Here is a 115,343-nt window from a genome sequence, read left to right as displayed (position 1 = left end):
GCGGCCTTCGGCGCCCAGGAGCGTTCGTCGGACAGCCCGGTGTCCGTGGTCGGTGTCGGTCGGGCGATCGGCACGGTGTCGTCGATGAGCGGTGTCCCCGTGGTCGACAAGATCTACACGATCCTCGGGCTGCTGGCGTCGCTGAACATCGGCCTGTTCGTGCTGAACATGGTGCCACTCCTGCCACTCGACGGCGGCCACATCGCCGGCGCCCTCTGGGAGGCGATCAAGCGTCGCGCCTTCAAGCTCGTCGGCAAGGCGGACCCCGGTCCCATCGACCTCGCGAAGACCATGCCGCTCACGATGGTCGTCGTGGTGTTGCTCGCCGGCATGAGCGCACTGCTGATCTACGCCGACATCGTGCGGCCGGTGAACCTGTTCGGATAGGCCTCGCCAGCACTACGCTCAGCGCATGAGCACAGCGCCCGAGGTCCGTGCCGTCGAACGGCAGGGCATCGACGTCATCGCCGAGTCCGAGCGGAAGGGGCGGCCCCGCGGACTGTTCTGGCCGTGGTTCGCCGCCAACATCTCCGTCCTCGGGCTGAGCTACGGCTCGTTCGTGCTGGGCTTCGGGATCTCCGTGGTCCAGGCGACCGTGGTGTCCGTCATCGGGGTCGTGTTCTCGTTCCTGCTGTGCGGCATCGTGGCGATCGCCGGCAAGCGCGGTTCTGCGCCGACCATGGTCCTGAGCCGCGCGGCCTTCGGCGTGCGGGGCAACCGACTGCCGTCGTTCCTGAGCTGGATCCTCACCGTGGGGTGGGAGACCTCGCTCGCCGCGCTGGCGGTGCTCGCGACGTCGACGGTGTTCCGGGAGCTCGGCTGGGACGACGGCGTGGTGACGAAGCTCGTCGCGCTCGTGGTCGTCGCCGCGCTGGTGATCGGCGCCGGCATCGCCGGGTTCGACGTGATCATGCGGCTGCAGGCGTGGATCACCGTGATCACCGCCGTGTTGACGGTCGTCTACATCGTGCTCGTCGCCGGGTCGATCGACTTCGGGGCACTCGCGGCGCTGCCGTCCGGGAGCGCGCAGAACGTCGTCGGCGCACTGGTCCTCGTGATGACCGGGTTCGGCCTCGGCTGGGTGAACGCCGCCGCCGACTACTCGCGCTACCTGCCGCGGTCGGCCTCGACGGGCGGGGTGGTGTGGTGGACGACGTTCGGGGGAGCGCTCGCTCCGGTGGTGCTCGTCGTCACCGGGGTCCTGCTCGCCGGGTCGTCGAAGCAGCTGAACACCGACATCAGTGCCGACCCGATCGGCGCGCTCACCACGCTGCTGCCGGTCTGGTTCCTCGTGCCGTTCGCGATCGTCGCCATCCTCGGCCTGGTCGGCGGCGCGGTCCTCGACATCTACTCCTCCGGACTCGCACTGCTGAGTGCCGGGATCCGCATCCCGCGCCCGGTCGCCGCGGGGGTGGACGGCGTCTTCATGGTCGCCGGTGCGATCTACGTGGTGTTCTTCGCGACCGACTTCATCTCGCCGTTCCAGGCGTTCCTGGTGACGCTCGGCGTCCCGATCGCGGCGTGGTGCGGCGTCTTCGTGGCCGACGTCGTCCTGCGCCGGAAGGCCTACGCCGAGGGGGAGCTGCACGCGACGACCGGCCGGTACGGTGACGTCCGCTGGGGAGCGATCGGGCTCGTCGTGCTCGGGACCGCCCTCGGTTGGGGACTGGTGACGAACACGTACGGCGTCCCGTCATGGCTCAACTGGCAGGGGTACCTGCTGGAGCCGTTCGGACTCGGCGGTCGCACGGGTGCATGGGCGTACGCGAACCTCGGTGTGCTGGTGGCCCTGGTCGTCGGGTTCCTCGGGACGCTGCTCTTCGCCCGCCGGTCGATCCGCGAGCAGGAGGCGCTGCCGGTGACCGAGCCGATCGACAGCGTCCCCGCGACGGAGCTGCACCCGTGACGTCGGCACCGGACACCGGCGACGCGTGGCTCGTCGTGATCGACATGCAACGCGTCTTCACCGGCGACAGCCAGTGGGCCGCGCCGCGCTTCGACGACGCAGCTGCGGGGATCCAGCGCCTGCTCCCGCGGTTCACGGATCGGACGGTCCGTACCCGCTTCGTCGCGCCGGAGCACCCGCAGGGTGCGTGGGTCGACTACTACCGGGACTGGCCCTTCGCGCTCGTCCCCGCCGACGATCCGCTGTACGACCTGACGGAGCCGTTCGCGGCCCTGGACGGCCCGGTCGTCACCGAGACGTCGTTCGGCAAGTGGGGGACGGGCCTCCAGTCCGTCGTCGGCGACCAGCCGCACCTGGTCCTGACCGGCGTGTCGACGGACTGCTGCGTCCTGTCGACCGCGCTCGCGGCGGCGGACGCCGGCGCCCGCGTGACGGTCGTCGCGGACGCCTGCGCCGGCGCGAGTGACGCGGACCACGAGCGCGCGCTCGACACCATGCGCCTGTACGCCCCACTGATCACGGTCGTCGACACGCTCTGAGGTTCGCGCGCACCCGGAGCGCGTAGAGTTCGATGCGTGCCCGCAGTGAATCTCGGTATGCCCAAGGCCCCGGAAACCCTCGCCCCCCGTCGCAAGTCCCGGCAGATCCGGGTCGGCAAGGTGCTGGTCGGTGGCGACGCGCCGGTGTCCGTGCAGTCGATGACCACGACGCCGACCACGAACATCAACGCGACCCTGCAGCAGATCGCCGAGCTCACGGCGTCCGGCTGTGACATCGTCCGCGTGGCGGTGCCGACCCAGGACGACGCCGACGCGCTGCCGATCATCGCGAAGAAGTCGCAGATCCCGGTGATCGCCGACATCCACTTCCAGCCGAAGTACGTCTTCCAGGCGATCGACGCCGGATGTGCCGCCGTCCGCGTGAACCCGGGCAACATCCGCAAGTTCGACGACCAGGTGGGCGCGATCGCCGCGGCGGCCAAGGCGGCGAACGTCAGCCTCCGCATCGGGGTGAACGCCGGGTCGCTCGAGCCGAGCCTGCTCCAGAAGTACGGCAAGGCCACCCCGGAGGCGCTCGTCGAGTCGGCCGTCTGGGAAGCGAGCCTGTTCGAGGAGCACGACTTCCACGACTTCAAGATCTCGGTCAAGCACAACGACCCGATCGTGATGGTGAAGGCCTACCGGCAGCTCGCCGAGCGCGGCGACTGGCCCCTGCACCTCGGCGTGACCGAGGCCGGTCCGGAGTTCCAGGGCACCATCAAGAGCGCCACCGCGTTCGGCATCCTGCTCAGCGAGGGCATCGGCGACACCATCCGCGTGTCCCTGTCCGCGCCCCCCGCGCAGGAGGTGAAGGTCGGCCTGCAGATCCTGCAGTCGCTGAACCTCCGCGAGCGCAAGCTCGAGATCGTCTCCTGCCCGAGCTGCGGTCGCGCCCAGGTGGACGTCTACCAGCTCGCGAACGACGTCACGACGGGGCTCGAGGGCATGACCGTGCCGCTCCGCGTCGCCGTGATGGGCTGCGTCGTGAACGGCCCCGGTGAAGCCCGCGAGGCCGACCTCGGCGTCGCGTCCGGCAACGGCAAGGGCCAGATCTTCGTCAAGGGCCAGGTCATCAAGACCGTGCCGGAGGCCGAGATCGTCGCCACCCTCATCGCGGAGGCGAACCGCCTGGCCGACGAGATGGGTCCTGCGGCCGCGACCGGCAAGCCCGAGGTCATCACCGCGTAGCCCCGGTCTGGAGGCCCGTGGCGGCTTCTCCACGCGGGTCCCGGCCCGTCGCACGACCGGTTCCACCGCCGCTAGGCTTGCGTCCGTGGTCACACGGCTTTCGCATCTCTTCCTCCGCACGCTCCGCGACGACCCCTCCGACGCGGAGGTGACGAGCCACAAGCTGCTCGTCCGCGCCGGGTACGTCCGTCGCCAGTCCCCGGGGATCTTCGCGTGGCTGCCGCTCGGGCTGCGCGTGCGCGCCAAGATCGAGGGCATCATCCGCGAGGAGATGGTCGCCGCGGGCGCGCAGGAAGTCCTGCTCCCGGCACTCCTGCCGCGTGAGCCGTACGAAGCGACGAACCGCTGGACCGAGTACGGCGACGGCATGTTCCGCCTGCAGGACCGCAAGGGTTCCGACTACCTGCTCGCCCCCACGCACGAGGAGATGTTCGCGCTCCTGGTGAAGGACCTGTACTCGTCGTACAAGGACCTGCCGGTCACGCTCTTCCAGATCCAGGACAAGTACCGCGACGAAGCGCGTCCCCGTGCCGGGCTCCTGCGCGGTCGCGAGTTCACCATGAAGGACGCGTACTCGTTCGACCTCGACGACGCCGGGCTCGACCGCAGCTACCAGGTGATGCGCGACGCCTACGAGAAGATCTTCGCCCGCCTCGGCCTCGAGTACGTGATCGTCAAGGCCGACGCCGGCGCGATGGGCGGCTCCAAGTCGGAAGAGTTCCTGCACCCGATCGCGGTCGGCGAGGACACCTTCGTGCGCAGTGCCGGCGGGTACGCGGCCAACGTCGAGGCGTACGTCACCCCGGTCCCCGACGCCCTGCCGATCGACGGCCAGCCCGAGCCCGTGCTGCTGCCGGCGTCGGACACCCCGACGATCGACACACTCGTCGAGCACGCCAACCAGGTCGCTCCGCGTGACGGTGCGCCGTGGACGGCCGCCGACACGCTCAAGAACGTCGTGCTCGCGCTGACGCACCTCGACGGCACGCGGGAGATCGTCGTCGTCGGGCTCCCCGGCGACCGCGACGTCGACATGAAGCGGGCAGAGGTCTCGTTCGCCCCCGCCGAGGTCGAAGCCGCTGGTGACGACGACTTCCGGAAGCACAAGGGCCTGATCAAGGGCTACATCGGCCCGCAGGTCCTCGGCGAGGAGAGCGCGACGGGCATCCGGTACTTCGTCGATCCGCGCGTCGTCGACGGCACGGCGTGGGTGACCGGCGCGAACGAGCGCGGCCTCCACGTCTCGGGCCTCGTCGCCGGGCGTGACTTCGTCGCCGACGGCGTGGTCGAGGTCTCCGACGTCCGTGCGGGCGACCCCGCACCCGACGGCTCCGGCCCGCTCGAGACCGCCCGCGGCATGGAGATCGGCCACGTGTTCCAGCTCGGCCGCAAGTACGCGGAGGCCCTCGGGCTCAAGGTGCAGGACGAGAACGGCAAGCTCGCCACCGTGACGATGGGCTCGTACGGCATCGGCGTCACCCGCATCCTCGCGATCCTGGCCGAGGCGCACAACGACGACAAGGGCCTCGCGTGGCCGAAGCACGTCGCGCCGTTCGACGTGCACGTGGTCGCCACGGGCCGAGACGAGACCGCGTACGACCTCGCCACGTCGATCGTCGCCTCGCTCGAGCACGAACGGTACGACGTGCTGTACGACGACCGTCCGAAGGTCTCTCCCGGCGTGAAGCTCCGCGACGCCGAGCTGCTGGGCATGCCGATCGTGATCGTCTCCGGTCGTGGTGCCGCCGACGGCATCGTCGAACTGTGGAACCGCGCGAGCGGTGAGCGCACCGAGGTGCCGGTCGCCGACCTGCTCGAGGCGGTCCGCGCGATCTAGCCGGCGCGGGCGGCCACCAGCAGTGCGGTAGTCTGGACGCCGACTTCTGCGCGGTTCCAGTGCGCGGGAGCGACTCAGCTGAATACGGAGGCCCTCGGTGAAGATCGATCTCGCAGTCCTGCGACTCATGGAGCGTGAACGGGAGATCCCGTTCGAAGAACTCGTCCAGATCATCGAGTCGGCCATCCTGACCGCGTACCACAAGCACACCGACGAGAACGGCGAGCCGGCCGACGCGCAGTCCCGCGTCGAGCTCGACCGGAAGACCGGCGAGGTCAGCGTCTTCGTGCCGGAGCGCGACGACGAGGGCACCGTCATCGGCGAGGCCGTCGACCAGCCGAGCGACTTCGGCCGCATCGCGGCGTTCGCGGCGAAGCAGGTCATCAACCAGCGACTCCGCGACATCGGCGACGACAAGATCCTCGGCGAGTTCCGCGGCAAGGAGGGCGACATCGTCGCGGGTGTGGTCCAGCAGGGCCCGAACCCGAAGATGGTGCACGTCGACCTCGGCACCGTCGAGGCCATCCTGCCGCCCGAAGAGCAGGTCCCTGGGGAGACGTACACGCACGGCTCCCGCCTCCGCGTCTACGTGACGAGCGTCGGCCGCGGCAACAAGGGCCCGCAGATCACGGTGTCGCGCACGCACCCGGGTCTGGTCCGCAAGCTGTTCGCGCTCGAGGTCCCGGAGATCGCCTCCGGTGTCGTGGAGATCACCTCGCTCGCTCGTGAAGCCGGTCACCGCACGAAGATCGCGGTCAAGGCGAACGAGCCGGGCGTCAACGCGAAGGGCGCGTGCATCGGCGAGCTCGGTGCCCGCGTGCGCGCCGTGACGACCGAGCTCGGTGCCGAGAAGATCGACATCGTGGACTGGTCGCCCGACCTCGCGACCTTCGTGGCGAGCGCGCTGTCGCCGGCGAAGGTGACGAGCGCCTTCGTGCTCGACGCGTCGACGAAGGCGGTCCGCGCCCTGGTGCCGGACTACCAGCTGTCGCTCGCGATCGGCAAGGAAGGGCAGAACGCCCGACTCGCCGCGAAGCTCACGGGTGCGCGCATCGACATCCAGCCGGATTCGATCCTGGACGACGACGAGTCCTGAGACGACGACGAGTCCTGACGGGCGCGTTTCGCGCTCGGCGTGCCCCGTCCGGGCGCGCCGGATCGCGGTCGTCGGAGGCAAGGAGTAGAGTGGTCGCCGTCAGAACGTGCATCGGCAGTCGTCGTCGCGCATCCCGATCCTCCCTCCTCCGAGTCGTCGCCCTGGGCGACGGACGTGTGGTGGCGGATCCGAAGGCAGTCATGCCGGGCCGGGGAGCGTGGCTCACACCGGCCGTCGAAGCCTACGAGATGGCCGTCAAGCGCAGGGCTTTCCGCCGGGCGCTGCGGCTGGATCGCGAACCGGACACGTCTGCGGTGCTCGACTACCTGCGGAGTCTCCCTCACCCGAGGGACCTCGCGGAAGAGTGCCCGGACACGACAGAACAGGCTGAACGGCTTATGGACAACTGATGAGCGGCTCGAAATGAGACCCATCATCCAGTGAGTCCTGCCCCTTGACGGGGTGGGACCCGTGAAGGAGAACAGTGGCGAAACCACGCGTACACGAGATCGCAAGCGAGCTCGGCGTCGACAGCAAGACCGCACTCGAGAAGCTCAAGGAGCTGGGCGAGTTCGTCAAGGGACCGAGCTCGAGTGTCGAGCCCCCCGTGGCACGGAAGCTCCGTGCCGCCCTGCAGGCAGAAGGTGCTTCGGCGTCCGCCAAGCCCGCTGCAGCAACACCCGCGCCGGCGGCGACGTCCGCAGCGCCCAAGCCAGGTGGCCCGAAGCCCGGACCCAAGCGTCCGGCGCCGACCCCGGAGCCCGAGGCCGCAGCACCCGCCGTGGCAGCACCTTCGGACGATTCCGACGTGCCCGTCACGCCGGCCCCGAAGACCGTCGCACAGCGACAGGCCGAGGCAGAAGCAGCCAGGAAGGCGGCAGCCGAGTCGAAGAGCTCCGGTTCCGCTGACGGCCCCGCCAAGACCGACGCCGTGAAGCCGGGTGGCCCGAAGCCCGCAGCGGCTGCCGGCCCGAAGCCGGGTGGCCCGAAGCCGGGTGCACGACCGGGCAACAACCCCTACGCGTCCAGCCAGGGCATGGGCTCGCGCCCGCCCCGTCCGGGCAACAACCCCTACTCGTCGAACCAGGGCATGGGCCAGCGCCCCGCCGGCGGTGCCGGTGGCGGTGGGATCCCGCGTCCGCAGCCCCCGCGTCCCGGCGCGCCCCGACCGGGTGCTCCGCGTCCGGGTGGTCCCGGTCAGGGCAACCGTCCGAACGGCTTCGGGCAGCGCCCGGGCCAGGGTGGCGGCGGTCGTGGCGGCCCCGGTGGTCGTCCGGGTGCCGGTGGTGGCGCCGGTGGCGGCTTCCCGCGTCCGGCGTTCAGCGGCCCGCGTCCCGCCGGTGGCGGTGGCCGCGGTCGTGGCCCCGGTGGCGGTACCGCCGGTGCGTTCGGTCGTGGTGGCGGCAAGAGCCGTGCCCGCAAGTCGAAGCGGACGAAGCGCGCCGAGTACGAGATGCGGCAGGCCCCGTCGCTCGGCGGTGTGCAGGTCCCTCGTGGTGACGGCAACACGGTCGTCCGACTCCGTCGTGGTGCGAGCATCTCGGACTTCGCGGACAAGATCGACGCCAGCCCCGGCAACCTCGTGACGGTGCTGTTCCACCTCGGTGAGATGGCGACCGCCACGGAGTCCCTCGACGAGGCGACCTTCGAGGTCCTCGGCGACGAGCTCGGCTACAAGATCCAGATCGTGTCGCCGGAAGACGAAGACCGCGAGCTCCTCGAGGGCTTCGACATCGACATCGACGCCGAGTACGCAGAGGAAGACGACTCCGTCCTCCAGCAGCGTCCCCCGGTCGTCACCGTCATGGGTCACGTCGACCACGGTAAGACCCGACTGCTCGACGCCATCCGCAACTCCAAGGTGGTCGAGGGCGAAGCCGGCGGGATCACGCAGCACATCGGTGCATACCAGATCACCACCGAGCACGAGGGCATCGAGCGCCCGATCACCTTCATCGACACCCCTGGACACGAGGCGTTCACCGCCATGCGTGCCCGTGGTGCGCAGGTGACGGACATCGCGATCCTCGTGGTCGCGGCGGACGACGGCATCATGCCCCAGACGATCGAGGCGCTGAACCACGCGCAGTCGGCGAACGTGCCGATCGTGGTCGCGGTGAACAAGATCGACAAGGAAGGCGCCAACCCCGCCAAGGTCCGCCAGCAGCTCACCGAGTACAACCTGGTGGCCGAGGAGTACGGCGGCGACGTCATGTTCGTCGACGTGTCGGCGCGGCAGAACATCGGCATCCAGGAGCTCCTGGACGCCGTGCTGCTCACCGCGGACGCCGGGCTCGACCTGCGTGCGAATCCCGACAAGGACGCCCGTGGTGTCGCGATCGAAGCGCGCCTCGACAAGGGCCGCGGTGCCGTCGCGACCGTGCTCATCCAGTCGGGCACGCTCCACGTCGGTGACGCCATCGTGGCGGGCACGGCCTACGGCCGCGTCCGTGCGATGACCGACGAGGACGGCAACGCGGTCGCAGCAGCGACGCCGAGCCGCCCGGTCCAGGTGCAGGGTCTGTCGTCGGTGCCCCGCGCCGGTGACACGTTCCTCGTCACCGAAGAGGACCGCACGGCACGCCAGATCGCCGAGAAGCGTGAAGCCGCCGAGCGCAACGCCCAGCTGGCCAAGGCCCGCAAGCGCATCTCGCTCGAGGACTTCACCCGCGCACTCGAAGAGGGCAAGGTCGACTCGCTCAACCTCATCATCAAGGGTGACGTCTCCGGTGCCGTCGAGGCACTCGAGCAGTCGCTCCTCGACATCGAGGTGGATGACAGCGTCCAGCTGCGCATCCTGCACCGCGGTGTGGGTGCGATCACGGAGTCGGACATCGACCTCGCCACGATCGACAACGCGATCGTCGTCGGCTTCAACGTCCGTCCGGACGTCAAGGCCCGCGAGCGCGCTGCCCGTGAAGGCATCGACGTCCGGTTCTACTCGGTCATCTACAACGCACTCGAGGACATCGAGCAGTCCCTCAAGGGCATGCTCAAGCCCGAGTACGAAGAGGTGCAGTCCGGTGTCGCCGAGATCCGCGAGGTCTTCCGGTCCTCGAAGTTCGGCAACATCGCCGGTGTCATCGTCCGTTCCGGCACGATCACGCGCAACGCCAAGGCGCGCGTCATCCGTGACGGCGTGGTCCTCGCGGACGGGCTGGCCATCGAGTCGCTCCGTCGCTTCAAGGACGACGTCACCGAGGTCCGCACGGACTTCGAGGCCGGTATCGGTCTGGGCAAGTACAACGACATCCAGATCGGTGACGAGATCGAGACCACCGAGCTCGTCGAGAAGCCGCGCGACTGATCGTGTGACCACCATGGGCCCCGGCCTCTCCTTCGCGGGAGGAGCCGGGGCCCGACCCCGTTCCACCACCGCCCCAGGAGGCACCCATGGCTGATCCGCAGCGCGCACGCAAGATGGCGGACCGCATCAAGGAAGTCGTCGCCCGACGGATCGACAAGGGCCTGCGTGACCCGCGACTCGGGTTCGTGACCATCACGGACGTCCGCGTCACCGGTGACCTGCAGCACGCGTCGGTCTTCTACACCGTGTACGGCACCGACGAGGAGCGTGCCGACTCAGCCGCGGCGCTCAAGGCCGCGACCGGCATGCTCCGTACCGAGGTCGGCAAGAACATCACCGCTCGGCTGACGCCGTCGCTCGAGTTCATCGCCGACGCCCTGCCGGACACCTCGGCGCACATGGAGGACCTGTTGGTGCAGGCCAAGCTGCGCGACGAAGCGGTCCGGAACGCCTCGGCCGGCGCGACGTACGCCGGCGACGCCGACCCGTACAAGCACGACGACGAGGACGACGACGACGCCGAGGAACGCGCCTAGTCGGTCCCGACGCTCAGTCTGACCCGTCCGGCAACCGGTAGCCGCTCGCGTCGTCGCCGACGGCCAGTCCGTCCCGCAGGAGCGACGCGAGCGCCCGGTCCCGCTGGTCGTCGTCCGGCCACACCATCCGGATCTCGTCGGGGGTGACCGGCACGTCGCTCGCACGGAGCTCGGCCATCACGAGCCCGCGGACCTGTCGGTCGCTCCCGGCGAACTTCGCCTGTCTCGGCGCGCGCGGTCCGTCGTGTTCCGGGTACCCGGCCGCTCGCCAGGCGCAGCAGTCCGCGATCGGGCACGCGTCGCACGCGGGGGAGCGGGCGACGCACACGAGTGCGCCGAGCTCCATCACGGCGGCGTTCGTCGTCGCCGCGTCGTCGCGGTCCTCCGGCAGCACCGACTCCATCAGCGGCAGGTCCTGCTTGGCCTTCGCCGGTCCTGGCTCGCCCTCGCCGAGGATCGCTCGGGCGAGGACCCGGCGCACGTTGACATCGACCACCGGGTGCCGGTCACCGTACGCGAAGACCGCCACCGCCCTGGCCGTGTAGTCGCCGATCCCCGGGAGTGCGAGCAGCGCGTCGACGTCGCGGGGCACCACGTTGTCGTGCTGCTCGGCGATGGCCGTCGCCGCGGCGTGCAGCGCGAGCGCGCGTCTCGGGTAGCCGAGCCGGTCCCAGGCCCGCACCGCGTCGCCGGGAGGCGAGTCGGCGAGGTCGCGAGGCGTCGGCCACCGGGTGAGCCATGCCTCCAGTCGGGGGACCACCCGCGCGACCTGCGTCTGCTGGAGCATGATCTCGCTCACCAGCGTGCCCCAGGCCGGGAAGCCGGGGCGTCGCCACGGCAGGTCGCGCGCCTCGGCGCGGTACCAGGCGATCAGCGGGGTCGCGATGTCCGGATCGGTCGAGTTCTCCACAGGCTGCCTGGGCCCACGCGCACCGGTTCCGGCGCGCCGCGGAGCTTGCGGAGCGGCGTGACGGCCGAGTGCGTGGGGAGAGGCTCGACTCGCGTTCACCACGACAGCCTACGGTGGGTGCATGGCACGCTGGGCACCAGAAGAGACCGACACGATGGCCGCGATCGCGAACGAGGTGATCGCGCAGGTCGGCACGAACCGCACCGTCGTCGGCATAGACGGCCAGGACGGCGTCGACCTCGAGCGGGTGGCCGCAGCGCTCGTCGCGGGGTTCGAGCAGCATGGTGTCTCCGCCATGGCGGCTGTCGCGAGCTCGGCCGACGCCGACGCGTTGCGGAACGACCTGGTGGCGCCGTTCCGGTCGACGGGCGAAGGTCCCGGCGTGCTGGTGGTGCACGGGCACGGCGTCCTCGGTGCCGGCGCGCGTGGGCTGTGGCGGTGGTCGATGTGGGTCGAGCAGGAGTCCGGCCGGCTCGAGCGCCGCGCCGACGTCAAGATCGCGGCGTCCGCGGTGCTCGACGTCACCGACCCGGCGCACCCGCGGCGTGAGTGGAACGACGCCTGCTGACGCCGCTGGCGTCCCGCCGCGCTGGTAATCTGCTGCGGTGCTCGCAACCGCTCCCGACGGCATCCTCCTCGTCGACAAACCGCAGGGGATCTCGAGCCACCGCGCCGTTTCCATCGCGCGTCGACGGCTCGACCTGAAGAAGATCGGCCACGCCGGCACGCTCGACCCGATGGCGACGGGGCTGCTGCTCCTCGGCGCCGGCCCCTCCACCAGGCTCCTGACGCACCTCGTCGGGCTCGACAAGACCTACACCGCGACGATCCGCCTCGGAGTCTCCACCGACTCCGACGACGCTGACGGCACGCCGGTCGCAGCGGCCGGCGTCGGCTCAGCCGACGTCTCCGATGCTGCGATCGAGGCGGCCGTCGCCACGCAGCGCGGCCCGATCTCACAGGTGCCCTCGACGGTCAGCGCCATCAAGGTGGACGGTCGGCGCGCGTACGACCTGGCCAGGAAGGGCGAGGAAGTGACCCTCAAGGCGAGGGCGGTGACGATCTCGCGCTTCGACGTGACCGGCCGGAACGACCGTGTCGTGTCCGCGCTCGACACGTCGGTGCCCGTCGTCGACCTCGACGTCGTGGTCTCGTGCTCGTCGGGCACGTACGTGCGGGCACTCGCTCGTGACGTCGGCGCAGCGCTCGGTACCGGCGCGCACCTGACAGCCCTGCGTCGCACCCTCGTCGGCCCGTTCTCGGTCGACGACGCGGTCGACCTGGAGGACGACTCGGTGGACGTCCGCGGTGCACTCGTGCGGCCGGCCGACATCGCCCGCACCCTGTTCCCGGTCGTGACGCTCGACGCCGTCGACGCGAAGGACCTCGCGGACGGTAAACGGATCGGCGCCGACCACCCGGACACCGACGGACCCGTTGCCGCCGTCACCTCGCGCGACGACCGGCTCATCGGCCTCGTGTCAGTGCGCAAGGGGCTGCTGCGCGTCATCACCAACTTCCCGACGACGACCGGAGCCAACGCGTGATCGAGTGGTTCATGTGGGTGCAGTTCGTGCTCGCCGTCGTGATCGGCATCTTCGCCGTGGTGGTCGGGTTCATCGGGTGGAAGCCGAACGACTACACCGTCGGATCCCTCGTCCTCGTCGAACTGCTGCTCATCGCGCAGCTGGTCGTCTCGCTGGTCGCACCAGCGGTCGGCAACCCACCGCGGGGCAACGTCCTCGAGTTCTGGGTCTACGCGGTGTCCGTCCTGCTCGTGCCACCAGCGACCATCGTGTGGGCGCTCGTCGACCGCACGCGGTGGAGCACCGTGGTCCTGGGCGCCGGTGCCTTCACCGTCGCGGTGATGCTCTACCGGATGTACCAGATCTGGTTCGCGCTGAACTGAGGTCGGTCCGCGTCACCGGGGGACCAGGTGTGCCGCGGGGGGCTCCCGGCGTCGGTAGAATCGGTGCAATGGCGACCAAGACCTCACTCGCGACCGGCATCGGTCGCGTCCTCATCGCCGTGTACGGCATCCTCGCGCTCGCGGCGACCGGTCGGAGCGTCGTCCAGATCGCGGAGAAGTTCTCGTTCGCCCCGTTCGCGTACACGCTGAGCGCGATCGCCGCGGTCGTGTACATCGTCGCGATGATCGCCCTGATCGTCCCCGGTCGGTTCTGGTACCGGGTGGCGTGCGTCACCATCGTGTTCGAGATGACCGGCGTCCTGGTGATCGGCACGCTGTCGCTGTTCGACCGTCAGCTCTTCCCGGACGACACCATCTGGTCGTACTACGGCATGGGGTACGCCTTCGCGCCGCTCGTGCTGCCGATCGCCGGTCTGTGGTGGCTCCGCAAGCACCACCGCACCGCCGGCCGACCCGTTGCCGAGCCCGTCGTGACGGCCGGCGAGTAGGCGGGGGAGCAGCGTGCAGTACTACGAGGACGTCGACGACGTCGCAGAGGGATTCGGGCCGAGTGTCGTCACGATCGGCAAGTTCGACGGCGTGCACGTCGGGCACCGTGCCGTGATCGCCCACCTCGAGCGGGCCGCTCGGCAGCACGGGCTGGTGTCCACCGTCGTGACGTTCGACCGGCACCCGCTGAGCATCATCGACCCAGGCAAGGTGCCGCCGGCGCTCACGAGCATCGCGCAACGCCGCGAACTGCTCGACGACGTCGGGGTCGACGCCACCCTGCTGCTCCGGTTCGACGCGGAACTGCAATCGTGGACGCCGGAGACCTTCGTGTCCCGGATCCTCGTCGAGACACTGCACGCCGAGCTCGTCTTCGTCGGGAGCGACTTCCGGTTCGGTGCGAAGGGGGCAGGCGACGTCGCACTCCTGCGGACCCTCGGTGCGCAGCACGGGTTCTCCGTCGAGCTCATCGACGACGTGGACCTGGTCGACGACGTCCGCCCCGACGGGGAACGGCGTGTCTCGTCGACGTGGATCCGCGAGCTCCTCGGCGAGGGTCGTGTCGCGGAGGCCGCCAGGCTCCTCGGCCGCGAGCACGCGGTCCGCAGCGTGGTGGTGCACGGCAACCAGCGTGGTCGCGCGATGGGGTACCCCACGGCGAACCTCGACCCGTCGTGCGAGGGGTTCGTCCCGGCCGACGGTGTGTACGCCGCCCGGGTGCTGCACGACGGCACGGTGTACCCGGCCGCGGTGTCGGTGGGGAACAACCCGACGTTCGAGGGGGTGCCCGCGAAGCAGATCGAGGCGCACCTGCTGGACGTCGACATCGACCTCTACGGGGAGACCATCTCGGTGCTGTTCGTCTCCTACGTGCGCGGGATGGTGAAGTTCTCGTCGATGGACGAGCTCGCTGCCCAGATGCGACAGGACGACCGGGACATCAGGACCCTGCTCGGCCTCCCGGCGCCCGTCTGACAACCGGGTCCCGCCCGACGACGAAGGCCCCGGCGGATCCGCCGGGGCCTTCGTCGTGGTGCTGCAGTGTCAGCCGTCGCGCTGGGTCAGCTGCCGAGCGCGTCGAGCCAGATCTTGCGAGCGTCGAGGGCTTCCTGGGCGTCCTTGATCTTGCGGGCGTCCCCGGAGGCCTTGGCGGACTCGAGTTCGGCTTCGAGCTTGCCGATCGCGTCCTCGAGCTGGCTCGCGAGCCCGGTCGTACGGGCCTTGCGCTCCGGGTTCGACTCGCGCCAGTGCGCCTCCTCGAGCCCGCGGACGTGGTCCTCCACCGCGCGGAGGCGGTCCTCGATGCGGCGGACGTCCCCGCGGGGGACCTTGCCGATCTCGTCCCACCGGCGCTGGATGTCCGTGAGGGTCCTGCGGGCCGCGACCCGGTCGTTCTGTTGGAGGAGCGGCTCGGCCTCGGTCAGGACGGCGAGCTTCGCTTCGAGGTTGGCGGAGTACTCCTCGTTCTCCGCGGCGCTCTCGGCGTGGCGCTGTTCGAACAGCACGTCACCCGCGGCCTTGAACCGTGCCCAGAGCGCGTCGTCGTGGCGCTTGCCTGCACGCCCGGCACGCTTCCAGTCGTCGAGGAGCTGGCGGTAGGTCGGGATGGCATCCGAACCACGGGGCGCGAGCGCTTCGGCCTGCTGGACGAGCTCCTGCTTGCGGGTGCGGGCGTCCCGGTGCTGCGCGTCGAGTTCGGAGTAGAACGCGCGACGGTGCTGGTCCACCGTGGACCGTGCGGCACGGAATCGCTTCCACAGCTCGTTCGCTTCGTTCTTGGGGATCCGCGGCCCGTCGTGCTGGTGCTGCTGCCACCGCGCGAACACGTCGTCGAGCTGCGCGGTGATCTGCTTCCACTGCGCGCGTGCCGGGTCGACCGCTGCGAGTGCCTCGGCTTCCTCGACGAGGGCGGTGCGGAACGCGAGCGCCTCGGCGAGGGCCTGCTGGGCCTGCTCCGCCTGCTCCTTGGTCAGCGACCCGAGCTGCTCGGAGAGCGCTGCGACGCGGTCTTCGAGGGACTTGACGTCGCCGACGACGCGGGCTTCGCCCACGAGCGCGGTCAGGTGCTCGACCGTCCTGGCGACGTCGTTCGCGGACGCGCCGCGCTGCACGCGCTGTTCCGCGATCTTCACCTGACCTTCGAGGTCGGCGTACTTGCGCGCGAAGTAGGCGAGTGCTTCTTCGGGGGTGGCGTCCGGGTACTCACCCACGACACGCTCGGTGTCCTGGTACCGGACGTACACGGTGCCGTCATCGTCGACCCGCCCCCAGGTCGTTGCTTCGTCAGATCCCACAGGTCTCGCCTCGATCGTGGTCGTGCATCACCGACGTCACCGTCGGTACGGTCAGGAAGCCACCCTATTGCACTGGCGAGCCCCGCGACCCGCCAGTGTGCTGGTCTGTGGACTACTGCTCCTGCTTGATCGTCGCGCCGGTGATCGTGGTCTTCACCTTCGGCTCCCCGGTGCCGTCAGAACCGGCGTCGGAGATGCCCTTCGACGTGATCTTCGACACCAGGTCCGACAGGCCGCTGGTGACCTTGCCGACCACGGTGTAGCCGCCGGTCGAGCCGTCGAGCGTGGTGTCGCCGTAGACGATGAAGAACTGCGTCGACTGGGAGTACGTGGACGAGCTGCGGGCGATCGCGATCGTGCCCTTGTCGTAGACGTCGTCGCTCGGCGTGTTCTCGATCGGTCCGTACTGGAAGCCCGCGTCGCCCGTGCCGTCGCCGTTCGCCGAACCGCACTGCAGGAACTGGAACCCGTCGCTGTCGGCGAGCCGGTGGCAGGTCGTGCCCTCGTAGAACTGTTTGCGGATCAGGTCGATCTCGACGCTCGTGGCCTGCGGCGCCTTCTTCCCGTCGAGTTCGATCCCGAGCTTCACGTCCTTGTTCAGCGTGAGCGACCCCGTCCACGTCGAGTCCTTCGCGATGGACTTGCTCGGGACGTCCCCGGTGTTCGCGGGGGTGGCGCTGGTCGAGGGAGTCGGCGTGCTGCTGGCGCTGGCGCTGGCGCTCGCACTCGGCTTCGCGTCGGGCTGCGATCCGGCGAAGGCGAGCTGGGACCCGGTCGCGAGCGCCGCGACGGCGACGAGCGCGCTGATCCCGATGACGTTGTCCCGCACACGTCGGCGGCGTTGCCGGTCGTGGAGGCCCTGTCGAGCCTCGTAGAGACGGAGCCGCTCGCGCGCCTCACGGTTGTCACGCGCCTGGTTCTTCGGTGCCACGGTGCTGGTCTGCCCTCTCGTCGCAGTGTGCTTGCGAGCGTATCGGACCCGCTCCCATGAGTCGGCTGTCAGTGGTTCCACCTACGATTGGGGACATGGCATCGGATCGATCGGGCATGACCGCGCCCACGACCGGTGGGCGTGTCGGTCTGGCGCAGGGCTCCGTGCCGCTCGCCGTCCGGATGCGTCCGACCAGCCTCGACGAAGTCGCCGGTCAGCAGCACCTCCTCGGGCGCGGTTCGCCGCTCGTGCAGCTCGCGACCGGCACGCGTGAGAACCCCGGCGGTGTCTCCGTGATCCTCTGGGGACCCCCCGGCACCGGCAAGACCACCCTGGCGCAGGCGATCGCCCGCCAGTCCGGACGCGAGTTCGTCGAGCTCTCCGCGGTGACCGCCGGCGTCAAGGACGTGCGAGAGGTGATGGAGAAGGCCCTCACGCACCGTGACCTCTACGGCTCGACCACGGTGCTGTTCCTCGACGAGATCCACCGCTTCAGCAAGGCGCAGCAGGACGCGCTGCTCCCCGGGGTCGAGAACGGCTGGGTGATCCTCATCGCGGCCACGACCGAGAACCCGTCGTTCTCGGTCATCTCGCCGCTGCTGTCCCGGTCCCTCCTGCTCACCCTGAAGCCGCTCACCGACGCCGACCTCGGCATGCTCGTCGACCGTGCGGTGGAGGACCCCCGTGGCCTCGGTGGGTCCGTCGTCCTCGGCGACGAAGCACGCTCCGCCATCGTGCGGCTCGCATCCGGCGACGCCCGTCGTGCGCTCACGGCGCTGGAAGCCGCCTCCGCCTCGGCCGGGGCTGCACAGGACGACGACGACAGCGTGCCGGTGGTCGACGCCGAAACGGTCGCGGCCGCCGTCGACCGCGCGCTGCTCCGCTACGACCGGCAGGGCGACGAGCACTACGACGTCATCAGCGCGTTCATCAAGTCGGTGCGGGGGAGCGACGTCGACGCCGCGCTGCACTACCTGGCCCGGATGATCGAGGCAGGAGAGGACTCCCGGTTCATCGCCAGGCGCATCATCATCTCCGCGTCCGAGGACATCGGCATGGCAGACCCCCAGGCGCTCCCGATCGCCGTCGCCGCGGCACAGGCGGTGCAGCTGATCGGCATGCCGGAGGGACGGATCCCCCTGGCAGAAGCGGTCGTGTACCTGGCGACGGCGCCGAAGTCGAACGCCGCGTACAACGGCGTCAACGCGGCGATGGCCGACGTCAAGGCCGGCCGGATGGGCGTCGTGCCGAACCACCTCCGGGACGCCCACTACGCCGGTGCGAAGCGGCTCGGGCACGGCAAGGGATACATCTACTCCCACGATGCCGAGCACGGTGTGGCGGAGCAGCAGTACCTCCCCGACGCGCTCGAGGGCACCGAGTACTACACGCCGACCGCGAACGGCTACGAGCGAGAAGTCGGGCCGCGGCTCGATCGGCTCCGGAAGATCACGCGCGGCACTTCTGGGGAGGCCTGAAGCCTGCTATCGTTGACGGGCCTACGTCCTGGTCCCCGCGTGCGGCTGCGTCGGGGACAGAGTGCCACACAGCGCAGAGCGTTGTGGCGGCACGGGGGCAGAGGTTCGGACTGTAGCCGTCCGATCCCACAGGCTCATCCCTCTGGATCCCTTCACGGGGTTCGTCGGCACGTGCGCGTGCCGGGACCCGTGTTCAGTTCAGCAACAACAGAGAAAAGGACCCTGTGTCTACCAAGTCACGTACCCGCAGCAAGACCCGCCTGTCTCGCGCGCTCGGCATCCCGCTGACGCCGAAGGCGGCCCGGTACCTCGAGAAGCGCCCCTACGGCCCCGGTGAGCACGGCCGCACGCGCCGTCGTGCCGACAGCGACTACGCCGTCCGCCTCCGTGAGAAGCAGCGTCTGCGCGCCCAGTACGGCATCCGCGAGAAGCAGCTGCGCATCGTCTTCGAAGAGGCCCGCAAGACCAACGGCCTGACCGGTGAGAACCTGGTCGAGCTGCTCGAGCAGCGCCTCGACGCCCTCGTGCTGCGTGCCGGCTTCGCCCGCACCACCGCGCAGGCCCGTCAGCTGATCGTGCACCGCCACATCCTCGTCGACGGCAAGCTCGTCGACCGCCCCTCCTTCCGCGTCAAGGAGGGCCAGCTGATCCACGTCAAGCAGCGCTCCGAGTCGCTCGAGCCCTTCCAGGTCGCCGCTGCCGGTGGCCACCAGGAAGTCCTCCCGAAGGTCCCTGGTTACCTCGAGGTCGAGATCGACAAGCTCCAGGCCCGCCTCGTGCGTCGCCCGAAGCGCGCCGAGGTCCCCGTGACCTGCGAGGTCCAGCTGGTCGTCGAGTACTACGCGGCTCGCTGATCCACTGCACCGCCTGAACGGCGGGTCGTCCACATCGGACGGCCCGCCGTTCTGCGTTCCCGGAGCGACGACTAAGCTGGTCGGACGCGCGCCACGGCGCGTGCGAGAGGGAGGCACCGTGAAGCAGCTGTTCGCCGTCGCCGTCGGCGTCGTCATCGGGTTCCTCGTCGCCCACAGGGTCAGCAGGACCTCGTCGGGCGCGAAGTTCTTCGCCGAGGTCGATGCCCGCACGAAGGCCTTCACCGGTGCCGTGGCCGACGGGTACCGCTCCCGCGAAGCCGAGCTCCGCACCGACGACTGACCGTCGCACCGACACGCGGCGACACCGTCGCACCGCACAGCCCCAGCGCCCGTACCCGTTCCACGTCATCAGGAAGCACCATGCAGACCGCAGAGATCCGCCGCCGTTGGCTCCAGTACTTCGGTGACCGCGGCCACACCGTCGTCCCGTCCGCATCGCTCGTCTCGGACGACCCGTCGCTGCTGTTCACGGTGGCCGGCATGGTCCCGTTCATCCCGTACCTGACCGGACTCATCCCGGCGCCGTACCCCCGCGCGACGAGCGTGCAGAAGTGCATCCGCACCAACGACATCGAAGAGGTCGGCAAGACCCCGCGGCACGGCACGTTCTTCCAGATGAACGGCAACTTCTCCTTCGGCGATTACTTCAAGGAGCAGGCGATCCAGTACGCCTGGGAGTTCCTCACCTCGCCGGAGCCCGACGGAGGGCTCGGCTTCTCGTCCGACGACCTGTGGGTCACGGTGTACGAGGACGACGACGAGGCGATCGCGTTCTGGAAGCAGCACTCGTCCCTGCCCGACGAACGCATCCAGCGACTCGGCAAGGACACCAACTACTGGTCGACCGGCCAGCCCGGTCCTGCCGGCCCCTGCTCGGAGATCTTCTTCGACCGCGGCCCGGAGTACGGCATCGACGGTGGTCCGGCGACGGACGACGACCGCTACGTCGAGATCTGGAACCTCGTGTTCATGCAGTACCAGATCGCCGACGTGCGGTCGAAGTACGACTTCGAGATCACCGGCGAGTTGCCGAACAAGAACATCGACACCGGCATGGGGCTCGAGCGCGTCGCGTTCATCAAGCAGGGCGTCGACAACATGTACGAGATCGATCAGGTGCGCCCGGTCCTCGACAAGGCGGCTGAGGTCTCCGGTCGTCGTTACGGCGCGGTGCACGAGGACGACGTCCGCATGCGCGTCATCGCGGACCACGTGCGGTCCTCGCTCATGCTCATCGCCGACGGCGTCACGCCGTCGAACGAGGGACGCGGCTACATCCTGCGCCGTCTGCTGCGCCGCACCGTCCGCGCGATGCGTCTCCTCGGCGTCGAGGGTGCGACCTTCCCCGAGCTGTTCCCCGCGTCGCGTGACGCCATGCGTGACGCCTACCCCGAGGTCGCGTCCGACTACGACCGCATCTCGCGCATCGCCTACGCGGAGGAAGAGACCTTCCTCCGCACCCTGGCACAGGGGACGACGATCCTCGACGTCGCGGTGGACCGTGCGAAGCAGGACAACCAGCCGTCGATCGGCGGAGACACCGCGTTCCTGCTGCACGACACGTTCGGCTTCCCGATCGACCTGACGATGGAGATGGCCGAGGAAGCCGGCGTCCACGTCGACCGCACCGCGTTCGACACCCTGATGTCGGAGCAGCGCGCGCGTGCCAAGGCGGACGCCAAGAGCAAGAAGACCGCGCTGGCCGACCTCAGTGTCTACAGCGCGTTCCGTGCTTCTGGCGAGACCACCTTCCTCGGGTACGACGCCCTCGAAGCCGAGTCCCGCGTGCTCGGCCTCATCGTCGACGGCCAGAGCGTCGACCGTGCGGTCGCCGGCGACATCGCCGAGGTCGTCCTCAGCGAGACCACGCTGTACGCGGAGTCCGGCGGGCAGGACGCCGACCAGGGCTCGATCGTCGGGAACGGCTTCGACCTCGAGGTCCTCGACGTGCAGCGACCGGTGTCCGGACTGTGGAGCCACAAGGTGCAGGTCCGCTCCGGTGAGGTCGGGGTCGGCGACGCAGCCACCACGGTGGTCGACGCCGAGTACCGCAGGGGCGCGACCCAGGCCCACTCCGCCACCCACCTCGTGAACGCGGCGCTCCGCGACATCCTCGGGCCGGAAGCGCTGCAGGCCGGTTCGTACAACAAGTCCGGCTACATGCGCCTGGACTTCTCGTGGAGCCAGCCCGTCTCGCTCGAGACCCGTTCCGAGATCGAAGAGGTCGTGAACACCGCGATCCGCTCCGACCTCGAGGTCTCGACCAGGATCATGCCGCTCGACCAGGCGAAGGAACTCGGTGCGCAGGCGCTGTTCGGCGAGAAGTACGGCGCCGAGGTCCGCATGGTCGACATCGGTGGCCCGTGGTCGCGTGAGCTCTGCGGTGGGACGCACGTCGCGTCCAGCTCGCAGGTCGGTCTCGTGAACCTGGTCGGCGAATCCAGCGTCGGTTCCACCAACCGTCGTGTCGAGGCCCTCGTCGGACTCGAGGGCTTCCGCGACCTCGCGGTCGAGCGCACGATCGTGTCGCAGCTCTCGAGCGCGCTGAAGGCCCCCCGCGCCGACCTCCCCACCCGTGTCCAGTCCCTGATGGAGGACCTCCGTGTCGCGCAGAAGCGCATCGCGGAGTTCGAGTCGGCCGGGCTCCAGCAGCGGGTCCCGGCGATCGCCCGTCAGGCGACGACGATCGGCGGGACCACCGTGGTCGCCGAGTCGGTCCAGAACCTCGGGTCCGCGGACGACCTGCGGTCGCTCGCCACCGGTGTCCGCGCCCAACTCGGCGACGGCGCGGCGGTGGTCGTGCTCGGCGCCGTGGTCAACGACAAGCCGGCCGTCATCGTCGCGACGAACGACGCCGCCCGTGCGGCCGGGATCCAGGCCGGACCCCTCGCCAAGGAAGCCGCCGGTGTCCTCGGCGGTGGGGGTGGCGGGAAGCCCGACCTCGCACAGGGTGGCGGCACGAACGCCGCGGCACTGCCCGAAGCGCTCCGTGCGGTGACCGCGCGGTTGTCGGCCTGACCATGACGATCCGATCCGGACGCCGGCTCGGCGTCGACGTCGGACGCGCCCGGATCGGTGTCGCCGTCTGCGACCGCGACGGACTCCTCGCCACGCCGGTGGAGACCGTCGCGCGCGACGACGACGCTGATCTGGGGCGGATCCTGACGATCGCCGAGGAGTACGACGTGCTCGAGATCGTCGTCGGGCTGCCGCTGTCGATGTCCGGCGCGGACACGCCGTCCACGACGGACGCACGGGAGTTCGCGGCCAGGATCGCCGAGCACCGACCCGTCCGTCTGGTCGACGAGCGACTGTCGACGGTGACCGCCCAGCGGGGGATGCGGCAGGCGGGACGCAACGCCAAGAAGTCGCGGTCCGTGATCGACCAAGCGGCCGCTGTTATCATTCTGCAACATGCGCTCGACCACGAGCGCGCGTCCGGCGCCCCACCCGGGGCCACGCTCCCCGAGTAGGGCTGCCCTCCCGTCGCCACCGCAGCGACGGAGCCCCCGCGGAGTCTTCCCGACCGAGAGACCGAGGACCGTTGGCAGACGACCTGGACTGGAACGCGATCATCGCGCCCGGCAACGACGCCGAGCGGCGGGCGAAGCCCGCCGACGGTGCACCCGATGGACGCGACGACGTCCGCTCCGCCGACGGTGCCGCAGCGCGCCCGCTGTCTAGACGGGAGGCTCGTGCCCGGGAAGCGACGTCGGCTCGCGCGGCCGCCGGGTCGCCCCGGGACGACGCGGAGCGGCCGGTCTCACCGGCCGACGCTCCGGTGGCACGGTCCGTCGACGAGCTCCACCCGGAGGTGCACGGCCTGCTCACCGAGGGGGCGGCAGCACCTGCACCAGGCGACGGCGACGGCGCCGGCAGCACCGGTGGCGGATCGGCGGGAGGCGGCGGACGTGGGCGTCGAGGCGGACGCGGTGGAGCCTCCAGGCCGCCCCGTGAGCCGCGTCGTCGGTCGCGCGGCGCACTGATCGCCGGCATCGTCATCGTCGCCGTCGTGCTGGCGGCCGGCATCGGCGCGTACACGTTCGCTGCGCCGAAGGTGCAGCAGGTCATCGGAGCACTCACCGGCGCGAAGGAGACCGACGACTACACCGGGAACGGGACCTCGAAGGTCACCATCACCATCAAGCAGGGCGACATCGGCGAGGACGTCGCGAAGACCCTGCAGCGGAGCGGCGTCGTGAAGACGTCGACCGCGTTCTACAAGCTCCTGCTGGCGTCCAGCGACGTCCAGTTCCAGCCGGGTTCCTACGCGCTGAAGAAGCACATGAGCTCGAAGGCCGCGCTCGCGGCGCTGCAGGACAAGGACAACAAGGTCACCGCGTCCATCGTGATCCCGGAGGGCACCGCGCTCAAGGACATCGAGGCCGGCATGGTCTCGAAGGCCGGGCTGAGCGAGGCCGAGGTGTCGTCGGCCGCGAAGGACGTCTCCGCGTACGGGCTGCCGAGCGGCGTGACCACCCTCGAGGGCTGGCTCTTCCCGGCGACGTACCCGATCAACCCGGGCTGGACCGCGAAGCAGTACTTCCAGTCCATGGTCGACACGATGAAGCAGCACCTGAAGGACGCCGGCGTGGCCGAGGCGGACCAGGAGCACGTCATCGTGTTCGCGTCGCTCGTGCAGAAGGAAGCCGGCCTGGCAGCCGACTACCCGAAGGTCGCCCGCGTGTTCCAGAACCGCCTCGACCAGGGCATGAAGCTGCAGTCGGACGCGACCGTCGCGTACGGCACGGGGAACACCCACCGGGTGACCACCACCGACGCCGAGCGGAACGACGCCTCGAACCCGTACAACACGTACCAGCACGAGGGTCTGCCGCCCGCGCCGATCTCGAACCCCGGTGACATCGCCATCAAGGCGGTCACCCAAGAGGCCACCGGCAACTGGTTGTACTTCGTCACGGTGAACCTCGAGACGGGCGAGACGGTCTTCTCGGACACCTACGCCGAGCACCAGCAGGCGGTGAAGCAGTTCCAGGCGTGGCTCCGCGCGAACCCCTCGTACCAGTAACGACTCGGGCCTCGGCGCTGTGGGAGGATGGACACCATGCTTCGTTGGTTGACAGCTGGTGAGTCCCACGGACCCGAACTGATCGCGATGCTCGAGGGCCTGCCCGCCGGCGTCCCGGTGTCGTTCGAGTCCATCCGTACCGACCTCGCACGGCGCAAGCTCGGCTACGGCCGCGGCTCGCGCATGAAGTTCGAGCAGGACGAGCTGCACGTGTCCGGTGGCGTCCGGCACGGGTACTCCCTCGGCAGCCCGATCGCGATCCGCATCGGCAACACCGAGTGGCCGAAGTGGGTCGAGGTGATGAACCCGGAGCCGGTCGAGCAGACCGAGCTCTCGCGTGGTCGCAGCGCCCCGCTGACCCGCCCGCGTCCGGGGCACGCCGATCTGGTCGGCATGCAGAAGTACGGGTTCGACGAGTCCCGCCCGATCCTCGAACGTGCCTCGGCTCGCGAGACCGCGGCGCGCGTCGCCCTCGGTGCCGTCGCGAAGTCGTTCCTCGCCGAACTCGGAATCCGGTCGGTCGCGCACACGCTGCAGGTCGGGACCGTCCGCGTGCCCGACGGCACCGCACTGCCCCAACCCGACGACGTCGACCGGCTCGACGAGGACCAGCTGCGCTGTTTCGACGCCGACACCTCTGCCCGCATGGTCACCGAGGTCGAGGCGGCGAAGAAGGACGGCGACACCCTCGGCGGTGTCGTCGAGGTGCTGTTCTACGGCGTCCCGCCGGGGCTCGGCTCGCACGTGCAGTGGGACCGTCGTCTCGACGCGCGTCTCGCCGCGGCGATCATGGGCATCCAGGCGATCAAGGGCGTCGAGATCGGCGACGGATTCCAGACGGCTGCCCGCCGCGGTTCCGAAGCGCACGACGAGCTGTTCCGCGAGGACGGCGAGATCATCCGCACGAGCGACCGCGCCGGTGGGACCGAGGGCGGCATGTCCACCGGGACCGTGCTGCGCGTCCGCGCGGGGATGAAGCCGATCGCCACGGTCCCGCACGCGCTGCACACCATCGACGTCGCCACGGGTGAGGACGCCTCCGCGCACCACCAGCGCTCGGACGTCTGCGCCGTCCCGGCCGCCGGTGTGGTCGCCGAGGCCATGGTCGCGCTCGTGCTCGCCGACGCCGTGCTCGAGAAGTTCGGTGGCGACAACGTCGTGGAGACCAAGCGCAACCTCGAGTCGTACCTCGCGTCGATCCCGGAGACCCTGCGTTCACGCCGCACCGAGCCGGCTGAGCCCTCCAGCACCTGGTGAGCGACGAGCGCGCCGCGGCTCCCGTCGTCATCATCGGACCGATGGGCGCCGGCAAGTCGAGCGTGGGCAAGCGCGTCGCGAAGCAGCTCGGCGTGCCGTTCACCGACACCGACCGGGTGATCGTCCGAGAGCACGGACCGATCCCGGGGATCTTCGCGGATCGGGGCGAACCGGCGTTCCGGGCGCTCGAGGCCGATGCGGTGGCCGCGGCGATGGCGTCGGGTGGCGTGGTCGCCGTGGGTGGGGGAGCCGTGACCCACGCGGCCACGCGTGACGCGATGGCCGGGGCGCGCGTCGTCCTGCTCACCGTCTCACCCGAAGCCGTCGCCGAGCGGATCAACGGCTCGGACCGGCCGTTGCTGGCTTCCGGCGGCATCGACGCCTGGCAGACCATCATGGACGAGCGCGCCGCGACCTACGCGGAGCTGGCGCACATCGTCGTCGACACCTCCCGCCGCCCGATGTCGCACGTCGTCGACGACGTCGTCGCGTGGGTGCGGGGGACAACAGGAGGAACACCGTGACCGAGTCGATCCTGCCAGAGGGCACCACCGAGATCCGCGTCGGGGGCGACGACGGGTACGTCGTGGCGGTCGGCAACGGCTTGCTCGGCTCCGTGCCGGCGCTCCTCGGACCGCGGGTCGCCAAGGTGCTCATCGTGCACGCGCCGACCCTCGGTGCACGCGCTGAGGAGCTCCGCGTGCAACTGGTCGACGCCGGCCTCGAGGCGCTCATCGCCGAGGTCCCGGACGCCGAGGCCGCCAAGCGCATCGAGGTCGCCGCGTTCTGCTGGCAGATCATGGGGCAGTCGGACTTCACCAGGACCGACGCCGTGATCGGGCTCGGTGGGGGAGCCGTCACCGACCTCGCCGGGTTCGTCGCCGCGACGTGGCTCCGCGGCGTGCCGTACATCGCGATCCCGACGAGCGTGCTCGGCATGGTGGACGCGAGCGTCGGCGGCAAGACCGGCATCAACACGAACGAGGGCAAGAACCTCGTCGGCGCGTTCTACCCGCCGAAGGCGGTCGTCGCGGACATCGACCTCGTGCTGACGCTGCCGCGCAACGACGTGCTCACCGGGTTCGCGGAGATCGTGAAGGCCGGGTTCATCGCCGTGCCGGAGATCCTCGACATCGTCGAAGCCGACGTCGACCGCGCGACCGACCCCACCACGCCGGAGTTCCGCCGAGTGGTCGAGCTCGCCATCGAGCTGAAGGCGCAGGTGGTGTCGGACGACTTCACCGAGCAGGGCCGCCGCGAGATCCTCAACTACGGGCACACGCTCGGGCACGCGATCGAGCACGCCGAGCGGTACCAGTGGCGGCACGGTGCGGCGGTCTCGGTCGGCATGGTGTTCGCTGCGGAACTCGCCCGGTTGACCGGGCACCTCGACGACGCGACGGTGGACCGGCACCGTGCCGTCCTCGATTCGCTGTCGCTCCCCACCACGTACCCGCTCGGCCGGTGGGAGGGGCTCCTCGCCACGATGCGCCGCGACAAGAAGGCGCGTGCGGGGATGCTGCGCTTCATCATCCTCGACGGGGTCGGCAAGCCCGTCACGCTCGAGGGGCCGGAGGACCACCTGCTCTTCACCGCCTACCAGGAGGTCGGGGTCTAGCCGATCGCGTCGTTCATCGGAGCACGCGGAGCGTGCGACGCCACCACCAGCGAAGCCGCAGGGAAAGGGTCAGCACGTCCGTGCGTTTCCACTCTCGGAATTCTGCGATGGTTGCTCCGTTGACCCAGGCGTAGTACTCGTCGTGTCCGTCGACGTCCGGGTCAGGCGCGTCAGGGAGGGGCGCCAGCAGTTTCATCGGGGGTGATCCTTTCGCGGTGTGCTCGAGTCTTCGGCTGATGCTCCGTGATCGTTGGCGATCATGCGTCGAAGAGCGCGTCGTGCCAATCGGCGGTCGGCTTCGGACCACCACGTTACGTCTTCGAGGTTCTGCAGCACCGTTTTCGAGATGTCGTATTCAAGGCTGCCCCGTCGGGCCTCCAGTGCCCAGACGAAGCGCTCCCAGGCGTGGTGACGATCAGCTGTTCGACGTGATTGAAACGCGCCGAACCAACTGACGACAGCAGCGGCGATCGCGGCGGGGGCGGCGATGCCGGCGGCGATCAGTGCTGTGTCCATGCGCCCAGCGTGGTGAAGCGTCGTGACCAGGCAGCAGAAGCGAGCCGATCTGTGGGACGAGCGCCGAGCCTCCCGGCTGTGGAGGAGCCGTCTGCGGAAGCCCAGCCCGGGGGAGCATGCTGGCCGAGTGCCCAACCCACCCCGCCTGAGCGACCTCGGCGCCGGGCCGGCGGCGGAGCCCGGAACGCTCCGCACCCGTGCGCGCCGGTTCGCCGAGCTCCTGTCCATCGCCCGTCGACACGGCCTGGTGCCGTTCCGGCGGCTCGACTTCTCACGCGACCCAGAGACGTCCGACAAACGCCGCGGTCAGGCGGAGCACCTCCGCCGCGCGCTCGAAGAAGCCGGCGGCGGGTTCGTGAAGATGGGGCAGCTGCTGTCGACCAGGGACGACCTGTTGCCCGACGAGTGGACGGAGGGCCTCGCGCACCTGCAGCGCAACGTGACGCCGGCGGACCCCGCCGCCGTCGCTGCGCTGCTCGCCACCGATCTGCACGCGCCCCTCGACGAGGTCTTCCAGTCGTTCGACACGACACCCGTCGCGGCCGCGTCGATCGCGCAGGTCCACCGTGCTCGACTGCACGACGGCACGGCGGTCGCCGTGAAGGTCCAGCGACCCGGCATCGACGACGCCGTCCGACGCGACGTGGACATCGCGCTCCGGGTCGTGCGGTTCATGGCCCGCACCTCGACCGAAGCCCGGCAGATCGGCGTGCAGGACGTCGCGGCGCAGTACGCGGCCGACCTCGTCAGACAGGTCGACTTCACGTCGGAGCTCCGTAACCTGGAGGCACTCCGCGCGGCGCAGGCACGGAGCGCGCGTCCGGACGAGGTGCGCTTCCCCGACCCGTACCCGGAGCTGTCCGGCCGCCGCGTGCTCGTGATGGAGTTCCTCGAGGGCGACACCCTGAGCGCGATCCGGGCCGCCAGGTCCGACCGCGACCTGGACGAGCCGATGCGGGCGATCCTGCGTGTGTTCCTCCGGCAGGTGGTCTTCGACGGCATCTACCACGCCGACATGCACCCGGGGAACGTGCTCCTGCTCCCCGACGGTCGGCCGGCACTGATCGACTTCGGGTCGGTCGGACGGCTCGACCCGGGGCTCCGCGACATCGTGCAGGAACTGCTCGCGTCCTACCTGCAGGACGACACCTCCCGGATCGCGGACGCGGTGCTGCGGATGGCCCCGGTTCGGCGGGCGCAGGACGAGCCGGACTTCCGACGGGACATCGCCCGGTTCGTGGCCGAGGAGCTCGGCCCGGGCGCGCGCATCGGCGTCGAGACCGTCGACCACGCGGTCGAGGTGTTCGGGCAGTACCGGCTGAAGGCCCCGCCGGACTTCGTGGCCGCGGCCAGGGCGCTCGCGATCTTCGAGGGGACGCTCCGGACCCTGGTGCCGAGCTTCGACCTGCTCGACGAATCGCGAAACCTCGCTCGTGAGCAGATCCGCGACCAGCTGCGCCCCGGCAAGCTGCGGGACGTCGCGCTGAAGGAGCTCTTCGGGCTCGTGTCGACCGCCCGGCGCCTGCCGCGCCGCGTCGACCGGATCGGCGAGGCGATCGAGACCGGGAAGCTGACCGTCAACATCCGGCTCTTCGCGGACCAGCGGGACCGCCGGACGCTGTCCGGTCTGATCCGCCGGGTGCTCCTCGTGCTGCTCGGCGCAGGAGCGGGCGTGCTCGCCATCGTCTACCTGGCGTCGCCCGCGCGGCCGACGGCGGCGTTGAGCACCGCAGCGGCCGGTGGCCTGCTCGGCGGCGCCGCGGTGCTGCTGCTGGTCTGGGCGGCGATCGACGCGTGGCGAGCACGACGGCGGGAGTGACGCCGTCGGCTACACTCGACCGGGGCGCGCGCCCGACACCGGGCGCCAGCCGCCCGACACCGGGCGCCAGCCGCCCGGACACTTCACTCATCAATACGAACGGGACATCGAAGACTCATGGCCAGTACCACTGACATCAAGAACGGCGCCGTTCTCATCATCGACGGGCAGCTCTGGTCGGTCGTCGAGTTCCAGCACGTCAAGCCCGGCAAGGGCGGTGCGTTCGTGCGCACCAAGCTGAAGAACGTCGTCTCCGGCAAGGTCGTCGACCGCACGTTCAACGCGGGCGCGAAGATCGAGACCGCGACGGTCGACCGTCGCGACTACCAGTTCCTCTACGAGGACGGCGACTCGTACGTGTTCATGGACACCGACACCTACGACCAGATCCCGGTCCCCGCGACGGTCGTCGGCGACGCGAAGAACTTCCTGCTCGAGTCCGCGATGGTCACCATCGCGATGAACGAGGGCAACCCGCTCTACATCGAGCTCCCGACCTCGATCGTCACCGAGATCGAGACCGAGCCCGGCCTGCAGGGCGACCGCTCGTCCGGCGGCACCAAGCCCGCGACGATCAAGGCCACCGGCTACCAGATCCAGGTGCCGCTGTACCTGGAGACCGACACCAAGGTGAAGATCGACACGCGCGACGGCAACTACCTCGGCCGCGTCAACGAATGAGCGCTCGTTCCAAGGCGCGCAAGCGCGCCCTCGACATGTTGTACGTGGCGGAGGTCCGCGATCTCCCGATCGCGGACATCCTCGCCACGGAGACCGTCCGGCACCTGGACCAGCCTGAGCGTGCGTCCAGCTGGGACTACGCCAGGCAGGTCGTCACCGGCGTCGAGGAAGCGCGCGCCGAGATCGACGCCGTGATCGTCGACCACGCCCAGGGCTGGTCGATCGCGCGGATGCCGGTCCTCGACCGGTGCATCCTGCGCATGGGCGTCTGGGAGATCCGGTTCAACGCCGACGTGCCCGACGGTGTCGCCATCGCCGAGGCGGTCGAGCTCGCGCAGTCGCTCTCCACCGAGGAGTCGGCCGGGTTCGTCAACGGCCTCCTGGGCGCCGTCGCCGGGGGCCGTGCACCGTCCGGCCGGACGGTCGCAGGGGACCAGGAGTCCCGGTAGGGTTGACCACGTCAGCATCCTTTAAATGCCGTCCTGAGAGGCGGGGAAGGAGGTCGGCGTGGGTACCAGAACGGTCCTGCAGCACCCCGACATCACGCGTGCTCTGACACGCATCGCCCACGAGATCCTCGAGGCCAACCACGGCGGCTCGGATCTCGTGCTCCTGGGCATCCCGACGCGCGGAGCCGTGCTCGCCGATCGTCTCGCGACGATCCTGGCCGGCATCGAGCCCGACTGGGCCGATCAGCGCGACCAGCGCGTCGGCACGCTCGACGTCACGATGCACCGCGACGACCTCGGCCACGGCATCGGTCGTGCGCCGCACCGCACGACGATCCCGACGACCGGCATCGACGGCAAGGTCGTCGTGCTCGTCGACGACGTGCTGTACTCGGGCCGCACCGTCCGCGCGGCGCTCGACGCGCTGCAGGGGATCGGCCGGCCGCGCGCCGTCCGGCTCGCCGTGCTCGTGGACCGGGGGCACCGCGAGCTCCCGATCCGTGCCGACCACGTCGGCAAGAACCTGCCGACGGCGTCCGACGAGCGCGTGACGCTCCGGCTGACGGAGACGGACGGCACCGACGAGGTCGTCATCGAACAGAGCGAGCAGCAGGGCGAGACGCCGGGGGCCGCCTCGTGAAGCACCTCCTCTCCACCGCGGACCTCTCCCGCGCCGAGGCGATCCACATCCTCGACGTCGCCGAGGAGATGGCCGAGGTCAACACGCGAGAGGTCAAGCGGCTGCCTGCGCTCCGCGGCAAGACCGTCGTGAACCTCTTCTTCGAGGACTCCACGCGCACCCGCATCTCGTTCGAGGCCGCCGCGAAGCGCCTGTCCGCCGACGTCATCAACTTCGCCGCGAAGGGCTCCAGCGTCTCCAAGGGCGAGTCGCTCAAGGACACCGTGCAGACACTCGGCGCCATGGGCATCGACGGCATCGTCATGCGACACGGCGCGTCCGGCGCCCCGAGGGTGCTCGCCGACGCGGACTGGATCGACGTCCCGGTGGTGAACGCCGGCGACGGGACGCACGAGCACCCGACCCAGGCCCTGCTCGACGCCTTCACGATGCGCCGCCGCCTGCACGGCAGTGCCTCACGCGGCCAGGGCCTCGACGGTGTGCGCGTGCTGATCGTCGGCGACGTGCTGCACAGTCGCGTCGCACGGTCCAACGCGTGGCTCCTCCGCACGCTCGGTGCCAGCGTCACGTTCGCGGCGCCGCCGACGCTGCTGCCCGCCACCACGACCCCGTTCGGGGCCGCCGTGCACCACGACCTCGACGCAGCCCTCGCCGAGGACCCTGACGTCGTGATGACGCTGCGCATCCAGCAGGAGCGGATGAACGACGCGTTCTTCCCGAACCCACGCGAGTACACCCGGCACTGGGGGCTCACCGCGGCCCGGTTCCAGCGGCTGTCCGAGCGCACGCTCGTGATGCACCCCGGCCCGATGAACCGCGGGCTCGAGATCGCCGGGGCCGCCGCGGACGACGCCCGCTCGACGGTCGTCGAGCAGGTCGCCAACGGCGTGAGCGTCCGCATGGCGGTGCTGTACCTGGCACTGACCGGAAACGAAGCGAAGGAGACCATCGCATGACCGCCCACCTCATCCGCGGCGCGCAGCTGGTCGACGGCACCCGTGCCGACATCCGACTGGAGGCCGGGCGCATCACCGCGGTCGGGTCCGGTCTCGACGCGGCCGGTGCCACGGCCGTGGACGCGGACGGCCTGATCGCCATGCCCGGTCTCGTGGACCTGCACACCCACCTCCGCGAGCCCGGCTTCGAGGAGTCAGAGACAGTCCTGTCCGGCTCGCGTGCCGCGGCCGCCGGCGGCTTCACCGCCGTCAACGCGATGGCGAACTCGAGCCCGGTGGCCGACACGGCAGGGGTCGTCGAGCAGGTCCAGGCCCTCGGCGACGACGCCGGCTACGTCACGGTCCGTCCGATCGGCGCCGTCTCGCAGGGGCTGCAGGGCACGCACCTGTCCGAGATCGGCGCGATGGCGACGTCCAGGGCGAAGGTCCGGGTGTTCTCGGACGACGGCTCGTGTGTCGCCGACCCGCTGCTGATGCGGCGCGCGCTCGAGTACATCAAGGGCTTCGGCGGCGTCCTAGCGCAGCACGCGCAGGAACCCCGCCTGACGATCGGCGCGCAGATGAACGAGGGGCGGCTGTCGTCGGAGCTCGGGCTCGCCGGCTGGCCGTCGGTGGCGGAAGAGGCGATCATCGCCCGCGACGTCCTGCTCGCGGACCACGTCGGTGCGCGGCTGCACGTGTGCCACGTCTCGACCGCCGGCAGCGTGGAGGTCATCCGCTGGGCGAAGTCCCGCGGGATCGACGTCACCGCGGAGGTCACACCGCACCACCTCGTGCTCACCGAGGACCTCATCGCCGGGGTCGACGGTGCACCGGGGTACGACGCCAAGTACAAGGTGAACCCCCCGCTGCGCTCCCGCGAGGACGTCGACGCCCTGCGTGCCGCACTGGCCGACGGGACGATCGACATCGTCGCGACGGACCACGCCCCGCACACGGCAGAGGCCAAGTGCTGCGAGTGGCCGGCGGCCGCCAACGGCATGGTCGGCCTCGAGTCCGCGCTGAGCGTCGTGCACGCCGCGGTGGTCGAGGACGGCCGACTGGACTGGGCGGACGTCGCCCGCGTGCTCTCCAGCGCCCCTGCCCGGATCGGGCAGGTCGCCGGTCACGGGCACGCGATCGCTGCCGGGGCCCCCGCGGAGATCACGCTGTACGACCCGAGCGCGGTCCGCGAGTTCGCGGTGACCGACCTCGCCGGACAGTCCCAGAACTCGCCGTACCTCGGCATGCGGCTCCCGGGTCGGGTCGTCGCGACCTTCCACCAGGGCTACCCGACGCTCCTCGACGGCGTCCTGGTCGACACCGAGACCGTCGCCGCCGCAGCGGCGGCCACGGCCGGGACGGCGGCGACCGCATGAGCGGTGACGCCGCACGCTGGCTGCTGGGCGGGGTGATCCTGCTCGCCGTGGCCGCGCTGTTCGTCGCCATGGCACGCACCTGGCGGACGCGGGCCCGCAAGCAGGCGGAATCCGTGCCTCCCGTCAGCGTGCCGGCCGACCCCGGGCCGGAAGCCGGGTCGTGGGACGGGTTCACCGTCGCGACGACCGGGGCCGACACCCCGCTCGAACGCATCACCGCAGGCGGACTCGGCTTCCGCGGCCGCGGCGGCGTGACCGTCCACCGTGACGGCGTGGTCCTGCGCCTCGCCGGAGCCGACGACCGCTGGGTCGCCCGGGACGCCGTCCGCGGCGCCGACCGCGCCACCTGGGCCATCGACCGCGTGGTCGAACCCGGGGGACTGGTCCGTCTGCGATGGACGGCGACCGGCGCCGCAGGTGCGACGGACCTGGACACCTACTTCCGGTTCCCGGAGGGCGACGCAGCAGTGCTGCACGCGCTCCAGGAGCTGGCGACGAAGCACAACCACCCGCACCACGCGGGCGAAGGGACGAACTGATGACACGCGAACGGGCCGTGCTGGTCCTCGAGGACGGCACCCGGTACGACGGATGGGCCTACGGCGCCCGCGGGCGCACACTCGGCGAGGTGGTCTTCGCGACCGGGATGACCGGCTACCAGGAGACCCTGACCGACCCCTCGTACGCCGGGCAGATCGTGGTGCAGACCGCGCCGCACATCGGCAACACCGGGGTCAACGACGAGGACCCGGAGTCCCGCCGCATCTGGGTCGCCGGGTACGTCGTCCGCGACCCCAGCCGCGTCGTGTCGAACCACCGCGCGAACGCGTCGCTCGACGACCACCTCGAGCGGGACGGCATCGTCGGCATCTCCGGCATCGACACCCGCGCGCTCACCCGGCGCATCCGGGACGCCGGCGCGATGAAGGGCGGCGTGTTCAGCGGCCCGGACGCCGCGCTGGCGCCCGAGGCGCAGGCGCGCCTCGTGCGCGAGCAGGCCGACATGGCCGGCGCGAGCTTCTCCGCGACGGTGTCCACCCCAGAGACCTACGTCGTGCCCGCCGTCGGCGAGCAGATCGGCACCCTCGCGGTGCTCGACCTCGGCGTCAAGGCGTCGACCACCCGCTACCTCGCCGAGCGGGGCTTCGAGGTGCACGTCCTGCCCCAGGACGTCACGATCGAGGCGCTCCGAGCGCTCGCCCCCGACGCCCTGTTCTACTCGAACGGCCCTGGCGACCCCGCTGCGTCCGACGCCCAGGTGACGCTCCTGCAGGAGAGCCTGCACGACGGCCGCCCGTTCTTCGGGATCTGCTTCGGCAACCAGCTCCTCGGCCGCGCGCTCGGCTTCGGCACGTACAAGCTGCCGTTCGGCCACCGCGGGATCAACCAGCCGGTCCTCGACACCACGACGGGCAAGGTCGAGATCACGAGCCAGAACCACGGCTTCGCGGTCGACGCCCCCGTCGGCGAGGTCCTCGAGTCGCCCGCCGGTTTCGGCCGCGTCGAGGTCTCGCACTACTCCCTCAACGACAACGTGGTCGAGGGCCTCCGTGCGCTCGACATCCCCGCGTTCAGCGTGCAGTACCACCCGGAGGCCGCCGCGGGACCGCACGACAGCATGTACCTCTTCGACCGCTTCCGGGACATGGTCGTGGCGCGTGCGGAAGGCCGTCCGTTGGACGCCGCCACCGCCGACGCGACGACTCCCGCAGCAGACATCACCAAGGAAGCGAACTGATGCCCAAGCGCTCCGACATCAACTCCGTCCTCGTCATCGGCTCGGGTCCGATCGTCATCGGCCAGGCCGCCGAGTTCGACTACTCCGGCACCCAGGCCTGCCGTGTCCTCCGTGCAGAGGGCATCCGCGTCATCCTCGTGAACCCGAACCCGGCCACGATCATGACCGACCCCGACTTCGCCGACGCGACGTACATCGAGCCGATCACGAATGCCTCGCTCGAGGAGATCATCCGCATCGAGCAGCCGGACGCCGTCCTGCCGACGCTCGGCGGCCAGACCGCCCTGAACGCGGCGATCGCGCTCGACGAGGCCGGGATCCTCGAGAAGCACGGCGTCGAACTGATCGGCGCCAAGGTCGACGCGATCCAGCGCGGCGAGGACCGATGGCTCTTCAAGGAGCTCGTGCTCGAGTCCGGCGCCGACGTGGCCCGCAGCCACATCGCGCACACCCTGGAGGAGGCGAAGGCGTTCGCGGCCGACCTCGGCTACCCGCTCGTCGTCCGTCCGTCCTTCACCATGGGCGGCCTCGGCTCCGGCTTCGCGTACAACGAGGACGAGCTCGTCCGCTTCGTCGGCGACGGGCTGCAGTCCAGCCCGACGACCGAGGTCCTGCTCGAGGAATCGATCCTCGGCTGGAAGGAGTACGAGCTCGAGCTCATGCGGGACAACTACGACAACACCGTCGTGGTCTGCTCCATCGAGAACGTCGACCCGGTCGGCGTGCACACCGGCGACTCGATCACGGTCGCCCCGGCGCTGACGCTCACCGACCGCGAGTACCAGAACCTCCGCGACATCGGCATCGACATCATCCGTCGCGTCGGCGTCGACACCGGCGGCTGCAACATCCAGTTCGCGATCGACCCGTCCAACGGCCGCGTGATCGTGATCGAGATGAACCCGCGTGTGTCCCGCTCGAGCGCCCTCGCGTCGAAGGCGACGGGCTTCCCGATCGCCAAGATCGCCGCGAAGCTCGCCATCGGGTACCGCCTCGACGAGATCCAGAACGACATCACGCGGGTCACCCCGGCGAGCTTCGAGCCGACGCTCGACTACGTCGTGGTGAAGACCCCGCGCTTCGCGTTCGAGAAGTTCCCGGCCGCCGACGCCACGCTGACCACGACGATGAAGAGCGTCGGCGAGGCGATGGCCATCGGCCGGAACTACGCCACCGCCCTGCAGAAGTCGCTCCGCTCGCTGGAGAAGCGCGGCTCGAGCTTCCACTGGGACACCCCGGCCGCCGAGCTCGACAAGGACGCACTGCTGGCGAAGTCGGCGATCCCGACCGACGGCCGCATCGTCACGGTGCAGCAGGCACTGGTCGCCGGTGCCACCGCGGAAGAGGTCTTCGAGGCCACGAAGATCGACCCGTGGTTCATCGACCAGATCGTGCTCATCAACGAGGTCGCCGCCGAGGTCGCCGCGGCAGCGGAGCTCGATGCCGACACGATCCGGTGGGCCAAGGAGCACGGCTTCAGCGACATCCAGATCGCGGCGCTGCGTGGCACCACCGAGCAGGACGTCCGCGACGTCCGTCACGCGCTGGGCATCCGTCCGGTGTTCAAGACGGTGGACACCTGTGCCGGCGAGTTCCCGGCACTCACGCCGTACCACTACTCGTCCTACGACACCGAGACCGAGGTCGCACCCAGCGACCGCAAGAAGGTCGTCATCCTCGGCTCCGGCCCGAACCGCATCGGCCAGGGCGTGGAGTTCGACTACTCCTGCGTGCACGCGTCCTTCGCGCTCTCGGACGCCGGGTTCGAGACGATCATGATCAACTGCAACCCGGAGACGGTCTCCACCGACTACGACACCTCCGACCGCCTGTACTTCGAGCCGCTGACCACCGAGGACGTCCTCGAGGTCATCGAGGCCGAGGCGGCGTCAGGCGAGCTGGTCGGCGTCGTCGTGCAGCTCGGCGGCCAGACGGCCCTGGGGCTCGCGAAGCCGCTCGAGGCAGCCGGCATCCCGATCCTCGGCACCAGCCCGACGGCGATCGACTCCGCCGAGGAGCGCGGCCAGTTCTCCGCGATCCTCGACGAGGCCGGGCTGCTCGCCCCGCGCAACGGCACCGCGCACGACCTCGCCAGCGCGACCGCGGTGGCCGAGGAGATCGGGTACCCGGTACTCGTCCGCCCGTCGTTCGTCCTTGGTGGCCGCGGCATGGAGATCGTCTACGACTCCACCGCGATGGCCGACTACTTCGACCGGATGGCCGACCAGGCGATCATCGGCCCCGATCTGCCGCTCCTGGTGGACCGGTTCCTCGACGACGCCGTGGAGATCGACGTCGACGCGCTCTTCGACGGTGAGCGGCTCTACATCGGCGGCATCATGGAGCACATCGAGGAAGCCGGGATCCACTCCGGCGACTCGTCCTGCACGCTCCCGCCGGTCGGGCTCGGCCGCGGCGAGATCCAGGCCGTCGTCGACGCGACCGAGAAGATCGCGCGCGGCATCGGCGTCCGAGGGCTGCTCAACGTGCAGTTCGCGATCGGTGCCGGCGTGCTCTACGTGCTCGAGGCGAACCCGCGTGCCAGCCGCACCGTCCCGTTCGTCTCCAAGGCGCTCGGCATCGCGCTGGCGAAGGCCGCTGCCCGCATCATGACCGGGACCACCGTCGACGGACTCGTCGCCGAGGGCCTGCTGCCCGAGCGGGACGGCGCGTTCGTCCCCGCGCAGGCGCCGGTCGCGGTCAAGGAGGCCGTGCTGCCCTTCCGCAGGTTCCGCACCGCGGACGGCCAGGTCGTCGACTCGGTCCTCAGCCCGGAGATGCGTTCCACGGGCGAGGTCATGGGCATCGACCGCGACTTCCCGCGGGCGTTCCTCAAGTCGCAGGAGGCCGCGTACGGCGGACTGCCGACCTCCGGCACGGTCTTCGTGAGCGTCGCCGACACCGACAAGCGCGCGATCGTGCTGCCGGTGCACCGCCTCCAGCAGCTCGGCTTCACGATCACCGCGACCGAGGGCACCGCCGAGGTGCTCCGCCGCAACGGCATCCAGGTGTCGGTCGTCGGCAAGTACAGCCAGGGCGGTGACAGCGTCGTGGAGATGCTCGCCCGCGACGAGGTCGACATCGTGATCAACACCCCGTCGGGCGCGTCGGGTCGCGCGGACGGCTACGAGATCCGCGCGGCCACCGTCGCGGCGGACAAGCCGCTGTTCACCACGATCGCGCAGCTCGGGGCGGCCGTCGCGGCGATCGAGACGATCGGCACGCAGCACAGCGTCCGCAGCCTGCAGGACTACGCGCTCGAGCGGGCGGGCTGGTGACGGACCGCCTCGACGCCGCAGACCGGTCGGGAGGCACGGAGCCGTTCGGCGTCCGGCTCGCGGCCGCCATCGGGTCGCGGTCCGCGCTGTGCGTCGGGATCGACCCCCATGCCGCCACCCTGGCGGCATGGGGGCTCGGTCGTGACGAAGCGGGTCTGACCGAGTTCGGCCGCGTCCTGGTGGACGCGGCCGCCGGCCGCGCCGCGGTCGTGAAGCCGCAGATCGCCTTCTTCGAGGCCGCGGGGGTGGACGGGTACCGTGCACTCGACGCGACGATCCGCCGGGCACGCGATGCGGGCCTCCTGGTCGTCGCCGACGTGAAGCGCGGCGACATCGGATCCACCGGGGACGACTACGCACTCGCGTGGTTGGACCGCGACGGGCCGTTCGCCGCCGACGCGATGACGGTCTCGCCCTACCTCGGCTACGGCTCGCTCGCCGGCACGGTCGACGTCGCGCGTCGGAACGGCGCCGGCGTGTTCGTGCTCGCGGCGACGAGCAACCCCGAGGCCCGCGTCCTGCAGACCGCAGTGCTGGCGGAGGGCCCGCGCGCGGGGCGCTCCGTCGCTGCCGGTATCGTTCTCGACGTGGCAGACGACAACCCGGCCGTGGGCGACCAGGCCATCGGCGACGTCGGGCTCGTGCTCGGCGCGACCCTCTCCCTGCAGGACTTCGGCATCGGCGCGGACGAGATCGGCACCTCGCCGATCCTGGCTCCGGGGTTCGGTGCCCAGGGCGCCCGCATCGAGGACCTCAGGTCCCTGTACGGCTCCCGTGCCGAGCAGGTGCTCGTGAGCGAGTCCCGCGGGCTGCTCACCGACGGGCCGGACGGCGTCGCGGCACTCGTCACCGACCGTGCCGACCGGATCGCGGCGGCGCTGGCTGGGGCAGGGGCATGACCGAGGACCGCAGCCAGCTGCCCGCGCACCGCAATCCACCGGAGGTGGACCGGGTCGCGGCGGCACGTGCGGCGGTCGCCGCGCGTCGCGCCCGGGCCGCCGTGAAGGCCGCCGTCGCGTCGGGGGAGCGGTCGGCACTCGACGTCGCGCGCACCGCATGGAGCGACGAGGACGCACCGGCCGAGAAGTCCCTCCGCGTCCGTGACCTCCTCACCAGCCTGAGCGGGATCGGTCCGGCGCGGGCCGAGGGGATCATGGGCACGCTCCGGATCGCACCGTCGAAGCGGCTCGGCGGGCTCGGGACCCGGCAGCGGACCGCGCTGTCGGACTGGCTCGTCGCACGTGGCCGCAAGCGTGGCGTGTCGAAGCTCGTCGTGCTCGCGGGTCCGACCGCCGTCGGCAAGGGCACCGTGAGCGCGTACATCCGCGAGCAGTACCCCGAGGTGAACCTCAGCGTGTCCGCGACGACGAGGAAGCCCCGTCCCGGCGAGGTCGACGGCGTGCACTACTACTTCGTCGACGACGCCGAGTTCGACCGGATGATCCGGGACCGCGAGCTCCTCGAGTGGGCGACCGTGCACAACTCGTACCGATACGGCACCCCGCGTCCGCCGATCGACCGCGCGCTCGACGCCGGCGACAAGGTGATGCTCGAGATCGACCTGCAGGGCGCTCGGCAGGTCCGTGACGCCATGCCCGAGGCGGTGCTCGTGTTCCTGCTGCCGCCGACGTGGGACGAACTCGTCCGCCGGCTGATCGGTCGCGGCACGGAATCCGCAGAGGAACAGGCCCGTCGGCTCGAGACCGCGAAGGTCGAACTCGCCGCGCAGGACGAGTTCGACGTGCGCATCGTGAACTCCGATGTCAGCACCGCGGCACAGGAAGTCGTAGACTTGTTCACTGCGCCCTAGCCGGGTGCCACTGCGCCCGCTCGGGCGCGACTGCGCCCCGCCGGGTGCGACCGAACTTCCGTCGACAGGAGACACCATGGCCAACCCCCAGGGCATCATCGACCCGCCCATCGACGACCTGCTGTCCAAGGTCGAGTCGAAGTACGCGCTCGTCATCTTCGCGTCGAAGCGCGCGCGCCAGATCAACGACTACTACGCCGACCTGCACGAGGGCTCGCTCTTCGACAACGTCGGTCCGCTCGTCGACTCCACGATCGACGACAAGCCGCTGTCGGTGGCCCTCCACGAGATCAACGAGGACAAGCTCACCGCCACCAAGCAGCAGCCGCAGCCCACCGTCTGACCCCGGTGACGTCCAGCACCCTGCGCCTCTTCACGTCCGAGTCGGTCACCGAGGGGCATCCAGACAAGATCTGCGACCAGATCTCGGACAGCATCCTCGACGCCCTCCTCGCGGTGGACCCGCACGCGCGCGTCGCCGTCGAGACGATGGTGACGACCGGGCTCGTGCACGTCGCGGGCGAGGTCACGACGTCGGGCTACGTCGAGATCCCGAAGATCGTCCGTGACGTCATCACGGGCATCGGGTACAACTCGTCAGAGGTGAGCTTCGACGGCCACACCTGTGGTGTCGAGGTCTCCATCGGCGCGCAGTCCCCGGACATCGCGCAGGGCGTCGACGAGTCGCTCGACGCCCGCTCGGGTGCGGGCGTCGACCCGCTCGACCGCCAGGGCGCCGGTGACCAGGGCATCATGTTCGGCTTCGCGACGAACGAGACGCCCGAGTACATGCCCGTCGCGATCTGGCTCGCGCACCGGCTGGCCGAGCGTCTCGCCGCCGTGCGCAAGTCCGGTGAACTGCCGTTCCTGCGTCCCGACGGCAAGACCCAGGTCACCGTCGGGTACGACGGCGTCGTCCCGAAGACCGTCGAGACCGTCGTCGTGTCGACGCAGCACTCGCCGAGCGTCACGCTCGACGAACTGACCGCGGCGATCACCGAGCACGTCATCCGACCGGTCCTGGCCCTGTCGGAACTGGACTCGTCCGGCGTCGAGGTCATCGTGAACCCGACCGGTCGCTTCGAGATCGGCGGTCCCCAGGGCGACGCCGGACTCACCGGCCGCAAGGTGATCGTGGACACGTACGGCGGTGCCTCCCGGCACGGTGGTGGCGCGTTCAGCGGCAAGGACCCGTCGAAGGTCGACCGCTCCGCCGCCTACGCCCTGCGCTGGGTCGCGAAGAACGCCGTCGCCGCCGGGCTCGCCGACCGGCTCGAGGTCCAGGTCGCCTACGCGATCGGCCGCGCGAAGCCCGTCGGGCTCTACGTGGAGACGTTCGGCACCGGGCACGTCGACGACGCCACGATCGAAGCCGCCATCCGACAGGTCTTCGACCTCCGTCCGGCCGCGATCATCCGTGACCTCGACCTGCTCAAGCCGCGCTACGCGCAGACCGCGACGTACGGCCACTTCGGCCGGGAGCTCCCTGGGTTCACCTGGGAGCAGCTCGACCGCGTCGAGGAACTCCGCCAGGCAGCAGGACTCGTCTCCGTCGCCGTCTGAGGGCACGCGTGACCACCGTCGCGCGCGTCGTCCTCGACTCGCCGCTCCCGCAGCTCGACCGTCTGTTCGACTACCGGGTGCCGGCTGAGCTCGAGGACGACTGCGTGCCGGGGGTCCGCGTGAAGGTGCCACTGCGCACCGGGGCACGGATGTCCGACGCGTACGTCGTCGAGGTGCTGCACGAGGGCGGCTACCCGGGAGAGCTCAGCGCGATCGAGACGCTCGTCAGCCCGGTGTCGGTGCTCGCGCCGGAGATCTGGAAGCTCGCGCGCGCGGTGTCCGACCGGGCAGCCGGGGTGGCATCGGACGTGTTGCGCCTGGCCGTGCCGACGCGGCAGGTCCGGGCCGAGAAGGCCTGGCTCGCGCGGGACACGTCCGCGGTGCCACCCGTGGTCGTCGCCCCGACCGTGACGGGCTACGGGGACGGCGTGCTGGAGGGCGTCCTGGCGAAGGACGGCCGTGCGGCGGTCGCAGCGGTCCCACACCCCGTCGACCTGGGGTCCGCCGATGAACCGGTCTGGGTCCCCGGCTGGGCCGCGACGCTCGCGCAGGCCGCCGCGCGGACCCTCGCCACCGAGCGGTCGGCCGTGATCGCGGTCCCGGACTTCCGCGACGTGATGGACCTGGAACGGGCGCTGCACGCGCTCGTCCCCGTCGAACGGGTGGTCCGGTTCGACGCCAAGCAGACGAACGGTCAGCGCGCGAAGGCGCTCTTGCAGGCGCGGACGCACCCGGTGGTGGCGATCGGGAACCGGACGGCGATGTACGCGCCCGCCGACGACCTCGGGCTGATCGCGATGTGGGACGACGGCGACCAGTCCTTCATCGAGCCGCGAGCGCCCTACGTGCACACGCGCGACGTCGCCCTCGTCCGGGCAGCGCAGTCCGGCGCCGCGCTGCTGTTCGCCGCACACGCCAGGAGCACCGACGTCCAGCGGCTCGTCGAGCTGCAGTGGCTCGAGGACGTCGTGCCGTACCGCCAGCCCGTGCCGAACGTCATCCCGACCGCACAGCAGGTGAACGCCGACGGTCCGGCCGCCCAGGCCCGGATCCCGAGCAGCGCGTGGCGTGCCGCACGAGAGGCCAGCCGGACGGGCCCGGTGCTCGTGCAGGTCGCGAACCCGGGCTTCGGCACCGGGCTCGTGTGCGCCGACTGCGGCGAGCGGGCGCACTGCCGGGTGTGCGGCGGGCCGCTCGGCAGCCCCACGCACGGTGCCGTCCCGCAGTGCCGGTTCTGCGGCGCCCTGGCGGTCGGGTACCGCTGCCCGACGTGCGGTGGGGGCAAGTTGAAGCCCGTCGGTCAGGGTGCCCAGCGCACCGCGGACGAGCTCGGTCGGGCGTTCCCCGGCACCCGGATCATCGTCGCGGACGGGTCACGGCCGATCGACGAGGTCCCCGCGAGACCCGCGGTGGTCGTCGCGACGCGGGGAGCGGAACCGTCGACACCGGGTGGGTACGCCTGCGTGCTGCTGCTCGACGGCGAACGCATGCTCGCGCGGGAGGGTCTCCGCGTGCAGGAGGAAGTGCTGCGCTTCTGGACGAACGCCGCCGCGAAGGGTGCTCCTGGTACCGAGGTCTACCTGGTCGGCATCGGTGGCCGTCTCGCGACCGCGATGGCCCTGTGGCAGCTCGACGGTCCGGCGCACGACGAGCTCGTCGACCGCCGCGAGCTGCTCTTCCCGCCGGCCGTCCGGGTGGCGACGCTGACCGGCACGGAGCAGGCGGTGACCGCGGCGGTCGAGGCGCTCGGCGACGCCCCGGTCGGTCCCGTGCTCGGTCCCGTGCCCGTCGACGACCCGGTCCCCGGCACGGTCCGCGCGATCGTGCGCTTCCCGTACGCGCACGGTACCGAGGTCGCGGCGACGCTCAAGGCCGAGGTCATCCGGCGCTCCTCGACCCGCCGGGTGCTCCCCGGCGGCGAGAAGCGGCGTGCGGCTCCTGCGCTCCGTGCGCGGCTCGACGACGCCGAGCCCTTCTCCGAGGTCTGACGCGCGGCGGCTGGTCGCGCCCGCGCCCTCGCGCGACGACTTCTCGCGCCGACCCCGTACGACGACGCCGCTGTCGTACGACAACGCTCGTGTCGCTGCTTGCCGGGAGGAACTGTGCGCGTGTGCAACGAGCGACGCCCTCGCTGTCGTACGACATCGGCCGTGTCGTTCCGAGTCGACAGCCCGCGACGCGCCCGCGACAGCCCGCGCCAGCGCGCGCCCGCGTCCCGCCTCTGCCGCGACCTGTGCCAGGGTGGAGGGTGGTGACCACGAGTCGCCGCCAGACGACATTCACGACGAGGTGAACGCCATGCGAGCGCTGTACAAGCCCGATGCCGCCCCGGGACTGGTCATGGTCGACCGTCCCGTGCCGGTCCCCACCGAGGACGAGGTCCTGATCCGGGTGCTCCGGACCGGCATCTGCGGCACCGACCTGCACATCAGACGATGGGACGACTGGGCAGCCTCCGCCGTCACCGCGCCGCTGGTCCCCGGGCACGAGTTCTTCGGCGAGGTCGTCGAGGTGGGCGCCGCCGTCCGGGACGTCTCGGTCGGGGACCAGGTCTCCGGCGAGGGGCACATCGTGTGCGGCACCTGCCGGAACTGCCGCGCCGGTCGCCGTCAGATGTGCATCCGCACGAAGGGGCTCGGCGTGCAGCGGGACGGCGCCTTCGCCGAGTACCTGACGCTCCCCGGTGCGAACGTCTGGGTCCACCACGAGACGATCGAGCCGGAGGTCGGCGCGCTGTTCGACCCGCTCGGGAACGCCGTGCACACCGCGCTGGCCTTCCCGGTCATCGGCGAGGACGTGCTCGTGACGGGGTGCGGACCGATCGGCCTCATGGCGATCGCGGTCGCCCGCCACGCCGGAGCCCGGTTCGTGGTGGGGACGGACGTCAGCGCGAACCGCCTGGCGATGGCGACGGAGATGGGCGCCGACGCCGCGGTCGACGTCCGGGCCGGCGGTGCCGAGGCGATCCGAGCGGCGCAGCACGACCTCGGCATGCGCGAGGGGTTCGACGTCGGCTTCGAGATGTCCGGAGCGCCGGACGCACTGCCCTCGATGGTCGCGAACATGAACCACGGCGGTCGGATCGCGATGCTCGGCCTGCCGTCGAGCACGATCGCCGTCGACTGGGGACTCGTCGTGACGCACATGCTCACCGTGAAGGGCATCTACGGACGCGAGATGTTCGAGACCTGGCAGGCCATGAGCTCGATGCTGCAGACGAGCACGGTGCTGCGGGACCGCATCGGCTCACTCGTGACGGCACGGTTCCCCGCGAGCGCGTGGGAGCAGGCATTCGACGCGGCAGCGACCGCAGACGGCGGCAAGGTCGTCATCGACTGGACGGAGCACTGATGTACGGCGCGATCAAGGACCACCTGGCGAGCGAACTCGCGGGCATCGAGGAGGCTGGCCTCACCAAGCACGAACGGGGCATCGCTGGTCCCCAGCGCGCCGCGATCGACGCGGACGGGCGCGAGCTCCTCAACTTCTGCGCGAACAACTACCTCGGGCTCGCCGATTCGACGGACCTGGTCGGCGCCGCGAAGGACGCGCTCGACCGCTGGGGCTACGGGATGGCGAGCGTCCGGTTCATCTGCGGGACGCAGGACCTGCACCTCGACCTCGAACGCCGGGTGTCGTCGTTCCTCGGCACCGAGGCGACGATCCTGTACTCGTCGTGCTTCGACGCGAACGGCGGGCTGTTCGAGGTGCTGCTCGGTCCCGAGGACGCGATCATCTCCGACGAGCTGAACCACGCCTCGATCATCGACGGCGTCCGACTCTGCAAGGCGCAGCGGTACCGCTACCGGAACCGCGACATGCAGGACCTCGAGGCGCAGCTCGTCGCCGCGGGGGACGCGCGCTTCCGGGCGATCGTCACGGACGGCGTGTTCTCGATGGACGGCTTCATCGCACCGCTCGCGGAGATCTGCGACCTCGCGGACCGCTACGACGCCCTGGTCATCGTGGACGACTCGCACGCCGTCGGCTTCATCGGGGAGCACGGTCGCGGAACGCCGGAGCACTGCGGGGTCGCTGACCGGGTCGACGTCTACACCGGCACCTTCGGCAAGGCCCTCGGCGGCGCGTCCGGCGGGTACGTGTCGAGCCGGAGGGAGATCGTCGACCTGCTCCGGCAGCGCTCGCGTCCGTACCTCTTCTCGAACTCGCTCGCGCCGGTCATCGCAGCGGGGACGGTGGCGGCGCTGGACCTCATCGAACGCTCCGACGACGCCAGGGCCCGCCTGGTGCGGAACGCCGAGCTGTTCCGGACGCGGATGACCGACGCCGGGTTCGACCTGCTCCCCGGTGAGCACCCGATCGTGCCGGTCATGTTCCACGACGCGGCCCTGACGGCACGGATCGCCGACGAGATGCAGACCAGAGGGGTCTACGTCACCGCGTTCAGCTACCCCGTGGTGCCGAAGGGGCGTGCCCGCATCCGCGTGCAGCTCTCCGCCGCGCACACCGAGGAGCAGATCGAGGCGTGCGTGCAGGCGTTCACCGAGTCGCGGGACGCGGCGACGACGACCTGAGGCATGGGAGGATCGAACCCATGCGTCTCGTCGTCGCCGGCAGCCCCGCTGCGGCCGTCCCCACCCTCCGCCGGCTCGCGGCCTCCGACCACGAGATCGCCGCGGTGCTGACGCGTCCGCCGACGCCGCAGGGCCGGAAGCGCGTGCTCACCCCGACCCCGGTGGCGCGGGTCGCCGAGGAGCTCGGCCTCCCCGTCATCGAGGCGTCCCGCGTCGACGACGACGTCACCCGGCAGCTCGTCGACCTCGACGTCGACCTCGGTGTCATCGTCGCCTACGGCGCGCTGCTCCGCCGTCCGGCGCTCGACGCGCCGCGGCACGGCTGGATCAACCTGCACTTCTCCGACCTGCCGGCGTACCGCGGTGCGGCCCCCGTGCAGCGTGCCGTCATGGCGGGGGACACGACGACCGCCGCGACCGTGTTCCAGCTGGTCGAGGCGCTCGACGCCGGGCCGGTCTTCGCCGCCGAACCCTTCGTCATCGGACCGGAGGCCACGTCGGGCGAGGTCCTCGCCGCGATGGCCGAGACGGGCGCGGAGGTCGTCGCCCGCGTCGTCGACGGCATCGCCGCCGGGACCGCCACCGCCACCGAGCAGGTCGGCGAGCCGACCGTCGCCCCGAAGACCACCATCGAGGACGGCCGGATCGACTTCGCCGAGCCCGCCTCCGCCGTGCACGCCCGCATCCGCGGCGTGACGCCGGAACCAGGAGCGTTCGCGCACCTGGGGGAGACGCGCGTCAAGCTGCTCCGCGTGGCACGGTCGGGAGGCTCGGGAGACCCCGCCCCGTCGCTCGCCCCCGGCGCGTTGGCCGTCCAGGGCGGTCGGCTGTTCGTCGGGACCGGTGACGGTCCGCTGGTGCTCACCGAGGTGCAGCCGGCGGGCAAGAAGGCGATGGACGCCGCCGCTTGGGCCCGCGGGCTCGGCGAACTCGACGGGAAGACCCTCGCATGAGCCCCCACCAGCAGCACCAGCAACCGGCGCGCACCGTCCGCGGTCCGAGTGCACGCCGCGTCGCGTTCGACGTCATCCGCGCCGTGCAGGTCGACGACGCGTACGCGAACCTGCTCCTCCCGACCCGCATCCGTCGAGCCGCGCTCTCCGCTCGCGACGCCGGGTTCGCCACCGAGCTGACGTACGGCACGATCCGGATGATCGGCCGGTACGACGCCATCGTGGAAGCGGCTTCAGGACGGCGGGTCGCGAACATCGAGGCGGACGTGCTCGACGTCATGCGCCTCGGTGTCCACCAGCTCCTCGCGATGCGCACCCCGGTGCACGCCGCGGTGTCCGCGACGGTCGAGCTCGCCCGCGAGGTCGGTGCCCGCCGTGCCACGGGCTTCGTGAACGCCGTCCTGCGCAAGGTCGCCGCGAAGACGCCGGACGAGTGGGACGCCGAGATCACCCGCGGGCTGTCCGGGGACGCCCTCCTCGCGACCAGGTGGTCGCACCCGACCTGGGTCGTGTCGGCGCTCCGCGACGCCCTCGCCGCCGAGCGCTCCCGCGACGAACTCGTGGCGTTGCTCGCGGCGGACGACGTCGCCCCCCGTGTGCAGCTCGCTGCGCTGCCCGGTCTCGCGACGGAGGACGACCTCGCCATCGCGACCACCGCGGTGGAACCCGCCACGGCCCAACCGGAGGCCGACGACGCGGACGGTGCCGAGCCTCCCGTGCCGGTGTCCGAGGCCGTGACGGTGTCCGAGGTCGTGACGGACGCGGACGCCCTGCCGGTGTCGCCCGTCGGGATCCGTGGCGTCACCGGCGATCCCGCCCGCGTGCCAGGGGTCGCGGCCGGGCGACTGCGGGTGCAGGACGAGGGCTCGCAGCTCGCCGCGCTCGCACTGAGCCGAGCGTCGGCGGTCCGCGCGGGGGAGCGCTGGCTCGACCTGTGCGCCGGCCCAGGCGGCAAGGCCGCGCTGCTCGCCGCCGAGGCTGCGCAGGGCGGCGCGACGCTCGTGGCCAACGAACTCGTGCCGGCGCGTGTCGGACTCGTGAAACAGGCCCTCGCGGGGTTCGGCGACACGGTCGCCGTCGTCGAGGGGGACGGCCGGCGGTACGGGCTCGACGGCTCCGGCGTGACGTTCGACCGCGTGCTCCTCGACGCGCCGTGCACCGGACTCGGCGCGTTGCGGCGGCGGCCGGAGGCGCGCTGGCGCAAGGTGCCGGAGGACGTGCAGGAGCTCGCGGCGCTGCAGGCCGAGCTGCTCGACGCGGCGGTCCGGGTGCTGGCACCTGGCGGGACCCTGGCGTACGTGACGTGCTCGCCGCACCTGGCGGAGACCCGTGGGCAGGTCGACGCGCTGATGGCGCGGCACGGCGGGGTGCTCGAGCAGGTCGACACCGCGTCGGTCGTGCGGTCGGTGGCCGCGCGTGACCCGCAGGTCCCCGACGGCATGACGGCGCAGCTCTGGCCGCACCGCATCGGTACGGATGCGATGTTCATCGCGCTGTTCCGTCGAGTCGCCTGACGGGTTGCACCCCGTGCAGCCCAGGTGATATGTTGGCTGCACAAGACCGGTTCCGCCTGCTCGCAGGTCCAGGGCCGGTCCTTTTTTCGGCCGGGGAGGCGACGGATGGGGGCGCCGAAGCCGTTCAGATCGTACGAACAGCAGCTCCAGCAGTTGCTCGATCGCGGGCTGATCGTCGACGATCCCCAGCAGGCGCTGGCGTGGCTCGCTCGGGTCAACTACTACCGGTTGAGTGGCTACTGGTACCCGTTCCGGCGGGTCGAGGACGGACGTCGGCTCGATGGGTTCCGCCGAGGAGCGTCCTTCGCCGACGTGATCGCTCTGTACGAGTTCGACGAGCGGCTCCGGACCGCGGTTTTCGCAGCGCTCGCGCCCGTCGAGCTCTCGGTCCGTGCCCACCTGGGTCATGCACTCGGCCGGCTCGACGCGACCGCTCACCTCGCGCCCGAGATCCTCGGCCCGTTGGCTCGGAGGGGAGATGCCTACTCGGTGTGGCGTCGGAAGTTCGAGACCAGCGTGTCCATGTCTCGTGAGGACTTCGTCGAGCACCATCGCAACCAGTACGCCGGCGTGCTTCCGGTCTGGGCGGCCGTCGAGGTGCTCGACTGGGGCGGCCTGGTGCGGTTGTTCGAATTCGCTCCGCCGGTCGTGCAGGAGGCGATCGCCACTGAGTACTCGCTCCGCGCTCCGCAGCTGACGTCGTGGCTCCGCGCGCTCAACACCGTGCGGAACGCATGCGCCCACCACGGTCGGCTGTTCAATCGTGTCTACTCGAAGCGACCGAGGCTGCCTGGGGCCGGATCCGACCGCTCCCTGGACTTCGCCGCGGCCAGCATGAACCGGACCTTCGGTCAGCTGACCCTCGTGCAGTTCCTCCGGAACGAGCAGGGCATCGGACCGTCGCATCTCATGTCGCGAGTCGTCGACAGCCAGCCTGCCGTCCGATTCGTGCCGCCTGCCGTGATCGGGACGCGCGACGGTTGGCGGGAACTCCCACTCTGGCGACGAACGTCCTGACGACGCGGTCAGCGGTCGACGCGGAAGACGAAGGCGGGCTTCGTCACCAGGCGGGCCGCGGCTCGCACGAAGCGGGCGCCCTTGCCCTGCTTGCCGTCGAAGCTCGGAGCGCGGTGGTCCTCCGCCTCGCGGATGCGCCAGGCCAGGTCGGTTCCACGAGCCTCGTACGCGACTCGTTCCATCGCCTCCAGGACGTGCTTCTCGGCGTCGTCGACGGTCGTTGCGCCGGCCGCGGCCGTGCTCGACCATGCCGCCCGCAGCACCGCCTCGACGGCGGTCACCCCTTCGAGGACCTCGGGGTGGGTCAGCCCGAGGCCGCCGGACATGACCAAGCGGAGGTCCATCGAGACCGGCGTGCCGTGGTCCAGGTCGTCGAGCCGCACCTGCCCCCGGCCTCCGCCGTGCTCCCACCGGCGGGCATCGCCGTGCGCGAGGAAGAAGGCGAGGTCGACCGCCTCTTGCACGTCCTCGAGCGCAGCGATCGTCTCGCGCAACGGCACACCACGGTCCTCGGCGAACTCGACCCGCACGCGGATCGACTCCGCGTCCGTGCGGATCTGATCATCGGTCACGATCTGCAGCCTACGTGCGCCGGTAGGCTCGTGGGGTGACGATCCGTATCTCGCCGAGCATCCTGTCCGCCGACTTCGCGAACCTCGAGCGTGAGCTCCACCGCATCGCGACCGCCGACATGGTGCACGTCGACGTGATGGACAACCACTTCGTGCCGAACCTGACGCTTGGGCTCCCGATCGTGCAGCGCCTGCAGCAGGTGTCGCCGGTGCCGCTGGACGTGCACCTGATGATCACCGACGCCGACACTCAGGCCCCGCAGTACGCCGAGACGGGTGCCGCGAGCGTCACGTTCCACTTCGAGGCGGCCACCGACCCGGTCGCGACCGCGGCGGCCATCCGGTCGAACGGCGCCCGCGCGGCGATCGCGGTGAAGCCGGGGACCCCGATCGCGCCCGTGCTGGAACACCTCGACGCGTACGACATGATCCTGCTCATGACGGTGGAGCCCGGGTTCGGTGGGCAGTCGTTCATGCCGGAGGTCATGCCGAAGCTCGCCGGCGCACGGGCAGCGGTCCACGCCTCCGGGCTCGACGTCTGGCTCGAGGTCGACGGCGGCATCGCCGTCGACACCGTGCCCCAGGCGGTGCAGAGCGGCGCGGACACCCTCGTCGCCGGCTCGGCCGTGTACGGCGGCGAGCCCGCATCGCGCATCGCCGACCTCCGCGACGCGGCGCAACGTGCGCTCGCAGGACGGTAGCCTGGGAGCGTGAAGACGTTCGACGACCTGTTCGCGGAGCTGACCGAGAAGGCCGCCACGCGCCCCGAGGGCTCCGGCACCGTCGCCGAACTGGACGCCGGAGTGCACCAGATCGGCAAGAAGATCGTGGAAGAGGCCGCAGAGGTCTGGATGGCCGCCGAGTACGAGGGCGACGTCCGCACGGCCGAGGAGATCTCCCAGCTCGTCTACCACCTGCAGGTGCTGATGGTCGCGAAGGGCCTCACCCCGGCGGACGTCTGGCGACATCTGTAGGCCTCGCCTCCAGAACCGTCACCAGACCCTCCACCAGAAAGCAGACCCCCTGATGCTCCGCATCGCCGTGCCCAACAAGGGCTCACTCTCCGAGACCGCCTCCGAGATGCTGCGGGAGGCCGGGTACGCCGGTCGCCGTGACCCGAAGGCGCTCCACCTCGTCGACGACCGCAACGGGGTGGAGTTCTTCTTCCTGCGGCCGCGGGACATCGCCACGTACGTCGGGTCCGGCGCGCTCGACGTCGGGATCACCGGCCGCGACCTGCTCCTCGACTCCGGGTCGACCGCGCACGAGGTCGATGCGCTCGGCTTCGCCGACTCCACGTTCCGCTTCGCCGGCACGCCCGGTCGGTTCGCGGCCCTGCAGGACCTCGACGGCGTCCGGGTCGCCACGAGCTACCCGGGGCTCGTCGGGGAGTTCCTCGCGAAGCACGGCGTCACCGCGACCCTCGTCAAGCTGGACGGTGCCGTGGAGAGCGCCGTGCGCCTCGGTGTGGCCGATGCCGTCGCGGACGTCGTCTCGACCGGCAGCACCCTCCGGCAGGCCGGGCTCGAGATCTTCGGACCGGTGATCCTCGAGTCGACCGCGCTCCTCATCACCACGGACGAGACGATCGCGGGCATCGACGTGCTCCGCCGCCGGCTGCAGGGCGTCCTCGTCGCCCGCGGCTACGTGATGCTCGACTACGACATCCCCACCGAACTGCTCGAGCAGGCGACGGCGATCGCGTCGGGCATCGAGTCGCCGACGGTCTCGCCGCTGCACGGACGCGACTGGGCTGCCGTCCGCGTGATGATCCCGCGCGACGACGCGAACCTGATCATGGACGCCCTCTACGACCTCGGCGCACGCGCCATCCTGGTCAGCCCGATCCACGCGGCACGACTGTGACCGCGGCGACCGGAGGCGTGGGCGGCCCCCGCGGCGGCGTCGCGGTCCGCGTGATCCCGTGCCTCGACGTGTCCGGTGGACGCGTCGTGAAGGGCGTGAACTTCCTCGACCTGCAGGACGCCGGCGACCCCGTCGAGCTCGCGGCGCGCTACTACGAGCAGGGTGCGGACGAGCTGACGTTCCTGGACGTCGGCGCGACCGTCGAGAACCGGTCCACGATGTACGAGACCGTCACGCGCACCGCCGAGCAGGTCTTCATCCCGCTCACGGTGGGCGGTGGCGTCCGGAGCGTCGACGACGTGTCACGACTCCAGCAGTGCGGCGCGGACAAGATCGGCGTGAACAGCGCCGCCATCGCCCGGCCCGACCTCGTCGGCGAGATCGCGGACCGGTTCGGCGCGCAGGCCGTCGTCCTGTCGCTCGACGTGAAGCGGTCGGACCGGATGCCCTCCGGGTTCGTCGTGACGACCCACGGCGGCCGTAGCGAGTCGGACCTCGATGCGATCGCCTGGGCGCGGGAAGCCGTCGAGCGTGGCGCGGGAGAGCTGCTCGTCAACTCGATCGACGCCGACGGCACGAAGAACGGGTTCGACCTCGAGCTGACCGCCGCGGTCCGTGCGGTGTCGTCGGTTCCCGTGATCGCCTCCGGTGGCGCCGGCAGCCTCGACCACTTCGCCCCGGCCGTCGACGCCGGCGCGGACGCGGTGCTCGCTGCGAGTGTGTTCCACCGCGGGGAGATGACCATCGGGGACGTCAAGGACGCGCTGCGGGGGACCGGGCACGCCGTACGCTAGGAGCCTCATGACCGACAGCACCAGCACCAGCACGGACGCGGTCCTCGACCGCGCACGCTTCGGTGCGGACGGGCTGCTCCCGGCAGTCGTGCAGGAGGAGTCCAGTAAGGACGTCCTCATGCTCGGCTACATGGACCGGGAAGCCCTCCGCCGCACCCTGACCGAGGGGCGGGTGACCTTCTGGTCCCGCTCGCGGCAGGAGTACTGGCGCAAGGGTGACACCTCCGGTCACGCCCAGTACGTCCGGGCGGCGGCGTTCGACTGCGACGCCGACACGCTCCTCGTCACCGTGCAGCAGGTCGGTGCCGCGTGCCACACCGGTGCGCACCGGTGCTTCGACGTCGACCCCTTGGAGCCGGTGACGGCGTCCGCTCCGGTGACCACGGCAGTGGAGGAGACCCGATGACCACCGCGACGCTCGCCGAGCAGCCGCACACGACCTCCCGTCCGGAGTTCGACGGCCTGGTGGCGAACGGCCACCGCGTCGTCCCCGTGGTGCGCGCGCTCTACGGCGACAGCGAGACGCCGGTCGGTGTCTACCGGAAGCTCGCGGACGGCCGTCCCGGGTCGTTCCTGCTCGAGTCGGCCGGCCAGGGCGGCCTGTGGTCGCGGTGGTCGTTCGTCGGCGTGCGGAGCTTCGGCGTCCTGACCCAGGACGGCGACCGTGCGGCGTGGATCGACACCGGCATGAGCGCCGAACGCGCCGTGGGGTCCCTCGACGGTGCGCCGCTCGACGTGCTCGCACGGCTCCACGAGCGTTGGGCGACCCCGCGCGTCCCCGGCACGCCGCCGCTCGTCGGCGGCACGGTCGGGTTCATCGGTTGGGAGGCCGTGCGGCAGCTCGAGCACCTGCCGAACGTCCCGCCGGCCGACTTCGACGTCCCCGGGCAGTCGCTCGCCTTCGTCTCCGAGCTCGCGGCGCTCGATCACCGCACCGGACTCGTCCTGCTGGTCGCGAGCGCGCTCAACGACGGCACCGACGGCGCCGACGTGCTCTGGGCCGCGGCGCAGGAGCGCCTCGACCGGATGCAGGCCGACCTGGTCCAGCCGACCGTCGCGACCGTGGCCGAGGCGTTCGACATCGCCGAGCCGACGCCCAGGCACCGGTCGACGCCGGACGAGTACATGGCTGCGGTGACCCGGTCGAAGGACTTCATCCGCGACGGCGACGTGTTCCAGGTCGTCATCTCGCAGCGGTTCGACCATGACGTCACGGCCGAGCCGCTCGACGTCTACCGGGTGCTCCGGACGCTGAACCCCAGCCCGTACATGTACTTCCTGTCGATGGAGGACACCGCGGGCAAGCCGTTCTGGATCGTCGGCGCCTCGCCCGAGGCGCTGGTGAAGGTGCAGGGCGGCCGGGCGATCACGCACCCGATCGCCGGGTCTCGTCCGAGGGGCGCCACCCCGGAAGAGGACGTGCGCTTCGGCGAGGACCTGCTCGAGGACCCGAAGGAGCGCGCGGAGCACCTGATGCTCGTCGACCTCTCCCGCAACGACCTGCAGAAGGTCTGCGAACCGGGCACCGTTGCCGTCACCGAGTTCATGACCGTGGAGCGCTTCAGCCACATCATGCACCTCGTGTCGAGCGTCGAGGGCTCGGTCCGTCCGGAGGCGTCGGCGATCGACGTGTTCCGTGCGACGTTCCCGGCCGGCACGCTGTCCGGTGCCCCGAAGCCGCGCGCGCTCGAGATCATCGACGAGCTCGAACCGGCCAAGCGCGGCGCGTACGCGGGGGTCGTCGGGTACTTCGACTTCGCCGGTGACGCGGACCTGGCCATCGCGATCCGCACCGCCCTGATCCAGGACGGCGTCGCCCGGGTGCAGGCGGGAGCGGGGCTCGTCGCCGACTCCGACCCCGAGACCGAGCACACCGAGGCCGTGAACAAGGCAGCGGCACCGCTCCGAGCCGTCGCGACCGCCAACAAGATGCGGGAGGTCCGCTCGTGAAGCGCTCCCGTCCGCTCGTCGTCGTCATCGGGTTGGCCGTCGCCGGCATCGTGATGCTCTCGTGGACCCAGACGTGGTTCACGGTGCACCTCGATGCCGCCTCGGCCGTGACCACCACCGTGGACGCCGACGGCTCGAAGGCGGTGCCGCAGTACACCGCGCTGGCGATCGCGTCGCTCGCGCTGTTCCTGGCCATGACGATCGCCGGACGCGTCGTGCGCGTCGTCCTCGCGGTGATCGAGGTCCTGCTCGGCGTCGCGATCGTCGTCGCCGGCATCAACGCGCTGGCCGATCCGGTCGCCGCCGCGAGGGGGGCCATCGGCGAGGTCGCCGGCGTGAGTGACCTGTCAGCCGTCCGCCGGGTCGTCACGAGCGTCGACGTCTCCGCGTGGCCCGTCGTCGGCATCGTCGGGGGAGTCCTCGCGGTCCTGCTCGGCGTGGTGGTCCTGGTCGTGCAGCGGTCGTGGCCGGGGCCGAGCCGGAAGTACGCCGCGACGCCCTCCGCAACGCCGAAGGCCGCGCCCGTGGAACGGGACGCCGTCGTCGACTGGGACGACCTGAGCGCAGGCGTCGACCCGACCTCCGTCGACGCGACGTCCGGCTCTGCGCCGAGCGACGGGACGGACACCGCCGACACGGTAGGCTGGGAACCGCGCCGCTCGACCGACGGCGCCACCGACCACGAGGAGCACCGTGAGCACCACTGAGCCCGCAGAACTCGGCGAAGGCCACTCGCCGGCAGCCTGGACGTCCGTCATCATCATGCTGGTGGCGTTCGCGATCGGCACGATCTGCTTCTGGTTCAGCATCGTGTGGGGTGTCTGGGCCTCCGCCGCATTGCTCGTCGTCGGCCTCGTCGTCGGCTGGGTCATGGGCAAGGCCGGCTACGGCGTGAACGGTCCGAAGTTCGTCCCCAAGCACCACAACGAGTAGGTCCGGCATGCCGAACGTGCTCGAGACCCTCGTCGCGGGCGCGCTCGAAGACGCTGCGGCCCGTCGCGTCGACCGTCCTCTCGCGGACGTCGAACGCGACCTGGACCGGGTCGCATCGCCGCTCGACGCGCTCGAGTTCCTCGCACCGGGTGACCGCGTGAAGATCCTCGCCGAGGTCAAGCGCGCGAGCCCGTCGCGTGGTTCGATGGCGCCCATCGCGGACCCGGCTGCCCTCGCCGCCGAGTACGAGCGTGGCGGCGCCTCGGCGATCAGCGTCCTGACCGAGGGGCGGAAGTTCCTCGGCAGCCTGGCCGACCTCGAAGCCGTCAAGGCACGCGTCTCGGTGCCGGTCCTGCGCAAGGACTTCATCGCCGATCCGTACCAGGTGATCGAGGCCCGTGCCTCCGGAGCGGACATCGTGCTGCTCATCGTCGCGGCCCTCGAGCAGCAGCAGCTGGTCGAGCTCCACGACCTCGCGGAGCAGCTCGGCATGCGTGTCCTGGTGGAGGCCCACTCCGCCGACGAGGTCGCGCGCGGGCTCGACGCCGGCGCGCGCATCCTCGGGGTGAACGCCCGCGACCTGACGGACTTCTCGCTGGACCGCGACCTGTTCGGCTCCCTCGCCGGCGCGATCCCGGAGGGGGTCGTCCGTGTCGCCGAGTCCGCCGTCGCCGGTCCCGCCGACGTCGCCCACTACCGCGCTGCGGGTGCCGACGTCGTCCTGGTGGGGGAGGCGCTCGTGACGGGCGCCGACCCCGCTGCTGCACTCGCGTCGTTCATCGACGCCTGACCCTTCGTCCGGCCAGGTGCCGGACACGTTCCGGGAGCACCATCGTGACCTCACTCCGTGACCTCCACGGCCCGTACTTCGGCGACTTCGGCGGACGCTTCGTCCCCGAGTCCCTGGTGCTGGCCCTCGACGAGCTCGAAGCCGCCTTCCGCGAAGCCTGGGCGGACCCGGCCTTCCACGAGGAGCTCGACGCCCTGCAGCGCGACTACACCGGACGCCCGTCGATCATCACCGAGGTGCCGCGGTTCGCGAAGCACGCCGGTGGTGCCCGGGTGATCCTCAAGCGCGAGGACCTCAACCACACCGGTTCGCACAAGATCAACAACGTCCTCGGCCAGGCCCTCGTCGCGAAGCGGCTCGGCAAGACGCGCCTGATCGCCGAGACCGGCGCCGGCCAGCACGGTGTCGCCACGGCGACGGCCGCCGCGCTCTTCGGCATGGACTGCGTCGTGTACATGGGCGCGGTCGACACCGACCGACAGGCGCTCAACGTCGCCCGCATGCGGCTCCTCGGCGCCGAGGTCATCCCGGTCGAGACCGGCTCGAAGACGCTGAAGGACGCGATCAACGACGCGCTTCGCGACTGGGTGGCGAACGTCGATTCGACGCACTACCTGCTCGGCACGGTCGCGGGTCCGCACCCGTTCCCCGAGATGGTGCGCGAGTTCCACAAGGTGATCGGTGTCGAGGCACGCCAGCAGGTGCTCGACCTGGTCGGCCGCCTGCCCGACGCCGTCGCCGCGTGCGTCGGTGGCGGGTCGAACGCGATGGGGATCTTCGAGGCGTTCCTCGACGACGAGTCGGTCCGCCTGCACGGCTTCGAGGCCGGTGGCGACGGCGTCGAGACCGGTCGGCACGCGGCCAGCATCACCCTGGGCCGCGAAGGCGTGCTGCAGGGGACGAAGTCCTACCTCATGCAGGACGAGGACGGCCAGACCATCGAGAGCCACAGCATCTCCGCCGGCCTCGACTACCCGAGCGTCGGCCCGGAGCACGCCTACCTGGCGTCGATCGGCCGTGCCAGGTACGAGCCGATCACGGACGCCGAGGCGATGGAGGCCTTCCGGCTGCTCAGCCGCACCGAGGGCATCATCCCGGCGATCGAGTCGTCGCACGCGCTGGCGGGGGCGATCAAGCTCGGCAAGGAGCTCGGCCCGGAGGGCGTCGTCCTGGTGAACCTGTCCGGACGCGGCGACAAGGACGTCGCATCGGCGAGCCGGTACTTCGGCATCCTCGACGAGAACGCGGTGCAGCTGTGAGCACGACGAACACGAACACGGTCGCGACGACGATCGACCAGGCGAACGCGGACCGCGCCGGAGCCGTGGTCGGGTACCTGCCCGCCGGGTTCCCGGACGTGAAGACGAGCATCGACGCCGCCGTCGCCCTCGCCGAGAACGGCGTGGACGTCATCGAGCTCGGGCTGCCGTACTCCGACCCCGTGATGGACGGCCCGGTCATCCAGCGCGCGGCCGAGGAGTCGCTCGCGAACGGGTTCCGCGTGGCGCAGGTGTTCGACGCCGTGCACGAGATCACCGAGCGCGCGGGGATCCCCGTGCTCGTGATGACGTACTGGAACCCGGTGCTCCGCTACGGGGTGGACCGGTTCGCCGACGACCTGGTGGCCGCCGGCGCCTCGGGACTCATCACCCCTGACCTCATCCCCGACGAGGCCACCGAGTGGCTCACCGCGTCCGAGCGGACCGGGCTCGACCGGGTGTTCCTCGCCGCGCCGTCGTCGACCGATGCGCGGATGCGCCAGGCCGTCGAGTCGAGCCGCGGGTTCGTCTACGCCGTCTCGACCATGGGGGTCACCGGGGCGCGACTCGGCGTCGACGCCGCGGCACGCACCGTCGTGTCCCGACTCCGCGACGCCGGCGTCGACCGGACGTGTGTCGGTCTCGGCATCTCGACGGCCGACCAGGTCGCCGAGGTCCTCGACTACGCGGACGGTGCGATCGTCGGTTCGGCCTTCGTCCGTGCTCTCGCCGATCTCGGTGTCACCGGTGCCGGCCAGCGCGCTGCGGAGCTGACAGCGGGCGCGCAGCGCCGCTGAGAGCCGGGACGGGAGGCCCGGCGGACGTCAGCCGGTCGGCTCACGTCCACCGGGCCTCCGGTCCACCCGCATCACGGTTTCCACAGACAGCCGCCGCCGGGTCCTGACCACCGTGCCACCCGCGCTACAGTGATCCGGGATCGTCGCGACTGCGACGCCCGCGGCGCACACCGAAAGGCGACAGCACCTCCATGCCCCTCCTGAGCATCCCGAGCCCCAGCACCGCCTGGCAGTACTTCGATCTGACCGCTTGGCTGCGCGACGCGTTCGGGTGGTCGCTGCCCCTCGACTTCCGGATCCACGCCTACGCGATCTGCATCTTGCTCGGCATCGTCGCCGCCGTGGTCGTCACGAACCGACGGCTCAACGCCCGCGGCGTGGAGCGCTGGATCATCATCGACATCGCGATCTGGGCGGTGCCGGCCGGCATCATCGGCGGGCGCCTGTTCCACGTGTTCACACACGTCAGCGACTACTTCGGGCCCGGACGCGATCCGCTCTCCTTCCTCTACATCTGGGAAGGCGGCCTCGCGATCTTCGGGGCGCTCATCCTGGGTTCGGTCGGCGCCTGGATCGGTTGCCGTCAGGTGGGGCTCCGGTTCACGGCCTTCCTCGACGCCGTCGCGCCCGCGATGCTGCTCGCACAGGCGTTCGGCCGGCTCGGCAACTACTTCAACCACGAGCTGTTCGGCATGCCGACAAGCCTGCCGTGGGGTCTGCAGATCGAGTCGTCCAACGCGGCCTACCCGACCGGGCTGCCGGAGGGCACGCTGTTCCACCCGACCTTCCTCTACGAGATCATCTGGAACGTCCTCGGCTTCGTCGTGATCATCCTGATCGACCGCAAGTTCAGCCTCCAGTGGGGCCGCGTGCTCGCGCTGTACCTGATCTGGTACGGCCTCGGCCGGTCGTTCCTCGAGTCGATCCGCGTCGACACCTCCGAGACCTTCTTCGGCATCCGGACGAACGTCTGGGCGTCGTTCGCGGCGATCCTGCTGGGCCTCATCGTCTTCTGGATCCAGTCGAAGCGGCACACCGGCAAGGAGCCGAGCCCGTACCTGCCCGGTCGCGGGCCCCGTGCGAACTCGGATGTAGACTCGGACGACACCTACTCGGAGCACGGGGACGACGCACCCCTCGCCGCCGACTCCGAACCGGTCGCCACAGCAGCCGACCGTTCCTGAGGGGTCCGCTGCAGCGACCCGCTCGGCGCACCACACAAGCCGCGCACCACCACAGCAACAGGTCCACCACAAGCGGGCCAGAACACCTCCGCACGCCGCAGGGCAACTCGCTGACGGCGTGCACGGGCACCAGTCCCGCCCACACGGGCGGCACGCACCGCCGGGCCACCGCTGTCCCTGTTCCACTTCCTCGTGAGGACGGTTCCCCATGGCGCTCCTGCCACCACAGTCCACGTCTCGTCCGGCCGCAACGGGCCGGGCCACGGCGCTCCTGCCTGCGCACCGGCGGTTCTCCGCGATCCCGGACGCAACGGGGATGTACGACCCCGCCAACGAGAAGGACGCCTGCGGCCTGGCGATGGTCGCGACGCTCCGCGGGACGCCAGGACACGACATCGTGGACGCCGCGCTCGGTGCGCTCCGCAACCTCGAGCACCGCGGTGCCGTCGGTTCGGACGCCGGCACCGGAGACGGCGCCGGCATCCTCTGCCAGGTGCCCGACGCGTTCTTCCGCGACGAGGCGCCGTTCGAGCTGCCCGCCGCGGGCGAGTACGCCGTCGGTACCGCCTACCTGCCGGTGGACGAGGCCGACCGTGCCGCGGTGAAGGCCGCCGTCGAGTCGTACGCTGCCGAGGAGGGCCTCCGGGTCCTCGGCTGGCGTGTGGTGCCGGTGCGTCCGGACGTCCTCGGGACGCTCGCACGAGCCGCGATGCCGGCCTTCGAGCAGCTGTTCGTGGCGTCCGAGCGGCACGACGAGCAAGGCGCCGCCTGGAGCGGCATCGCCCTCGACCGCCAGACCTTCCGTCTCCGCAAGCGCGTCGAGCGCGAGCAGGAGGTCTACTTCATGTCCTTGTCGAGCCGGACCATGGTCTACAAGGGCATGGTCACGACGCTCCAGCTCGAGCCGTTCTACCCGGACCTCAGTGACGAGCGCTTCGCGTCGAAGCTCGCGATCGTGCACTCCCGGTACTCCACGAACACGTTCCCGTCGTGGCCGCTCGCCCAACCGTTCCGCACGCTGGCGCACAACGGCGAGATCAACACCGTTCGCGGCAACCGCAACTGGATGCGCGCCCGCCAGTCGCAGCTCGAGAGCGAGCTGCTCGGCGACATGGCGCCGCTGCTGCCGATCGTCAGCCCCGGCGCGAGCGACTCCGCGTCCTTCGACGAGACCCTCGAGCTGCTCACCCTGACCGGGCGGACGCTCCCGCACGCGGTGTCGATGATGGTCCCAGAAGCGTGGGAGAACCAGGTCGACATGGACCCGGAGCTCCGGGCGTTCTACGAGTACCACTCGATGCTCATGGAGCCGTGGGACGGCCCCGCCGCGATCACGTTCACCGACGGCTCGCTCGTCGGCGCCACGCTCGACCGCAACGGCCTGCGTCCCGGCCGGTTCCTGGTCACCGACGACGGCCTCATCGTCATGGGGTCGGAGACCGGCGTGATCGACGTGCCCGCGTCGAAGGTCGTCCGCAAGGGCCGTCTGCGCCCCGGCCGGATGTTCCTCGTCGACACCGAGGCCGGTCGGATCATCGAGGACGACGAGGTCAAGCAGGGCCTGGCGTCCTCCGGGCCGTGGGGCGAGTGGCTGGAGGCCGGCCGGATCAACCTCCGCGACCTGCCAGAGCGGGAGCACATCGTGCACACCCCTGCCTCCGTCACGCGTCGACAGCGCGCCTTCGGGTACACCGAGGAAGAGGTCCGGATCCTGCTGCGTCCGATGGCGCAGGCCGGTGCGGAACCGCTCGGCGCGATGGGCTCCGACACACCGATCGCCGTGCTGTCCCAGCGCCCGCGGCTCCTCTTCGACTACTTCACCCAGCAGTTCGCCCAGGTGACGAACCCGCCGCTCGACTCCATCCGCGAGCAGGTCATCACCTCGATGGGCATGGGCCTCGGCCCGGAGCGCAACCTGCTCGACGCCGGTCCGGAGCACGCGAAGCAGATCGTCCTGGACTTCCCGGTGATCGACAACGACCAGCTCGCGAAGGTCCAGCACTTCGAGACGGCGTCCGGTCGGCACCTCACCGTGACGATCAAGGGCCTCTACCGTGTCGACGCGGGCGAACAGGCCATGGAGCAGCGCATCCAGGCCGTCTGCGACGAGGTGGACGAGGCCATCGAGTCCGGCAAGCAGTTCATCGTGCTGTCCGACCGTGACGGCAACGCCGAGAGCGCGCCGATCCCGAGCCTGCTGCTGCTCGCCGCCGTGCACCACCACCTGATCCGCACCGAGCAGCGCATGAAGGTCGGCCTGATCGTCGAGGCGGGCGACGTGCGTGAGGTCCACCACGTCGCGACCCTGATCGGCTACGGTGCCTCCGCGATCAACCCGTACCTCGCGATGGAGACCTGCGAGAACCTCGTCCGCCAGGGCATGATCAGCGGGATCACCCCCGAGCAGGCCGTCAAGAACGTGATCAAGGCGCTCGGCAAGGGCGTCCTGAAGATCATGTCGAAGATGGGCATCTCGACGGTGTCGAGCTACGCGGGCGCCCAGGCGTTCGAGGCGGTCGGGCTGTCGCAGGAGTTCGTCGACAAGTACTTCACCGGCACCTCGTCGATCCTCGGCGGCGTCGACATCGACGTGATCGCGAAGGAGAACGCCGAGCGGCACGGTCAGGCGTACCCGCAGGACGGCGCGGTGCTCGCACACGAGCGCCTGCAGACCGGTGGCGAGTACCAGTGGCGCCGCGAAGGCCCGCCGCACCTGTTCAACCCGGACACGGTGTTCCGCCTGCAGCACGCCACCCGTGCCCGGCGGTACGACATCTTCAAGGAGTACTCGAGCGCGGTCGACGACCAGTCCGAGGAGCTCATGACGCTCCGCGGTCTGTTCCGCTTCAAGCACGGCGAGCGGAAGCCCGTCCCGCTGGAAGAGGTCGAGTCGATCGAGTCCATCGTCAAGCGGTTCAACACCGGCGCGATGTCCTACGGCTCCATCTCGAAGGAAGCCCACGAGACGCTCGCCATCGCGATGAACCGTCTCGGCGGGCGATCGAACACGGGTGAGGGCGGCGAGGACGTCGACCGACTCCTCGACCCCGAACGCCGCAGCGCGATCAAGCAGGTCGCCTCCGGCCGCTTCGGCGTCACGAGCATGTACCTGACGCACGCCACGGACATCCAGCTGAAGATGGCCCAGGGTGCGAAGCCCGGCGAAGGCGGGCAGCTGCCGCCGCAGAAGGTCTACCCGTGGGTGGCGCGCACCCGGCACGCCACCGCCGGTGTCGGCCTCATCTCGCCGCCGCCGCACCACGACATCTACTCCATCGAGGACCTCAAGCAGCTGATCTTCGACGTCAAGCGCGCCAACCCCTCGGCACGCGTGCACGTCAAGCTCGTGAGCCAGTCCGGCATCGGTGCGGTGGCCGCCGGCGTGACGAAGGCCCTCGCCGACGTCGTGCTCGTCTCCGGCCACGACGGTGGCACCGGTGCGTCGCCGCTGAACTCGTTGAAGCACGCAGGCACCCCATGGGAGATCGGTCTCGCCGAGACCCAGCAGACGCTCATGCTCAACGGCATGCGCGACCGCGTGGTGGTGCAGGTCGACGGCCAGATGAAGACCGGCCGTGACGTCGTCGTCGCAGCGCTGCTCGGCGCGGAGGAGTACGGCTTCGCCACCGCGCCGCTCGTCGTCGAGGGATGCATCCTGATGCGCGTCTGCCACCTCGACACGTGCCCGGTCGGCGTCGCGACGCAGAACCCGGAGCTCCGCAAACGGTTCTCGGGCAAGCCAGAGTTCGTGGTGAACTTCTTCGAGTTCATCGCTCAGGAAGTCCGCGAGCTCCTCGCCGAACTCGGCTTCCGCAGCCTCGACGAGGCGATCGGGCACACCGGCGTCCTCGACGTCGACCGCGCCGTCGAGCACTGGAAGGCGTCAGGCCTCGACCTCGAACCCGTCCTCAAGGGGCCGGAGTTCCAGGCGGAGGAACCCCGTCGGCACCATCGCGAGCAGGACCACGAGCTCGAGCAGCACTTCGACGTGCAGCTCATCCAGAAGGCGTCCGACGTGCTCGAGCACGGTGGGTCCGTCACGCTCGACCTCCCGATCCGCAACACCGAGCGCGCCGTCGGCACCATGCTCGGCCACGAGGTCACGCTGCGCCACGGTGAGAACGGGCTGCCGGCCGGGTCGATCGACGTCACGCTGCGCGGGTCCGCCGGACAGTCGCTCGGCGCGTTCATGCCGTCCGGCATCACCCTGCGGCTCATCGGCGACAGCAACGACTACGTCGGCAAGGGACTCTCCGGTGGCGACATCGTCGTGCGCCCGGCCGAGTCGAGCGGCTTCGAGCCGTCGGAGAACGTCATCGCCGGCAACGTCATCGGCTACGGCGCCACCCAGGGCAGCATGTTCATCCGCGGCATCGTGGGGGAGCGCTTCCTGGTCAGGAACTCCGGCGCGACGGCCGTCGTCGAGGGCGTCGGCGACCACGCGCTCGAGTACATGACAGGTGGCCTCGCGCTCATCCTCGGTGAGACCGGTCGGAACCTCGGCGCCGGCATGTCCGGTGGCACCGCATACGTCAGGAGCCTGCGGACCGAGCACGTCAACCAGGACTCCCTGGGCAGCGGCGAGCTCCGGCTCGAGGAACTGGACAGCGCCGACGTGGAGATCGTCACCGACCTGCTCGAGCGGCACGCTGCCGAGACGGGCTCGACGGTCGCCGCAGACCTGCTGGCGTCGGGTGACCTGTCCGAGTTCGTCAAGGTGCTGCCGCGCGACTACGCCGCAGTGCTCGAGACCCGCAAGCAGGCCGTCGACGAGGGGCTCGACCCCGACGGCGACATCGTTTGGAACAGGATCATGGAGGTGACCGGTGGCTGAGATCACGGCGCGTCCGGAACAGACCGAGCACACGAACCCGATGGAGGTAACAGGTGGCTGACCCCAAGGGATTCCTGAAGGTCCAGGAACGCGAACTGCCCGAGCGTCGGCCCGTCCCCGTCCGGCTCATGGACTGGAAAGAGGTCTACGAGCAGCAGGAGTCCGGCCAGCTGAAGCGCCAGGCCGGCCGCTGCATGGACTGCGGCGTGCCGTTCTGTCACCAGGGCTGCCCACTCGGCAACCTCATCCCGGAGTGGAACGACCTCACGTGGCGCGGCGAGGGCCGCCAGGCGATCGAGCGGCTCCACGCGACGAACAACTTCCCGGAGTTCACGGGTCGGCTCTGCCCGGCTCCGTGCGAGTCGTCGTGCGTGCTCGGCATCAACCAGCCGCCCGTGACCATCAAGCAGGTCGAGGTCTCGATCATCGACGAGGCGTTCCAGAACGGGTGGGTCACCCCGCACCCGCCGGAGCGCCTGACCGGCAAGACCGTCGCCGTCGTCGGCTCCGGTCCCGCCGGGCTCGCGGCCGCGCAGCAGCTGACCCGCGCCGGCCACACCGTCGCCGTCTACGAGCGTGACGACCGCATCGGTGGTCTGCTCCGGTACGGCATCCCGGACTTCAAGATGGAGAAGCGCCAGATCGACGCGCGACTCGCTCAGATGCAGGCGGAGGGCACGCGCTTCCGCGCCGGTGTCGAGATCGGCCGGGACATCACCTGGGACGACCTGAAGTCGCGCTACGACGCGGTCGTCGTCGCCACCGGTGCGACGGTCCCGCGCGACCTGCCCATCCCCGGTCGCGACCTCGCCGGCGTGCACTTCGCGATGGAGTACCTCGTGCAGCAGAACCGCGCGGGTGCCGGCACGGTCGTCGACAACCAGATCACGGCGGAGGGCAAGCACGTCGTCGTGATCGGCGGTGGTGACACCGGTGCGGACTGCATCGGGACCGCCCACCGTCAGGGCGCGCTGAGCGTGACCAACCTCGCGATCGGCAAGCAGCCGCCGCTGGAGCGCCCGGAGAACCAGCCGTGGCCGATGTTCCCGACCGTGTTCGAGGTCACCAGCGCCCACGAAGAGGGCGGGGAGCGCACCTTCCTGGCCTCGACGGTCGAGTTCCTCTCGAACGACGCTGGCGAGGTCCGGGCGCTCCGTGTCGCCGAGACCGAGTACCTCGACGGCCGCCGGGTCCCCAAGGCCGGCACCGAGCGGGAGATCCCCGCCGACCTGGTCCTCATCGCGATGGGCTTCACCGGTCCCGAGACCGACACGCTCGAGCCGCAGCTCGGGCTCCCGGTCACGGTGTCCGGCGCGGTCGCGCGGCAGGCCGACTACACCACGAACGAGGCCGGCGTGTTCGTCGCCGGTGACGCCGGTCGCGGTCAGTCCCTGATCGTCTGGGCCATCGCGGAGGGCCGTGCGGCCGCCGCGAAGGTCGACGAGTACCTCGAGGGCACCACGATGCTGCCGGCGCCGGTGAAGGCGACCGACCGGGCGATCTCCATCTGATGGCCACCACTCGGTGAGCGGGAGGCCACCAGCACTCGATAGGGTGCTGGTGGCCTCTTCTTCGTACTGCGAAGCCCCACGCCAGCAAGCAAGCAGCAGCCGCAAGCCCCACAAGACACCACACGAAGGAATCCATTGAGACGCGCAAAGATCGTTTCGACCCTCGGCCCGGCCACGTCGGACTACGAGACCGTCAAGGAGATCATCGAGGCAGGCGTGGACGTCGCCCGACTCAACCTCAGCCACGGTGACTACAGCGTCCACGAGGCCAACTACGAGAACGTCCGTCGCGCCGCCGAGGAACTCGGCAAGCCGGTCGCGATCCTCGTCGACCTCCAGGGTCCGAAGATCCGTCTCGCGAAGTTCGCCGACGGCCCGCACGAACTCGCCGTCGGCGACGTCTTCACGATCACGACCGAGGACGTGCCCGGCTCGAAGGAGATCTGCGGCACCACGTTCAAGGGTCTCCCCGACGACGTGCAGCCCGGCGACCCGCTCCTCATCGACGACGGCCGCGTGCGCCTCCGCGTGCTCGACACCGACGGGGTGCGCGTCCGCACCGAGGTCGTCGTCGGCGGCACCGTGTCGAACAACAAGGGCATCAACCTCCCCGGCGTCGCCGTGAACGTCCCCGCGCTGAGCGAGAAGGACGAAGCGGACCTCCGCTGGGGGATCCGGCAGGGCGCCGACCTCATCGCGCTGTCGTTCGTGCGGAACGCCGCCGACGTCGACCGCGCCCACGAGATCATGGACGAAGAGGGCAAGCGTCTGCCCGTCATCGCGAAGATCGAGAAGCCGCAGGCCGTCGACGCGCTCGAGGAGATCATCGACGCCTTCGACTCGATCATGGTCGCCCGCGGTGACCTCGGCGTCGAGCTCCCGCTCGAGGCCGTCCCGATCGTGCAGAAGCGCGCCGTCGAGCTCTCCCGCCGCATGGCGAAGCCGGTGATCGTCGCGACGCAGATGCTCGAGTCGATGATCTCGTCGCCGATCCCGACCCGCGCCGAGACGTCCGACGTCGCGAACGCGGTGCTCGACGGTGCCGACGCCGTGATGCTCTCCGGCGAGACCAGCGTGGGCGAGTACCCCGTGCAGACCGTCCGCACCATGGCGCGCATCGTCGAGTCGACCGAGGACCACGGCCTCGAGCGCATCGCGCCGCTCGGCACCAAGCCGCGCACCCTCGGTGGAGCGATCACGCTCGCCGCGGTCGAGATCGCCGAGTTCACCGAGGCGTCGTACCTCTGCGTCTTCACCGAGTCCGGTGACTCGGCGCGCCGCATGTCGCGTCTGCGCCACGGGCTGCCGATCATCGCGTTCACCCCGAACGAGGCCACACGTCGCCGCATGGCGCTCACCTGGGGCGTCCGCTCGTTCCTGGTGCCGCGCATGAAGCACACCGACGAGCTGTTCGGTCAGGTCGACGACGTCCTGATCCACAACGGCCTCGCCGCACCCGGTGACCGCGTCATCGTGACGGCTGGATCGCCTCCCGGACTCGAGGGCTCGACGAACGACCTCCGCGTGCACCGCGTGGGCGACGCGCACGCCGAGGCCGCACCGGCGTACGTTCGGGACTAGTCCCGCGGATCGCGCGAGGGCGCGGACGGGAGGCCCGGTGCAGCTGACTGCACCACCTCCGGTCCGCGCCCGCTCGCGTCCAGAGCCCCCATCCCGTCGACAGGAGACGATCGCGATGAGTGAGCGGAGCCTCCGGTCCGAGACGGTGGGCCGACGGCCCACGGACGTGCGCCGATGGCGACGGTACCTGGCCGACGAACGCGCGGAAGGCGCCGTCTACCGCAACCTCGCGGCCCGTCGCGAGGGTGAGGAGCGGGAGATCCTGAGCGCCCTCGCGGAGGCCGAGGGCCGGCACGAGCAGCACTGGATCGACCTGCTCGGCAACGACATCGGCCGACCGTTGCGTGGCAGCCTGCGGACGCGGGTCCTCGCCGGACTGGCGAAGCGGTTCGGGTCGGTGTTCGTGCTCGCGCTCATGCAACGCGCCGAGGACCGCTCGCCGTACGCGGACGACGCGGACGCGACCGCGAGCATGGCCGCAGACGAACGGATCCACGGCGAGGTGGTCCGCGGGCTGGCGAACCGCGGCCGGATGCGGCTGTCCGGCACGTTCCGGGCGGCGGTCTTCGGCGCGAACGACGGACTGGTCTCGAACCTCGCGCTGATCATCGGCATCAGCGCCTCGGGAGCGGACCGGCACTTCGTGCTCCTGAGCGGGATCGCGGGGCTGCTCGCGGGTGCCCTGTCGATGGGCGCGGGGGAGTACGTGTCGGTGCGGTCCCAGCGCGAGCTGCTCGAGGCGTCGTCACCGCATCCGGACGCGAACCGGGCCGTCGCGGACCTCGACGTCGACGCGAACGAGCTCGCCCTGGTCTACCGGGCGCGGGGGATGCCCGAGCACGAGGCCGAGGCCCACGCGACCGACGTGCTCGCCGGGCTCGGAACCGGGCCGGACACCAGGTCCACCCGGCCGGTCGACGACCACGAGGCGGTCGGCAACGGCATGAGCGCGGCGATCTCGAGCTTCCTGTTCTTCGCGTCCGGCGCCATCATCCCCGTGCTGCCCTACCTGTTCGGGCTCGACGGCTGGACCGCGGTCGCCGTGGCCGGGTTCCTGGTCGGGATCGCCCTGCTCGGCACCGGCGCGGTCGTCGGCGTCCTCAGCGGTGCCTCGCCGCTCCGTCGGGCACTGCGGCAGCTCGCGATCGGCTTCGGTGCCGCGGTGGTCACGTACCTGCTCGGGCTGCTCTTCGGGACCGGATCGGCGTAGCGACCGCCCGCTACCGGCGGACGGCGGCCCGCGGGGGCAGGAGCAGCAAGGCCGCCGCCCCGACCACGATCAGCGCGATCCCGGCGAAGACCATGAACACGGTCAGGGCGAGGCCCGGCGCGAACAGCACCGCGATGCCGCCGAGGATCGAGAGCACCCCGCTGACGACCGTCGGGATGCGGGAGGAACCGGGGTGTCCGGCGAACCCGCCGACGAGTGACGCGATGCCCTCGATGACGAACCCGATCCCCGCAAGCACGGCGTAGACCACGAGCGGGACGGCGGGGTCGAGGAGCGTGACCAGGCCGGCGATCGCGACGAGCACCCCGACCACGCCGGACGTCCACCGCCACACGGGCGGCGTCCCGTGGCCGCGGACCGCTGCGAACACACGCATCACGCCGGCGACGACGAGGTAGACGCCGAAGAGCAGTGCGACGACGACGAGGGACGGCCGGGGCCAGACGATCGCGACGATGCCGAGCGCGATGGCGACGACGGACGTCACGATGACGAACACCCGGAACGTCCGGACTGCACGGGAATCCACGAGCACTCCTCCCTGATCGGAGCTGGACGACCTGGACAGTACCCGGAGGACGACCGGCCCGCTCGCGCGTGCAACCGGATGCAACCCCTGTCCACGTAGCGTCGCGGACAGGCGCGCGGATCGTGCGCCCCGACAGCGTCGTCGAAAGGGCACCACCATGACCATCGCAGCATCGCCCACCACCTACGCCGCACCCGGCGAGGCAGGATCACTCGTCTCGTTCCGACCGAGGTACGACCACTTCATCGGGGGCGAGTACGTCGCCCCGACCGGCGGCCAGTACTTCGAGAACCCGACACCGGTCACCGGGCGGGTCTTCACCGAGGTCGCCCGCGGCGACTCCACCGACGTGGACCGCGCCGTGCAGGCCGCGTGGAAGGCGTTCCCCGCGTGGGGGAAGACCAGCGTCACCGAACGGGCGAACATCCTCAACCGGATCGCCGACCGGATGGAGCAGAACCTCGAGCTCCTCGCAGTCGCGGAGACGTGGGAGAACGGCAAACCGATCCGCGAGACCCTCGGTGCGGACATCCCGCTCGCGATCGACCACTTCCGCTACTTCGCTGGGGCCATCCGCGCGCAGGAGGGCTCGACGGGGGAGATCGACCACGACACCGTGGCGTACCACTTCCACGAGCCGCTCGGCGTCGTCGCCCAGATCATCCCGTGGAACTTCCCGATCCTGATGGCGGTGTGGAAGCTCGCGCCGGCCCTCGCCGCCGGCAACTGCGTCGTCCTGAAGCCGGCAGAGCAGACGCCGGCGTCGATCCACGTGCTCGTCGAGCTGATCCAGGACCTCATCCCCGCCGGCGTGCTCAACGTCGTGAACGGCTTCGGGTTCGAGGTCGGTGCCCCGCTCGCGCAGCACCCTGACGTCCGGAAGGTGGCGTTCACGGGGGAGACGACCACGGGCCGGCTCATCATGCAGTACGCGTCGCAGAACCTCATCCCCGTGACGCTCGAGCTCGGCGGCAAGAGCCCGAACGTCTTCTTCGCCGACGTGGCCCAGGAGCACGACGCGTTCTACGACAAGGCACTCGAGGGGTTCGCGTTCTTCAACCTCAACCAGGGCGAGGTGTGTACCTGCCCGTCCCGCGCGCTCGTCGCGAAGGAGATCTACGACGGGTTCGTCGCCGACGGCCTCGATCGCGTGCGTGCAGTGCAGCAGGGGCACCCGCTCGACATGTCGACCATGATCGGCGCCCAGGCGTCGAACGACCAGCTCGAGAAGATCCTGAGCTACATCGACATCGGCAAGCAGGAGGGGGCGAAGCTCCTGACCGGTGGGGAGCGAGCCGACCTCGGCGGCGAGCTGTCCGGCGGGTACTACGTCACCCCGACCGTCTTCGAGGGCGACAACGCGATGCGCATCTTCCAGGAGGAGATCTTCGGGCCGGTCCTGGCGCTCACGTCCTTCAGCGGCTACGACGACGCCATCTCGATCGCCAACGACACCCTGTACGGTCTGGGCGCCGGTGTGTGGAGCCGCGAGGCCACCACCCTCTACCGGGCAGGTCGAGACATCCAGGCCGGACGTGTGTGGGAGAACACCTACCATCAGTACCCGGCGGGTGCGGCCTTCGGTGGGTACAAGCAGTCCGGGGTCGGGCGCGAGAACCACAAGATGATGCTCGACCACTACCAGCAGACGAAGAACCTGCTGGTCTCCTACGCAGAAGGGCCGATGGGGTTCTTCTGATGAGCACCGACCGCGTCGCGGTCACGCCGGCGGCGAGTGACCTGCTCAGGTCCCTCGCCGCCCGGCACGGCCCGCTCATGTTCCACCAGTCCGGCGGCTGCTGCGACGGCTCGAGCCCGATGTGCTACCCCGTCGGCATGTTCATGACCGGGCCGGGCGACGTCCTGCTCGGGGCGCTCGAGGTCGACGGCATCGACCCCGTCGAGGTCTACATGTCGAAGGCCCAGTTCGAGTACTGGAAGTACACCCACCTCACGATCGACGTCGTCGACGGGCGCGGCGGCGGCTTCTCGCTCGAGGTACCCGAGGGCAAGCGGTTCCTCACCAGGTCCCGGATGTTCACCGACCCGGAACTGGAGGATCTCGGTCTGGTCCCGGCCACCCACCGGACGTAGGCTGGCCGCACCCGGCGCGACGGCGCGACGGGCGGACCCGAGGACGGAGGACGCATGCGCGCACCCCGACCGGGATCCGTTCGTCCCCTCGTCGCCGACTCCTGGCGCCGCTCCGCTGGAGTCGACCCCGATGGTGTCCCACGGGTCGCCCTCGGCGCCGACGAACTCGACGCCGCCAGGCGCGACGGGCCGCTCGCCACGCTGCTGCCGATCGTCCGCCGCCTGCTCGTCGACGACACGCGGTCGGCCGGCTGCGTCGTGGCCGTCGGCGACGCGTCCGGCCGGCTCGTCTGGGTGGACGGTGCCAGGACTGCTCGACGGGCAGCGGAGGACATGGGGTTCGTCCCCGGCGCCGACTGGGCAGAGGAACACGTCGGCACGAGCGCACCAGGCACCGCACTCCGCATCGACCGTGCCGTGCAGATCCGCAACGAGGAGCACTACGCGACCGCGGTGAAGCCCTGGTCCTGCACGGCGGTCCCGGTGCACGACCCGTCCGGACGCGCGGTCGGTGTGCTCGACATCACCGGCGACGACCGTGCGGTCGAACGGCACACGCTGCCGCTCGTGCGTGCGACGGTCGCGGCGGTCGAAGCGGAACTCGCCCTCGCCACGCTCCGGATCCCGACTCCCTCGGTGGTCCTGCCCGCCGAGGCCGAACTCGTCCTGCTCGGCTCCGACACCGCGACGCTGCACGTCGAGGGCCGAGCGGTGGCGCTGTCGGCCAGGCACTCGGAGATCCTCGCGGTGCTCGCGACCGCCCCGGCGGGGATGGCCGCTGCTGACCTCGCCGACGCCGTCTACGGCGACCCCGATGCGGTCGTCACGCTCCGCGCCGAGGTGGTGCGGCTCCGCCGCGTACTGTCGTCGGCCGCACCGTCGGTGACGCTCGCCTCCCGCCCGTACCGGGTCGGCGGTGTCCGGACCGACGTCGACGGCGTGCTGTCCGCGCTCGACCGCGGGGCGCGCCTCCAGGCCGTCAGCCGGTACCCGGGACCCGTCCTGCCCGGCTCCGCCGCGCCCGGCGTGGACGCGCTCCGCGACCTGGTGCGCGGTCGGTTCCGCGAGGCGGTCGTGTCCGACGGGTCATCCGACGCGTTGCTCGCCTGGTCCCGTACCCCTGATGGTTCCGCGGATGCGCGCGTGCTGCGAGCGCTGCTCGCGACGCTGCCGCCGCGGTCGCCCCGCCGTGCCGGGCTGGTGGCCGCGGTGGAAGCGCTCGAAGGTCCGTGACCGGACGCACCGGCCTGGAGGCCCGGGTCGGGCTGGTATCGTGAGTCACCTCGCGAGTGTGGTGGAATCGGCAGACACGGGGCACTCAAAATGCTCTGCCTCACGGCGTGCGGGTTCAAGTCCCGCCACTCGTACTGCAAGCAGCGCTCCCGACGTCTAGTAGGCTTTCGGTCGTGAGTGACTCAGAAGCAACTGCAACAGCACCCCGTCGTGTCGTCGTCGCCGAGGACGAGTCGCTCATCCGTCTCGACATCGTCGAGATCCTCCGCGACAACGGGTTCGACGTCGTCGGCGAAGCGGGTGACGGCGAGACCGCCGTGCAGCTCGCGACCGACCTCAGCCCGGACCTCGTCATCATGGACGTCAAGATGCCCCAGCTCGACGGTATCTCCGCGGCCGAGAAGCTCTCGAAGAACCACATCGCCCCGGTCGTCCTCCTCACGGCGTTCAGCCAGAAGGAGCTCGTCGAGCGTGCGACCGAGGCCGGAGCGCTCGCGTACGTCGTGAAGCCCTTCACGCCGAACGACCTGCTCCCCGCGATCGAGATCGCGCTCTCGCGGCACCAGCAGATCATCACCCTCGAAGCCGAGGTCGCCGACCTGGTCGAGCGCTTCGAGACCCGCAAGCTCGTCGACCGCGCCAAGGGCCTGCTCAACGAGAAGATGGGCCTCACCGAGCCCGAGGCGTTCCGCTGGATCCAGAAGGCCTCGATGGACCGCCGCCTGACCATGCACGACGTCGCCAAGGCGATCATCGAGCAGCTCAGCGCGAAGAAGTAGTCGCTCACACCGTCTCCTTCCCGAAACGCCGCCGTTCTCGGCGGCGTTTCGCGTCTCCGGTGGCGTCCATCTGCGAAGGTGGAGCCGTGAACGACGTCGTGATCCGTGCCTCCCGCCCGTCCGACATGCCGGCGGTTGCCGACCTGCGGTGGCGGTGGAGCATCGAGGAGGACGGCCGACAGGCCGCGCAGACACCCGAGTCGTACCGCGACGCCATGACGGACTTCGCCGTCGCCCACCCGGAGTCGCACCGGTGCGTCGTCGCCGAGCGCGACGGCGTCGTGCTCGGGATGGCGTGGCTGGCGCTGCATCCACGGCCACCGGCGCCGCACGTGCCGGGAGGCCGGATCGCCGCTGAGCTGCAGACCGTCTACGTCCACCGGGACCTGCGTGGGCTCGGGGTCGCGGGGCGGCTCGTCTCGCGGTTGGTCCAGATCGCGGACGAGCTCGGGGCCGAACGGATCAGCGTCCATTCGAGCGTGGACGGCGAACGGCTCTACCGGCGGCTCGGCTTCGGCGACGCCCGGCTGCTGCTGCAGCGGCCGCCGGAGGACTGACCGCCCGCCGTCGTTCAGCCGCGTGCGGGGATCTGCTGCAGCGTCCAGGCGTTCTCGTCCGGGTCGGTGAAGAACACGAACCGACCCCAGGCCATCTCGTCCACGCCGACGGCGTCCACCCCGAGGCCCTGCAGGTGTGCGAGGGCCTCGTCGGCATCCGGGACGACGACCTGGATCGACTTCAGCGACCCTGGGAGCACGTCGGGCGACATGATGCCCTGGCCGAACGCGATCGAGCACGCGGACCCGGGAGGGGTTGCCTGCACGAACCGGAGCTCGTCCGAGACACGCTGGTCGTGGTCGATGGTGAAGCCGATGCGTTCGTAGAACGCTCGGGAACGATCGACGTCGCTGACGGGGACCATGATGAGTTCGATCTTCCAGTCCATGCCGGACTCCCTGCGTCGGAGCGGTCGGTCAGCGCCGCTCGCGGATCATGTTCGTGATGCGCACCGTGGAGCAGCGTCGCCCCTGCTCGTCGGTGAGGACGATCTCGTGGGTCGTCAGCGTGTTGCCGAGGTGGATCGCGGTGCACGTGCCGGTGACGATACCGCTGGTGGCACTCCGCGAGTGCGAGGCGTTCAGCTCGATGCCGACCGCGTACCGACCGGGTCCGGCGTGCACGTTCGCGGCCATCGAGCCGAGGCTCTCCGCCAGGACGACGTACGCCCCGCCGTGCAGGAGCCCGACCGGCTGCCGGTTGCCCTCGACCGGGATGGTGCCGACGGCGCGCTCCGCGGACAGCTCCGTGATGACCATGCCCATCTTGTCGGCGAGCTCGCCCATCCCGCGGTCCGCGAGGCGTTCGTCGACGGGGCCGGTGGTCGTCGCTTCGTCGGTCACGCGCTGGGACTCCCGTGTCGGATGGCGTCGGTAGGCTGTCCGGGTGTCGGACTCCGCAAAGCCTACCCTCATGGTCATCGACGGCCACTCGCTCGCCTTCCGGGCCTTCTACGCGCTCCCGGTGGACAGCTTCGTGAACCGCGACGGGCAGCACACGAACGCCATCCACGGCTTCATCTCGATGCTGCTCATGCTCCTCCAGCGCGAGAAGCCGACCCACCTGGCGGTCGCGTTCGACATCTCGCGGTTCTCGTTCCGCACCCGTGAGTACGAGGACTACAAGGGCACCCGTTCCGAGACCCCTGCGGAGTTCAAGGGGCAGATCCCGCTCCTGCAGCAGGCGCTCGAGGCGATGGGCATCACCACCGTCACGAAGGAGGACTACGAGGCGGACGACATCCTCGCGACCCTCTCCTCGCAGGGTGCAGCGCAGGGCTACCAGGTCTACGTCGTGTCCGGCGACCGCGACTCCATCCAGCTCGTGAACGATGACGTCACGCTGCTGTACCCGTCCGTCCGCGGCGTCTCCGAGCTGACGCGGTACGACCGCGACAAGGTGTACGAGCGCTACGGCATCGAGCCGCACCAGTACCCCGACATCGCCGCACTCGTGGGCGAGACCAGCGACAACCTGATCGGCATCGACAAGGTCGGCGAGAAGACCGCCGTCAAGTGGATCACCCAGTACGGCTCGCTCGACGGCGTGCTCGAGCACGCGGACGAGATCAAGGGCGTCGTGGGCAACAACCTGCGCGAGCAGAAGGACCGGGCGATCCGGAACCGCAAGCTGAACCGCCTCGTCACCGACGTCGAGCTGCCGGTCGGTCCGGGGGACGTCGCACTCCGACCCCTCGACGAAGCCGCCGTCCGCGAGCTGTTCGCCAAGCTGCAGTTCCGCACGCTGCTCGACCGCGTGTTCAAGGTCGCCGGGAACGGCGAGACCGGTGAGGCCCCAGCGGTCGAGGGCGGCGTCGACGACGGTGGACCGGCCTCGCCGACGGTGAAGACCCTGATCGACGAAGAGCTCGGCTACTGGCTCGAGCGGAAGAACGCCGCAGCAGCCGAGAACGGGTACGGCGTCGCGGTGGAGGTCATCGACGGCCGCCTCAGCGCCATCGGGATCGCCACCCACGACGACGCCGTCCTGGTCCCGGGCGGCAGCGGTGCGAAGGACTACGAGCAGCTGACCGCGTGGTTCGCGTCCGACGCCCCGAAGCACTTCCACGACGCCAAGGCCGCGGTGAAGGCGCTCGGCACCGCCGGCATCGCGGTGAACGGCATCGCCGGTGACGCCCGCATCATGGGCTGGCTGGCGAACCCGGGCAAGCAGGGCCAGCCGCTCACCGACCTCGTCTACCAGGAGCTCGGTGAAGAGCTCCCGACGGCGGACCCGAACCAGCTCGTCCCGGAGACCGACCCCGTGAACGTCGGCGTGCACGCCTGGTACGTCCTCCGCGTGACGACGGCGCTCCGGGCTCGCATCGACGCCGGGTCGCTGCGGGTCCTCGACGACATCGAGCTCCCGCTCGTGTCGGTCCTCGCCGACATGGAGACCACCGGTGTCGGCATCGACCGCCCGGTGCTCACGAACCTCTCGAAGGAGCTCGGGGAACGCGCGGCCGACCTCGCGCAACAGGCGTTCGCCGAGATCGGACACGAGGTCAACCTCGGCTCGCCGAAGCAGCTGCAGGAAGTGCTCTTCACCGAGCTCGCGATGCCGAAGACCCGCAAGACCAAGACGGGCTTCTCGACCGACGCCGCGAGCCTGGCCGACCTGCAGGAGCAGCACCCGCACCCGTTCCTGGGCCTCCTGCTCCAGCACCGGGACGCGACGAAGCTCCGGCAGATCGTGGACACGCTCGACGCCGCGGTCGTCGACGGCCGCATCCACACCCGGTACGAGCAGACCGGCAGCAGCACCGGCCGCATCTCCTCGACCGACCCGAACCTGCAGAACATCCCGGTGAAGACCGCGGTCGGTCGTCGGGTCCGTTCCGCGTTCGCCGTGGCCGAGCCGTACACGACGCTCCTCACCGCGGACTACTCGCAGATCGAGATGCGCATCATGGCGCACCTCTCCGGTGACCCCGGGCTGATCCAGGCCTTCAACGAGGGCGAGGACCTGCACCGCTTCGTCGGCGCCCGGGTGTTCGGTGTCGAGCCGGCGGACGTCTCCCCGGAGATGCGCACGAAGGTCAAGGCGATGTCGTACGGCCTCGCGTACGGGCTCAGCGCGTTCGGTCTGTCTAAGCAGCTCCGGATCGAGCAGAGCGAAGCGCGCACCCTGATGACCGAGTACTTCGCCCGCTTCGGCGCGGTGCGGGACTACCTCCGCAACGTGGTCGAGCAGGCCCGTGAGGACGGCTACACCGAGACGATCTTCGGCCGTCGTCGTCCGTTCCCCGACCTCAAGAGCCCGAACCGCGTCCTCCGCGAGAACGCCGAGCGTGCTGCGCTGAACGCACCGATCCAGGGCTCGGCCGCCGACATCATGAAGATCGCGATGCTCGGCGTCGCGGCCGACCTGCGCGACGGCGAGATGGGCACGCGGCTGCTGCTCCAGGTGCACGACGAACTCATCCTCGAGGTCGCCCCTGGGGAGCAGGACCGCGTCGAGGAGATCCTGCGGACCCGGATGGGCGGCGCGGCCGACCTCACCGTCCCGCTCGACGTGTCCGTCGGCTCCGGCCCCAACTGGGAGGCCGCCGCGCACTGACCCGCGACTGGTCACGACACCCCGCTCGGGTTCGCCGGGTGGTCGCTGCCCGTCGGTTCGGCGGCGTCGGAGCCACGTTCTTCGACCGGCCGAGGGCGTGCGCGCGGGGTGTCGTGACCGGTCGCCTGGTGCCACGTCCCCCATCCCGGGCCGCACCCGCACCCGCACGCCTGCGCCCCGCCCGCCTTCGCCCCGCACGGACACACGCCTGCACCCCGCCCGCCGGCGCCGCGCCCCGCGCCGGCACTCGGCCCGCGAGCCTGCACCCCGCCCGCCGTCACCCCGCACGGACACACGCCTGCACCCCGCCCGCCGTCACCCCGCACGGACACACGCCTGCACCCCGCCCGCGACTGGTCGCAACATCCCGCTCAGGTTCGCTGGGTGGTCGCGAAGGGTCGTTTGGGTGCCCGCTGCGCGACGTTCTTTGACCGGCCGAGGGCGTGCGCGCGGGGTGTTGTGACCAGTCGCCTGGTGCCACTTCTCCCAATCCTGCGACGCACCCGCACGCCTGTACCTCGCACGCCTGCGCCGCGCGCCTGCGCCGCACGCCTACGCCGCCGCCACCCCGCCCACGACTGGTCACAACACCCCGCTCAGGTTCGCCGGGCGGTCGCGAAGGGTCGTTCGGACGCCCGCTGCGCGACGTTCTTCGACCGGTCGGGGGTGTCCACGCGGGGTGTCGTGACCGGTCGCGCAGGCGGGTGGCGGGCGCGAGCACGGCGTCGGCGCACGTCGGTAGGGTCGAGGCATGACCGAAGACCGTCCCGCCCGCCAGACCTCCGCCGTCGACCGTGTGGCCGAGGAGTGGGTGACCACCCTCGTCGACCTCGACCCGACGGTCGCCACCTACATCGGCGTCCCCGGGCGCACGGGGGAGTACGGCGACACCTCGCCGGCCGGGGCAGCCGCGATGGCGGACGCGGCGAAGGCGGCCGCTCGTTCCCTGGCCGCTGCGGAGCCGGTGGACGCCGTCGACCGTGTGACGAAGACGGACCTCGGTGCCGAGCTCGCCCTCGTCGTCGAGTCGTACGACCGGAAGCTCCACCTGCGTGACCTCAACGTCATCGCCAGCCCGGCGCAGTCGCTCCGCGAGATCATCGACCTGATGCCGACCGCCACGGCATCGGACTGGGGCGACATCGCCAACCGCGTCGGCGCGTTGCCGGACGCGCTGGAGGGGTTCCGCGAGACCCTGCTCGAGGGCACGCGCGAGGACGTCACCCCGGCCAGGCGCCAGGTCGAGCTCGTCGCCGAGCAGGCTGCTCGGAGCGGTGCCGAGGACGGCTTCTTCCGGCAGCTCGCCGAGAGCGCGGCGCTCGACGACGGGTCGCCCGTCCCCGACTCGGTGCGCGCGGAGCTCGCTCGGCGTGGTGAGATCGCCGCGGCGTCCTTCCGGTCGCTCGGGCGCTTCCTCGAACACGAGCTGATGCCACTGGCGACCCCGGTGGACGCCGTCGGCCGTGATGCCTACGAACTGCACTCCCGGCACTTCCTCGGTGCCGTCGTCGACCTCGACGAGACGTACGAGTGGGGCCTCGAGGAGCTCGCACGCATGCGGTCGGAGCAGGAGCGCATCGCGGACCGCATCGAACCCGGTGCTTCGGTCGCCCGCGCGGTCGAGGTGCTCGACGCCGACCCGTCCAGGATGCTGCACGGCACCGACGCCCTGCAGCGGTGGATGCAGGAGACGAGCGACGCCTCGATCCGGGCGATGGACGGCGTGTACTTCGACATCGCCGACCCGATCAAGCGCCTCGAGTGCCGCATCGCCCCGACGCAGGAGGGCGGGATCTACTACTCCGGTCCGTCGGACGACTTCTCGCGGCCCGGCCGGATGTGGTGGTCCGTGCCGCAGGGTGTGACCGAGTTCCAGACCTGGCGCGAGAAGACGACCGTCTACCACGAGGGCGTCCCCGGACACCACCTGCAGATCAGCCAGGGCGTCTACAACCGCGGCGAGCTGAACACCTGGCGCCGGCAGCTCTCCGGGTCGTCCGGCCACGTCGAGGGCTGGGCGCTCTACGCGGAGCGGCTGATGGAGCAGCTCGGGTTCCTCGACGACGAGGGCGACCGGCTCGGGATGCTCGACGGGCAGCGCATGCGGGCGGCCCGCGTCGTCCTCGACATCGGCGTCCACCTGCAGAAGACCAACCCGGACGGCGGCGGCTGGACGTGGGAGTACGCGCTCGACTTCATGCGCGAGAACGTGAACATGGACGACGCGTTCATCCGGTTCGAGGTCGCCAGGTACTTCGGGTGGCCGGGGCAGGCGCCGTCGTACAAGGTCGGACAGCGCGTCTGGGAGTCGATCCGTGACGAGGTCGCGGCGCGGGAGGGCGCCGCGTTCGACCTGAAGTCCTTCCACCACCGCGCGCTGGCGCTCGGCAGCATCGGCCTCGACACGCTCCGGTCGGCGCTGCTCGACTGACCGATCCGGTGCGTGTGACGCCCCGCGACACGGGCGACACACCCGCTTGTGGGGGGTCGCGCGCACCGGTTAGACTTGTGCGGCGCAATCCGCGTCACCACAATCAACCGCCACCGCGACGGCATGTGGGAGTCAGTCTCCCGCGTCGCCCTGGCCCGACTCATGTCCGTTCGGAGCAATCTCTACATGACAACCACTACGACCAAGGCTCCTAAGCAGGTCGCCATCAACGACATCGGTTCGGCTGATGACTTCCTGGCCGAGGTCGAGAAGACCCTGAAGTTCTTCAACGACGGCGATCTCATCTCCGGCACCGTCGTGAAGATCGACCGCGACGAGGTCCTCCTCGACGTCGGTTACAAGACCGAGGGCGTCATCCCCTCGCGCGAGCTCTCGATCAAGCACGACGTCGACCCCAACGAGGTCGTCAACGTCGGTGACGAGGTCGAGGCCCTGGTTCTCCAGAAGGAGGACAAGGAAGGCCGCCTCATCCTGTCGAAGAAGCGTGCGCAGTACGAGCGTGCGTGGGGCGACGTCGAGAAGATCAAGGAGTCCGACGGGGTCGTCACCGGCACCGTCATCGAGGTCGTCAAGGGTGGCCTCATCGTGGACATCGGTCTCCGTGGCTTCCTCCCGGCTTCGCTCATCGAGCTGCGTCGCGTCCGTGACCTGACGCCGTACCTCGGCCAGGAGATCGAGGCGAAGATCCTCGAGCTCGACAAGAACCGCAACAACGTGGTCCTCTCGCGCCGCGCCCTGCTCGAGCAGACGCAGTCCGAGTCGCGCACCACGTTCCTCAACAACCTCCACAAGGGCCAGGTCCGCAAGGGCGTCGTCTCGTCGATCGTCAACTTCGGTGCGTTCGTCGACCTCGGCGGCGTCGACGGTCTCGTCCACGTCTCGGAACTCAGCTGGAAGCACATCGAGCACGCCAGCGAGGTCGTCGAGGTCGGTCAGGAAGTCACCGTCGAGATCCTCGAGGTGGACCTGGACCGCGAGCGCGTGTCGCTCTCGCTCAAGGCCACCCAGGAGGACCCGTGGCAGGTCTTCGCCCGCACCCACGCGATCGGTCAGATCGCACCGGGCAAGGTCACGAAGCTCGTGCCGTTCGGTGCCTTCGTCCGCGTCGCGGACGGCATCGAGGGCCTCGTCCACATCTCGGAGCTCTCGAACAAGCACGTCGAGCTCGCAGAGCAGGTCGTCTCGGTCGGCGACGAGGTCTTCGTGAAGATCATCGACATCGACCTCGACCGTCGCCGCATCTCGCTCAGCCTCAAGCAGGCGAACGAGGGCGTCGACCCCGAGGGCAGCGAGTTCGACCCGGCGCTCTACGGCATGCCGACGGAGTACGACGACAAGGGTGACTACAAGTACCCGGACGGCTTCGACCCGGAGACCAACGAGTGGCTCGAGGGCTACGACACCCAGCGCGAAGAGTGGGAGCGTCAGTACGCCGCCGCTCAGGGGCGCTGGGAGGCGCACAAGGCGCAGGTCGCCAAGTCGCTCACCGAAGAGGCGCAGGGTGGTTTCGACCTCCCGGCCAGCGCTTCCTCGTCGTTCACGAGCGAGCAGGCCGGTCAGGGCACCCTGGCCGACGACGCTTCGCTCGCGGCGCTCCGCGAGAAGCTCAGCTCGACCAACTGATCGAGCCGGCGCTGCCGTGCGCAGCACTGCGTGCACCGGAGACCCGGCACCCCGAGAGGGTGCCGGGTCTCCGGCGTTTCGGGAGGGTGCGACCCGTACGCTGTTGCCGTGCGCATCATCGGATTGACGGGCGGCATCGCCGCGGGGAAGTCGACCGTGTCGCGTCGGTGGGCCGAGCACGGCGCGGTCGTCGTCGATGCGGACCGGCTGGCGCGGGACGCCGTCGCTCCCGGCAGCCGGGGGCTTGCACGCGTCGCGGAGCGGTTCGGTCCCGATGTGATCGCTGCCGACGGCTCGCTCGACCGCCCGGCGCTCGGCACCGTCGTGTTCGCTGATCCCGCGGCACGAAAGGACCTCGAAGCGATCACGCATCCGGAGGTGTGGCGCCTCGCCCAAGTCGCGTTCGACGCCGCCGCTGCAGCGGACCCCGACGCGGTCGTGGTGTACGACGTGCCGCTCCTCGCCGAGGCGAAGGCGGACCGCCCGCTGCAGTTCGACGCCGTCGTGGTCGTCGACGCCCCGGCGGCCGACCGCATCGAACGACTCGTGGCGCACCGTGGGATGTCCCGTGCCGAGGCCGAACGGCGCGTCGGCGCACAGGCATCCGACGCGGAGCGCCTCGCACTCGCGGACCACGTCGTCGACGCCACGGGTTCCGTGGCCGATACGATCCGGTCCGCGGACGAGGTGTGGTCCCGGGTCGGCCGATGAGGCACCGTCTGCTGATCGTCATCGCGCTGGTCGTCCTGGTGGCGATCGGCGCCGCGGCACTCGTCGCGGCGAACGTGATGGGCGAGCAGCGCGTCGAGGACCACGGACGGCGGCCCGCGAACGCCCAGCCACGCAACACACACGGTCCGCAGGACGAGTTCCACCGCTTCCGGCTCGGCGCGATCGACGGCGAGCGGCTGGAGCCGAACCGTGACGACTTCGCGGCCAGGACGGCGTCGGACGGCCCGCTGCTCCTGTTCCTCCCCGCCACCCGGGCGAAGCCCGCCCAGTACCAGCGCTTCCTCACCACGGCGCTCGGTGACGGCTACCACGTGCTCGGGCTCGACTACTGGAACCTCGGGAAGACCCTGTCCGGCACGTGCGAGGCCGATCCGCAGTGCTACGGACAGGTGCAGCGGAACCGGTTCGACGGCACCAGGCAGTCCGAGTTCAGCAAGGTGTCGCCGGCCGGATCGATCGTCTCCCGGTTCCGCGACGCCATCGCGCACCTCGACGACGTCGACCCGAAGGGCGGCTGGGGACGGTTCGTCGCCGCGAACGAGGACATCGCCTGGCAGGACATCGTCGTCGCCGGGCACTCGCAGGGCGGGGGAGAGGCGGCCTACATCGCGCACATCCGTCCGGTCCTCGGCGCGCTGATGTTCTCGTCGCCGGTGGAGTCACTCGGGCCGGCACACGCGGCGTGGATGGACCGACCCGGTCGGACCCCTGCGTCGAAGATGTACGCGATCGACGACGTCCGTGACGTCTTCGGTCCGCGCATCCGCGGGTCGTGGCGGGTCCTCGGACTCGACGCACCCGCGACGTCGGGTGGACCGGACGGTCCGTGGCGCACGGACACCGCAGCGCCGCCGGACGGCTGGGATCCGCACGCCATCCTCACCGACATCGAGGTGGGGACGCCGGACGAGTCGCACTCGCGCATCATCAAGGACACCACACCGCTCGCGGACGACGGACAGCCGCGGATGCTCGGGCTGTGGCAGTGGCTGCTCCGGCGGTTCCCGCTCCCCGTCGAGCCCGGACCCGATGCCGGTGCCACCGACGCCCCACAGGCGGCCCCGACGACGTCCTCCGGGACGTCATAGGAACGAGAACTACCATTGGGTGGTGCAGCACGATGGTCGATCACCCGAACCCGCACCCGCCGATCTCCGCTCGTTGATCCGGGAGCGCGCCTCCACGGACACGGATCGCGTCTTCCTCGAGGACGCCCGGTCCGACCGGGTCCTGCGCTACGGCGATCTCGATGCCGCGCTCAGCGCCTGGGCGTCGACGTTCGACGTGATCGGCATCCCGTCGTCCGGCGCGGTCCTGATCGACGTCGGCGACCCGCTCGCGTTCGCGGTGGTGCACCTCGCTGCGGTCGCCACGGGACGCCGTGCGGTCCCGGTCGACACCGGACAGCCGGTCACCGAGCCGGCCAGGCTCGCCGGTCTGCTCGGTGGGGCCTCCATCGTGGTGTCGGACCGCGAGGTGGACTCGACCATCCCCGGGACGCCCGCCGCGCGTGTCGACCCGGCCACGGGCCTCCCGACCGATGTCCGTGACGGCGACCTGCCGGGCGAGGCCCCGGACGCTCCCGGCGAGGGCTCCGTGGTCCTGTTCACCTCGGGCTCGACCGGCACGCCGAAGGGCGTCGAACTCCCGGAGTCGCAGCTGCTCTTCGTCGCCCGAGCAGTCGCGCAGCACAACCAGCTCGACTCGGACGACCGCGGGTTCAACTCCCTGCCGCTCTTCCACGTCAACGCCGAGGTCGTCGGGCTGCTCGCGACGCTGGTGGCGGGCTCGACGCTCGTGCTCGACCGGCGCTTCCGTCGCACCGGGTTCTGGGAGTTGCTCGCCGAACGGCGCATCACCTGGCTGAACGCGGTCCCGGCGATCCTCGCGGTGCTCGCGAAGACCGGCCCCCTCGACTTCCCGCCGAGCCTGCGCTTCGTCCGCAGCGCGTCGGCACCGCTGCCCGACCCGGTCCGCACGGCGCTCGGCGACACCCCGCTCGTCGTGAGCTGGGGGATGACCGAGGGTGCGAGCCAGATCACCGCGACGCCGCTCGACGCTCCGGCGCGACTCGGCACGGTCGGCGTGCCCGTCGGCTCCGAGGTGCAGGTCCGCCGCGAGGACGGCACGCTGCTGCCCGCCGGCGAGGTCGGCGCGCTCTGGGTCCGCGGACCCGGCATCGTGCACTCGTACCTGTTCGGCCGCGCGGCGGAACGCTTCGACGCCGACGGCTGGCTCTCCACGGGCGACGTCGGGTCGGTGTCGGAGGACGGCTGGGTGTCGCTGGCCGGACGGTCGGACGACGTGATCAACCGCGGCGGCGAGAAGGTCTACCCCTCCGAGGTCGAGGACGTCCTCCTCGGCGACGCCCGCGTGCTCGAGGCCGTCGTGGTCGGACGTCCGCACGACGTGCTCGGGAGCGTGCCGATCGCCTACGTGATCCCGCAACCGGACGAGCCCGTCGACGCCGACGCCCTCGTGGCCGACCTGACCGAGCGGACCACCGCGGAGCTCACCCGCTTCCGGCGGCCGGTCGAGATCGTCGTGGTGCCCGACCTGCCGCGGGCACCCACCGGCAAGATCCAGCGCGCCCGGGTGCGGAGCATGGCGGAGCGCTCGTGACCGCGACGGGAACCGGCACGGGAACGGCGGACTCCGCGCTGCGCGTCGCCCCGACCGGCGTACAGACCCCGACCAGGACCGCCGCCGGGCGGCCGCGGCACCTGTACGAGATCGACGTCCTCCGCATCCTGACGTTCGCGTGCGTGCTCGGTGTGCACACCACGAGCCACACGATGGCGTCGGACGACATCGGCCTCGCCGGGCTGCTGTCGCTGCTGCACTTCACCCGCCTGGTCTTCTTCACCCTGACGGCGTTCGTGCTCGTGTACAGCTACACGATCCGCCCGAAACCCATGTCGGTGTTCTGGCCGAAGCGCTTCCTGCTCGTCGGCGTGCCCTACCTGGCGTGGTCGTTCGTCTACGTGGCGTCGGCCTGGCTGCTCGACTCCGGGCAACGCGGCGACGTCCCCGCGCTCGTCACGACGTACGCCGAGGGCATCGTCACCGGCACCGCGAAGTACCACCTGTACTTCCTCCTCGTCACGATGCAGGTGTACCTCCTGCTGCCCGCGATCATGTGGGTCGTCCGCAGGACCCGGCGGCACCACGTGACAGTGCTCGTCGTCGCGTTCGTCGTGCAGCTCGGCATCTTCGCCTGCTACAAGTACTTCCCGTCGACGGACGCGTGGATGCACGGGTACCAGAAGCAGTTCTTCTTCTCGTACGTGTTCTTCATCATCTCCGGGGCCATCGCCGCCGACCACGCGGACGGGTTCCTCGGCTTCATCCGGAAGTACCGGCGCGCGATCATGTGGTCGTTCGCCGGCGGTGCGCTGCTGACACTCGTCGTGTTCGCGATCCACCTGCTCGCGGGCAACTCCCCGTACGCCGCCGGGACGCCGCTGCAGCCGATCGAGGTCGTCTGGAGCACGATCGTCTTCGTCGCGTTCCTGGCGATCGGTGCCGCGTGGGCGGACGAGCGCGTCCCCGGCAGTCGCCTCGCCAAGGCGGTCGACTACGCCTCGGACCGCTCGTTCGGCATCTTCCTGAGCCACCCGCTCGTCATCTGGCTGCTCCTGTACGGCGACAGCTGGCTCGAGGGCCTCGTCCCGAAGCCGTGGCTGACGCTCGTCACGTACCTGCTGGTGGTGGTGCTCGCCGTCGCGATCACCGAGGTGTTCCGCTGGACACCCCTCAGCGTGCCGCTCACGGGTCGTCCGTCACTGTCGTCCCGGACGGCGCGTGCCGCACGCTCCGCGAAGCGGCAGGCCGCGGCCGCGTAGCGGGTCGAATCGCGCGTAGGCGGTCGTTTCGCGCGTTGGAGGTCGGTTGTTCCGACCTCCGACGCGCGTTCCTGCCACCTGTGCGCGGTCTGACCGGTCGGGCGGGCCGACCACGCAACGGACGGGAGGCTCGTGGCGGCGCGGCCACGAGCCTCCCGTCCGTCAGATGGTCCGGTCAGGACGCCGGCTGCTGCTCCGCCTTCGGGGTGCCGACCTCGAGGACACCGTCGGTCATCGTGAGCCGCTGCGGCTTCATGAACCACGCGACGACGGCAGCGGCGCCGAGGAGCGCGCAGGACAGGGCGAACGGAAGCTGCCACCCGGACGCGTCGATGAGCAGTCCGAAGACGATCGGCGAGACCACGCCGGCGATCCCGAACCCGGTGTTCATGAACCCGGACGCGGTCCCGGACCACTGCGGTGCCACGTCCATCGGGATGGCCCAGAGGTTCGCGTTGCAGAGCTCGAGGAAGAAGAACGACAGCGCCAGTGAGATCGTGGCGACGAGGAGTCCCTGGCCGATGACGAGGGGGATCAGGCACACGAGCGACCCGCCGAGCCCGACGACGAGGATGCTGCGTCGCGCGTTGCGGGTGTTTCCCCCACGGTGGATGATCCGGTCGCTGAGCATGCCGCCGACGGTGTCCCCGACGACGCCGGCGAGCAGGATCAGCGTGGTGAAGAGGGCGAAGTCGCCGATCTCCAGGCCGTAGGTCGAGCTCAGGAACGTCGGCAGCCAGGTGAGGAACACCCAGAGCGTCCAGCCGTACCCGAAGTCGACGAAGGTGACCGGCAGGATCTGCTTCGCCATCTGGCCCCACGGCACCGGGGGACGCGTCGCGCGGGTCTCGACGGGCGGCAGCTCGTCGAGCTCGACCTGCTTGATGCCCTTCGCCGACTCCGGCTTGTCGCGGAAGAAGAACCACCACACGACGGCCCACGCGAAGGAGAGCACTGCGGTGGCGAAGAACGCGAGTCGCCAGCCGCTGATCGCGATGAAGTAGGCGACGACGAGAGGCGCCAGCGCGTTGCCGAGTCGAGCAGCCGAGTGCACCACGCCCTGGGCGAAGCCGTTCCGGTCGCGCGGGATCCAGCGGCTCATGGCCTGCGTCGCTGTCGGGAACGCCGCGGCCTCGCTGAGCCCGAGGAGTGCGCGTGCGGCGAAGAGGGTCCAGAAGCCGACGGCGAACCCCGTCCAGAGCGTCGCGACGCCCCAGATCACGGTGATGACGAACAGCGCCTTTCGGGGCCCGAACTTCTCGCTGATCGTGCCGCCGAACACCTGCAACAGGGCGTAGGGGAGCGAGAAGGCGGAGACGATGAGACCGGCGGTGGCCTCGTTGAAGCCGAACTCCTCGGTGATGTGGGGGAGTGCGGTGGAGATGTTGGTGCGGTCGATGTACGAGATCGCGTACATGAAGCACAGCAGGATGAGCACGCGCCCACGGATGCGTCCGCGGAACGGTGTGCCCTTCGCCGGTGCGGTGGGAGTCGCCGTCGTCATGGGAGCCTCTTCGGGTCTTCGGGTCTTCGGGGCGTTGCGGGGAGATCGCTGCGCGTGCTGAACGGATGGGACGCTAGACCTGATTTCTATCAGCGTCCTTTGTGGTTCGTTGCGCGGACCGATGGACGGCCCGCGCGCGGACGGGGTACGCCGTGGGCGAGCGGGACCCTTCGGTGTCGGTGGTCGCGCCTAGTGTTGACGACATGGGAGTTGCGATCGAACCCACCCGCGCGGTCCGTCCGTTCGAGGTGATCAGCGAGTACTCGCCGAGCGGTGACCAGCCGGCGGCCATCGCGGAGCTCGCCGGTCGGATCAACGCCGGTGAGACCGACGTGGTGCTCCTCGGCGCGACCGGGACCGGTAAGTCGGCGACCACGGCATGGCTCATCGAGCAGGTCCAGCGGCCGACACTCGTGCTCGCCCACAACAAGACGCTCGCCGCCCAGCTGGCCACCGAGTTCCGCGGACTGCTGCCGAACAACGCCGTCGAGTACTTCGTCTCGTACTACGACTACTACCAGCCGGAAGCGTACGTGCCGCAGACGGACACCTTCATCGAGAAGGACTCCTCGGTCAACGCCGAGGTCGAGCGCCTCCGGCACTCCACGACGAACTCGCTGCTCAGCCGGCGGGACGTCGTCGTCGTCTCGACGGTGTCCTGCATCTACGGCCTCGGGACGCCGGAGCAGTACATGAACGCCTCGGTGGCGCTGCACCGCGGGCAGACGATCTCCCGCGACCAGCTCGTCCGCCGGTTCGTCGCCATGCAGTACCAGCGCAACGACGTCGACTTCGCCCGCGGGACGTTCCGCGTCCGTGGTGACACCATCGAGATCATCCCGATGTACGAAGAGCACGCGATCCGCATCGAGATGTTCGGCGACGAGGTCGAAGCGCTCAGCTCCCTGCACCCGCTCACCGGCTCCGTGATCGAAGACCTCGACGCCGTGTCGATCTTCCCGGCGTCCCACTACGTCGCCGACACCGACGTCATGCACCGGGCGATCGGCACCATCAAGGAAGAACTCGCCGAGCGCCTCGCCGAGCTGGAAGGGCAGGGCAAGCTCCTCGAAGCGCAGCGCCTCCGGATGCGCACCACGTTCGACATCGAGATGATGGAGCAGATCGGCTTCTGCTCCGGCATCGAGAACTACTCGCGGCACGTCGACGCCCGCTTGCCGGGTGAAGCGCCGCACTGCCTGCTCGACTACTTCCCGGACGACTTCCTCATCGTGATCGACGAGTCGCACGTCACGGTGCCGCAGATCGGCGCGATGTACGAAGGCGACGCCTCGCGCAAGCGGACTCTGGTCGACCACGGGTTCCGCCTGCCGAGTGCCCTCGACAACCGTCCACTGACGTGGGAGGAGTTCCTCGAGCGCGCCGGTCAGAAGGTCTACCTGTCGGCCACGCCCGGTCGGTACGAGCTCGGCGTCACCGACAGCGTCGTCGAGCAGATCATCCGACCGACGGGCCTCGTGGACCCAGAGATCGTCATCAAGCCCTCCGACGGGCAGATCGACGACCTGCTCGAGGAGATCCAGCAGCGCGTCGAGAAGAACGAGCGCGTGCTCGTCACGACCCTCACCAAGCGCATGGCCGAGGAACTCACGGACTTCCTCGGGAACGCTGGCGTCCGGGTCCGCTACCTGCACTCCGACGTCGACACGCTCAAGCGCGTGGAGCTCCTGACCGAGCTGCGACAGGGTGTCTACGACGTCCTCGTCGGCATCAACCTGCTGCGAGAGGGCCTCGACCTGCCGGAGGTCTCGCTCGTGGCGATCCTCGATGCCGACAAGGAAGGCTTCCTCCGCTCGTCGACCTCGCTCATCCAGACGATCGGCCGTGCCGCGCGCAACGTGTCCGGCCAGGTCCTGATGTACGCGGACAAGATGACCGACTCGATGAAGCAGGCCATCGAGGAGACCGACCGTCGTCGCGAGAAGCAGGTCGCGTACAACCTGGAACACGGCATCGACCCGCAGCCGCTCCGCAAGAAGATCGGCGACATCACCGAGCAGCTCGCCCGCGAGAACGACGACACGCAGGAACTCCTCGAACGTCGGGGCGGTGGGGCGCGGGACCGCGGTCGGGCGCCCACGCCGTCGCTCAAGCGCGGGGGCATCGCCGGGGAGGGCGCGACGCAGCTCGAGGCGACCATCGCGGACCTCAACGACCAGATGCTCCAGGCGGCCACCGAGCTGAAGTTCGAGCTCGCGGCACGTCTGCGTGACGAGGTCCAGGACCTCAAGAAGGCGTTGCGCCAGATGGAGTCGGCCGGGCATGTCCGCTGAGCAGTCGCGGAAGACCGTCGTGGTCACCGGCGCCAGTGCCGGGTTGGGGTACTTCGCGGCCGAGCAGCTCGCCGCGGCCGGGCACCGGGTGGTGCTCGCCACCCGCAGTCCCGAGCGTGCGGCGGCGGCCGCCGACAGCATCCGCCGACACGTTCCCGACGCGGCGCTCGAGCACCTGCACGTGGACCTCGCCGACCTCGACGTCGTCCGGACAGCGGCGGCAGCGCTCGGTGAACTCGGCCCGATCGACGCCGTGGTCAACAACGCCGGCGTCGTGGGATCGCGGACGGAGCGGTTCACGGCGCAGGGGAGCGAGCTGCAGGTGGGGACGAACCACCTCGGACACTTCGCCTTCACCGCGCTCGTGCTCCCACTGCTCGAGGAGACCGCGGGACGCGTGGTCCACCTCGGGTCGATCGCGCACCGATGGGCATCGCTGGATCCGTCGGATCCGTTCCGGGTCGGGCACTACTCCGGCTACCGGCAGTACGCCCGCAGCAAGCTCGCGGTGATGCTCTTCGGCTTCGAGCTCGCCGAGCGACTCGCGGACGCCGGTTCCCCGGTGTCGAGCGTGGTCGCGCACCCCGGCCTCTCGTTGGACTCCCTCGCACCGTCGCGTCCCGCCGTCGCTCCCGCACGGACCGAGCCGGCGTGGACCCGACCGGGGCAACGGCTGTACGCACAGGGCAAGGACGCCGGGGCACACCCGCTCGTCCACGCCGCGGTGGGCGACGACGTGCGGTCCGGGCAGTACTGGGGACCGGGCGGCTTCATGCAGCTCCGCGGTCCGGCGGCGGTCGTCCCGGCCGAGCCGCGAGCGCACGACCGCGGCGAAGCGGCACGGCTCTGGCAGGCGAGCGAGCGTGCTTCGGGGGTGGCGTTCGCTCTCGACGCACTCGTCTGATGCCGTTCCCGGACCGAATGTCGGACCTCCTTCGTAGAATCGACGGTGATGACCATCACCTCTGACCGCGGTACCGCGACCTCCGGCCGGAGCGCCTTCGGCGACTCCGCCACCACTGAGCCGGCCGACCTCGAGCCCGCAGACCAGCACCTCCCCGGTGGGGCTGCACCGCACGACACCTCGACGCTCAGCGTCCGTGGTGCGCGCGTGCACAACCTGCGCGACGTCGACCTCGAGATCCCGCGCGACTCCCTCGTCGTGTTCACCGGACTGTCCGGCTCGGGGAAGTCCTCGTTGGCGTTCGACACGATCTTCGCCGAGGGACAGCGGCGCTACGTCGAGTCGCTCTCGGCGTACGCGCGCCAGTTCCTCGGACAGGTGGACCGCCCCGACGTCGACTTCATCGAGGGGCTCTCGCCAGCGGTCTCGATCGACCAGAAGTCGACGAACCGCAACCCGCGGTCGACGGTCGGCACCATCACCGAGGTCTACGACTACATGCGCCTGCTCTGGGCGCGCATCGGGATCCCGCACTGCCCGACGTGTGGCGAGGTCATCAGCAAGCAGACGGTCCAGCAGATCGCGGACCAGCTCATGACCCAGGAGACCGGTACCCGGTTCCAGGTCCTGGCCCCGATCGTCTCCAAGAAGAAGGGCGAGTTCGTCGACCTCTTCCAGGAGCTCGCGGCGTCCGGCTACTCGCGCGCGATCGTCGACGGCGAGCGGATCCAGCTGAGCAGCCCGCCCACGCTCAAGAAGCAGGTCAAGCACGACATCTCGGTGATCGTCGACCGACTGGTGGCGAGCGACGACATCCTCGGCCGCCTCACCGACTCCCTCGAGACGGCGCTGCGCCTGACGAACGGCACGGTCGCGATCGACCTCGTCGACCACGAGGGGCCCGGCGCGGTCCGGACCTACTCCGAGAACCTGTCGTGCCCGAACAACCACCCGCTGGCGCTCACCGAGATCGAGCCGCGGACGTTCTCGTTCAACGCCCCGTTCGGTGCCTGCCCGGAGTGCTCCGGCCTCGGCACGCGCATGTCGGTCGACCCCGACCTGGTGCTCGGCGACCCGGAAGCCTCGCTCGCCGACGGTGTCCTCCTGCCCTGGACCGGCACGAGCGGCCTGTACTCGTACTTCGAGAAGCTCCTCGCCGGTCTCGGCAAGGAACTCGGCTTCCGGCTCGACACCCCCTGGAACCAGCTCGACGCGTCCGTGCAGGCAGCGATCCTCACCGGCAAGGACTTCGAAGTCTCGGTGTCCTGGCGCAACCGCTTCGGCCGCGAGATGCGCTACACCAGCGGCTTCGAGGGCGTGATGCCGTACATCGAGCGCAAGTTCGCCGAGGCGGAGTCCGACTCCCAGCGGCAGCGCTTCCAGGGGTACCTGCGCGAAGTCCCGTGCCCGGTGTGCGACGGCACCCGGCTCAAGCCAGAGGTCCTCGCCGTGACCGTGGCGGACCGCAGCATCGCGGACGTGACCGAGCTCAGCCTCGACAACGCGTACGCGTTCATGGAGACCCTGACCCTCACCGACCGTGAAGCCCACATCGCCGCGGCCGTGCTGCGCGAGATCCGGGCGCGCCTCGAGTTCCTGCTCGAGGTCGGGCTCAACTACCTCACGCTGTCCCGTGGCGCCGGTTCGCTGTCGGGCGGCGAAGCGCAGCGCATCCGGCTCGCGACCCAGATCGGGTCGGGGCTGACGGGCGTGCTCTACGTCCTCGACGAGCCGAGCATCGGGCTGCACCAGCGGGACAACCGCCGGCTGATCGACACGCTCGTGAAGCTGAAGAACCTCGGCAACACCCTCATCGTCGTCGAGCACGACGAGGACACGATCCGCACGGCGGACTGGGTCGTCGACATCGGTCCCGGTGCCGGGGTGAACGGCGGCAACGTCGTGCACTCGGGCTCGTACGAGGGCATCATCGAGAACCGCGAGTCGATCACGGGCGACTACCTCGCCGGGCGTCGCATGATCGAGATGCCGTCTGAGCGCCGGAAGATCAACAAGAAGCGCGTGATCAGCGTTCAGGGTGCCCGTGCCAACAACCTCAAGGAAGTCGACGTCGACTTCCCGCTCGGGGTGTTCACCGCGGTGACCGGGGTCAGCGGGTCCGGCAAGTCGACGCTCGTGAACGACATCCTCTACAAGGTGCTCGCGAACCAGCTCAACGGCGCACGGCACATCGCCGGCAAGCACACCCGCGTCAAGGGACTCGACCAGCTCGACAAGGTCGTCCACGTCGACCAGGCACCGATCGGCCGCACCCCGCGGTCGAACCCGGCGACCTACACGGGTGTGTTCGACCGGATCCGGCAGCTCTTCGCCGAGACCCCGGAAGCGAAGGCCCGCGGCTACCAGCCCGGTCGCTTCAGCTTCAACGTCAAGGGCGGTCGCTGCGAGAACTGTTCAGGTGACGGCACGATCAAGATCGAGATGAACTTCCTCCCCGACGTCTACGTCGCGTGCGAAGTCTGTGGTGGCGCGCGGTACAACCGCGAGACGCTGCAGGTGCACTACAAGGGCAAGGACATCTCCGAGGTCCTCGACATGCCGATCAGCGAAGCGGCCGAGTTCTTCGAGCCGATCTCCGCGATCCACCGCTACATGGCGACCCTCGTCGACGTGGGTCTCGGGTACGTCCGCCTCGGGCAGAGCGCGACGACCCTCTCCGGCGGCGAGGCGCAGCGCGTGAAGCTCGCGACGGAACTCCAGCGCCGGTCCAACGGTCGCACCGTGTACGTGCTCGACGAGCCGACGACGGGCCTGCACTTCGAGGACGTCCGGAAGCTGCTGCTCGTGCTGCAGGGCCTCGTCGACAAGGGCAACACCGTGATCACGATCGAGCACAACCTCGACGTCATCAAGTCGGCTGACTGGCTCATCGACATGGGTCCGGAAGGTGGTTCCGGTGGTGGCACCGTCCTGGCGACGGGCACCCCGGAGTTCGTCGCGGACGTCCCCGAGAGCCACACCGGTGTCTTCCTGCGCGAGATCTTCGACGCGCAGGACGCCCGCGTGGGCAAGGAGCGCTCCGTCGGCGCCCGTACGGTCACGGAGACCGGCACGCTGAAGCGCGGCACGAAGGCGGGTGCTCGGTAGGTGGCGGACACCGTCCCGTGGCGTCCGAAGGCGGGGGAGATCCCGACCGACCCGGGCGTCTACCGCTGGCGTGACGGCAACGGCCGGGTGCTCTACGTCGGCAAGGCGAAGAACCTCCGGGCGCGGCTCAGCAACTACTTCGCGCCGCTGCCGACCCTGCACGAGCGCACGCGCCGGATGGTCCTCACGGCGAAGAGCGTCGAGTGGACGACCGTCGGGTCCGAGATCGAGGCGCTCCAGCTCGAGTACACGTGGATCAAGGAGTTCGATCCGCCGTTCAACGTCAAGTTCCGGGACGACAAGTCGTACCCGTACATGGCGATCACGATGGCGGACGAAGCACCACGGGTGATGGTGACGCGGAACCGGAAGATCAAGGGCGCGAAGTACTTCGGGCCGTACCCGAAGATCTGGGCCGTGCACGACACGATCGACCTGATGATCAAGGTGTTCCCGATCCGCACCTGCTCCGACTCCTCGTACAAGCGCGCGATGCAGACCGGCAAGCCGTGCTTCCCCGGGCAGATCGGCAAGTGCGGCGGACCGTGCTCGCAGCGGGTCACGATCGCGGAGCACCGTGCCCTGGTCGAGGAGTTCGTCCGGTTCATGGCGAGCTACGACCGCCGGGTGATCACCGAGCTCCGGCAGCGCATGGGCGCCTCCGCCGACGCGATGCAGTACGAGCAGGCCGCGAAGTACCGCGACCAGGTCGAGGCGCTCGAGGCCGTCCTCGAGAAGTCGGCCGTCGTGCTCCGCGATTCGGTGGACCTCGACCTGTTCGGCATCGCCGAGGACGAGCTCGCCGCCGCCGTGCAGCTGTTCTCGGTCCGCGGCGGTCGCATCCGCGGTGTCCGCGGCTGGGTCGTGGACAAGGAGCTCGACATCTCGACGGGCGACCTGGTCGAACAGATCGTGCAGGGCAACTACGCCGACGGCACGGCCGAGTCCGAGCCGCCCCGAGAGGTCGTCGTCCCGGAGCTCCCCGACGACGCCGACGCGCTGCAGCAGTGGCTCAGCGACCGTCGCGGCGGCCGGGGGACGAAGCTCAGCACCGCGCAGCGCGGTGACCGGGCCGGCCTCGCACGGACGGCGTCGCAGAACGCGCAGCAGGCGCTGATGCTCTACAAGACCAAGCGCTCCGCCGACTACACGACGCGTGCCGCGGCCCTGGCCGACATCCAGGAAGCGCTCGGCATGACCGAGGCGCCGTTGCGGATGGAGTGCTACGACATCTCGCACCTGCAGGGCACGAACGTCGTGGCGTCGATGGTCGTGTTCGAGGACGGGCTGCCCCGCAAGGACCAGTACCGGCGGTACTCGATCGCGGAGACCCGCGACGACACCGACAGCATGCACCAGGTGCTGACCCGTCGGCTCGCGCGCCTCGACGAGGACGCCGAGCTGCCCGAGCAGCCGGACCAGAACGCCGACGGCGTGGTCGCGGTGGAGAAGCCCACGAAGCGGTTCGCGTACCGCCCGCAGCTGCTCATCGTCGACGGCGGCCAGCCCCAGGTCCAGGCGGCGAAGCGGGCGATGGACGAAGCCGGTGTCACCGACATCGCGCTGGTCGGCATCGCCAAGCGGCTCGAGGAACTCTGGCTGCCGGACGACGACTTCCCGGTGATCCTGCCGCGCAATTCCGAGGCGCTCTTCCTCATCCAGCGCATCCGCGACGAGGCGCACCGGTTCGCGATCACCCACCAACGGGGACGGCGCAAGCGCGACGTCCGCACGCAGCTCTCGGAGATCCCGGGCCTCGGGCCGAGCAGGGTGAGTGCGCTGTTGAAGCACTTCGGTTCGGTGGCGCGGCTGCGGTCCGCCACGGCGGACGAGATCGCCGAGGTCAACGGGGTGGGTCCGGCGACCGCCGCTGCGGTGGTCAGGAAGCTGACGACGGTGCCGACGAGCACGCCGACCGGCGAGTCGCCGACGAGCGCGCCCGAGCCGGCGGAGCCGGGTGCACAGGACACGGACGCGACCCGCTCAGGAGGCCCGGTGCAGGTCCCGGAGACGACCGCCGACGGTCCGCACCTGCCTGCATGACGCGTGACGAGCCTCCAGGCCGGCCTGCGGACCGCGCGTGTCGGGGGATAGCCTTGTCCGCGAGCCCAACCGACCCGAGACCACCCGGCCGGGCCGTCCCGGAGACCCCTGGCGACGCGCCCGGGCAGCGACGACGGAGCACATCTCCCAGATGACCGACACCGAACCGAAGCCCCAGCACGACGTCCTCATCGTCACCGGGATGTCCGGTGCGGGCAGGTCGACGGTCGGCAAGGCCCTCGAGGACCTCGACTGGTACGTCGTCGACAACCTGCCGACCCAGATGCTCGGTCCGCTGACCGATCTCGCCGACCGGGCGGGGGAGAAGATCCCGAAGCTCGCCGCGGTGGTCGACGTGCGCGGCGGGCGGCACTTCACCGACCCGGAAGCCGCCGTCGAGCAGCTGCGTGCGAGTACCTCCGCACGGGTGCGCGTGCTGTTCCTCGAGGCGACGGACCAGGTGCTCGTCCGACGGTTCGAGCAGGTCCGCCGACCGCACCCGCTGCAGGGCGAGGACACGCTGCTGGACGGCATCGCTCGTGAGCGCCAGCGACTCCTCGGTCTCCGAGAGGCGTCGGACGTGATCATCGACACCTCGGACCTCAACATCCACCAGCTCGCGAACACCGTCATCGAGAAGTTCGCCGAGGACCGCTTCACGGGTGTTCAGGTGACGCTGATGAGCTTCGGGTTCAAGTACGGGCTGCCGCCGGACGCGGACATGGTCGCCGACGTGCGGTTCCTCCCGAACCCGTACTGGGTGCCGGAACTCCGGCCGCACACGGGCCTCGACAAGCCCGTTTCGGACTACGTCCTGGCCCAGTCCGGTGCCCGTCCGTTCGTGGACCGGTACGCCGCCGTGCTGGAGCCCGTGCTGGACGGCTACCAGCGCGAGAACAAAAGACACGCTACGATCGCCATCGGCTGTACCGGCGGGAAGCACCGCTCGGTCGCCATCGTCGCCGAGTTGGCGAGTCTCCTCCGTGGGATGCCCAACGTCGCCGTGCGTGTGAAGAACCGAGATCTCGGCCGGGAGTGACCGTCCCACCGGCCGCTCCACACGGCTGCGCCACCGGGACCGACGAGCCCCACCACCAGAAACGTTAGGAATGATGCTGTGCCGTTGACTGCCGAGGTCAAGGACGAACTGGCCAGGGTCGTCGTGGGCCGCAACACGGTCCGTGCCGCCGAGCTCGCGACCGTGCTGCGCTTCGCGGGCGGGCTGCACGTGATCTCCGGCCGCATCGCCGTCGAGGTCGAGCTCGACACCCGGATCATCGTGCACCGCGTCCGCAAGGACCTCGCCGAGCTCTACGGCGTCCGCAGCGAGGCCTCTGTCGGCTCCTCGGCGTCCGCTCGGCGTGGCACCCGCTACCTGGTCCGCGTGCTCGAGGCCGGGGAGACCCTCGCACGCCAGACCGGGCTCATGGACGCCCGCCGTCGTCCGGTCCGCGGGCTGCCGAACCGGCTGACCACCGGGAACCGCGAGGACCTCGCCGCGATCTGGCGCGGTGCGTTCCTCGCAGCCGGCACCCTGACCGACCCGGGTCGCGCCGCAGCGCTCGAGGTGACCTGCCCCGGCAACGAGGCGGCGATGGCCCTGGTGGGAGCCGCGTCGCGTCTCGGGATCGCCGCGAAGGGCCGTGAGGTCCGCGGGGTGCACCGCGTCGTCATCCGCGACGGCGAGGCCATCGGGCAGATGCTCACGGTGATGGGTGCAGCGCGCACCACCGCCGAGTGGGAGGAGATGCGCCAGCGCCGGGAGGTCCGCGCGACCGCCAACCGCCTGGTGAACTTCGACGACGCGAACCTCCGCCGCTCGGCCCAGGCCGCGGTCGCAGCGTGCGCACGCGTCGAGCGCGCGCTCGAGATCCTCGGCGACGAGGTCCCCGACCACCTGCAGTACGCCGGGTCCCTGCGGCTCGCACACCGGGACGCGTCGCTCGACGAACTCGGCCAGCACGCCGACCCGCCCATGACCAAGGACGCCATCGCCGGCCGCATCCGCCGCCTCCTCGCGATGGCCGACAAGCGTGCCGCGGAACTCGACATCCCGGGCACCGAGGCCAGCGTCCCCGAGGAGCTCGAGGGCGCCTGAGGCCCCCTCGTCCGACCCGTCCCGGCGTGGCGCTTCCTGGACGTCACACGGGCGGGCGCTGATGCTCCGACTGCTAGGGTCGTTACGGCGACGTTACGGGGCGTATCGTCACCACACGCGGGCCCGACGAGGGCTCGCGACTCCGAAAGCAGCGCCCCCTGGGCGCTCCACACCCAACAGGAGATCCATTGACCGTCAAGATCGGCATCAACGGCTTCGGCCGCATCGGCCGTAACTTCTTCCGGGCCGCCCTCGCCAAGGGCAGCGACCTCGAGATCGTGGCGGTGAACGACCTCACCGACAACGCCGCGCTGGCGAACCTGCTGAAGTTCGACTCCATCACGGGCCGTCTCGGCGTCTCCGTCGAGCTCGACGGCGACAACATCGTCGTCGACGGCAAGCCGATCAAGGTCCTCGCGGAGCGCGACCCCGCCAACCTCCCTTGGGGCGAGCTGGGCGTCGACATCGTCATCGAGTCGACCGGGTTCTTCACCAAGGCCGCCGACGCGCAGAAGCACATCGACGCCGGCGCCAAGAAGGTCATCATCTCCGCCCCGGCCACGGGTGACGACGTCACCATCGTGCTCGGTGTGAACGAGGACCAGTACGACCCGGCGAACCACAACATCATCTCGAACGCCTCGTGCACCACGAACAGCCTGGCGCCGCTCGCCAAGGTGTTCAACGACAAGTTCGGCATCGAGCGCGGTCTCATGACCACGGTCCACGCGTACACCGCCGACCAGAACCTGCAGGACGGCCCGCACAAGGACCCGCGTCGCGCCCGCGCCGCTGCCCTCAACATCGTCCCGACCTCGACCGGTGCCGCCAAGGCCATCGGTCAGGTCATGCCGGAGCTCGCCGGCAAGCTCGACGGTTTCGCCCTCCGCGTGCCGGTCCCGACCGGGTCGATCACCGACCTGACGCTCGAGACCAAGGCCGAGGTCACCGTCGACGAGATCAACGCGGCCTACAAGGAGGCCGCTGAGGGCCCCCTCAAGGGCATCCTGCTCTACAGCGAGGACCCGCTGGTGTCGACCGACATCACGACGGACCCGCACTCGTCGATCTACGACTCCGGCCTGACCAAGGTCATCGGCGGTCTCGTGAAGATCACGTCGTGGTACGACAACGAGTGGGGCTACTCGAACCGCCTCGTCGACCTGACCGAGTTCGTGGGCGAGCGACTCTGAGCATGACCCTCCGCACCCTCGAGGACCTCGGCGACCTCGCCGGCAAGCGTGTCGTCGTCCGCTGTGACCTGAACGTCCCGCTCAAGGACGGCGTGATCACGGACGACGGCCGCGTGCGGGCGTCGCTCGCGACGCTCAACACGCTCATCAACGCCGGCGCGCGCGTCATCGTCATCTCCCACCTCGGCCGTCCCGACGGGTCGCCGGCGCCGGAGTACTCGCTGGCCCCGGTGGCCCAGCGCCTCTCCGAGCTGCTCGGGAAAGAGGTGACGTTCGTCGGCGAGACCGTCGGCGACGACGCCACCGCGGCCGCCGAGGCCCTCGGGGACGGCGACGTCCTGCTGCTCGAGAACCTCCGCTTCAACCCGGAGGAGACCTCGAAGGACGCCGCCGTGCGCGGTGGCTTCGCGGACCGCATCGCCGCTCTGGCCGACGCCTTCGTGTCGGACGGCTTCGGCGTCGTGCACCGCAAGCAGGCCTCCGTGTACGAGCTCGCCTCCGCGCTGCCCTCGGCAGCCGGTGAGCTCATCGAGACCGAGCTCCGCGTGCTCGAGCGTCTGACCACGAACCCGGAGCGCCCCTACACGGTGGTGCTCGGCGGCTCGAAGGTCAGCGACAAGCTCGGGGTGATCGACCACCTGCTCCCGCAGGTGGACACGCTGTGCATCGGTGGCGGCATGCTCTTCACCTTCCTCGCGGCGCAGGGCCACGGTGTCGCCAAGTCCCTGCTCGAGCAGGACCAGCTCGACGTCGTGCGCTCCTACCTGAGCAAGGCCGACGAGCTGGGCGTGACGATCGACCTGCCGACCGACGTCGTCGTGGCGTCCGGCTTCTCCGCAGACGCCGACCACGAGACGGTCGCCGCCGACGCCATCGAGTCCTCCTCGTTCGGCGCCGACGGCATCGGTCTCGACATCGGCCCGGAGACAGCGGCGCGGTTCGCCTCGGCGGTGTCCGGTTCGAAGACCGTGTTCTGGAACGGCCCGATGGGCGTGTTCGAGTTCCCGGCCTTCGCCGCGGGCACGAAGACCGTCGCGCAGGCGCTCACCGAGGTCGACGGGCTCGGGGTCGTCGGCGGTGGCGACTCCGCTGCTGCCGTCCGGTCCCTCGGGTTCTCGGACGACCAGTTCGGGCACATCTCGACCGGTGGCGGCGCGAGCCTCGAGTTCCTCGAGGGCAAGTCGCTCCCCGGTCTCGAAGCACTGGGGTGGTCACGATGACGCGGACTCCTCTCATCGCCGGCAACTGGAAGATGAATCTCGATCATCTCCAGGCCATCGCCACCGTGCAGAAGCTCGCGTGGACCCTCAAGGACGCGCGCCACGACTTCGACGACGTCGAGGTCGCGGTGTTCCCGCCCTTCACGGACCTCCGCAGCGTGCAGACGCTCATCTCGGCGGACAAGCTCCCGATCCGCTTCGGTGCGCAGGACCTCTCCCAGCACGACTCCGGCGCCTACACGGGCGACGTCTCCGGCGCGTTCCTCGCTGCCCTCGACGCCGCGTACGTGATCGTCGGGCACTCCGAACGTCGCACCGTCCACGGTGAGACCGACGAGATCGTCGCCGCGAAGACCGCCGCCGCTGTCAAGCACGGACTCGTGCCGGTCGTCTGCGTCGGGGAGACCGGCGAGCAGCGCGAGAGCCGCGGAGCCGGTGTCGTGCCGGTCGAGCAGCTCCAGGTCGTGCTCGACGCGGTCAAGCCGTCCGAGATCGTCGTCGCGTACGAGCCGGTCTGGGCGATCGGCTCCGGCCAGGCGGCCACGGCTGAGCAGGCGCAGGACGAATGCGCAGCACTCCGTCGCGGGATCGCTGCGGCGTGGGACGACGAGGCTGCTGCCGAGACCCGCGTGCTCTACGGCGGCTCCGTGAAGTCGGGCAACATCGCGGGCTTCCTGCGCGAGCCCGACGTCGATGGCGCGCTCGTCGGTGGGGCGTCGCTCGACGTCCAGGAGTTCGCGGCCATCGCGCGCTTCCGCCAGCACGTCGGCCTCTGACACACCGTTCCGTCCGGGGTACCGGCCGAGCCCTGCTCGGCCGGTATACTCGTACGGCTGACTGACACGAAAGGTACGTCGTGGCGATTCTCTCCGTCGTGCTGCAGGTGCTCCTCGCTATCACGAGTCTCCTGCTCACGCTCCTCATCCTCCTGCACAAGGGCCGCGGTGGCGGTCTCTCCGACATGTTCGGCGGTGGTGTGACGAGCAACCTCGGGGCGTCCGGCGTGGCCGAGCGCAACCTCAACCGGATCACGGTGATCCTCGGTCTCCTCTGGATCGTGTCGATCATCGTGCTCGGTCTCATCAACAAGTTCACGGCGGGGAGCTGATCCATGGCAACCGGAGGCAGTGCAATCCGGGGTTCGCGCGTCGGCGCGGGCCCGATGGGGGAGCAGGACCGCGGGGTCCAGGCAGAGCGTGTGGCGATCTCGTACTGGGACGCCCTCGGCAACGAGGTCGTGCGGTACTTCTCCGCCACCCTGCCGGACGAGGAGATCCCCGAGACGGTCGACTCGCCGTCCACCGGGCTCCCGGCCGGTCGTGACAAGGAGAACCCGCCGCAGGTCACGAAGACCGAGCCGTACAAGACCCACCTCGCGTACGTGAAGGAACGCCGCACCGAAGAGGAAGCCGAGCAGCTCCTCGAGGACGCGCTCCAGCAGCTCCGGCAGCGTCGCGGTACCGCGAAGTAGCACCAGACGTCACGAAGGCCCCCGCACTCCGGTGCGGGGGCCTTCGTCGTGTCGCAGCACACTCGCGAGGCGCCGGGAGGCTCTGCGAGGCGCTGCGAGGCGCTGCGAGGCTTTGGGAGGCGCTGCGAGGCTTTGGGAGGCGCTGCGCGGCCGTGCGAGTGGCCACAACACCCCGCCCGCGCGCCACCGACCGGTCGGAACCTGTCGCTCCAGGCTTCGTCGAGCGACTGTTCGTGACCGCTCGGCGGACGTGAGCGGGGTGTTGTGACCGGTCGGCGGGCGGAGCACCCGGCACGTCCCGCGCGCCGGCGGGCGTGCGACCCGCCACGTCCCCCGTCGCGGCACCCGCACCACACGGAAGACGGGAGGCACGGTGCCAGCTGGCACCGTGCCTCCCGTCCGGAAGTGCGTGCGTCAGTACGTCGACGCGATCAGGTTCTCCGGGACGTCACGCGCGGCGTCCTGGTCCACGAAGAACACCGTGCGCTTGCGGCCCTGCACGCCGCCGACGGGGACCTCGTCCACCGAGGCCCCGGCGAGGGCGAGTCCGAGCACGGACGCCTTCTCGGCACCGGAGAGGATCACCCAGACCCGCTGCGACGCGTTGATCGCCGGGTAGGTCAGGGTGAGCCGCTGCGGCGGCGGCTTGGGGGAGTCGTCGACCGACAGCACGACGCGGTCGGTGACGGTGAGCTGTGGGAACTCCGGGAAGAGCGACGCCGTGTGCCCGTCCGGGCCGACACCGAGCAGCGTGATGTCGAACTTCGGCGCGACGGCCGAGTCGGGCGCAGCAGCCTGGAGCTCGCGCTCGTACTGCGTCGCCGCTTCGTCGATGGTCAGGCCGGCGTCCGATGCCGCCATCGGGTGGATGTTCTCCGCCGGGATCGCGACGTGGTCGAAGAAGTCCGTCTGCGTGCCGGTGATGTTGCGGTCCGCGTCACCCTCCGGCACCCACCGCTCGTCGACCCACCACACGTGCACCTTCGACCAGTCGACGCTCTCGCGCGCCGGGGACTGCCCGATGGCCGCGAGGACCAGGGACGACACCGAACCACCGCTGATCGCGATGTCGGCACGCTCCTGCTCGTCGAGCACGTCGATGATCTTCGTGATGAACCGTGCGGCGACGGAGGCGCCGAGGGCCTGCTTGTCCGGGTGCACCAGCACCCGCCGTTCGTTGGTCACGTGACTCCCGTGTTCGTGGTGCGGCCACCCGATGTGACCGCCGTCGGTCCGGCCGGCCGATCCCCGTCGTGACGACGGCGGCAGACCGGCCGGACCGCTGTGGAGCTGATCAGCCCGCGACGGAATCGCGGAGCTGGGCCACCCCGTGCTTGACGACGTCTCCGAAGAGGACGTCTGGGTCGAGTCTACGGAGTTCCTCGGCCAGGCAGTCGCGCAGGTTGCGGCGTGGCAGCGACAGATCGTGCGTCGGCTGGCCGGGCATCGACAGGGTCGCGACGTCGACCAGGGAGCGCTCGAGCTCGATCGTCCCGCTCTCGCGCACCAGGGAGACGCCGTGGATGCCGCTCGACCCGGTCGCGCGCGGCGACGTGACGACGGACACGGGCACCTGGAGCTGCAGCCGCAGCCAGGCGGCGAGGAGGATCGTCGACGGGCTGTCGCTCGCCCCCGAGACCTCGACGCCGGTGATCGGCTCGTACGGCGGCTGGTCGAGCGCCGCGGCGAGCTGGTTCCGCCACAGGGTCAGGCGGGTCCACGCGAAGTCGGTGTCACCCGGCACGTAGGACGCTCCGAGCGCAGCGATCGCGATGCTCGGGTCCTTCTGGGCAGCGGCGTCCGTGATCCGGCGCTGCGCGATACGACCGAGCGAGGACTCGGACGGCTTCGACGGCGCGATGCCGGGCCACCAGGCGACGACGGGCGCGTCCGGCAGCAGGAGCCCCGTGACCAGGCTCTCCTCGTCGGTGGCCGTCTCGCCGTAGGCGCGGAGCACGATGACCTCGCTCGCGCCGGCGTCGCTCCCCACGCGGATCTGGGCGTCGAGGCGACCGGGCGAGTGGATGTCGCCGTCGTTCTTCGACACGATGATCACGCGCATCGGGTGCTCGCGCGATGCCTCGTTCGCAGCCGCGATCGCCTCTTCCTCGTGGCCGAGGGCCGTCGAGATGATCAGCGTCAGGACACGACCGAGTGCGACGGCGCCGCCCTCTTCGCGGATGTGGACCAGGGTCTTCTGGATCTTCGAGACCGTGGTGTTCGGCAGATCGATCTTCATGGACGCCTCCAGGTCCGGCCGTCGCGGGCGAGCAGGTCGTCGGCCGAAGCCGGACCCCACGTGCCGGGACGGTACTGCTCGGGCTGGCCCTGCGTGGCCCAGAACTCCTCGATCGGGTCGAGGATCTTCCAGGACAGCTCGACCTCCTGGTGCCGCGGGAAGAGCGGCGGGTCACCGAGGAGCACGTCGAGGATGAGTCGCTCGTACGCCTCCGGCGATGCCTCGGTGAACGCGTGGCCGTAGCCGAAGTCCATCGTCACGTCGCGCACCTGGGTGCCGACGCCCGGGACCTTCGACCCGAAGCGCAGCGTCACGCCCTCGTCGGGCTGGACGCGGATGACGAGTGCGTTCTGGCCGAGCGGGGACTGCGGGATGCCGAACACGTCCTCGGGGACGCGCTTGAACACGATCGCGATCTCCGTGACACGGCGGCCGAGGCGCTTGCCTGCGCGCAGGTAGAACGGGACGCCCTGCCACCGTCGCGTGGCGATGTTCAGCTTGATGGCCGCGAACGTCTCCGTGCCGGACTCCGGGTTCATCCCCGCTTCTTCGAGGAAGCCGAGGACCTTCTCGCCGCCCTGCCATCCGCCGGCGTACTGGCCGCGGGCGGTGGCGGTCGACAGGTCGTCCGGGAGCTCCACCGCGGAGAGCACCTTCTCCTTCTCGGCGCGGAGGTGACCGGCCTTGAACGAGACGGGCTCTTCCATCGCGGTGAGCGCGAGGAGCTGGAGCAGGTGGTTCTGGATGACGTCGCGCGCCGCGCCGATGCCGTCGTAGTACGCGGCACGTCCGGCGACACCGATGTCCTCGGCCATCGTGATCTGCACGTGGTCGACGTAGTTCGAGTTCCAGATGGGTTCGTACATCTGGTTCGCGAACCGCAGCGTCAGGAGGTTCTGGACCGTCTCCTTGCCGAGGTAGTGGTCGATGCGGAACACGTCATCGGGAGCGAAGACGCTCTCGACGATCGCGTTCAGCTCGCGCGCGGTGCGGAGGTCGGAGCCGAACGGCTTCTCCACCACGACGCGACTCCAGGAACCGTCCCGCTTCTCGGTCAGGCCGGACAGCTTCAGCTGCTCGGTGACGACCGGGAACATCTTCGGGGGGATCGAGAGGTAGAACGCGTGGTTGCCGAGCGTCCCGCGTTCGGCGTCGAGTGCGTCGACCGTCTCCTTGAGCTGGACGAACGCGTCGGGGTCGTCGAAGGACCCCTGGACGAAGCGGATGCCCTGTTCGAGCTGCCGCCAGACGTCCTCGTCGAAGGGAGTACGCGAGTGCTCCTTGACCGCGTCGTGGACGAGCTGGGAGAAGTCTTGGTCCTCCCAGTCACGTCGAGCGAACCCGACCAGCGCGAACCCAGGAGGCAGGAGCCCCCGGTTCGCGAGGTCGTACACCGCGGGCATCAGCTTCTTGCGGGACAGGTCGCCCGTCACGCCGAAGATGATGAGGGTACTGGGACCCGCGATGCGGTTCAGTCGACGATCCGTGGGCAGCCGGAGCGGGTTGTGCTCCGGGGTGATCGCCACCGGTGACATGTGTCGGTGAACTCCTTTTGGTGTCAGGAACGTACTGCGGCCGTGAGCGCCTGTGCGAGCGCGGGAACGTCCCGCGTGGACAGGGTCAGGACCGGGCGCCCGTGCTGCGCGAGGACGCTGGCGTCCCCCGCTGCCTGCGCCCGGATGAGCTGGCCGAAGGTGAAGGGGCGGCCGGGGACGTCGAGGTCTGCCTGGTCGTCGGAGACGATCTGCAGGAACACGCCGTTCGCGGGTCCGCCCTTGTGGCACTGCCCGGTCGAGTGGAGGAACCGGGGGCCGTACCCGAAGGTGACGGGACGGCCGGTGCGCGCCGCGAGCAGGTCGCGGATCGGTTCGAGGGACTGGCTCGTCGTGCGGTCGACGTACGCCTGGACGGCGACGTAGCCGCGGTCGCCGAGACCGGACAGGAGGCCCGTCACGGCCTGGGCGACGGTGGTGCCCGGTTCGAAGCCGGTTGCCGTCACCGCCGTGCCCGCTTCCTCGAAGGCGGGTTCCGGTCGTCGGGAGCCGTCGCCGGCTCCGCCGTCGAGCAGGGCTCGCGCGGCGGCCTTGGCGGCCTCGACGTCGGGCTGGTCGAAGGGGTTGATCCCCATGAGGCGACCGGCCACCGCGACCGCGTACTCCCAGACCAGGATCTGGCCGCCGAGCGTGCCGTCGATCTCGGCCTCGTTCGGAGCCACGTGGCGTTCGGCCCCGCGCGACCCGACGATGCGGATGATCTGCATGTCCGCCGGGACGTTCGTGACCTCGGGGGAGTCCGGGGTGAGGACGACGGGCAGGAGCCCGAGCCCGTCCTTGCCGGTGGACTCGGCGAGGAGCTGTTCGATCCAGTCGCCGAACCCGACGATGTGGGTGCCGTCCGGGACGATGCCGATCTTCGACACCGTCGGATCGACGCTCATGAGGACCGCGCCGAGCACGAGCCCGGGGTTCTCGTCGGTGTCGACGGCGAGGAGCGCCGAGATGGCGTCGGCCTCGTCGAGGAGCTCCTGGATGTCCGCTCCGGCCAGACCCGACGGCACGAGGCCGAACGCGGTGAGTGCGGAGAACCGGCCGCCGACGTTCGGGTCGGCGGTGAACACCCGGTAGCCGGCGTCGCGAGCGGACGCCTCGAGCGGCGAACCCGGGTCGGTGACGACGACGATGCGCTGCGCGGGGTCGATCCCGGCATCGCGGAACGCCTGCTCGTACACCCGGCGCTGAGCGTCGGTCTCGATCGTGGAACCGGACTTCGACGAGACGACGAGGACGGTGCGCTCGAGGTCGTGCTCCACGGCGGCCCGGACCTGCGCCGGGTTCGTCGAGTCGAGGATCGTCAGCGGGACGCCGTACGTCCGCGTGATGACCTCAGGAGCGAGCGACGATCCCCCCATGCCGGCGAGCACGACGTGGTCGACTCCCTCGGCACGGAGGGAGTCGCGCAGGGCCTCGATCTGCGCCACGAGGGGGGTGGAGACCGAGACGGCCTCCACCCATCCGAGGCGCTCGGACGCCTCGGCCTCGGCTGCCGGACCCCAGAGCTCGGGGTCCTCCGCGGTGATCCCCGACGCGACCAGGTCGGCGACGAGCTGCGGGACCATCTTGTCGATGGCCCGCGCGGCGTCGCCGGTGGCTGCGATGGAGACCGTCACTTACTTGTTGGCGTTCTCGAGAGCGGTCTTGACGGTCTCGACGAGCTCACCCCAGGAGACGATGAACTTGTCGACGCCCTCCTTCTCGAGGAGCGCGACGACGTCGTCGTAGTCGATGCCGACCGCGGCGAGCTGGTCCATGACGCCGTTGGCGGCGTCGTAGGAGCCGGAGATCGCGTCACCGTGCACCTGGCCGTGGTCGAACGTGGCCTCGAGGGTCTTGCCCGGCATGGTGTTGACGGTGTGCGGGGCGGCGAGCTCGGTCACGTAGAGCGTGTCGGAGAGCGACGGGTCCTTGACACCGGTCGAGGCCCAGAGCGGACGCTGGGTGTTGGCACCGGCCTCGAGGAGGCCCTTGGCGCGCTCGGAGTCGAACGCCTGCTCCCAGACCTGGTAGGCGAGCTGCGCGTTGGCGACGCCGGCCTTGGACTTGAGGGCCTTCGCCTCGTCCGAGCCGATCGCGTCGAGGCGCTTGTCGATCTCGGTGTCGACGCGCGACACGAAGAACGAGGCGACCGAGTGGATCTTCGAGAGGTCGTGGCCAGCGGCCTTCGCCTTCTCGAGGCCACCGAGGTAGGCGTCGATGACGGCGCGGTAGCGCTCGAGCGAGAAGATCAGGGTGACGTTGACGGAGATGCCGGCGCCGATGACCTCGGTGATCGCCTCGAGGCCCTCGAGCGTCGCGGGGATCTTGATGAGGACGTTCTCGCGGCCGACCTTCTCGTACAGGAACTTGGCCTGCTCGATGGTCTTCGCGGTGTCGTGGGCGAGGCCCGGCTCGACCTCGATCGAGACGCGGCCGTCGAAGCCCTTGGTGTCGTCGTAGATCGCCTTGAAGCGGTCCGACGCGTTCGCGACGTCCTGCGTGGTGATCGCGAAGATCGCGTCGGTGACCTCGGTGCCAGCGGCGGCGAGCTCCTTGACCTGCGAGTCGTAGCGCTCGCCCTTGGCGAGTGCCGACGCGAAGATCGTCGGGTTGGTGGTCACGCCGACGACGTTGCGGTCCTCGATGAGGCCGTCGAGACGGCCGGTCTCGAGGAGCTCGCGGGAGAGGTCGTCGAGCCAGATGCTCACGCCGACGGCGGAGAGCTCGGCGGTGGGGGTGGTGTCAGCCATGTGTTTCTCTTCTTCTTTCGTCGACCGGCCCGCGTCGCGGAGGTGATGCGGGCCCTGGTGTCGTGGTGTGGGGCCGGGAGGCGACTGGCGGAGCCGAGCCGGGCCTCCCGGAAGAAGGGCCGGATCCGGCGAACCGGACCCGGCCCATCAGGGTCAGGAAGCCGCGATGGATTCCTTCGCGGCGGCCACGACGTGCTCTGTCGTGAAGCCGAACTCCTTGAAGAGCGTCTGGTAGTCGGCCGACGCACCGAAGTGCTCGATCGAGACGCTGCGGCCCTTGTCGCCGACGATGTCGCGCCAGCTCATCGCGATCCCGGCCTCGACCGAGACACGCGCGGTGACGTCCTTCGGCAGGACCTGGTCCTGGTAGTTCTCGCTCTGGGCGCGGAACCACTCGAGCGACGGGGCGCTCACGACGCGGGCGTTGATGCCCTCGGCCTTGAGCTGCTCACGTGCCTCGACCGCGATCTGCACCTCAGAGCCGGTCGCGATGAGGATGACGTCCGGGGTGCCGTTCGGCGCCTCGGCCAGGACGTACGCGCCCTTTCCGACGTTCTTCGCGGATGCGAAGACCTCGCCGGACGCGTCACCGTCGCCACGCTCGAAGACGGGGAGGTTCTGACGGCTCAGCGCGATGCCGGCCGGGCGGTCCTGGTGCTTGAGCATTTCGAGCCACGCGTACGCGACCTCGTTGGCGTCGGCCGGACGGACGACGTCGAGACCCGGGATCGCGCGGAGTGCGGAGAGCTGCTCGATCGGCTGGTGCGTCGGGCCGTCCTCACCGAGGGCGACCGAGTCGTGCGTCCAGACGTAGATCGCCGGCGCCTGCATGAGCGCGGCGAGACGGACGGCCGGGCGCATGTAGTCGCTGAAGATGAGGAACGTGCCGCCGAAGGGGCGGGTGTTCCCGTGCAGGACGATGCCGGACAGGATCGAGCCCATCGCGTGCTCGCGGATGCCGAAGTGCAGCACGCGGCCGTACGGGTCGGTGCTCCAGGCCTTGGTGGCCGCGTCGAGCGGGCCGAAGGACTTGGCGCCCTCGATCGTGGTGAGGTTCGACTCCGCGAGGTCCGCGGAACCGCCCCAGAACTCGGGCATCAGCGGCGCGATGGCGTTGATGACCTTGCCGGACGCGGCGCGGGTGGAGACGGCCTTGTCGGTCGGGAAGTCCGGCAGCGCTGCCTCGAGGCCCTCGGGGAGGGTCTTCGACATGACGCGGTCGAACAGTTCCTTCTGCTCCGGGTGGGACTCGGCCCACGCGTCGAAGGTCTTCTGCCACTCGGCGTGCTGTGCCTGACCCTTGGCGACCGCGCCGCGGGTGTACTCGAGGACCTCGGGGTCGACGTGGAAGGTCTGCTCGGGGTCGAAGCCGAGGACCTCCTTGAGGCCCTTGATCTCCTCGGCGCCGAGCGCGGAGCCGTGGATCTTGCCGGAGTTCTGCTTGGTCGGCGACGGCCAGCCGATGATCGTCTTGAGGACGATGAGCGACGGCTTGGTCGTCTCGGCCTTCGCGGCCTCGATCGCGGCGTACAGGGACTCGACGTCCTCGGTGTACTCGCCGGTCTTCTTCCAGTCGACGGTCTGGACGTGCCAGCCGAGGGCCTCGTAGCGGTCCGGGACGCTCTCCGAGAAGGAGATGTCGGTGTCGTCCTCGATCGAGATCTGGTTCGAGTCGTAGAAGACGACCAGGCGACCGAGCTGCTGACGGCCCGCGAGGCTCGCTGCCTCGTTGGTGACGCCTTCCTGCATGTCGCCGTCACCGGCGATCACGTAGGTGAAGTGGTCGAAGGGCGACTGGTCCTCGCCGGCTTCTGCGTCGAAGAGGCCGCGCTCGTAGCGCTGCGCGTAGCCGAAGCCCACGGCGGACGCGAGGCCCTGGCCGAGCGGGCCGGTGGTGATCTCGACACCGTCGGTGTGGCCGTACTCCGGGTGACCCGGGGTCTTGGAGCCCCACTTGCGGAGGTGCTGGAGGTCCTCGAGCTCGAGGCCGTAGCCGTGCAGGTAGAACTGCACGTACTGGAGGATCGATGCGTGTCCAGCGGAGAGGATGAACCGGTCACGGCCGATCCACGTGGAGTCGCTCGGGTCGCGGTGCATCACCTTCTGGAAGAGGAGGTGTGCGAGCGGCGCGAGGCTCATCGCGGTGCCGGGGTGACCGTTGCCGGCGGCCTCGACCGCATCGGCGGCGAGAACGCGGGCCGTGTCGACGGCCTTCCGGTCGATGGCGTCCCAGGTGAATTCAGCCACTTGGATGTTGACCCTTCTGTAGCGACATGTGCGAGGGCTCGTGCCATCGCACGGACATGGTTCCCATCCCGGGGCTCCGTCGTGTCGCCGTCACCGGCGGCCGACCGGCGCATTTTCGCGGCCGGCTTCGTCGGGGCACACTGCGGGAGGGCGTCTCCAGCATAGTGACCCGCCACTCAGAAGGGGTTCAGGTGACCCCCGATGTTCATGGACGCGGTCCTCGCGCGTTGCCGCTCCGGGCGTGTCGCCCGCTGTTCCGCGGTTCTGCGGCGGTCTCGGGACCCATCTCGTCGACTTCTCCACCGGATGGGGAGCGGGGCATCGTCGCGGCGCTTCCATCACGTAAACTGTCGATGACCCGTGAACATTCCGGGTCAGCGCATGCCCGGACGCCGATGGCGTCGTCCACCGAGCGTGCGAGCTGAAGCGAACAGACTGAGGTCCCCTTGCCGACTGCCACCGTGACCAGGCCCGACATCGAGCGTCGCTCGACGCTGTCCCGCAAGGTCCGAGCGTACGTCTCGCTGACGAAGCCGCGTGTGATGGAGCTGCTGCTCGTCACGACGGCGCCGACGATGTTCCTCGCCGAGCGCGGGGTGCCGAACCTGTGGCTGGTCTTCTGGACGCTGCTGGGTGGCGCGATGTCGGCCGGGTCGGCGTCGGCGTTCAACTGCTACATCGACCGCGACATCGACCGCCTCATGAAGCGGACCAGCACGCGGCCGCTCGTCACCGGCGAGCTCTCGGATCGTGAAGCCCTGGTGTTCTCGTGGGTGCTCGCGATCGGGTCGACCGCGGTCCTCGGGTTCCTGGTCAACTGGCTCGCCGCAGCGCTCAGCGTCGCCGCGATCCTGATCTACGTCTTCGTCTACACGCTGTGGCTCAAGCGCCGCACGCCGCAGAACATCGTCTGGGGCGGATCAGCCGGTTGCATGCCAGTGCTCATCGGCTGGGCGGCCGTCACGGGGTCGCTGACCTGGGCGCCCGTGATCCTCTTCATGGTGATCTTCCTCTGGACCCCGCCGCACTACTGGCCGCTGTCGATGAAGTACCGCGACGACTACGACGCCGCCGACGTGCCGATGCTCGCCGTCGTCCGGGGCCGCACGGTCGTCGGTCTGCAGGTCGTGCTGTACGCGTGGGCGACGCTCGTCTGCTCGCTGCTGCTCATCCCGGTCGCACACATGGGGCCGCTCTACTCGGTCGTTGCGCTCGCGGGCGGTGTCTGGTTCGTCGTCGAGTCCCACAAGCTCTACAACCGGGCGATCCAGCACGTGGAACAGGTCCAGCCGATGCGGGTCTTCCACAGCTCGATCACCTACTTGACGCTGCTCTTCATCGCGGTGGGCATCGACCCCCTGCTCCCGCAGGTCTTCACTTTCTAGGCACTGCGGCGATTTCCCGCGTGGGAAGTCGAAACGCGCGTCGGTGGTCGGGTTTTCCGACCACCGACGCGCGTTTCCGCTTTCCATCACGCCCGTTGTGGGCGGGTCCGACCGTGACCGGCGCGTGACCGGCGCGTGACGCAGCGTCCCCTGGGTGCGTGCGTCCAGATGCGAAAGCGACAGTGTCCGCCCGGGATCCGGGCGGACACTGTCGCTTTCGCGGGTGGCGGGTGCGGTGGGGGTCAGCGGGGCAGCGGCTCCCGGACCGCCTTGCGGCCGCCCGATGCCCGCGTGGACAGCGTCACGACGGTGACGGCGCCGACGAGCAGCCCGGCGAGGACCATGTGCGTGCCGACCAGCCCGACCGGCAGCCCGGTGCGTGCCTGGGTCAGGCCGACGGCGATCTGCACGAACTCCACGACGAGCAGGACGAGCGCCCAGCGGCTGGAGAGGTGCAGTCGCACGGCACCGACGACGAGCACCAGGGTCAGCGCGAAGAGGACGTACGCCGGGACCGCGTGGACGTGCTGGAGGATCGCCGGGTCGAGCCCCGTGCGGTGCAGGCGGCCGCCGTCGACCGCTTCGTCCGCGCCGGCGTGTGGGCCGCTGCCCGTGGTCAGGATGCCGATGAGGACCGTGACGGCGGTGGCGGCGATCGTGCCCCGGACGACACCGACGTACCAACCGGGCACCAGCCGCGACGCGGTGCGAGGCCCGTTCATCGACCGGTAGACGAGCGTGGCCGTCACCGCGGTCAGGAGCGTCGACACGACGAAGTGCAGCCCGACGACGTAGGGGTTCAGGTTCGTGAGGACGCTCAGACCACCGATGACCGCCTGCACGGGGATCGCTGCGCCCTGGGCGAACGCGAGCCAGAACAACTCGGGGCGGGTACGACGCATCCGGACGACCAGCAGGAACATCGCGATCGCCACGACCACGAGCACGAAGGTCAGCAGACGGTTGCCGAACTCGATGATCCCGTGCACGCCCATCTCCGGCGTCGACACGAGCGAGTCGGCGGTGCATCGGGGCCAGGTCGGGCATCCGAGGCCGGACGCGGTGAGGCGGACGAGCCCACCCGTGCCGATCAGGACGACCTCGACGACGAACGACGCCCAGGCGAGGACGACCACCCGCTGGTCGACGACGCGGGGGAGGGACCACCACCTGGTCCGGGTCTCCTGGCCGACGGGGGATCCGACGCGTGTCACGAGGGTGGTGCCTTCCTGTTGTTCCGTGCAGTGAACCTGTAGGATTCGAGGGTTCAGCAGCAGTCAAGTCTAGGCAGGCGCCGGCTCCGAATGGGCCGAGATCGCCGATCATGCCCAGGACTGCGTGGAACCATGACGTTGCGAGGTAGCAGCACCGTGATCGCCTTGTCGGCGGTTCGCGATGGAATGGCGCCCGACGCCGACCGGTTGGAACCGGAAGCTGCCACGAGAAGGAAACGAGGAGACCATGTCCGACGTGCTCATCGACCGTCCAGAACTCGAAGGGCTCGGCCAGTACGAATTCGGCTGGTCCGACTCCGACTCCGCTGGTGCCTCTGCGCGTCGCGGGATCTCGGAAGAGGTCGTCACCGACATCTCGAACCTCAAGAACGAGCCCGAGTGGATGCTGAAGAACCGGCTCAAGGGCCTGCAGCTCTTCGGCCGGAAGCCCATGCCGACGTGGGGTGCCGACCTGACGGGCATCGACTTCGACAACATCAAGTACTTCGTGCGCTCCACGGAGAAGCAGGCGCAGTCGTGGGAGGACCTCCCCGAGGACATCCGCGCGACCTACGAGAAGCTCGGCATCCCCGAGGCAGAGCGCCAGCGCCTCGTCGCCGGTGTCGCCGCGCAGTACGAGTCCGAGGTGGTCTACCACCAGATCCGCGAGGACCTGGAGCAGCAGGGTGTCATCTTCATGGACACCGACACGGCCCTCCGCGAGCACCCCGAGATCTTCGAGGAGTACTTCGGCACCGTGATCCCGGCCGGCGACAACAAGTTCGCCGCGCTGAACACGGCCGTGTGGTCCGGCGGCTCGTTCGTCTACGTCCCGAAGGGCGTCCACGTCGAGATCCCGCTGCAGGCCTACTTCCGGATCAACACCGAGAACATGGGCCAGTTCGAGCGGACGCTGATCATCGCGGACGAGGACTCGTACGTCCACTACATCGAGGGCTGCACTGCCCCGATCTACAAGTCGGACTCCCTGCACTCGGCCGTCGTCGAGATCATCGTGAAGAAGAACGCCCGCGTGCGCTACACGACGATCCAGAACTGGTCGAACAACGTCTACAACCTCGTCACCAAGCGTGCCATCGCGCACGAGGGCGCCACGATGGAGTGGATCGACGGCAACATCGGCTCCAAGGTCACGATGAAGTACCCGTCGATCTACCTCGCCGGTGAGCACGCCAAGGGCGAGACGCTCTCGGTCGCCTTCGCGGGCCCCGGCCAGCACCAGGACGCGGGCGCGAAGATGATCCACATGGCGCCGTACACGACGTCCTCGATCGTCTCGAAGTCGATCGCCCGTGGCGGCGGCCGTGCGGGCTACCGCGGCGAGGTCCGGGTCGACCCGAACGCGCACCACGCGGCGAACACGGTCCG

At 70.2% G+C, this 115,343-nt stretch carries 100 protein-coding genes and 1 tRNA gene (2 of these 101 only partly in view); 84 read left to right on the top strand and 17 right to left on the bottom strand.

What is annotated here, in order from left to right:
- The 9 genes from AAEP80_RS13430 to rbfA form a co-directional block, all read left to right on the top strand.
- Nucleotides 1-387, top strand: the end of a protein-coding gene (locus AAEP80_RS13430; RefSeq protein ID WP_420364768.1) for a M50 family metallopeptidase. Its footprint begins 942 nt before the window's first position; only the last 387 of its 1,329 coding nucleotides appear in the window; the start codon falls outside the window, past its left edge; the stop codon is at nt 385-387.
- Between the two features lie 25 nt (nt 388-412).
- Complete coding sequence (locus AAEP80_RS13425) at nt 413-1,906, top strand: purine-cytosine permease family protein (protein ID WP_281264728.1); 1,494 nt, start codon at nt 413-415, stop codon at nt 1,904-1,906.
- Nucleotides 1,903-2,445: a cysteine hydrolase family protein gene (locus tag AAEP80_RS13420; RefSeq protein WP_420364767.1), complete on the top strand. Its 543-nt coding sequence runs from the start codon at nt 1,903-1,905 to the stop codon at nt 2,443-2,445. The genes AAEP80_RS13425 and AAEP80_RS13420 overlap by 4 nt, the downstream gene beginning before the upstream one ends.
- 57 nt (nt 2,446-2,502) lie before the next feature.
- Nucleotides 2,503-3,633, top strand: a complete 1,131-nt coding sequence (gene ispG, locus AAEP80_RS13415; protein ID WP_402728989.1) for a flavodoxin-dependent (E)-4-hydroxy-3-methylbut-2-enyl-diphosphate synthase — start codon at nt 2,503-2,505, stop codon at nt 3,631-3,633.
- 85 nt (nt 3,634-3,718) lie between these two features.
- On the top strand, nt 3,719-5,470 hold the full coding sequence (locus AAEP80_RS13410) for a proline--tRNA ligase (RefSeq protein ID WP_420364766.1): 1,752 nt from the start codon (nt 3,719-3,721) through the stop codon (nt 5,468-5,470).
- Between the two features lie 97 nt (nt 5,471-5,567).
- Nucleotides 5,568-6,566, top strand: a complete 999-nt coding sequence (gene nusA / locus AAEP80_RS13405) for a transcription termination factor NusA (RefSeq protein ID WP_413601791.1) — start codon at nt 5,568-5,570, stop codon at nt 6,564-6,566.
- Between the two features lie 89 nt (nt 6,567-6,655).
- Nucleotides 6,656-6,976 (top strand): DUF448 domain-containing protein, encoded by a 321-nt coding sequence (locus tag AAEP80_RS13400; RefSeq protein WP_420364765.1) that lies wholly within the window; start codon nt 6,656-6,658, stop codon nt 6,974-6,976.
- A gap of 74 nt (nt 6,977-7,050) precedes the next feature.
- The gene (gene infB, locus AAEP80_RS13395) at nt 7,051-9,873 is read left to right on the top strand and encodes a translation initiation factor IF-2 (protein WP_420364764.1); all 2,823 of its coding nucleotides are present in this window, start codon (nt 7,051-7,053) and stop codon (nt 9,871-9,873) included.
- An 86-nt stretch (nt 9,874-9,959) separates the two neighbouring features.
- Nucleotides 9,960-10,409 carry a 30S ribosome-binding factor RbfA gene (gene rbfA, locus AAEP80_RS13390; protein ID WP_413601792.1) on the top strand — a complete coding sequence of 150 codons (450 nt, stop codon included), beginning with the start codon at nt 9,960-9,962 and terminating at the stop codon, nt 10,407-10,409.
- A gap of 13 nt (nt 10,410-10,422) precedes the next feature.
- On the opposite strand, the gene AAEP80_RS13385 is transcribed toward rbfA, so the two are convergent.
- Nucleotides 10,423-11,319, bottom strand: coding sequence for an A/G-specific adenine glycosylase (locus tag AAEP80_RS13385; protein ID WP_420364763.1), 897 nt, complete (start codon nt 11,317-11,319; stop codon nt 10,423-10,425).
- Nucleotides 11,320-11,440: 121 nt separating this feature from the next.
- Here AAEP80_RS13385 and AAEP80_RS13380 point away from each other — a divergent pair, with 121 nt between their 5' ends.
- The 5 genes from AAEP80_RS13380 to AAEP80_RS13360 all read left to right on the top strand — a co-directional run bounded on the left by AAEP80_RS13380 (nt 11,441) and on the right by AAEP80_RS13360 (nt 14,713).
- The gene (locus AAEP80_RS13380) at nt 11,441-11,887 is read left to right on the top strand and encodes a hypothetical protein (RefSeq protein WP_420364762.1); all 447 of its coding nucleotides are present in this window, start codon (nt 11,441-11,443) and stop codon (nt 11,885-11,887) included.
- A gap of 37 nt (nt 11,888-11,924) precedes the next feature.
- The gene (gene truB / locus AAEP80_RS13375; RefSeq protein ID WP_420364761.1) at nt 11,925-12,866 is read left to right on the top strand and encodes a tRNA pseudouridine(55) synthase TruB; all 942 of its coding nucleotides are present in this window, start codon (nt 11,925-11,927) and stop codon (nt 12,864-12,866) included.
- A complete protein-coding gene (locus AAEP80_RS13370; RefSeq protein ID WP_281264719.1) occupies nt 12,863-13,228 on the top strand; it encodes a hypothetical protein in 366 nt (121 codons plus the stop codon). The genes truB and AAEP80_RS13370 overlap by 4 nt, the downstream gene beginning before the upstream one ends.
- Before the next feature lie 68 nt (nt 13,229-13,296).
- Entirely contained in the window at nt 13,297-13,737 is a 441-nt protein-coding gene (locus AAEP80_RS13365) for a hypothetical protein (protein ID WP_413601797.1), read from the top strand.
- 13 nt (nt 13,738-13,750) lie between these two features.
- Nucleotides 13,751-14,713 (top strand): bifunctional riboflavin kinase/FAD synthetase, encoded by a 963-nt coding sequence (locus AAEP80_RS13360; RefSeq protein WP_420364760.1) that lies wholly within the window; start codon nt 13,751-13,753, stop codon nt 14,711-14,713.
- Nucleotides 14,714-14,799: 86 nt separating this feature from the next.
- On the opposite strand, the gene AAEP80_RS13355 is transcribed toward AAEP80_RS13360, so the two are convergent.
- Both AAEP80_RS13355 and AAEP80_RS13350 read right to left on the bottom strand, forming a co-directional pair.
- The gene (locus AAEP80_RS13355) at nt 14,800-16,032 is read right to left on the bottom strand and encodes a DUF349 domain-containing protein (RefSeq protein ID WP_420364759.1); all 1,233 of its coding nucleotides are present in this window, start codon (nt 16,030-16,032) and stop codon (nt 14,800-14,802) included.
- A 112-nt stretch (nt 16,033-16,144) separates the two neighbouring features.
- A complete protein-coding gene (locus AAEP80_RS13350) occupies nt 16,145-16,963 on the bottom strand; it encodes a peptidylprolyl isomerase (RefSeq protein WP_420364758.1) in 819 nt (272 codons plus the stop codon).
- 116 nt (nt 16,964-17,079) lie between these two features.
- Between AAEP80_RS13350 and AAEP80_RS13345 the strand changes: the two genes are divergently transcribed.
- The 9 genes from AAEP80_RS13345 to aroB all read left to right on the top strand — a co-directional run bounded on the left by AAEP80_RS13345 (nt 17,080) and on the right by aroB (nt 27,220).
- Nucleotides 17,080-18,441: a replication-associated recombination protein A gene (locus AAEP80_RS13345; RefSeq protein ID WP_420366870.1), complete on the top strand. Its 1,362-nt coding sequence runs from the start codon at nt 17,080-17,082 to the stop codon at nt 18,439-18,441.
- 224 nt (nt 18,442-18,665) lie between these two features.
- A complete protein-coding gene (gene rpsD, locus AAEP80_RS13340; RefSeq protein ID WP_281264714.1) occupies nt 18,666-19,295 on the top strand; it encodes a 30S ribosomal protein S4 in 630 nt (209 codons plus the stop codon).
- Between the two features lie 118 nt (nt 19,296-19,413).
- Entirely contained in the window at nt 19,414-19,596 is a 183-nt protein-coding gene (locus tag AAEP80_RS13335; RefSeq protein ID WP_281264713.1) for a hypothetical protein, read from the top strand.
- A gap of 80 nt (nt 19,597-19,676) precedes the next feature.
- Nucleotides 19,677-22,334, top strand: a complete 2,658-nt coding sequence (gene alaS, locus AAEP80_RS13330) for an alanine--tRNA ligase (RefSeq protein ID WP_420364757.1) — start codon at nt 19,677-19,679, stop codon at nt 22,332-22,334.
- A gap of 2 nt (nt 22,335-22,336) precedes the next feature.
- Nucleotides 22,337-22,789 (top strand): Holliday junction resolvase RuvX, encoded by a 453-nt coding sequence (ruvX, locus tag AAEP80_RS13325; protein WP_420364756.1) that lies wholly within the window; start codon nt 22,337-22,339, stop codon nt 22,787-22,789.
- A 71-nt stretch (nt 22,790-22,860) separates the two neighbouring features.
- Entirely contained in the window at nt 22,861-24,345 is a 1,485-nt protein-coding gene (gene mltG / locus AAEP80_RS13320) for an endolytic transglycosylase MltG (protein WP_420364755.1), read from the top strand.
- A gap of 36 nt (nt 24,346-24,381) precedes the next feature.
- A complete protein-coding gene (gene aroC, locus AAEP80_RS13315) occupies nt 24,382-25,602 on the top strand; it encodes a chorismate synthase (protein WP_281264709.1) in 1,221 nt (406 codons plus the stop codon).
- Nucleotides 25,599-26,126 carry a shikimate kinase gene (locus AAEP80_RS13310; protein WP_402728850.1) on the top strand — a complete coding sequence of 176 codons (528 nt, stop codon included), beginning with the start codon at nt 25,599-25,601 and terminating at the stop codon, nt 26,124-26,126. The genes aroC and AAEP80_RS13310 overlap by 4 nt, the downstream gene beginning before the upstream one ends.
- An 11-nt stretch (nt 26,127-26,137) precedes the next feature.
- Nucleotides 26,138-27,220: a 3-dehydroquinate synthase gene (gene aroB, locus AAEP80_RS13305; protein WP_281267587.1), complete on the top strand. Its 1,083-nt coding sequence runs from the start codon at nt 26,138-26,140 to the stop codon at nt 27,218-27,220.
- Between the two features lie 13 nt (nt 27,221-27,233).
- Here the strand turns inward: aroB and AAEP80_RS13300 are convergent, their stop codons facing one another.
- Both AAEP80_RS13300 and AAEP80_RS13295 read right to left on the bottom strand, forming a co-directional pair.
- Complete coding sequence (locus tag AAEP80_RS13300; RefSeq protein ID WP_402728849.1) at nt 27,234-27,416, bottom strand: hypothetical protein; 183 nt, start codon at nt 27,414-27,416, stop codon at nt 27,234-27,236.
- On the bottom strand, nt 27,413-27,736 hold the full coding sequence (locus AAEP80_RS13295) for a hypothetical protein (protein ID WP_420364754.1): 324 nt from the start codon (nt 27,734-27,736) through the stop codon (nt 27,413-27,415). Before AAEP80_RS13295 ends, AAEP80_RS13300 begins: the two co-directional genes overlap by 4 nt.
- A 127-nt stretch (nt 27,737-27,863) precedes the next feature.
- Here AAEP80_RS13295 and AAEP80_RS13290 point away from each other — a divergent pair, with 127 nt between their 5' ends.
- The 19 genes from AAEP80_RS13290 (at nt 27,864) to AAEP80_RS13200 (ending at nt 50,047) form a co-directional block, all read left to right on the top strand.
- Complete coding sequence (locus AAEP80_RS13290) at nt 27,864-29,555, top strand: ABC1 kinase family protein (protein ID WP_420364753.1); 1,692 nt, start codon at nt 27,864-27,866, stop codon at nt 29,553-29,555.
- A gap of 117 nt (nt 29,556-29,672) precedes the next feature.
- Nucleotides 29,673-30,236, top strand: coding sequence for an elongation factor P (gene efp / locus AAEP80_RS13285; RefSeq protein WP_144758338.1), 564 nt, complete (start codon nt 29,673-29,675; stop codon nt 30,234-30,236).
- Nucleotides 30,233-30,685, top strand: a complete 453-nt coding sequence (nusB, locus tag AAEP80_RS13280) for a transcription antitermination factor NusB (RefSeq protein WP_420364752.1) — start codon at nt 30,233-30,235, stop codon at nt 30,683-30,685. The genes efp and nusB overlap by 4 nt, the downstream gene beginning before the upstream one ends.
- A 58-nt stretch (nt 30,686-30,743) precedes the next feature.
- Entirely contained in the window at nt 30,744-31,325 is a 582-nt protein-coding gene (gene pyrR / locus AAEP80_RS13275) for a bifunctional pyr operon transcriptional regulator/uracil phosphoribosyltransferase PyrR (RefSeq protein WP_281264704.1), read from the top strand.
- On the top strand, nt 31,322-32,281 hold the full coding sequence (locus AAEP80_RS13270) for an aspartate carbamoyltransferase catalytic subunit (protein WP_420364751.1): 960 nt from the start codon (nt 31,322-31,324) through the stop codon (nt 32,279-32,281). Before pyrR ends, AAEP80_RS13270 begins: the two co-directional genes overlap by 4 nt.
- Nucleotides 32,278-33,639, top strand: a complete 1,362-nt coding sequence (locus AAEP80_RS13265; RefSeq protein WP_420364750.1) for a dihydroorotase — start codon at nt 32,278-32,280, stop codon at nt 33,637-33,639. Before AAEP80_RS13270 ends, AAEP80_RS13265 begins: the two co-directional genes overlap by 4 nt.
- Nucleotides 33,636-34,178 carry a hypothetical protein gene (locus tag AAEP80_RS13260; RefSeq protein WP_420364749.1) on the top strand — a complete coding sequence of 181 codons (543 nt, stop codon included), beginning with the start codon at nt 33,636-33,638 and terminating at the stop codon, nt 34,176-34,178. Before AAEP80_RS13265 ends, AAEP80_RS13260 begins: the two co-directional genes overlap by 4 nt.
- The gene (gene carA, locus AAEP80_RS13255; protein ID WP_420364748.1) at nt 34,178-35,377 is read left to right on the top strand and encodes a glutamine-hydrolyzing carbamoyl-phosphate synthase small subunit; all 1,200 of its coding nucleotides are present in this window, start codon (nt 34,178-34,180) and stop codon (nt 35,375-35,377) included. Before AAEP80_RS13260 ends, carA begins: the two co-directional genes overlap by 1 nt.
- Nucleotides 35,377-38,655 (top strand): carbamoyl-phosphate synthase large subunit, encoded by a 3,279-nt coding sequence (gene carB, locus AAEP80_RS13250; RefSeq protein ID WP_420364747.1) that lies wholly within the window; start codon nt 35,377-35,379, stop codon nt 38,653-38,655. The genes carA and carB overlap by 1 nt, the downstream gene beginning before the upstream one ends.
- Entirely contained in the window at nt 38,652-39,554 is a 903-nt protein-coding gene (gene pyrF, locus AAEP80_RS13245) for an orotidine-5'-phosphate decarboxylase (RefSeq protein WP_420364746.1), read from the top strand. Before carB ends, pyrF begins: the two co-directional genes overlap by 4 nt.
- The gene (gene gmk / locus AAEP80_RS13240; RefSeq protein WP_420364745.1) at nt 39,551-40,465 is read left to right on the top strand and encodes a guanylate kinase; all 915 of its coding nucleotides are present in this window, start codon (nt 39,551-39,553) and stop codon (nt 40,463-40,465) included. Before pyrF ends, gmk begins: the two co-directional genes overlap by 4 nt.
- Nucleotides 40,466-40,541: 76 nt before the next feature.
- Nucleotides 40,542-40,808 carry a DNA-directed RNA polymerase subunit omega gene (gene rpoZ / locus AAEP80_RS13235; RefSeq protein ID WP_281264696.1) on the top strand — a complete coding sequence of 89 codons (267 nt, stop codon included), beginning with the start codon at nt 40,542-40,544 and terminating at the stop codon, nt 40,806-40,808.
- Between the two features lie 5 nt (nt 40,809-40,813).
- Nucleotides 40,814-42,028, top strand: coding sequence for a methionine adenosyltransferase (gene metK, locus AAEP80_RS13230; protein WP_413601812.1), 1,215 nt, complete (start codon nt 40,814-40,816; stop codon nt 42,026-42,028).
- An 8-nt stretch (nt 42,029-42,036) separates the two neighbouring features.
- Nucleotides 42,037-44,016 (top strand): primosomal protein N', encoded by a 1,980-nt coding sequence (locus AAEP80_RS13225; RefSeq protein WP_420364744.1) that lies wholly within the window; start codon nt 42,037-42,039, stop codon nt 44,014-44,016.
- Nucleotides 44,017-44,326: 310 nt separating this feature from the next.
- The gene (tdh, locus tag AAEP80_RS13220) at nt 44,327-45,379 is read left to right on the top strand and encodes an L-threonine 3-dehydrogenase (RefSeq protein ID WP_413601814.1); all 1,053 of its coding nucleotides are present in this window, start codon (nt 44,327-44,329) and stop codon (nt 45,377-45,379) included.
- A complete protein-coding gene (locus tag AAEP80_RS13215; RefSeq protein ID WP_420364743.1) occupies nt 45,379-46,563 on the top strand; it encodes a glycine C-acetyltransferase in 1,185 nt (394 codons plus the stop codon). The genes tdh and AAEP80_RS13215 overlap by 1 nt, the downstream gene beginning before the upstream one ends.
- A 20-nt stretch (nt 46,564-46,583) precedes the next feature.
- Nucleotides 46,584-47,516, top strand: coding sequence for a methionyl-tRNA formyltransferase (fmt, locus tag AAEP80_RS13210; protein ID WP_420364742.1), 933 nt, complete (start codon nt 46,584-46,586; stop codon nt 47,514-47,516).
- Nucleotides 47,513-49,030, top strand: a complete 1,518-nt coding sequence (locus AAEP80_RS13205) for an RsmB/NOP family class I SAM-dependent RNA methyltransferase (RefSeq protein ID WP_420364741.1) — start codon at nt 47,513-47,515, stop codon at nt 49,028-49,030. Before fmt ends, AAEP80_RS13205 begins: the two co-directional genes overlap by 4 nt.
- A 24-nt stretch (nt 49,031-49,054) precedes the next feature.
- Complete coding sequence (locus tag AAEP80_RS13200; protein WP_420364740.1) at nt 49,055-50,047, top strand: Abi family protein; 993 nt, start codon at nt 49,055-49,057, stop codon at nt 50,045-50,047.
- An 8-nt stretch (nt 50,048-50,055) separates the two neighbouring features.
- On the opposite strand, the gene AAEP80_RS13195 is transcribed toward AAEP80_RS13200, so the two are convergent.
- Nucleotides 50,056-50,619, bottom strand: coding sequence for a hypothetical protein (locus AAEP80_RS13195; RefSeq protein WP_420364739.1), 564 nt, complete (start codon nt 50,617-50,619; stop codon nt 50,056-50,058).
- Nucleotides 50,620-50,654: 35 nt separating this feature from the next.
- Between AAEP80_RS13195 and rpe the strand changes: the two genes are divergently transcribed.
- The 16 genes from rpe (at nt 50,655) to AAEP80_RS13115 (ending at nt 69,328) form a co-directional block, all read left to right on the top strand.
- The gene (gene rpe / locus AAEP80_RS13190) at nt 50,655-51,320 is read left to right on the top strand and encodes a ribulose-phosphate 3-epimerase (protein ID WP_420364738.1); all 666 of its coding nucleotides are present in this window, start codon (nt 50,655-50,657) and stop codon (nt 51,318-51,320) included.
- A gap of 9 nt (nt 51,321-51,329) precedes the next feature.
- Nucleotides 51,330-51,593 carry a phosphoribosyl-ATP diphosphatase gene (locus tag AAEP80_RS13185; protein ID WP_281264686.1) on the top strand — a complete coding sequence of 88 codons (264 nt, stop codon included), beginning with the start codon at nt 51,330-51,332 and terminating at the stop codon, nt 51,591-51,593.
- 52 nt (nt 51,594-51,645) lie between these two features.
- Nucleotides 51,646-52,485: an ATP phosphoribosyltransferase gene (hisG, locus tag AAEP80_RS13180; protein ID WP_413601820.1), complete on the top strand. Its 840-nt coding sequence runs from the start codon at nt 51,646-51,648 to the stop codon at nt 52,483-52,485.
- Nucleotides 52,482-53,279 (top strand): imidazole glycerol phosphate synthase subunit HisF, encoded by a 798-nt coding sequence (gene hisF, locus AAEP80_RS13175; RefSeq protein WP_420364737.1) that lies wholly within the window; start codon nt 52,482-52,484, stop codon nt 53,277-53,279. Before hisG ends, hisF begins: the two co-directional genes overlap by 4 nt.
- Before the next feature lie 7 nt (nt 53,280-53,286).
- The gene (gene hisI, locus AAEP80_RS13170; protein ID WP_281264683.1) at nt 53,287-53,685 is read left to right on the top strand and encodes a phosphoribosyl-AMP cyclohydrolase; all 399 of its coding nucleotides are present in this window, start codon (nt 53,287-53,289) and stop codon (nt 53,683-53,685) included.
- Nucleotides 53,682-55,229 (top strand): anthranilate synthase component I, encoded by a 1,548-nt coding sequence (locus tag AAEP80_RS13165; protein ID WP_420364736.1) that lies wholly within the window; start codon nt 53,682-53,684, stop codon nt 55,227-55,229. The genes hisI and AAEP80_RS13165 overlap by 4 nt, the downstream gene beginning before the upstream one ends.
- The gene (locus AAEP80_RS13160; protein ID WP_420364735.1) at nt 55,226-55,936 is read left to right on the top strand and encodes a Trp biosynthesis-associated membrane protein; all 711 of its coding nucleotides are present in this window, start codon (nt 55,226-55,228) and stop codon (nt 55,934-55,936) included. The genes AAEP80_RS13165 and AAEP80_RS13160 overlap by 4 nt, the downstream gene beginning before the upstream one ends.
- Nucleotides 55,923-56,162 (top strand): DUF6704 family protein, encoded by a 240-nt coding sequence (locus AAEP80_RS13155; RefSeq protein ID WP_420364734.1) that lies wholly within the window; start codon nt 55,923-55,925, stop codon nt 56,160-56,162. Before AAEP80_RS13160 ends, AAEP80_RS13155 begins: the two co-directional genes overlap by 14 nt.
- Before the next feature lie 16 nt (nt 56,163-56,178).
- Nucleotides 56,179-56,952, top strand: a complete 774-nt coding sequence (gene trpC, locus AAEP80_RS13150) for an indole-3-glycerol phosphate synthase TrpC (RefSeq protein ID WP_420366869.1) — start codon at nt 56,179-56,181, stop codon at nt 56,950-56,952.
- Nucleotides 56,953-56,996: 44 nt separating this feature from the next.
- Nucleotides 56,997-58,211, top strand: a complete 1,215-nt coding sequence (gene trpB, locus AAEP80_RS13145) for a tryptophan synthase subunit beta (protein WP_420364733.1) — start codon at nt 56,997-56,999, stop codon at nt 58,209-58,211.
- Nucleotides 58,208-59,008 carry a tryptophan synthase subunit alpha gene (trpA, locus tag AAEP80_RS13140; RefSeq protein ID WP_420364732.1) on the top strand — a complete coding sequence of 267 codons (801 nt, stop codon included), beginning with the start codon at nt 58,208-58,210 and terminating at the stop codon, nt 59,006-59,008. Before trpB ends, trpA begins: the two co-directional genes overlap by 4 nt.
- Nucleotides 59,009-59,199: 191 nt before the next feature.
- Nucleotides 59,200-60,192 carry a prolipoprotein diacylglyceryl transferase gene (gene lgt / locus AAEP80_RS13135; RefSeq protein ID WP_420364731.1) on the top strand — a complete coding sequence of 331 codons (993 nt, stop codon included), beginning with the start codon at nt 59,200-59,202 and terminating at the stop codon, nt 60,190-60,192.
- A gap of 316 nt (nt 60,193-60,508) precedes the next feature.
- Entirely contained in the window at nt 60,509-65,026 is a 4,518-nt protein-coding gene (gene gltB, locus AAEP80_RS13130; RefSeq protein WP_420366868.1) for a glutamate synthase large subunit, read from the top strand.
- A 53-nt stretch (nt 65,027-65,079) separates the two neighbouring features.
- Nucleotides 65,080-66,537 (top strand): glutamate synthase subunit beta, encoded by a 1,458-nt coding sequence (locus AAEP80_RS13125; RefSeq protein WP_413601829.1) that lies wholly within the window; start codon nt 65,080-65,082, stop codon nt 66,535-66,537.
- Nucleotides 66,538-66,672: 135 nt separating this feature from the next.
- On the top strand, nt 66,673-68,118 hold the full coding sequence (gene pyk / locus AAEP80_RS13120) for a pyruvate kinase (RefSeq protein ID WP_402728824.1): 1,446 nt from the start codon (nt 66,673-66,675) through the stop codon (nt 68,116-68,118).
- 115 nt (nt 68,119-68,233) lie between these two features.
- On the top strand, nt 68,234-69,328 hold the full coding sequence (locus tag AAEP80_RS13115) for a VIT1/CCC1 transporter family protein (protein ID WP_420364730.1): 1,095 nt from the start codon (nt 68,234-68,236) through the stop codon (nt 69,326-69,328).
- A 10-nt stretch (nt 69,329-69,338) separates the two neighbouring features.
- Here the strand turns inward: AAEP80_RS13115 and AAEP80_RS13110 are convergent, their stop codons facing one another.
- On the bottom strand, nt 69,339-69,878 hold the full coding sequence (locus AAEP80_RS13110) for an HdeD family acid-resistance protein (RefSeq protein WP_420364729.1): 540 nt from the start codon (nt 69,876-69,878) through the stop codon (nt 69,339-69,341).
- 157 nt (nt 69,879-70,035) lie between these two features.
- Between AAEP80_RS13110 and AAEP80_RS13105 the strand changes: the two genes are divergently transcribed.
- From AAEP80_RS13105 to AAEP80_RS13080, 6 genes are all read left to right on the top strand, one after another.
- A complete protein-coding gene (locus tag AAEP80_RS13105; protein ID WP_281264672.1) occupies nt 70,036-71,577 on the top strand; it encodes an aldehyde dehydrogenase family protein in 1,542 nt (513 codons plus the stop codon).
- On the top strand, nt 71,577-71,972 hold the full coding sequence (locus AAEP80_RS13100) for a DUF779 domain-containing protein (RefSeq protein WP_402728821.1): 396 nt from the start codon (nt 71,577-71,579) through the stop codon (nt 71,970-71,972). The genes AAEP80_RS13105 and AAEP80_RS13100 overlap by 1 nt, the downstream gene beginning before the upstream one ends.
- A gap of 54 nt (nt 71,973-72,026) precedes the next feature.
- Nucleotides 72,027-73,205 carry a GAF domain-containing protein gene (locus AAEP80_RS13095; protein WP_420364728.1) on the top strand — a complete coding sequence of 393 codons (1,179 nt, stop codon included), beginning with the start codon at nt 72,027-72,029 and terminating at the stop codon, nt 73,203-73,205.
- Between the two features lie 52 nt (nt 73,206-73,257).
- Nucleotides 73,258-73,339, top strand: a tRNA-Leu gene (locus AAEP80_RS13090).
- A 39-nt stretch (nt 73,340-73,378) separates the two neighbouring features.
- Nucleotides 73,379-73,984: an ANTAR domain-containing response regulator gene (locus AAEP80_RS13085; RefSeq protein WP_420364727.1), complete on the top strand. Its 606-nt coding sequence runs from the start codon at nt 73,379-73,381 to the stop codon at nt 73,982-73,984.
- Between the two features lie 86 nt (nt 73,985-74,070).
- Nucleotides 74,071-74,541, top strand: coding sequence for a GNAT family N-acetyltransferase (locus tag AAEP80_RS13080; RefSeq protein WP_420364726.1), 471 nt, complete (start codon nt 74,071-74,073; stop codon nt 74,539-74,541).
- 14 nt (nt 74,542-74,555) lie between these two features.
- Here the strand turns inward: AAEP80_RS13080 and AAEP80_RS13075 are convergent, their stop codons facing one another.
- Both AAEP80_RS13075 and AAEP80_RS13070 read right to left on the bottom strand, forming a co-directional pair.
- A complete protein-coding gene (locus AAEP80_RS13075) occupies nt 74,556-74,930 on the bottom strand; it encodes a VOC family protein (RefSeq protein ID WP_413601834.1) in 375 nt (124 codons plus the stop codon).
- 28 nt (nt 74,931-74,958) lie between these two features.
- Nucleotides 74,959-75,327 (bottom strand): PaaI family thioesterase, encoded by a 369-nt coding sequence (locus tag AAEP80_RS13070; protein WP_402728986.1) that lies wholly within the window; start codon nt 75,325-75,327, stop codon nt 74,959-74,961.
- A 127-nt stretch (nt 75,328-75,454) separates the two neighbouring features.
- Here AAEP80_RS13070 and polA point away from each other — a divergent pair, with 127 nt between their 5' ends.
- From polA to AAEP80_RS13035, 7 genes are all read left to right on the top strand, one after another.
- Nucleotides 75,455-78,100, top strand: coding sequence for a DNA polymerase I (polA, locus tag AAEP80_RS13065; protein WP_420364725.1), 2,646 nt, complete (start codon nt 75,455-75,457; stop codon nt 78,098-78,100).
- 751 nt (nt 78,101-78,851) lie between these two features.
- Nucleotides 78,852-80,531: a DUF885 domain-containing protein gene (locus tag AAEP80_RS13060; RefSeq protein ID WP_420364724.1), complete on the top strand. Its 1,680-nt coding sequence runs from the start codon at nt 78,852-78,854 to the stop codon at nt 80,529-80,531.
- A 186-nt stretch (nt 80,532-80,717) separates the two neighbouring features.
- A complete protein-coding gene (rpsA, locus tag AAEP80_RS13055) occupies nt 80,718-82,175 on the top strand; it encodes a 30S ribosomal protein S1 (RefSeq protein WP_402728815.1) in 1,458 nt (485 codons plus the stop codon).
- 108 nt (nt 82,176-82,283) lie between these two features.
- Nucleotides 82,284-82,886, top strand: a complete 603-nt coding sequence (coaE, locus tag AAEP80_RS13050; protein WP_420364723.1) for a dephospho-CoA kinase — start codon at nt 82,284-82,286, stop codon at nt 82,884-82,886.
- Complete coding sequence (locus AAEP80_RS13045; RefSeq protein WP_420364722.1) at nt 82,883-83,995, top strand: BPSS1187 family protein; 1,113 nt, start codon at nt 82,883-82,885, stop codon at nt 83,993-83,995. Before coaE ends, AAEP80_RS13045 begins: the two co-directional genes overlap by 4 nt.
- Before the next feature lie 22 nt (nt 83,996-84,017).
- The gene (locus AAEP80_RS13040; protein WP_420364721.1) at nt 84,018-85,529 is read left to right on the top strand and encodes a class I adenylate-forming enzyme family protein; all 1,512 of its coding nucleotides are present in this window, start codon (nt 84,018-84,020) and stop codon (nt 85,527-85,529) included.
- Entirely contained in the window at nt 85,526-86,752 is a 1,227-nt protein-coding gene (locus tag AAEP80_RS13035; protein WP_420364720.1) for an acyltransferase, read from the top strand. Before AAEP80_RS13040 ends, AAEP80_RS13035 begins: the two co-directional genes overlap by 4 nt.
- 175 nt (nt 86,753-86,927) lie before the next feature.
- Here AAEP80_RS13035 and AAEP80_RS13030 read toward each other — a convergent pair whose 3' ends face one another.
- Nucleotides 86,928-88,256 carry an MFS transporter gene (locus AAEP80_RS13030; protein ID WP_420364719.1) on the bottom strand — a complete coding sequence of 443 codons (1,329 nt, stop codon included), beginning with the start codon at nt 88,254-88,256 and terminating at the stop codon, nt 86,928-86,930.
- Nucleotides 88,257-88,471: 215 nt separating this feature from the next.
- Between AAEP80_RS13030 and uvrB the strand changes: the two genes are divergently transcribed.
- The 11 genes from uvrB (at nt 88,472) to AAEP80_RS12975 (ending at nt 102,587) form a co-directional block, all read left to right on the top strand.
- A complete protein-coding gene (uvrB, locus tag AAEP80_RS13025; RefSeq protein ID WP_420366867.1) occupies nt 88,472-90,550 on the top strand; it encodes an excinuclease ABC subunit UvrB in 2,079 nt (692 codons plus the stop codon).
- Complete coding sequence (locus tag AAEP80_RS13020; protein WP_420364718.1) at nt 90,540-91,454, top strand: SDR family NAD(P)-dependent oxidoreductase; 915 nt, start codon at nt 90,540-90,542, stop codon at nt 91,452-91,454. The genes uvrB and AAEP80_RS13020 overlap by 11 nt, the downstream gene beginning before the upstream one ends.
- 48 nt (nt 91,455-91,502) lie before the next feature.
- A complete protein-coding gene (gene uvrA, locus AAEP80_RS13015) occupies nt 91,503-94,562 on the top strand; it encodes an excinuclease ABC subunit UvrA (RefSeq protein ID WP_420364717.1) in 3,060 nt (1,019 codons plus the stop codon).
- Nucleotides 94,563-96,605, top strand: coding sequence for an excinuclease ABC subunit UvrC (gene uvrC / locus AAEP80_RS13010; RefSeq protein WP_420364716.1), 2,043 nt, complete (start codon nt 94,563-94,565; stop codon nt 96,603-96,605).
- A gap of 151 nt (nt 96,606-96,756) precedes the next feature.
- Nucleotides 96,757-97,644 carry an RNase adapter RapZ gene (gene rapZ, locus AAEP80_RS13005; RefSeq protein WP_413601844.1) on the top strand — a complete coding sequence of 296 codons (888 nt, stop codon included), beginning with the start codon at nt 96,757-96,759 and terminating at the stop codon, nt 97,642-97,644.
- A 78-nt stretch (nt 97,645-97,722) separates the two neighbouring features.
- Nucleotides 97,723-98,703: a DNA-binding protein WhiA gene (gene whiA, locus AAEP80_RS13000; protein ID WP_281264655.1), complete on the top strand. Its 981-nt coding sequence runs from the start codon at nt 97,723-97,725 to the stop codon at nt 98,701-98,703.
- Nucleotides 98,704-98,891: 188 nt separating this feature from the next.
- Complete coding sequence (gene gap / locus AAEP80_RS12995) at nt 98,892-99,896, top strand: type I glyceraldehyde-3-phosphate dehydrogenase (protein ID WP_413601845.1); 1,005 nt, start codon at nt 98,892-98,894, stop codon at nt 99,894-99,896.
- A gap of 2 nt (nt 99,897-99,898) precedes the next feature.
- Entirely contained in the window at nt 99,899-101,116 is a 1,218-nt protein-coding gene (locus AAEP80_RS12990; RefSeq protein WP_413601846.1) for a phosphoglycerate kinase, read from the top strand.
- The gene (gene tpiA / locus AAEP80_RS12985; protein ID WP_420364715.1) at nt 101,113-101,892 is read left to right on the top strand and encodes a triose-phosphate isomerase; all 780 of its coding nucleotides are present in this window, start codon (nt 101,113-101,115) and stop codon (nt 101,890-101,892) included. The genes AAEP80_RS12990 and tpiA overlap by 4 nt, the downstream gene beginning before the upstream one ends.
- An 80-nt stretch (nt 101,893-101,972) precedes the next feature.
- The gene (gene secG / locus AAEP80_RS12980; RefSeq protein WP_056124375.1) at nt 101,973-102,224 is read left to right on the top strand and encodes a preprotein translocase subunit SecG; all 252 of its coding nucleotides are present in this window, start codon (nt 101,973-101,975) and stop codon (nt 102,222-102,224) included.
- 3 nt (nt 102,225-102,227) lie between these two features.
- The gene (locus tag AAEP80_RS12975) at nt 102,228-102,587 is read left to right on the top strand and encodes an RNA polymerase-binding protein RbpA (RefSeq protein WP_281264651.1); all 360 of its coding nucleotides are present in this window, start codon (nt 102,228-102,230) and stop codon (nt 102,585-102,587) included.
- 414 nt (nt 102,588-103,001) lie between these two features.
- Here the strand turns inward: AAEP80_RS12975 and pgl are convergent, their stop codons facing one another.
- From pgl to tkt, 6 genes are all read right to left on the bottom strand, one after another.
- Nucleotides 103,002-103,772 carry a 6-phosphogluconolactonase gene (pgl, locus tag AAEP80_RS12970; RefSeq protein ID WP_281264650.1) on the bottom strand — a complete coding sequence of 257 codons (771 nt, stop codon included), beginning with the start codon at nt 103,770-103,772 and terminating at the stop codon, nt 103,002-103,004.
- A 109-nt stretch (nt 103,773-103,881) separates the two neighbouring features.
- A complete protein-coding gene (locus AAEP80_RS12965; protein ID WP_281264649.1) occupies nt 103,882-104,826 on the bottom strand; it encodes a glucose-6-phosphate dehydrogenase assembly protein OpcA in 945 nt (314 codons plus the stop codon).
- Complete coding sequence (gene zwf, locus AAEP80_RS12960; protein WP_281264648.1) at nt 104,823-106,361, bottom strand: glucose-6-phosphate dehydrogenase; 1,539 nt, start codon at nt 106,359-106,361, stop codon at nt 104,823-104,825. The genes AAEP80_RS12965 and zwf overlap by 4 nt, the downstream gene beginning before the upstream one ends.
- Before the next feature lie 23 nt (nt 106,362-106,384).
- Complete coding sequence (locus AAEP80_RS12955) at nt 106,385-107,992, bottom strand: glucose-6-phosphate isomerase (RefSeq protein WP_420364714.1); 1,608 nt, start codon at nt 107,990-107,992, stop codon at nt 106,385-106,387.
- Nucleotides 107,993-109,108, bottom strand: a complete 1,116-nt coding sequence (gene tal / locus AAEP80_RS12950) for a transaldolase (RefSeq protein ID WP_402728802.1) — start codon at nt 109,106-109,108, stop codon at nt 107,993-107,995.
- A gap of 153 nt (nt 109,109-109,261) precedes the next feature.
- Nucleotides 109,262-111,355: a transketolase gene (tkt, locus tag AAEP80_RS12945; protein WP_420364713.1), complete on the bottom strand. Its 2,094-nt coding sequence runs from the start codon at nt 111,353-111,355 to the stop codon at nt 109,262-109,264.
- Between the two features lie 461 nt (nt 111,356-111,816).
- Here tkt and AAEP80_RS12940 point away from each other — a divergent pair, with 461 nt between their 5' ends.
- Nucleotides 111,817-112,740, top strand: coding sequence for a heme o synthase (locus AAEP80_RS12940; RefSeq protein WP_420364712.1), 924 nt, complete (start codon nt 111,817-111,819; stop codon nt 112,738-112,740).
- A gap of 242 nt (nt 112,741-112,982) precedes the next feature.
- Here AAEP80_RS12940 and AAEP80_RS12935 read toward each other — a convergent pair whose 3' ends face one another.
- Nucleotides 112,983-113,954, bottom strand: a complete 972-nt coding sequence (locus AAEP80_RS12935; RefSeq protein WP_420364711.1) for a COX15/CtaA family protein — start codon at nt 113,952-113,954, stop codon at nt 112,983-112,985.
- 247 nt (nt 113,955-114,201) lie between these two features.
- Here AAEP80_RS12935 and sufB point away from each other — a divergent pair, with 247 nt between their 5' ends.
- Nucleotides 114,202-115,343: the 5' portion of a Fe-S cluster assembly protein SufB gene (sufB, locus tag AAEP80_RS12930; RefSeq protein WP_402728798.1), read on the top strand. 277 nt of this gene lie beyond the right edge of the window; only the first 1,142 of its 1,419 coding nucleotides appear in the window; its start codon is at nt 114,202-114,204; the stop codon falls past the right edge of the window.

It is taken from the genome of Curtobacterium sp. L3-7 (assembly GCF_048756585.1).
Taxonomy (GTDB): Bacteria; Actinomycetota; Actinomycetes; order Actinomycetales; family Microbacteriaceae; genus Curtobacterium.
Note: the sequence above shows the minus strand (reverse complement) of the source record. Positions and strands in the feature narration are given on the sequence as shown.

Coding starts and splice junctions, on each gene's coding strand:
- hisG (WP_413601820.1), top strand. CDS start 51,646: ATGCTCCGCATCGCCGTGCCCAACAAGGGCTCACTCTCCGAGACCGCC.
- AAEP80_RS13095 (WP_420364728.1), top strand. CDS start 72,027: ATGCGCGCACCCCGACCGGGATCCGTTCGTCCCCTCGTCGCCGACTCC.
- AAEP80_RS13045 (WP_420364722.1), top strand. CDS start 82,883: ATGAGGCACCGTCTGCTGATCGTCATCGCGCTGGTCGTCCTGGTGGCG.
- rbfA (WP_413601792.1), top strand. CDS start 9,960: ATGGCTGATCCGCAGCGCGCACGCAAGATGGCGGACCGCATCAAGGAA.
- rapZ (WP_413601844.1), top strand. CDS start 96,757: ATGACCGACACCGAACCGAAGCCCCAGCACGACGTCCTCATCGTCACC.
- AAEP80_RS13345 (WP_420366870.1), top strand. CDS start 17,080: ATGACCGCGCCCACGACCGGTGGGCGTGTCGGTCTGGCGCAGGGCTCC.
- AAEP80_RS13365 (WP_413601797.1), top strand. CDS start 13,297: ATGGCGACCAAGACCTCACTCGCGACCGGCATCGGTCGCGTCCTCATC.
- lgt (WP_420364731.1), top strand. CDS start 59,200: ATGCCCCTCCTGAGCATCCCGAGCCCCAGCACCGCCTGGCAGTACTTC.
- AAEP80_RS12990 (WP_413601846.1), top strand. CDS start 99,899: ATGACCCTCCGCACCCTCGAGGACCTCGGCGACCTCGCCGGCAAGCGT.
- AAEP80_RS13380 (WP_420364762.1), top strand. CDS start 11,441: ATGGCACGCTGGGCACCAGAAGAGACCGACACGATGGCCGCGATCGCG.
- AAEP80_RS13425 (WP_281264728.1), top strand. CDS start 413: ATGAGCACAGCGCCCGAGGTCCGTGCCGTCGAACGGCAGGGCATCGAC.
- AAEP80_RS13100 (WP_402728821.1), top strand. CDS start 71,577: ATGAGCACCGACCGCGTCGCGGTCACGCCGGCGGCGAGTGACCTGCTC.
- AAEP80_RS13165 (WP_420364736.1), top strand. CDS start 53,682: ATGACCACCGCGACGCTCGCCGAGCAGCCGCACACGACCTCCCGTCCG.
- gltB (WP_420366868.1), top strand. CDS start 60,509: ATGTACGACCCCGCCAACGAGAAGGACGCCTGCGGCCTGGCGATGGTC.
- ruvX (WP_420364756.1), top strand. CDS start 22,337: ATGACGATCCGATCCGGACGCCGGCTCGGCGTCGACGTCGGACGCGCC.
- AAEP80_RS13115 (WP_420364730.1), top strand. CDS start 68,234: ATGAGTGAGCGGAGCCTCCGGTCCGAGACGGTGGGCCGACGGCCCACG.
- carB (WP_420364747.1), top strand. CDS start 35,377: ATGCCCAAGCGCTCCGACATCAACTCCGTCCTCGTCATCGGCTCGGGT.
- gmk (WP_420364745.1), top strand. CDS start 39,551: ATGACCGAGGACCGCAGCCAGCTGCCCGCGCACCGCAATCCACCGGAG.
- tpiA (WP_420364715.1), top strand. CDS start 101,113: ATGACGCGGACTCCTCTCATCGCCGGCAACTGGAAGATGAATCTCGAT.
- rpsA (WP_402728815.1), top strand. CDS start 80,718: ATGACAACCACTACGACCAAGGCTCCTAAGCAGGTCGCCATCAACGAC.
- rpoZ (WP_281264696.1), top strand. CDS start 40,542: ATGGCCAACCCCCAGGGCATCATCGACCCGCCCATCGACGACCTGCTG.
- aroC (WP_281264709.1), top strand. CDS start 24,382: ATGCTTCGTTGGTTGACAGCTGGTGAGTCCCACGGACCCGAACTGATC.
- AAEP80_RS13265 (WP_420364750.1), top strand. CDS start 32,278: ATGACCGCCCACCTCATCCGCGGCGCGCAGCTGGTCGACGGCACCCGT.
- AAEP80_RS13205 (WP_420364741.1), top strand. CDS start 47,513: ATGAGCCCCCACCAGCAGCACCAGCAACCGGCGCGCACCGTCCGCGGT.
- AAEP80_RS13075 (WP_413601834.1), bottom strand. CDS start 74,930: ATGGACTGGAAGATCGAACTCATCATGGTCCCCGTCAGCGACGTCGAT.
- nusB (WP_420364752.1), top strand. CDS start 30,233: ATGAGCGCTCGTTCCAAGGCGCGCAAGCGCGCCCTCGACATGTTGTAC.
- AAEP80_RS13260 (WP_420364749.1), top strand. CDS start 33,636: ATGAGCGGTGACGCCGCACGCTGGCTGCTGGGCGGGGTGATCCTGCTC.
- AAEP80_RS13295 (WP_420364754.1), bottom strand. CDS start 27,736: ATGGACACAGCACTGATCGCCGCCGGCATCGCCGCCCCCGCCGCGATC.
- tal (WP_402728802.1), bottom strand. CDS start 109,108: ATGGCTGACACCACCCCCACCGCCGAGCTCTCCGCCGTCGGCGTGAGC.
- AAEP80_RS12975 (WP_281264651.1), top strand. CDS start 102,228: ATGGCAACCGGAGGCAGTGCAATCCGGGGTTCGCGCGTCGGCGCGGGC.
- alaS (WP_420364757.1), top strand. CDS start 19,677: ATGCAGACCGCAGAGATCCGCCGCCGTTGGCTCCAGTACTTCGGTGAC.
- ispG (WP_402728989.1), top strand. CDS start 2,503: ATGCCCAAGGCCCCGGAAACCCTCGCCCCCCGTCGCAAGTCCCGGCAG.
- AAEP80_RS13060 (WP_420364724.1), top strand. CDS start 78,852: ATGACCGAAGACCGTCCCGCCCGCCAGACCTCCGCCGTCGACCGTGTG.
- AAEP80_RS13300 (WP_402728849.1), bottom strand. CDS start 27,416: ATGAAACTGCTGGCGCCCCTCCCTGACGCGCCTGACCCGGACGTCGAC.
- AAEP80_RS13070 (WP_402728986.1), bottom strand. CDS start 75,327: ATGGGCGAGCTCGCCGACAAGATGGGCATGGTCATCACGGAGCTGTCC.
- tdh (WP_413601814.1), top strand. CDS start 44,327: ATGCGAGCGCTGTACAAGCCCGATGCCGCCCCGGGACTGGTCATGGTC.
- AAEP80_RS13105 (WP_281264672.1), top strand. CDS start 70,036: ATGACCATCGCAGCATCGCCCACCACCTACGCCGCACCCGGCGAGGCA.
- carA (WP_420364748.1), top strand. CDS start 34,178: ATGACACGCGAACGGGCCGTGCTGGTCCTCGAGGACGGCACCCGGTAC.
- polA (WP_420364725.1), top strand. CDS start 75,455: ATGGTCATCGACGGCCACTCGCTCGCCTTCCGGGCCTTCTACGCGCTC.
- AAEP80_RS12965 (WP_281264649.1), bottom strand. CDS start 104,826: ATGAAGATCGATCTGCCGAACACCACGGTCTCGAAGATCCAGAAGACC.
- AAEP80_RS13030 (WP_420364719.1), bottom strand. CDS start 88,256: ATGACGACGGCGACTCCCACCGCACCGGCGAAGGGCACACCGTTCCGC.
- hisI (WP_281264683.1), top strand. CDS start 53,287: ATGACCGACAGCACCAGCACCAGCACGGACGCGGTCCTCGACCGCGCA.
- fmt (WP_420364742.1), top strand. CDS start 46,584: ATGCGTCTCGTCGTCGCCGGCAGCCCCGCTGCGGCCGTCCCCACCCTC.
- AAEP80_RS13215 (WP_420364743.1), top strand. CDS start 45,379: ATGTACGGCGCGATCAAGGACCACCTGGCGAGCGAACTCGCGGGCATC.
- uvrA (WP_420364717.1), top strand. CDS start 91,503: ATGACCATCACCTCTGACCGCGGTACCGCGACCTCCGGCCGGAGCGCC.
- zwf (WP_281264648.1), bottom strand. CDS start 106,361: ATGTCACCGGTGGCGATCACCCCGGAGCACAACCCGCTCCGGCTGCCC.
- efp (WP_144758338.1), top strand. CDS start 29,673: ATGGCCAGTACCACTGACATCAAGAACGGCGCCGTTCTCATCATCGAC.
- AAEP80_RS13020 (WP_420364718.1), top strand. CDS start 90,540: ATGTCCGCTGAGCAGTCGCGGAAGACCGTCGTGGTCACCGGCGCCAGT.